The organism is Streptomyces calvus (assembly GCF_006782915.1).
GTDB classification, from domain to species: Bacteria; Actinomycetota; Actinomycetes; order Streptomycetales; family Streptomycetaceae; genus Streptomyces; species Streptomyces calvus.
On record NZ_VCNP01000031.1, the window covers coordinates 1 to 108,524 of the forward strand.

The following is a 108,524-nucleotide window of genomic DNA, read 5'->3' on the forward strand; positions in this document are numbered from 1 at the left end:
AGTGGGCGTGGCCGTGGCCGTGGCCCGCGGCGGCGGCCGGCTCTTCCTCTTCCTTCTTCTCGACGACCAGGGTCTCGGTCGTCAGGAGGAGGGAGGCGATGGAGGCGGCGTTCTCCAGGGCGGAGCGGGTGACCTTGACCGGGTCGATGACGCCGGCCTTGATCAGGTCGCCGTACTCGCCGGTGGCGGCGTTGTAGCCGCTGCCCTTCTCCAGCTCGGCGACCTTGGAGACGATGACGTAGCCCTCGAGGCCGGCGTTCTCGGCGATCCAGCGCAGCGGCTCGACGGCGGCCTTGCGGACCACGGAGACACCGGTGGCCTCGTCGCCGGTCTTGTCGAGGTTGCCCTCGAGGACCTTGACGGCGTGGACCAGCGCGGAGCCACCACCGGAGACGATGCCCTCCTCGACCGCGGCGCGGGTCGCGGAGATGGCGTCCTCCAGACGGTGCTTCTTCTCCTTCAGCTCCACCTCGGTGGCGGCGCCGACCTTGATGACGCACACGCCGCCGGCCAGCTTCGCGAGGCGCTCCTGGAGCTTCTCGCGGTCCCAGTCGGAGTCGGTGGTCTCGATCTCGGCCTTGATCTGGCCGACGCGACCCTCGACGTCCTCCTTCTTGCCGCCGCCGTCGACGATCGTGGTGTCGTCCTTGGTGACGGTGACGCGGCGGGCGGAGCCGAGGACGTCCAGGCCGACCTGGTCGAGCTTGAGGCCGACCTCCTCGGAGACGACCGTGGCGCCGGTGAGGACCGCCATGTCCTGCAGCATCGCCTTGCGGCGGTCGCCGAAGCCGGGGGCCTTCACCGCGACGGCGTTGAAGGTGCCGCGGATCTTGTTGACGACCAGGGTCGACAGGGCCTCGCCCTCGACGTCCTCGGCGATGATCAGCAGCGGCTTGGAGGAGTTGGCCTGGATGACCTTCTCCAGCAGCGGCAGCAGGTCGGCGATCGCGGAGATCTTGCCCTGCGTGATGAGGATGTACGGGTCGTCGAGGACGGCCTCCATGCGCTCCTGGTCCGTCACGAAGTACGGCGACAGGTAGCCCTTGTCGAAGGCCATGCCCTCGGTGAAGTCCAGCTCCAGGCCGAAGGTGTTGGACTCCTCGACGGTGATGACACCGTCCTTGCCGACCTTGTCCATCGCCTCGGCGATGAGCTCGCCGACCTGCTGGTCCTGGGCGGACAGCGCGGCGACGGCGGCGATGTCGGACTTCTCGTCGATCGGGCGGGCCGAGGCGAGCAGGTCCTCGGAGACCGCGGCGACGGCGGCGTCGATGCCCTTCTTCAGGGCGGCCGGGGAGGCGCCGGCGGCGACGTTCTTCAGGCCCTCGCGCACCAGGGCCTGCGCCAGGACGGTGGCGGTGGTGGTGCCGTCACCAGCGATGTCGTTGGTCTTGGTCGCCACCTCCTTCACCAGCTGCGCGCCGAGGTTCTCGTACGGGTCCTCGATCTCGACCTCGCGGGCGATCGTGACACCGTCGTTGGTGATGGTGGGGGCGCCGAACTTCTTGTCGATGACGACGTTGCGGCCCTTGGGGCCGATCGTCACCTTGACCGTGTCGGCAAGCTTGTTGACGCCGCGCTCGAGGGCGCGACGGGCGTCCTCGTCGAACTTCAGGATCTTCGCCATGGCAGCGGGAGCCCTCTCGGAAATCTGGGTGAAATCACTGCGCCCCGGGCGCCCGGCTTCTTGATCGGATGCTGGGGCCAGGGGCGCAGTTCGAGCAAAAGTGCTTCGAGGTGTGGGTTTCGGGGGTGTCCCCGTAGCCCTTACTTCTCGACGATCGCGAGGACGTCGCGGGCCGAGAGGACGAGGTACTCCTCGCCGTTGTACTTCACCTCGGTGCCGCCGTACTTGCTGTACAGAACGACGTCGCCGACCTTCACGTCGAGTTCGACGCGCTTGCCGTCCTCGAAGCGGCCCGGACCGATGGCCAGGACGACGCCCTCCTGGGGCTTCTCCTTGGCGGTGTCCGGAATGACCAGGCCCGAAGCCGTGGTCTGCTCGGCGTCGAGCGGCTGGACCACGATGCGGTCCTCGAGCGGCTTGATGGCAACCTTGGAGCTGGCGGTCGTCACGATCCGACCTCCCCCTTCGGAGATCTCACGGGGTTAACTGTCTGAGGTGGCGACCAGGTGGATCCGTCGTCGCGGGTGCCGGACCTGCCCGTCGCGTGTTTGGCACTCTCCAGGGGGGAGTGCCAGACCTGAGACTATGACCGCGATTAGCACTCGGTCAAGCGGAGTGCCAATTGCCCGCCGCGCGTCGCGTGCTGGGGGCGGGTCGTTCGTACGGTTCCGGTGCAGTCGGCGGTGGCGCAGCGAGACGCATCCCCGGCGCTGCCGCACCAGGCCGAACGCCCGGACGGGCCGGCGGTGAGCCGCTCGCCGGTGACCGCCGGCCGGGGCTCACCGGTGTCCGACGTAGTCCTCCAGCCTCCCCACCCTCAGCCCCCGCTCCGCCATCTCGTCCAGCAGCCCCGCGGTCCGTTCGGCCAGGGACATCGTCGGCGCCTCGCCCGACGGGACGGAGACGATGTCGCCGGGGGTCAGGTGGTGGGGGCCGCGGGCGTAGGTGAGGTGGCCGTCCGCCTCCAGGGTCACGCGCCAGAGCACCACCGCCGCGATGCCGCAGTCGGCGGCGGCGCGCAGGGTCGTGGTGTCGTACGCGCCGTAGGGCGGGCGGAAGAGGCGGGGGCGGACGCCGAAGCGGGAGGTGAGCTTGCGCTGCTGGCCGCAGATCTCGGCGCGCTGGCCGGCGTAGGGCAGGCCGCGCAGGGCGGGGTGGTCGAGGGTGTGGTTCTGCAGGCTCGCGCCGACCGAGCGCAGGCGGGCGAAGTGCGCGTAGCCGGGGCCGACCACGCTGTCGGTGAGGAACATGCTGACGGGCAGGCGGCGTTCGCGGACCAGGTCGATGAAGCGGGGGTCGCGTTCGGCGCCGTCGTCGTAGGTGAGGAAGACGACCCGGTCGTCGGTGGGGACGTGGTCGACGACGGGCGGCGTGCCGCGGCCCGCCCGCGGCCGGTCCGCGGGTGACGGGCCCGCGCCGTCCACGGCGTCCTTCTCCCCGGCGGGCACGGCGGGCCGTGCGGCGGTCCCGGTCCCCGGTGCCGCCGGGCCGCAGCCGGCGAGCGCGGCCAGCAGGGCGGCGGCGGTGAGGAGCGCGGCCCGGGGTGCCGGCCGGCGGCGCCTCACAGGTAGTCCTCCAGCCGCGCCACCGCGTACCCCTCCGCCGTGACCTTGTCCAGGAAGCGGCGGATCATGTCCGGCATGCTGCCGTTCCAGTCCTCGCGGCCGCGGAAGTGGGTGAGGACGATGTCGCCGGGGTGCAGCGAACGGTCCCATTCGCGGTAGTCCCAGTGGTCGGCGAAGACCTCCGCGTTCCACAGCGGTACGTACGCGATGCCGCAGGATTTCGCCGCCCGCAGAGTGTCCTTGTTGTAGTTGCCGTAGGGCGGGCGGAACAGGGCGGGGCGCTCGCCGTAGCGCTTCTCCATGACCTTCTGCATGCCGCAGATCTCGCGCTTCTGGCGGGCGTACGACAGGCCCGGCAGGTACGGGTGGCGGAGGGTGTGGTTGTGCAGGCCGGCGCCGCTGTCCCGCATCTTCTCGAAGTACGCGTAGTCCTCCTCGACGAGGTAGTCGCTGAGGAAGGCGCTGTACGGGACGCGCAGTTCGTTCATCATCCGCAGGAACGCCGGGTCCTTCTCGGCGCCGTCGTCGATGGTGAGGAAGACGACCTTCCGCTCGGTCGGGACGGTGGTGAACACCGGCGGCAGGCCCAGCCGCCGGTGGCCGTCGACCTCGAAGCCGTCACGGGTGGTGATCCTCGGCTTCTTCGCGGGTGGCGGTGGAGCGGTCAGCGGGAGCCGTTTCAGTCCCCAGTGCCGTGCGGCGGCGACCCGGGCGGTGTGCGCCGCGCGCAGTTTGGTGGCGTAGGCGTCCAGCGCGCGGGCCGGGGGCGCCTTGAGGGGCTGCCTGCGGCCGGCGGACGCGGCCTCGGGGTCGGCCGGTCCGCAGCTCGGGGCGAGGGTGGCGAGGACGAGTGCGGCGAGGCCGATCCGTACACGACGCAGCGGCCACTTTTTATCATTTTGTCCTACTGTTCCCATGAGGCCGGATCCTCGCAGTCCACCGCCGGTAACCCGGCCCGACACCGCGGCCGGAGGCGCACGGTCCGCCGACTGGCCCACAATGTCCCGGTGAACGACCTCGCCCCGCTCCTCACTCCCGAAGGCCGCGCCCTCCTCGACGAGGTGCGCGACACCGACCCGGCGCACGAACTCGCCGTCGCGACCCGGCTGCGCCGCGAGCACCCCGCCGACCTGGTGTCGGCGGCGCTGGGCCAGGCGCGGCTGCGGCAGCGGGCGGCGGCGAAGTTCGGCGCGCAGGACGCCGGGCGGATGTTCTTCACCCCGAACGGCGTGGAGCAGTCGACCCGGGCCAGCGTGGCGGCGTACCGGGCGCGGCGGTTCCGGGAGCTGGGCGTGACGTCCGTGGCCGACCTGTGCTGCGGCATCGGCGGGGACGCGATCGCGCTGGCCCGCGCCGGCATCCGGGTGCTGGCGGTGGACCGGGACCCGCTGACCGCGGCGGCGGCGCGGGCGAACGCCGAGGCGCTGGGGCTCGCCGACCTCATCGAGGTGCGCCGGACGGACGTGACGGAGGTGGACACCAGCGGCTGGGACGCCGTCTTCGTCGACCCGGCCCGGCGCGGCGGCCGGGGCCGGATCTTCGACCCCGAGGCGTACTCGCCCCCGCTGTCCTGGGCGGTCGGCGCCGCCCGCACCGCGCCCCGCGCGGCCGCCCTGAAGGTGGCGCCGGGCATCCCGCACGAGGCCGTGCCGGACGACGCGGAGGCCGAGTGGATCTCGGACGGCGGGGACGTGAAGGAGGCGGTGCTGTGGTTCGGCGCCGGGCGGGACGCCGCCCCGGGCGCCGTCCGCGCGACCCTCCTCCCCGGGCCGCGCACGCTCCACTCCCGCGGCCTGCCCGACCCGGCGGTCCGCCCGCCCGGCCGGTACCTGTACGAGCCGGACGGCGCCGTCATCCGGGCCCATCTGGTCGCCGAGGTCGCCGAACAGCTCGACGGCGGGCTCATCGACGCGACCATCGCCTACGTGACCGCGGACGAGCACCGTCCGACGCCGTACGCCACCGCCTACGAGATCACCGACCGGCTGCCCTTCAACGCCAAGAAGCTGAAGGCGCTGCTGCGCGAGCGGCAGGTCGGCACGCTGACCGTCAAGAAGCGCGGCTCGGCGGTGGAACCGGAGGAACTGCGGCGCAAGGTCCTGCCCAAACCGCACGGTTCGGCGTCCGTCACCGTGTTCCTGACCCGGGTCGACGGCGCACCGGCCATGCTGCTGGGGCACCCGGTGCGGTGATCAGGGGCCGGTGTCCGCGGCACGCCGCCGCAGCATCTCCCGTTCGCGTTCGTTGCGGGTGAGCGCGGCCGCCCGCTCGAACTCCGACCGCGCCTCCGCGGTACGGCCGAGCCGCGCCAGCAGATCACCGCGGACGCTCGGCAGCAGGTGGTACTCCCGCAGCGCCGGTACGCCGGTGAGGGCGTCGACGATCGGGAGCGCGGCGGCGGGACCCTCGGCCATGGAGACGGCGACCGCGCGGTTGAGTTCCACGACCGGGGAGGGCGCGCGGGCGGCGAGCAGGGCGTACAGGGTGGCGATGCGCGGCCAGTCGGTCTCCTCGTAGCGGTGGGCGCGCGCGTGGCAGGCGGCGATGGCGGCCTGGAGGACGTACGGTCCCGGGGCGCCGACGGCGTCGGCACGGGTCAGGGCGGCGGCGCCGCGGGCCATGAGCATGCGGTTCCAGCGGGCCCGGTTCTGGTCCTTCAGCAGGACCGGCTCGCCGTCCGGACCGGTGCGGGCCGCGGCGCGGGACGCCTGGAACTCCAGCAGCGCCGTCAGTCCGTGCACCTCGGGCTCCTTCGGCATCAGAGCGGACAGCACGCGGGCGAGCCGCAGCGCGTCCTCGCACAGGGCGGGACGCAGCAAGTCGTCGCCGGCGGTGGCGGCGTACCCCTCGTTGAAGATCAGGTAGATGACGTCGAGGACCGAGCCGAGGCGGGCCTCGCGGTCGGGGCCGTAGGGCACTTCGAAGGCGACGTTCCTCGTCGCCAGGGTGCGCTTGGCGCGCACGATGCGCTGGGCGACGGTGGCCTCGGGGACGAGGAAGGCGCGGGCGATCTCGACCGTCGTGAGGCCGCCGAGCAGCCGCAGGGTGAGGGCGGTGCGGGCCTCGGCGGACAGCACCGGGTGGCAGGCGGTGAACACCAGCCGGAGCAGGTCGTCGTCGATGTCGTCCGGGTCGGCGGGCTCCTGCGGGAGGACGGCCGCCGTGGACTGGTCCCGGCCGATCTCGGCGAGCTTGCGGGCGTAGTTCTCGCGTCGGCGCACCAGGTCGACGGCACGGTGGCGGGCGGTGGCCATGAGCCAGGCGCCCGGATTGTCGGGCACACCGTCCCTCGGCCACTGCTCCAGCGCGGCGACCAGCGCGTCCTGCGCGAGGTCCTCGGCGATGCCGACGTCCCGGACGATCCGGGTCACGCCGGCGATCACCCGCGGGGACTCCATGCGGAAGACGGTCTCGGCCGTCGCGGCGGCGGACTCGGGCGCCGCGCCGTGCGGGCCGGCGGGGCGGCCGTGCGGGCCGGCGGTGGGCTGCGGTGTCACAGCTCACCATCAGACACCCGTACGGCGGCACCGCCAAGCAGGGTCCTCCGGCGCGGCCCGGTCAGCCCTCCTCGATCTCCCGCACCTCGCAGGTCACCGTCCAGTGCGCCTCGTGCACCTTCAGGAACCGCTTGGTCCACTCGACGGCCTCGGCCATGTCCTTGGCCTGCACGATCGCGTATCCGCCGACGACCTCCTTGGACTCGGTGAACGGCCCGTCGGTCACGGACAGTTCACCGCCCTCGTAGCGCACCCGGACGCCCTGGGCGGTCGGCTTCAGACCGGCGGTGTCCAGCATGACCCCGGCCTTGGTCATCTCCTCGATCAGCTCGCCCATCCGCTGCATCAGCTCCGGGCTCGGGCCTTCGGCGGGCGCGTTGTTCTCGTCGATCCGGATCATGGAGAGATAGCGCGGCACGGTGACTCCTCGGGTGGTACGGGCCGGGTCCTTCCCGGCCTCTCACCCCTGCGTCGATCGGGAGACACCGGAATCGACATCCGCGCCCGACTTTTTTCGCCGTTCTTCCGTCCGGCCCCGCGCCTCACTTCAGCGAGGCCCACGGCTCCGCCGCGTCCGGCTCCTTCGCCACCACGCGGTGGGGGTCGCCGGGCGCGGGCAGCACCGGCATGGTCAGCGTCGTCACGGCCGGCCGATTTCTTGTCACATTCTCCGACTTCCGCCCGGTAGGCCCTGGGGACATCCACCGGCCGAAACTTTCGGCCGGTTCACGCCCCCGGCGGCGGTGCCGTGCTGCTGCGCACCACCAGGCTCGTGGCCAGCTCCACCCGGGTCGCCGCCGGCGAGTCCTCGTTCTTGCCGAGGTCGAGGACCAGCTTGGCCGCCGCCTCGGCCATCTCCGTCAACGGCTGCCGTACGGTCGTCAGCGGCGGACCCACCCAGCGGGCCACCGGCAGGTCGTCGAACCCGACGACGCTCAGGTCCTCCGGGATCCGCAGCCCCAGCTCCCGCGCGGCCTCGTACAGGCCGAGCGCCTGGAGGTCGTTGCCCGCGAAGACCGCGGTGGGCCGGTCCTCACGGCCCAGCAGGGCGAGCCCCTGCCGGTAGCCGGCCTCGTGGTGGAAGTCGCCGGTCATGATCAGTCCCGGGTCCACCGGCAGCCCGGCGGTCTCCAGGGCGGCCCGGTAGCCGTCGACGCGGGCACGGCTGCACATCATCTGCGTGGGCCCGCTGATCGCGCCGATCCGGGTGTGGCCGAGCTCGACCAGGTGACGCGTGGCGGCGAGCCCGCCCTGCCAGTTGGTCGCGCCGATGGACGGCACGTCGGTACCGGGGTCGCCGGCCGGGTCCATCACCACGAACGGGATGGAACGGCTGGTCAGCAGCGCACGCCCGGACTCGTCGAGGCCGGACAGCACGAGGATCACACCGTGCGGACGGCGCGCGGCGACCTGGTCGGCCCAGGTCCGGCCCGGCGTCAGCCGCCCCGCGCTCTCGGAGAGCACGACGCTCAGTCCCGCGTCCCGGGCGACGTTCTCCACGCCCCGGATGACCTCCATCGCCCAGGCGCTCTCCAGTTCGTGGAAGACCAGGTCGATCAGCGGCGAGCGGGTGGCCTCGGCACGGCGGCGCCGGTAACCGTGGGCGCGCAGCAACTGCTCGACCCGGCTGCGGGTGGCGGGAGCGACGTCGGCACGACCGTTGAGGACCTTCGAAACAGTCGGTGCGGAGACGCCGGCCTCACGGGCGATCTCGGCGAGGGTCGCGGTCTGCGCGCTCCGCCCTTGCGTCCGGGTTTCAGCGGGCTGCGGGGAAGTCATGGCGGCGATCGTAACCCTGTCAGCCTCGGCGAAGTAGCCCTGCGGAGTTCTGCCAGTGTCGAAACATTCGATATATAATGCGAAACGTTCCCCCGAGTGACTGGCACAGAGCCGTCCGCCCACCCGACCCCTCCGCCACTCAACGAGACCAGCGACCAGCTGGCCCGCCAGTCACGCATCAAGTCGAACGAACGTCCATCGCTTCCCCTGCCTCCTCCGTCGCCGGCGCCCCTCACTGCGCACCATCACAGTCCCGCAAATGCGTTCTGCGACGATCATTTGCAACGCAACACACCGGGCGGGGATTACTTCATGTAACGCTATCGACTCACCGCTTACCTGTCCAATTCACGGCCTGTCACCCTGCAAAAACAGGATGGAGCCAGACTGAAACCAGATCGCCGGTTTCGATGCCGAAGACAATGCCACCCGCCATTTGCACGAACTTGGCGTCGCCAGCACCCTCTTCCCGGGATTCGATATCGACCTCGAGCTGCAGCGTGCCGATCAGCACGCTCATACCCCCTCCGAGCCGAGCCTCTCACTCAGCGACTCCGCGCTCCGCGCAGTAAAAGAGAACCCGTACTCGGACTCGTCGTAGGTGAGTAGGCTCTCAAGGGGAGAACCGTCTTGGACAGAAACTTCACTTCGATGGCTAACCTTGTGCACTCTTGAAGAGGAAGTGGAAAATCCTGTTCGAGTTTGCGTCGATGTTGAGTTCCCAGATCCCGTTACTTCGTTTCATTGCTCCCGGCGCCCTCCACTCGACAACTCCAGCAGCGCCGCGGGAATCAATCCTGGGAGTAGACCCGCCATAATTTCCCGTAAGAGCTGCCCATTGTTGCCATTCATGTAGGGGCGCGCAGCCTTGCCAAAGTTGAGAGCCTCGACGTCTCGGGTACCTGCGATGTCCCAGGTGTGATTTTTCGACGGTCTTGGTCATCGAAATATTTTCGACATCGATCTTCGACGCCAAGTCCGAGACATCACAGTTGTTGTTGTGAACGAATACCGGCGCAGCCCCCGCCAGCGCATAGTACGTGTGCGCGCTGGGCGGGCGTCACCTGCATTTTCGCTGGTCAGCGGATTCCGGCCGGTCCGTACGTGTGCGTGGAAGTGTCGTGCTGTGCGCCTCGGTTGCCGTCGGCGTTGCCGCCAGACGGCTACCTCACGTAAGGGCGGTGGAGTGGGCTTCGGCCGGTGTCCTGGCCAGGTTGGGGTCGGGCATGGCCTTGCCCGACGCGGGCCCCGGCCCGGAGAGGTGGGTAAAGCCCACGAAGCCGACCGGCCCCACCTCCGGGCCTCCGCCCCGGCCAACTCCCCGCCGTCGCCTCGCCCTCGGCCTGGCATTCGCCGTACTGGCGCGTCCGGCTTCCTCCGCGCTCCTAGTCGTCCGCTGTGCTGTTTCTGCGCGGCCTGGTCGCTGGCCGGCCCGCGGTGGCGGAGCCGAGAGCGGGCCGGGTGGGCGGCCGTGCCGCGCGCGACCCGCGTCAGCGGGTCGCCTTGAACAGGGCGTCGACCTCATCGTCATCGAGGAGCTGTTGGGCCACGCCCACATCGGCGTCACCGCCGCCGGCTACGCCCACGTGAGACTCCGACTCCAACGCCAAGCCATCGACACGCCCTGGGCAACGCACTCGATGCGACCGATGACGGCACTGGCGACCCACCCGCCGTAACCGCCGTCCGCTGACGTTGCCGTCACCGTTGCCGTCAAACACGCCAGAAGCCCCGCCGGAATGAACTTGGGTTCTAATGATCGTCGCAACACCTGACGTCCGGGTGGGCGATGAAGAGCAAGAGCAGTACTGCCGGGGGACGCCCTAACTGTGCTGTCCCGGGACGTTGGTGACACGCGTGCTGGGTGCTTGAACAGGTGAGGGCCTTCTGGGTTCGGTGTGGATTGCGACATCTACGCCCGACCGCAGGAGGCCCTCGTGTCCCACCGTAACGCCCCGCTGACTCCGACCGGACGGCTTCGCCTGGCCCGGTGTGTCGTGGACGAAGGCTGGCCGCTGCGGCGGGCCGCGGACCGCTTCCAGGTCAGCCACACCACCGCCGCTCGCTGGGCGGGCCGCTACCGGCGACTGGGCCCGGCCGGGATGCTCGACCGCCCCAGCCGCCCCCCCCACAGCCCGCGCCAGACGCCCGCCCCGGTCGAACAGCAGGTGGTGCGGCTGCGACGCGAACGCCGGATCGGTCCGGTGCGGCTGGCCGCCCGTTGCGGCATCGCCGCTTCCACCGCCCACCGCGTCCTCGTCCGGCACGGCCTGCCCGCGCTCGCCGCCTGCGACCGGGCCACCGGCGAACCCGTCCGCCGCTACGAGCGTGCCCGGCCCGGCGAACTGGTCCACATCGACGTCAAGAAGCTCGGCCGCATCCCCGACGGCGGCGGCCACCAGGTCCTCGGCCGGGCAGCCGGCCGGGCCAACCAGGACCGCCGCAACGGCACCGGATACGCCTACCTGCACACCGCCCTGGACGACCACACCCGCCTCGCCTACACCGAGGACCTGCCCGATGAGAAGGCCGCCACCTGCGCAGCCTTCCTGCGACGGGCAACTGCCTGGTTCGCCCAGCAAGGCGTCACCGTCGAGCGCGTGCTGACCGACAACGCCTGGGCCTGCACCAAGAACACCTGGCGCCAGCCCTGCCACGAGCTGGGCATCAGCCCCCGCTGGACGAGGCCCTGGCGGCCGCAGACCAACGGCAAAGGCGAACGCTTCCACCGCACCCTGCTCGAGGAGAGGGCCTACCAGCGGCCCTACACCTCAGACCGCGAACGCCAGGCCACGTTTCCCGACTGGCTGGACTGGTACAACTACCACCGACCCCACACCGGCATCGACGGCCAGACACCCGCCAGCCGCGTCACCAACCTGTCCGGACAGCACACCTAACGGCAAGAGGGTGTCCCCCGAGGTGAAACAGCGGTTTCTCGAACTGATACACGAAGGTGTGAGCATCAGAGAAGCCAGCCGCGTCGTCGGGATCAACCGCAGGACCGGCCAAGAGTGGCTGAACGGCCGTGCCGAGCGGGTAACGGCCAAAGCCGGCAGGAGCAAGTCGATCCGCGCCGCGGTCCAACCGCTCGTTGGTGCTCCACGCACGTTCCCTCTCAACCCGCGCAAGGGCGGGCTGAGGGCCCCCGCGCTCGCCATTTCGACCCGGTACCTGTCCGAAGAGGAGCGCATCCGCATCGCTGACCTGCGACGGGCGAAGAAGTCCATCCGGTCGATCGCGGCCGCGCTGGGCCGAAGCCCGTCGACCATCAGCCGTGAGATCCGACGCAACTGCAACCCCAACGTCGGGCCCGCCCATCCCTCGTACTACCGACCGTTCGCCGCTCAGTAACGAGCAGAGTCACGGCGGCCGCGCCCCAAGACGAGACGAGTAGAAACATGCCCTGAGCTGCAAGCTTTCGTTCAGGCGCGCCTCGACGAGAAATGGAGCCCCGAGCAGATCGCGAACATCCTGCGCCTGGAGTTCCCCGACCGACCAGAGATGTACGCGAGCCACGAGACGATCTACCGAGCCTTGTACGCCCAGCCCAGAGGCGACCTATGGCGTGAGATCAGCCGCCGCTTGCGGACCGGCCGGAGCCTGCGGAAGCGGCGTCGGCGCCCTCGTGGAGCGCAGCACCCGCTACACGCTGCTCGTGCACCTGCCACACGGCCATAGCCCCGGAGCCATGCAAACCGCTCTCCTGGAGGCCTTCAGGGGCCTACCGGCTGCCTTGAAGCGGTCTCTGACCTGGGACCAAGGCGCCGAGATGGCGCACCACCATGCCTTCTCGAAGGCATCCGGGATGCCGGTGTACTTCTGTGATCCTCACAGCCCCTGGCAGCGAGGATCGAACGAGAACACCAACGGTCTGCTGCGGCAGTACTTCCCGAAGGGCGCGAATCTGTCGAAGTACTCCAGGGAGGACCTGGACGCCGTAGCGGCTGAGCTGAACGCCAGGCCCCGGAAGGCGCTCGGCTGGGCCGGCCCAGCCGAGCGCTTCTCCGAGCTGCTGAAGAACGACCCCAACACTCCCTGTGTTGCGACGATTTGTTGAATCCGCCTGAAATCCGGCGGGGCTCCTCGTGAACCCGATTAACGATCAGAATCCGGCAATCCGAGCCCGTCGCGATGCGCCCTGGCAAGGGCACCCTCTTCGATGCCGATTTTCCCTTCACCGGCAACACGAAGGAGCGCAACTCTCATGGACGAATAATCAACGTGCGGCGGCACATCGATTGCCCACAAGTAACCCGTCGTATCGATCTCCCAGGAACAATCAAAGCTGCGGAGCATGGCGTCAATCACGTCCCTCGCGTCGTCATCTTTGACGATGACGCGGACCGTCGAATGCCCGGCTTCCGACACGAACTCCTCGAACACGAACTCTCTGCGCTCGTGGTCAACTCTGACTCGCACAATGTCCCCGAGGGCGATTCCCTTCACATAGAAAGGAGTGTTGCGAACCTGGACCTCCATCTGTACGGATGTCTTCCCAGTCCAGAGCCGTTCCGAAGAGGCACGGGCCCAATCGGCTGTCTCGTCCGGGAGGTCGAATGCCACCTTGTACAGCCTCTCAGGCTTACCCGCTGGCACCGACTCGCCGCCGCTAGGGGCCGAGGAAGTCTCTGAGCTCATCGTCCCACTCTTCCATGGTCTTGGTGGACTTGTCCCTGTTGCATCTACGGCAGGCAACGGCACCATTATGCGCGCCACCATGACCGCCATCGGCTCTCGGCTCTATGTGATCGATCTGGGCATCGTCAGGCCTTCCCGGGACAGGGTTCCCATTGGCATCTCGCGATCCCCGCCGCTCCACCTTCTGCCCACAGTAGTCGCATTTGTACTCACCGCCATTCTTCGCGGCGTTGGCGTCGTAAACCTTCTGCCGCTCAGCATCAGTGAAATCCAAGCCGGCTCTATTGCAGTTGTGGACCAGGACCGGCGCAGCCCCCGCCAGCACATAGTACGTATGGATGCCGGCCACGGTGAGGTCGTTGGTGCGCTGGCGCTGTTCGAAGTGGTGGAGGGCGGCGAGGGTGGCGGTTTTGCCGTCCGGGGTGCGGAGGGTCATGCCCGGCTCGAGGTCACCGGCGTCGATCCACTCCCCTTCGGACTCCACCCAGAAGGGGTGGGTCGTGGTGGAGATCAGGGCCGCGGCGCCGTCCTCCGTGGCGATGGTGAGATCGACGAAGTGCTTGTCGTCCTCGGTGACGATGGTGCCGACGACCTCGCGGACCGTGGTTTCGCCCGTCTCCGGGTCGGTGACGACGACTTCGTCACCGAGCGCCACGTCCTTGATCGGCTTGCTCGTGCCGTCGGCGAGAAGGACCTCGGTATCGGGCAGGAAGCTGTGTTTGGCCGGACAGCTCCCGCCCCCGTCCTCCTTGCCCTTGCCTCTGTTCCGCTCCGCCTTCTTCTTGGCAGCAGCCAGGGCGTCGTCAGCCTTGTCGAGGGCCCGTGACTCCTTCCACGTCCGCCTTGCCCCGCCAACCAGGTCGTCGAGGAGTCCCCAGACCCGCTTGGCCAGTGCGGCGCCCTTCTTCCAGTCCCAGGGAGCGCCGTACTTGACCAGGAGCTTGCCCACCACACCGCCGGCGAAGGAGCCTGCGACGTTCAGCGCCGTCTCCCCGCACGAGCCCAGGTCGCCGCTGGAGAAGCAGTCCAGCGCGGCGTCGATGCCGAGCTCGTCCTTGGCTATCTTGGCGAGTTCCTTGGCAGCCTGCTTGGTCTGCTGCTTCGCGGTGTTGTACCGCCGCTCCGCGCTGTACCTCTTCTGCTGGGCCGCCTTCACCGCGTGGTAGGAGTCGCCGTACCTGGCGCGGGAGATCTGGTCGAACGCCCATCTGACGGCCTTGATCAGGCCGTAGAAGCCGACGAACTCGCCCGACGGGTCGGAAAGGGTGACCGGGCTGTTGTTGGCGTAGGCGTAGCCGTTGATCTGCTGGGGCTGGGTGAAGTCGATGACCGGGTCGACCGAGATGAACTTGCCCAGCTCCGGGTCGTACTCGCGTGCTCCGATGCTCGTCAGACCGGTCTGGGCGTCGATCGCGCCTCCGACGAAGCCCTTCTCCCCCGGCCAGTTGCCGGCCGCCTTGCCCCGCTCCAGGCCGTAGGGGTCGAAACGGCGCTGCCCGGCGACCGCGCCGGTGGCGGCATCGATGGCCAGTTCGCCCGTGCCGTGGTGGTCGGCGGCCAGCCAGGACAGCTTGCCGTCGTCGGTGCGGACGGCGACGGTCTGGTCCGCGAAGGAGTAGTAGCGGGTGGCCTCCGCCTTGCTGCCGCCCTCGGGCAGGCGCAGTTCCATGCCCGGCAGGTAGACCGTGGTGGCGGTGGCGTCCTTGCGCATGACGCGGTTGCCGGAGGCGTCGTAGACATAGGTGGCCTCACGGCCGTCCGCCTCGACCGTCCGCGTCAACTGGCCTTCGGCGTCCCAGTTCAGCTTCTGGGTGTCGCCACCCAGTACCCGCTCGGTGGTGTTGCCGGAGGCGTCGTAACCGTAGGTGGACTGCCGGTCACCGGTCGGGGTCTTCTCCACGACCTTCGTGACGGCGTGCGGTCCAGCACCGTTCTCGCCGTAGGTGTAGGTGCGGGTGACGTCCTTGGTGGCGTCCAGACCCGTGTCGTGGACGACCTCCTGAAGACGGTTGCCGAGGGCGTCGACGGTGTACGACTTCCAGTACGGTGCCGGGCCGCCCAGTGCGCTCGCACCCGGTGCCGCGCCGCATGCGGCCGGGGCCGAGCCGCCCGGTCCGCCGCCGACCGTCCCGGAGCCAGTGGCCTGCTCTGCGGAGGCCGCCGGGGTCCAGGCCTCGGCCAGCCGCTGGCCCGTGTCGTAGGCGAAGCACTGCACGTCCGGAGACGTGCCGGCCGTGTCGGAGATGGACCGTACGTTGCCGGCCTGGTCGTAGGAGTAGTGCGCCTCCTTCAGAGGACCGGTGGCGCCCTCGGTTCTGACCGCCGACCGGGTCAGACGGTCGGTGCCCTTCTCGTGGTCGAAGTTCTGCCAGACCTTCTTGCCGCTGCCGTTGGAGAGTTCGATCTGCTGGAGCAGGCTCGTGGTCGAGTAGCGGGTGCCGGTGACGTACGTGGAGAGGGTGCTCTTCATCGAGACCGGACGCTGCAGTGCGTCGTAGTCGATCTCGAACGTCTCCGCGGCGAGGCCGCCCGCGGCGGGCATGCCCATGCCCTGGAGGGTGCCGTCCTGGTTGTAAGTGGCGGTGAAGACGTAGAGGCCGGCGAGGTCCCCGGTCGAGGACGGCACGGAGTAGGCCGTCTTCAGCGGCTGGTAGAACTCGTCCATGGCCTGGGTGACCGTGGCGAAGTACTGGCCGTCGTCGGTGTACCGGTAGGAGGCGTAGGCGTGGCCCAGCCAGCCTGCCTTGTCGTACTTGGTCGCGGTGAGCTTTGTGCCGGTGTCCGGCTCGCCCTCCCAGGTGGTGGTGACGCGCCCCAGCTTGTCGTAGACGGTGGAGAGAGTCTTGCCTCGCTCGTCCGTCGTCCGTACTGGACGGTCGACGACGTCGTAGGCCGTGGTCGTGGTGCCGGCGTCCGGGTCGACGGCCCTGACTTGGCGGCCCCTCTGGTCGTACTCGTAGCGCCAGGTGTTGCCCTTGGCGTCGGTGACCGTCTTCGTCTGACCGGCCGGCGTGTAGGTGTACTTGGTGGCGTCATAGCCGTTGCCGGGGCCGGCGGCGCCGTCCGGGTTCGGTGCCTCGCCCTGGTAGTGGCGCAGCTCGGTCAGCCGCCCGGCCGCGTCGGTGATCGTCGTGACCGGAACCCCGCCCTTGGGCGGGTCGATGTGGGTGCGGTCACCCTCGTGGACGGTGGTGGTGCGCCACCACTCCACGCCCGCCACCGCGAAGATCTCCGCCGTGACACGGCTCAGGCCGTCGTACTCGTACAGCGTCTGCGCGCCTACCTCGCCGTTGGCGACGGTCAGCAGCTCGTCCGACGGTGTGCCTACGGCGTTGTACGTCGCGTTGGTCTTCCTGATGTCACCGGTGCCGTCGTAGAAGGTGTCGGCGACCATGCGGGAGCCGTCCGGCCCCTCGGTCTGCTTCTGGCGTGGGCGCAGCAGACTGTCGTAGAGCTCGTACTCGACGCCGTAGGTGCCGCCGATCTCGATCTTCTCGGTGCTGACCGCGACCGTCTTGTCCTTGCGGACGTTGTAGGAGTACTTGATGCTCGGCGTCTGGGACTTCCGCCGGTCGGGCAGCCAGACCGATACCAGCCGCCCCAGCGCGTCATGCGCCAGGTCGGTGCGCCGGCCGTTGGGGTCGGTCTGTCCCGTCGCCTGACCGCGGGCGGGGTCGTGGTCGGTGACGGTGCCGTGACCGAGCGGGTTGGTGACCTTGGTCCGGGAGATCAGCCCGTTGACGTCGGTGTACTCGGTCCTGGTCGTCGCGCCGGCCGCGTCGGTCTGCAGGGTGGGGCGGCCGAAGGCGTCGTACTCGGTGGTGCCCGTGACCTGATAGGTGCCCTGGGTGCCGTCGTGGGAGGCCAGCCGCTCGGTCCTGGTGGCGTCGCCCCTGGTGGGCGCGTCTCCGAAGGTCCCGCCGTCGTAGGAGGTGCGTTCGTCGGCGATGACCTGTGTCCTGCGGTCGGGGGCGGCGACACAGTCGACGGAGACGGACTCACTGCGGGAGGGCAGCTCGTGGATGTTCTTCGCCGGGTTGTCCGCGTACCACAGGCGGACGCAACGGTCGTCGTCGTCCGTGGCCAGGTCGCCGAGTTCTTCGGTCCTCAGTAACCGGCCGGTGGTGGTGGCGGTGTCGTACGTGGACTCCGACCTGGTTCTCCGCCAGGTGCCGTCGGAGAGCAGCTCGTAGCCGCGGGTGGTCTTGAGCTGGACGACAGTGGCCTTGGTGGTGGCCCAGGACTTGGTCTGGGTGGCGGTGTCGTGCTTCCAGGGTTCGGTGACGACTCTGGAGACGACCTTGCCGCCCACCCCCTTGTCATAGGTGGCGGCCTCCAGTTCAAAGCCGGTGTACTCCTTGTGATCGGTGTACTCGACCCCCGTGGAGTCGGTGACCTTCACCGAACGGGTGCCGCCGTCCGCGTCCTTATCGCCGTGCATGCCCTGCAGATACGTGTAGTCGACGCGGGTCTCGGTGACTTCGCCGTTGCCGGAGGTGACGGTGACCTTGCCGTAGCCCTGCCACTGGCCCCACGTGTGGTACTTCTCGTCGGTGATGCCGTCGGGCTCGGCGTGCCGCCAGGCCGCCGGTCCCTTGTACTCGTAGCGGGTGACAAGGTCCTCGCCGCCGCCGGTGCGGTCGGTCTGGGTGATCTGATCGACGACGTACTTGTGGAACCAGTCGGTGATCGGGTCGATGTGGCCCGGCGGTGCCCACTTCACCGGATAGCAGCGCTTGGTGGACTTGCCCGGCTCGGGCAGCGCGTCGGCGGTGCACTCGGTGGGGGCGTAGGTGATGTCGAGCTGGGCGCCGGTCTCGCTCAGGACCGAGGTCAGGCGGTAGCGGTGGAAGGCGTCGATGTTGTCGCCGTCCTCGTCCACCCGGTTTGCCAGTTGGACGCCCTGGAGGTCGACCGAGGGCAGCGTGATGTGGTTGTCTCCGTCCCGGCCCTCGTGCTGGATCTTCGACAACCACAGCGTCTTGGAGTCGTCGCCGTTGTCGAGGAAACGGTGGGTGAGGGTCCAGGCGTCGACGTCGTCGTAGGTGCTCGCGCCGGTGCGCATCTGCGTGGTGATTCCGGTCAGCCGCTTGGTGGTCCAGAACGAGGGCGCCACCTGCCCGGTCTTGCAGCGGGTGCCGGCCTTGCACTCCAGATCGACGGGGACGTCGGGCCAGTGGCCGGCGTTGGCCGTGGTGCGCTTGTCCTCGCCGCAGTTGAAGGAGTCGGTGGGCAGGCAGCGTTCGGCGACGGTGAATTTCACCCGGGCGGGGGCTTCGGTGGCGTAGACCTGCTCGTGGCGCTGGCCGTAGTCGACGCGCTCGAGGTGGCCGCCCCGGTGGTACGCGGTGCCGTTCACGTCCGTCTTGCCGTTCAGGGCGTAGTGGTTGGCCTCCGCCTCGTAGAAGTACGACATGACGTTGCCGTGGGTGTCCTTGACGTAGTCGAGGTTCCACCGCCAGGCCTGGTCGCAGTGCGCCGCGGTGAACGTGGCGTCGTAGCAGGGCTCGCCGGAGTCGTCGCCGAAGACGGGGACGGTCCAGGCCGATTCGGTCTCCTCCTTGCCGGAGGTCCAGCCGGGCAGCCGGTCGAGGCCGAAGTAGTACTCGGTGCCGTCGGTGGTGGTCACCTTCCAGTGCTCACCGTTGTCGTCGCCGTTGGCGGCACCGGTGAGCTTGTCGATCCTGGCGCCGCTCTCCCCGGTCATGTGCCACTTGCCGGTCTCGTCGTCCTTGATGAGCTGGGCGGAGCTGCCCTCGAGGAGGATGGTGGCGTTGTCGTGTGCCCAGCACTGCTCGGCGGAGTCCTTGTGGCCGTCGTAGGCGCAGGGCTTGTAGGCGCGCTCGATGTATCCGGGCTCGAAGCCGAAGCCGTCACCGATCCAGGAGCCCTGGTTGTTGGTGACCGCGGTACGGCCGTCGGCCGTCTGGGAGGAGTAGCCCAGCCCGATCACCGGCGTCAGGCCTCCCGGAGTCGGCACCGTGCGGAGCGGGTAGTTCCAGGAGAACCCACCGGAGGAGTTGGCCACCGACCAACTGGCCGACGGCGCCAGGGAGGTCGCCGTGTAGTCGCCCTTGGCGGACTCGGCCCCCGAGACGAGGGCGATCAGGGTGGCTGCCTCGCCGTCCTGGGCGGACAGGCCGACCTCCCCCGGCTCGGCGGTGACCTGGGCGGTGACCGTCCGCTCTGCGGTGTCGTTCCGCGTGGCCAGCGGTACGGGCAGCTCGGGGCACTCCTTGCTACCCGGCTCGGCGGTGGCGGCGCATCCGGGCAGCCGCACCATGCGCAGTCGGGCGCCGTAATCGCCGCCGAAGCCCTCGGCGAACGCCGAGTAGTCGACGGACAGTTCAACTGTACCGGGCTCGTCCGCGTCGTCGTCCCGGCTGATCCCCAGCACCGCGGCGCTGTCCAGTTGCAGGGCCCGCTGCCGGTCCAGTGAGGTGACGCGTACCGCCGCGGGAGCGGTCCTGGCCCTCTCCGCCTTCCCGGAACCGCCCTTCGCCTTCTCCGCCGTCTTCTGCGGCTCGACCTGGGTGACCGTCACCGGTAATCCGCCGACCTCGGTCTTCTTGCTCTTCCCCGGCGGGCCGACCGCGACCTCGGCGCTGCCCCCCGTCGGCCAGCTCGCCTCGTCGAGAGTTCTGACCGCTGCCTTCGCGTTGAGGTCCGCCGGCCGTGGGGCGGCCTTGGCGTCACGGCCCTCGGCAGGGTCTGCGGACTTCTGGACGCCCGGTCGGCCTCCTCCAGCGGTGTCGTCGACCGGCACGGCCTCGGCCGTCGTGGCAACCAGGGCCAGACTCAGGCTCAGCGCGACGATGCCGACGGCTCGTTGGGGCGTGCGGTGGCTGAGCAAGCGGCCTCTGAAGGGATTCACCGGGGTTCTCTCCGCAGGTCCGAAGGCGGGTTCAGGTCGGAAGGCTCGGGAGAGGGGCACCGGCGGCCGGGCCGGTGGCCGGTGCCCCTCGGGGCTGCTACAGGTCCGGGACGGCGGTGAGCTGCCTCATCAGCCGGACGCCGGACGCGTCGACCGCGCCGGTGTACGCGCGCACCTCGTCGAGAGCGCCGGCGAAGTACTCGCTGCCGCCGCCCCGGGCGGAGCGGCCGACCTGGAGTCCTCCGGTGGCCGGCCACAGGGTGTCGTCCCGGCCGTACGCGGTGGCGGCCAGCTGTCCCTCGACGTAGAGACGCAGTTCGTTGGCGAAGGCGTCGTAGACGACGGCCAGGTGCTGGCCCGCACCACCGCTGACCGGCAGTTCCTGGTCATCGGTGTAGACGACGACGGGTGCTTCGGCCGCGTCCTGCCGTGCCACCTCCAGCTCCCACTGACCGGTCGACGCCTGGTAGCGCACAGCGACGCGGTCGGTGTTCTTGCCGGGCAGGGAGAAGACAGTCTGCGACTGCTCCGAGTACTCGTTGGTGAGCTGGGCGCGGGCGCTGATCGTGAAGCTGCCGCTGCCGGTCGCCGGAGGCGCGGTCGTGGCCGCCCAGTCGCCGTCGCCGTCCAGCACCAGGTGACCGTCGCCGACCAGGGCGGGGGCATCCTCCAGCGGGTCGGCCGGCCGGTAGACGGACGCGTCGCCGTTCAGGGCCAGTGGCTGTCCGCCCGGCTGGACGTTGGCGGAGCTGGCGTCGGTGACGTCGTCCAGCGGCCAGTAGCCCTTGCGGTCAGGCTTGACCGTGATCAGCTCGGCGACCTGCGCCGTCGGCAGTACCCGGTCGAAGACCCGGATGTCGGCGAGGTCGCCGGCGAAGTGGTCGCGATAGCCCGACTTGGCCGTGGCGCGCCCGATCTGGAGCGTGCCGTGGGCAGTCCACTCCGAGCCGCGCTTGACGGTCTTCTTCAGCTGCTGGTTGACGTAGATGCTCAGCTGCGGACCGCCGGAGGCGTGCGCGTCGTAGACGCCGGTGAGCAGCACCCACTGGTCCTTGAGGACCGTCACGCCCGCCGAGGCCTTCCAGTGGCCGAGCGTGGAGACGTCGCTCACCGGCATCGAAAAGGCCCACGATCCGGCCGCCGCGTCATATCCGAGCGTGAAGCCGGCCTCACCGGTACCGTCCTGGCTGACCACGACCATGTCCCGGTCGAGCGCGGTGGGCCGGACCCAGGCGCTGACGCTGAAGCTGCTCCTCGTGTCCAGCACCGTGGCCCGGGAGTCCAGGTAGGCGTTCTCGCTGCCGTCGAGCCTGGCGGCGGTGTCGGCCCTGCCACCGGGGCCGGCCACGCCGAACTGCACGGCGGAGCCCGCGGCCGCCGGGTAGCGGCCCGACTCGTCATGGCCCTCGGCGGTGCCGGCCTCGTCCGCGAGGTTCCACTGCGCGGTGACCGGACGGCCGTCGGTGACCAGGAACTCGTAATGCGCGGGCACGCTGGAGTTTTCCGCACGGTCGTACGCCTCGACGGTCACCCAGTGGGGCCCGTCGGACATCGGTGTGAAGGGCACCGACACGGGGCCTCCCGGGCTGTCGGCCGCGACCGGCTTCATGGGCTGGCCGTCGAAGCCGTAGCGGTACTCCACGATGTCGCTGTCGGCGATGTCGTCGTCCGTGTTGGGGGCGAAGGTGAAGGTGCCCGCCGTGCCCACGCCGTGGTGCCACACCCCGTCGTCCGGGTACTGCTCGGAGGTCACCGCGGGGGCGCCGGGCCGGTTCGGGTCGTAGACGATCTCGCAGCGCTGCGCGTCGCCGTCATGGCTCCAGCCGCCCCAGTCGTCGCCGTCGTAGGCCCGGGCAGACCAGTAGATCACCGAGTTCGGACTGATGTCCTTGGCGACGTCGGCCTTCATGAGGTGGTCGAAGGAGGTGCCTACGTTGGGCGCCTTGTAGCCGGTGTCGGAGGTGTAGGAGCGGGACGTGCCGTCCTTGGCCGTCCAGTCCACCTTGAACTGCACCTTCACCGTGTCCGTGCGGGACGAGGTGTGGTCCGGGTCGCGCGCCTCGGTGCGCAGCAGGGGCATGCTGTCGGTGTAGGGCCGGTTCGCTCCCCAGACGCACTTGCCGCCGATGCTGGACGACATGTGACCGGTATTGATCTGCTGGGGCGGGTTGTTGTAGCCGATCCTCAGATAGGCGTTGCCGCAGACGCGCTTCCAACCACCGAACGCACCCTCGTCCTTCGCCCGCAGGCCCAGCGTCATCGACGTCCAGCCGTCGGAGGCGGCCGCGCTCACCTCGTCGACCAGTTCGCCGCCCTCGAAGTGCAGGTTGGCCTGGCTGGAGCACTTGGTCGGGGAGATCTTCTTGTCCACCGTCAGCAGGAAGTCGTTCCAGTCGTCCTTGGTGTTCGACCAGTCGCTGCCGGAGTTGACCGAGTAGTTCTTGCCGCCGATCCGGTAGAGATCGACAGGTTCCGCTCGGGCATCGGCCCAGTAAACGTGCTCCACCCGGGCGGAGAAGCCGGCGCTCTTGATCTTCTTGTTCTTGTAGAACGACATGGGCATCGTGAACAGCAGTCGCCGCACGCCGACGCCGTTGCAGGAGACCGGGTTGTAGTCCGTGGGGCACTTGCCCACGCCCGCACTGCCCTCGTACTTCCAGTCCTGCTCGCCCGGGATGCCGGACATCACGCCGGTCCAGGCGCTGCGGGAGGTGGTGCGCTGGATCGGATCGATGACCACCGGATAGACGGTTTCCTCGCCCGTCAGCAGCTCTTGGTCCGGAATGAGGGTGAGCCTGTCCCCGGTCACCTCGACGTCGACCGGCGCGGTGCGGCCGCCGGCGCCCGGTCCCTCGGCAGCCGCATCGGCGGACGCCTCGTCGGCGGCGCGGTCGGCGGCAACGGTGAAGGCGGTACGGTCGGCCCGTTCCGGAACGGCGAACCGTTCATGTTCCGTGCCCGTCGTGCCGGCGCCGCCGGTGTCACCTGCCAGGTCTGCGGAGTCCCACATGACCGGTTTCCCGGCCTCGAAGACAGCGCCGCCGACCTCGGAGTCCACCGCCTGAAGCGAGCCGTTCGCGCTCTCACGGACCTCCAGCCCTTCGGTCCGCAGGGCGAACTCGATGCTCCGCAGCTGCGGGTTGGCGGCCGCTTCGGCTGTCTTGACGACCAGCAGGTGCGCCAGGCCGTCCACCTCGGCACGGGCCACCAGGTCCACTCCTGGCAGCACGTCGGGGTAGGTGGCGGAACCGCCCTCGACCCGCGGTTCGGGCAACCCTGTGCCGGGCCAGCTCAGGGCGTACTCACGGCCCGCCTTGCGCATCCGGGCGAACGGCCCGTCGCCACCGCCGGAGAACACCACCTCGACGGTGGCGGCTTTGGGCGACCATGTGCCGTCCGCGCGCCGCACCAGAGTGGTGTCGACGTCGACCCACTCGCCGCCGCGGACGGCGTGGACCGGCTCGGTGTACTCGTAGGCGGGGAAGGAGCCGTCGGGCAGGGCGAACACCTCCCGTCGCTCCTGCCGCAGCCCGGCCACCTCCACCGGCTCACCGTTCTCCTCGGCGGCGGCCTGGGCGAGGTCCTCGGTCTGCTGGATCCGGGCGTACGCCCCGGTGGGCGTCTTCACGGGGGTGGCGAACGCCGCCCGCGCCGGGGCCCGGACGTCCCCGTCAGAACCGGTAGCCGGTGGCACGGTGGCACCGGTCACCAGCAGCGCGGTGAGCGCGCCGACGACGGTCGCGGTGCGGCGGCGCCCACGACGCCTCGACGGTCTCTCGATCACGTTCCTGTCCTCGGCTCTCTCGGATCCGCCGGTTCCGGCCGGCACCGGCCGCCCACCTCGTCGCTCGGTCACCGGACCACCGCTCCGAAGGCGCGTCCGCCGGCGGGTACACCGTCCTGGCCTGGACGCACGGTGCTCACCGTGTCCGGCAGGCCGGAGAGCAGGCTCGTCCACAGGACGCCGTAGACACCCCGCTCACTGCCCGGCCCGTACGGCACACCCAGGTGGAGACGTTGCCGGTCGGCCGTCAGGCCGACGCCCAGGTACTCCTGCGGTCCCGGCTGCCCGGGCAGTCCGAGCCGGCCCTTCTCCAGCCAGACGTCCCCGCTGCCCGGTTCACCGACCATCGGGAAGATCTGCACCGCGCCCGCGTCCCGGGCATCGGCGGTCTCGGTGTCCTCACCCGGGGCGCCCACGGCCAGCAGGACGGTCTGGGCCGTACCGGTCGATCCCGGCGCGGTGTTCACGGCGGTGAGGTGCTGTCCGAAGTAGTCGCCGTCCTCGCCCACGTCGTCGATGGCGGCGTAGGACTGGTTGATGTCGGCCGTCTGGGTCACGTCGCCGGAGCCGGTGACCCGCAGGGTGACGACCCGCCCGGCGTCCTCTCCGGTGGCGAGGTCCTCGCCGGGGACGCCCACGGCGAACAGTGTCTCGTTGGCGGACGAGGCTCCCGAGGGGCGGTACGGGACGGCTGCGAGCGCCGTGCCCAGCTGGTCACCGGTCTCGGCCGCGCCGTTGATCCCGGGGCTGTCCTGCTCGACACCTGCCAACGGCGTGGGGATACCCCCGGAGTTGAGCGCGTGCTCGAGGAACTGCAGGCCTCCGGAGAAGGTGCGGTCCTCGATGGCCTCACCCGGGCTTCCGACCCCTATGTGGTTCGGTGAGGCGGCCACGGCGTAGCCGAACCGGTCGTTCTCCTCCGCATCGCCGGACACACCGGCGGTGTTCTGGGTGAACCCGGCGTTCGTACTGCCCCGCAGGTAGTGGGCCATGCCGCTGTCCACGACGGCCCCGACGTCCTCACCCGGCACGCCGATCACCAGGTACGGCTCACCGGACGAGGTCGCCCCGGCGGCCACGGCGTGACCGAACCAGTCGCCGGCCTCTGCGGCGGTACTTCCGATGTTGCCCTCGCCCTTGCCCTGGAGGAACTCGAGTACGGCGGGCCCGGTGGTCAGTCCGCCGGGCGCCCCGTACAGGATTTGGACCAGACCCGCGTCGGCCTTGTCCTCGATGTCCTCGTAAGGGATTCCGACCACCAGATCGGTGCAGCCGTCCTTGTTGTGGTCGTAGGTCGCCAGGGTGTGGCCGTAGCGGTCGCCCTTCTCGGCAGCGCCCGGGATATCCGGCGTGTCCTGGGAGATCGAGGTCACGCCCTTGCCACCGCCGTAGACGATGTGAACCACTCCGGCCTCACCCAGGCCGGAGACGGCCGCCTCCGGGTCCGCTACGGCGATGTCCCGTACCCCGTCGCCGTTGAAGTCCGTCTCCTGACCCACGGTGCATCCGGCCGCGGCTGCCACCGGCGTTGCGGCGAGAGGAGACACACCGCCCGGCAACGACACCGCGGCCAGTAGAGCCAGTCCGATCACGCCCGTGCGTGCGCGCACACCAGTCCCCCACCCCTTGTGAAGATCGCTTGAAGCCGGTGAAGCCCCGGTGATCTTTCGTGGAGGGAGTCATGGCGGTCAAGGACCTGATAAGCAGAGGTCCGAAAGTGATCGCCAATCGGCCTGCTGTGATTGCCTGCCGCAACCGCGATGCCAGCGGACCGGCCGTGAAGAGCCGTGCGTTCCGGAAGTCAGCCGGTCCCCAGCGACTCGAACCGCCACCGGTGCACCGCCCGCGTGATCAACTCGCCGTCTGGTTCCGGCAGTTCGGGGAGGTCCGCGTCGTACGGGGCGTCCCACCAGGTGATGACCAGGACCCGGTCCTGCGGGGCGCGGAAGGTCTCGTGGCGCAGGGGCTGCCCGGGGAGTTCCCGGAGGTGTTCCTGCGCCCAGGCCAGCAGGTCCGCGCCCCGGCCGGGGACCGCGCGGGCCTCCCACATCAGGGCGACCGTCATGAGTACAGGTTCTCCGCGGCGCTCTCGTGCACGTGGTCGTGGGTGTGGGCGGTGCCCGGGACGTGCGGGTCGGTCACCGGCAGCGAGGAGTCCGCCGACAGGTCCCAGTCGGAGGCCGGACGGTTCCGGGCGACCATCTCCGCGCCCAGCGCCGCCACCATCGCGCCGTTGTCCGTGCACAGCTTGGGGCGCGGCACGCGCAGCCGGATGCCTGCGGCCTCGCAGCGCTCCTGGGCCAGCGCCCGCAGGCGGGAGTTGGCGGCCACGCCGCCGCCGATCATGAGGTGGTCGACGCCCTCGTCCTTGCAGGCCCGCACGGCCTTGCGGGTGAGTACGTCCACGACCGCCTCCTGGAAGGAGGCCGCCACGTCCCGCACCGGCACCTCCTCCCCCGCCGCGCGCTTCGCCTCGATCCAGCGGGCGACCGCCGTCTTCAGCCCGGAGAAGGAGAAGTCGTAGGCCGGGTCGCGCGGGCCGGTCAGGCCGCGCGGGAAGGCGATGGCGTCCGGGTCGCCCTCGCGTGCGTACCGGTCGATGACCGGGCCGCCGGGGAAGCCCAGGTTCAGCACGCGGGCGATCTTGTCGAAGGCCTCGCCGGCCGCGTCGTCGATGGTGGCGCCCATGGGCCGCACGTCGGAGGTGATGTCGCTGGACAGCAGCAGCGAGGAGTGGCCGCCGGAGACCAGCAGCGCCATCGTCGGCTCGGGCAGCGCGCCGTGCTCCAGCTGGTCGACGCAGATGTGCGAGGCCAGGTGGTTGACGCCGTACAGGGGCTTGCCGAGCGCGTAGGCGTACGCCTTGGCCGCGGAGACGCCGACCAGCAGCGCGCCGGCGAGTCCGGGACCGGCGGTGACGGCGATGCCGTCCAGGTCGCGGGCGCTCACGCCCGCCTCCTTCAGCGCGCGGTCGATGGTCGGCACCATCGCTTCCAGGTGCGCCCGGGAGGCGACCTCGGGGACGACGCCGCCGAAACGGGCGTGTTCGTCGACGCTGGAGGCGACGGCGTCGGCCAGCAGCGTGGTGCCGCGGACGATGCCGACGCCGGTCTCGTCGCAGGAGGTCTCGATCCCCAGTACCAGGGGTTCGTCAGCCATGGATCTCGGTTCCTTGTACGCCGTTGTCGTTGCCGCCGCCGGGGTTCGCCGGGCTCACGGTGGTGGACGGATCGGTCAGTCGCATCACCAGGGCGTCCACGTTGCCCGGCTGGTAGTAGCCGCGCCGGACGCCGATGATTTCGAAGCCGAAGCGCTCGTAGAGCTTCTGGGCGCGGACGTTGTCGACCCGGCACTCCAGCATCACTTCGGCGCATTCGAAGGCGGTCGCCGCCTTCAGCAGTTCGGTCAGCAGCCGCGAGCCGAGACCGGTGCCCCAGTGGTCCCGGGTGACGGCGATGGTCTGGACGTCGGCGACCGGGCCGGCTTCGCCGTCGGACTCCGCGCCGGCGGCGGCGAGGCCCGCGTAGCCGACGATCCGGTCGCCGTCGCGTTCCTGGGCGACGAGGTAGCGGCGGGTCGCCCCCGGCCCGCGCGCGTGGGCCAGCTCGGACCAGAACATGCCCCGCGACCAGGCGTCCTCGGGGAACAGGTCGCGTTCCAGCTCCAGTACGGAGTCGATGTCCCACCAGCGCATCTCGCGCAGCACCGCAGTGTCGGTTCCGGTCACTTGGGGGTGACCACCTTGTAGTTCTTGGGGACCTGGGCGTCGGGCCGGCGCAGGTACAGCGGCCGGGGCGCGGGCAGTTCCTCGCCGGCGGCGAGGCGTTCCGCGGCCAGCCGGGCCAGGGCGGCGGCCGACACGTGCTCGGGCTCGTGCGCCCGGGGGAAGGTGTCCGGGTACAGCAGGGCACCGGCGCCGACCGCGGGCAGGCCCTCGACCTGCTCGGCGATGTCGGCGGGCCGGTCCACGGCGGGCTCGGTCAGGCGGGTGCGGGAGTCGGCGTAGCGCGCCCAGTAGACCTCCTTGCGCCGGGCGTCGGTCGCCACGACGAAGGGGCCGGGGAGGTCGGCCGCGTAGGCGAGGCCGTCCAGCGTGCACACACCGTGCACGGGCACGCCGAGGGCGAGTCCGAAGGTGTCGGCGGTCATCAGGCCGACGCGCAGTCCGGTGTACGGGCCGGGTCCCGTGCCGGCCACGATTGCGGTGACGGCGTCCAGTTTCAGGCCTGCCTCGGCGAGGACCCGGTCGATCGCCGGGAGCAGCAGTTCGCCGTGCCGGCGGGCGTCCACCTGGCTCGACGAGGCGATGACGTCGTCGCCGTCGTGCAGCGCGACGGTGACGGCGGGGGTGGCGGTATCCAGAGCGAGCAAGAGCACGCAAACAGCCTACGGCTCCTGCGGCCCGGCCACGGCCGCGCCGGTCGGGCGGTCACGTACTGCTACGGTCACGTCGACGTGCGTACATATCCGCTTCGATCGGGACAGAGGTGATGAAGGTGGCGAGCAGTAGCTCGGCGGTCGTGGCGGGGCTGACCGCGGCGGCCCTCGCGACGATCGGTTTCCTCGGCCACCGCGCGGCGGCGAACGTCCCGCCGGACCTGCGGCGTCCGGGCGCCGACGCCGCGCCCGCCGTCCGCGAGGCGGCCCCCGGCAAGGACCACCCGGCCGCCCTGCCCACGGGTTCGGGACGGGGCACCCGGGTGGTGTACTCGCTGGCCGACGACCGGGTGTGGCTGGTGGAGGACGGCGGGAAGGTGCGGCGGACGTTCGGGGTCAGCCCGAGCACCGTGGACCCGGCGCCGGGCACGTACCGGGTCACGTCCCGGTCCGGGTCGGTCACGGGGTCGGACGGCGTCCCGGTGGAGCACGTGGTGCGCTTCGCGAACGTCGACGGCACGGTGATCGGGTTCAGTGCGGCGGTCGACGGCTCGGCGCCGGAACTCGACCCGGCGGAGCGGACGGGCGGCATCCGGGAGACCCGCGCGGACGGCGCGGCGATGTGGAAGTTCGCGACGATCGGCCGGAAGGTCGTCGTCGTTCCCTGACCGGGCCCCTCCGGCCCGAGCGCACCCGGCCGTCCCCCGTCCCCACGACCGCCTCCCTAGGTGTGCTGTCCGGACAGGTTGGTGACGCGGCTGGCGGGTGTCTGGCCGTCGATGCCGGTGTGGGGTCGGTGGTAGTTGTACCAGTCCAGCCAGTCGGGAAACGTGGCCTGGCGTTCGCGGTCTGAGGTGTAGGGCCGCTGGTAGGCCCACTCCGCGAGCAGGGTGCGGTGGAAGCGTTCGACTTTGCCGTTGGTCTGCGGCCGCCAGGGCCTCGTCCAGCGGGGGCTGATGCCCAGCTCGTGGCAGGTCTGGCGCCAGGTGTTCTTGGTGCAGGCCCAGGCGTTGTCGGTCAGCACGCGCTCGACGGTGACGCCTTGCTGGGCGAACCAGGCAGTTGCCCGTCGCAGGAAGGCTGCGCAGGTGGCGGCCTTCTCATCGGGCAGGTCCTCGGTGTAGGCGAGGCGGGTGTGGTCGTCCAGGGCGGTGTGCAGGTAGGCGTATCCGGTGCCGTTGCGGCGGTCCTGGTTGGCCCGGCCGGCTGCCCGGCCGAGGACCTTGTGGCCGCCGCCGTCGGGGATGCGGCCGAGCTTCTTGACGTCGATGTGGACCAGTTCGCCGGGCCGGGCACGCTCGTAGCGGCGGACGGGGTCGCCGGTGGCCCGGTCGCAGGCGGCGAGCGCGGGCAGGCCGTGCCGGACGAGGACGCGGTGGGCGGTGGAAGCGGCGATGCCGCAACGGGCGGCCAGCCGCACCGGACCGATCCGGTGTTCGCGTCGCAGCCGCACCACCTGCTGTTCGACCGGGGCGGGCGTCTGGCGCGGGCTGTGGTGGGGGCGGCTGGAGCGGTCGAGCATCCCGGCCGGGCCCAGTTGCCGGTAGCGGCCCGCCCAGCGTGCGGCGGTGGTGTGGCTGACCTGGAAGCGTTCCGCGGCCCGCCGCAGCGGCCAGCCTTCGTCCACGACACACCGGGCCAGGCGAAGCCGTCCGGTCGGAGTCAGCGGGGCGTTACGGTGGGACACGCGGGCCTCCTGCGGCCGGGCGTAGATGTCGCAATCCACACCGAACCCAGAAGGCCCTCACCTGTTCAAGCACCCAGCACGCGTGTCACCAACGTCCCGGGACAGCACACCTAGGGCCTGTCGTTTGGATCATGTCGGTTTCGCGGGGCGTGGCACGCACATCTGCTGCGTTGTCGTCGGTTGTCGACGCTCCGCGTCGCCGCCCTCCTCCGCCTTGCAGCTGCACGCACCACGCCCCGCTCGGGTGGGCTGAGAAGCGCTGCGTCTCCCCAGCCGACCTGATCTAAACGACAGACCCTAGGCGGCCTCGCGGTGCTGCCCTTCGACCGGCTCGCAGCGGCGGGGTTCGGGGGCGCGGGGCGGGGTGGAGACCGCCGCGGCCGCGGCGCAGGCGGCGAGCAGATCACGCATGGGCACCGGCGGCTGGGGCCGCGCCGTGACGTCACGAGCGCTGTGGTCGGCCGGCATGGACGCCTCCTCTGGTCGGGGGCGGGCGTAGTTAGGTAGACCTAACTACGAACTGGATACCATGTGACCACGGCCGGAAGGCCGAACGCAACACTTTGCCGACGTCTTGTCGGAACGTACCGGCGGGTGCGGTGCCTGCCGGATCAGGCCGACAGCCCGCTCAGGCCGCTGCCGGCCCAGCGCTCGCCGAGGCCGGTCACGGTCACGTGCCGCACCTCGTCCGTGGTGTCGCCGACCGCGCGGTGGATGACCAGGTGGAGGCGGTCCTCGGTCAGTTCCTCGACCTTGCCCTCGCCCCACTCCACGACGATCACCGACTCGGGCAGTGAGACGTCCAGGTCGAGGTCCTCCATCTCGTCCAGCCCGCCGGACAGGCGGTAGGCGTCGACGTGGACCAGCGGCGGGCCGTCGCCCAGCGAGGGGTGCACGCGGGCGATGACGAACGTCGGAGAGGTGACCGCGCCCCGGACGCCCAGCCCTTCGCCGAGCCCGCGGGTCAGCGTCGTCTTGCCGGCGCCGAGTTCGCCCGAGAGCAGGACGAGGTCGCCGGCCCGCAGCAGCTTGGCGAGCCGGCGTCCCAGCTCGCGCATCTGCTCGGGGGAGGTGACGGTCAGCTCGATGCCGGCGGACGGTTCAGCCGGGTTGTGCGGTGCTGCTGCTTCCATAGCCACCCACGGTAGCCCCTGCCGGCACCGCTCCCGCGCGGGTGAGCAGGTCGGCGAGGCGGTCGGTGACCGCCTCCGGGTGCTCCAGCATCACCAGGTGCCCGGCGTCCGGCACCAGCACCAGTTCCGCGTCCGGCAGCAGGTCGGCGATGGCCTCGCTGTGCTCGCTCGGGGTGACCAGGTCCTGCACGCCGGCCAGCACGAGCACGGGCAGGCCGGCGAAGTGGGCGAGCGCCTCGGTCTTGTCGTGCTCGCCGAACGCCGGGTAGTACTCGGCGACCACGTCGATCGGCGTGCCCTCGATCATCCGCTCGGCGAAGCGGGCGACGGCCGGGTCGACGTCCCGGGTCGCGAACGAGTACCGCTTGATGATCCCGGCGAACAGGTCCGCGGTGGCCCGGCGGCCCTTCTCCACCAGTTCGGCCCGCTGCCCGAGCGCCTTGAGCACGCCCGGCAGGACCCGCCGCACCGCGTTGACCCCGGCCACCGGCAGCCCGAAGTTGACCTCGCCGAGCCGTCCCGACGACGTGCCGACGAGGGCGACCGCGACAACCCGCTCGCGGACCAGCTCCGGGTACTGGTCGGCGAGCGCCATCACGGTCATCCCGCCCATGGAGTGACCGACGAGCACGATCGGCCCTTCGGGCGCGGCCGCGTCGAGGACGGCCTTCAGGTCGTGTCCCAGCTGGTCGATGGTGACCGGCTCACCCCGCTCCACCTGCGCCGCGCCCCGCGCCGAACGGCCGTGGCTGCGCTGGTCCCAGTGCACGGTCCGTACGACGCCCCGCAGCGCGGCCCGCTGGAAGTGCCAGGAGTCCTGGCTGAGGCAGTAGCCGTGGCAGAAGACCACGGTCACCGGGGCCGGGGTCCGGCGGCCGAACAGCCGGCGGCGGCGCGCGGGGGTGGCGGGGTCGGGGTCGACGTCGTCGACCTCGTAGTACAGCTCGGTGCCGTCGTCGGCGTACGCCTTGCCGGGCGTGCCGCGCAGGGTGCCGTAGGGGCCCGTGGAGTCGAGGGCGAGCCTGGCCTTGCGGCGCATGCCCCGGCCGACCGTCATGCGTTCTATGGCGACGCCCGCGGCGGCCCCGGTGGCGAGCACGCCTATCGCGACGCCCGCGACGCCGGTGGCGCGCCGCCAGCCGCCGCCGGACGCGCCGCCGACGGCCCCCGCGCTGGTCTCGCTCACGTACCGCTCCTCTTCACCGGGGTTGTGTCCCTACGGCATCTACCCGCGCCGTTCCTCATTCACCTGACGCGTTGACGTAGACGCGCGGCACACGGCTCCCGATCCGGGTCACGATCTCGTACGCGATGGTCCCGGCGGCCTGCGCCCAGTCCTCGGCGGTGGGCTCACCGTGGTCGCCGGGCCCGAACAGGACGGCCTCGGCGCCCGGCCCGGGCTCGTCACCGCCGAGGTCGACGACGAACTGGTCCATCGCGACGCGCCCCGCGACGGTGCGCCATTTGCCCTCCACCAGCACCGGGCCGGCGGAGGAGGCGTGCCGCGGGATCCCGTCGGCGTATCCGAGCGGGACCAAGCCGAGCGTGGTGGCGCCCGGGGTGACGTAGTGGTGGCCGTAGCTGACGCCGTGGCCGCCGGGGACGTGCTTCACCAGGGCCAGCGCGGCGGTCAGGGTCATCACGGGACGCAGTCCGAAGTCGGCGGGCGTGCCGATCTCGGGGCTGGGCGAGACGCCGTACATTGCGATGCCGGGGCGCACCAGGTCGAAGTGGCTCTCGGGCAGGGTGAGCGTGGCGGGCGAGTTGGCGATGTGCCGCACCTCGGGCTCGACGCCCCGCGTCTCCGCGTACGCCACCATCTCCCGGAACCGGGCCAGCTGGGCGGCGACGGAGGGGTGTCCGGGCTCGTCGGCGCAGGCGAAGTGCGACCACAGGCCGGTGATCCGCAGCAGCCCTTCGGCCTGCGCGCGCAGCGCCTCCGTGACCAGTTCCGTCCAGTCGTCACCGGGCTGGCACCCGCCGCGCCCGAGCCCGGTGTCGGCCTTGAGCTGCACGCGCGCGGGCCTTCCGGCGAGCCGGGCCGCCGCGATGACCTCGCGCAGCGCCCACATGCCGCTCAGGGAGACGTCGACGTCGGCCTCGATCGCCTGCCGCCAGGGCCCGCCCGGCGTCCACAGCCAGCACATGATCCGCACGTCGGCCGGCAGTCCGGCGGCGCGCAGCGCGAGCGCCTCCTGCGGGGTGGCGGTGCCCAGCCAGGTCGCCCCCGCCTCGACGGCCGCCCGCGCACAGGCGACCGCGCCGTGCCCGTACCCGTCGGCCTTCACGACGGCCATCAGGGCGGCGCCGGGCGCCCGCTCGCGCAGGGCCCGCACATTGGCCCGCACGGCGGCCAGGTCGATCTCGGCACGGGCCCGCAGCTCCGCGCCTTCCGGGGCAACTGTCTCGTTCATCCCGCCCAGTCTCTCAGAGCCCCCACCCACCCCCACGGACGCGTGGACACGAGGCCCGCGGCGGACGCCTACGGCACAAACGGACACCACCCGACGAACGCCCACGGCACAAACGGACACCACCCGACGAACGCCCACGGCGGGAAGAGGCACCGCCCGGCGGACGCGTACGGCGGGAAGGGCCGGGGCGGGGGTGTCCGCCCGTAGCGACTGGCGCGTCAACGCCCTCACCCCCTCCGACACCCCATTCCGCGCCGGTCCGAGGACGGATACCCCCGCCCCGGCCCCGACCCACCACCGCCCCCAGGCGCTACCCCAGCCCTCCACCGAACAGCCCTCTGCGCCGCAGGCACCCACGTCCACGCCCACCCCCACCGACCCGCAGACACCCACCCCGCACCCCACCACCCGCAGACACCCACCGACCCGCAGTCACCCCCACCCCGCACCCCCACCGACCCGCACCTCACCCCCGCACGACACTCCGCCACGCCCCCGGAATCCCCTCCGCCACGTCATGCGCCCCCACCGGCGCCCCGTCCGCCGCGAACCGCCCCGCAAGCCCGTGGACGTACGCCGCCGCACTCGCCGCGTCCACCGCCCGGAGCCCCGCCGCCAGCAACGACCCGGCGAGCCCCGACAGCACGTCCCCGCTCCCCGCCGTGGCCAGCCACGAGGTGCCCGTCGGATTGACCCGCACCGGCCCTCCGCCCGGTTCCGCGACCAGGGTCGTGGACCCTTTCAGCAGCACCGTCGCCCCGTACCGCCGCGCCAGCTCCCGTACCGCCGCCAGCCGTCCGCCCTCGACCTGCTCCCGTTCGACGCCGAGCAGCGCGGCCGCCTCCCCGGCGTGCGGCGTCATCAGCGTCGGCGCCCGCCGGGCCCGTACCGCCGAGGCGTCCGCCAGCCGCAGCCCGTCCGCGTCGATCAGCACGGGCACCTCCGCCGCCAGCACCTCCGCGACCGTCGCCGCGTCGTCCCCGGCGCCGGGCCCGACCACCCACGCCTGCACCCGTCCCGCGTGCCGCGGCCCGCGGTCCGACACGAGCGTCTCGGGGTAGCGGGCGATCACGGACGGCCCGGCGGGCCCGACGTACCGTACGGCCCCGGCGCCGCCCCGCAGCGCGCCCGCCACGGCGAGGACGGCCGCGCCGGGGTAGCGGGCGGAGCCGGCCGCGATGCCGACGACGCCCCGCCGGTACTTGTCGCTCTCGGCGGCCGGCACCGGCAGCAGCCGGGCCACGTCCGCGTGCTGCAGTGCCTGCAGTTGGGGTTCGGCCGGCAGGTCGAGGCCGATGTCGACCAGCCGCACCGACCCGGCGTACTCCCGTGCCGGGTCGATGAGCAGGCCGGGTTTGTGGGTGCCGAAGGTGACGGTGAGGTCGGCCCGCACGGCCGCGCCCCGCACCTCCCCGGTGTCGGCGTCGACGCCGCTCGGCAGGTCGACGGCGACGACCGCGGCCCGGGCCCGTTCGGCCGCGTCGGCCAGTGGCACCGCTTCGGGCCGGAGTCCGCCCTTGCCGCCGATCCCGACGATGCCGTCCACGACGAGGTCGGCGTTCCCGATCAGCCCGGCGGCTCCGTCCGTGCCCGCCGTCCGGCCGCCTGCCCGGCGCAGCGCCGCGAGTCCTGCGGCGTGGGCGCGTTCCGGCGCGAGCAGCACCGCGGTGACGCCCGCGCCGCGCCGGGCCAGCCGGGCTCCGGCGTAGAGGGCGTCGCCGCCGTTGTCGCCGCTGCCGACGAGCAGGACGACCCGGCTCCCGTACACCCGCCCGAGCAGGTCCGCGCAGGCCGCGGCGAGTCCGGCGGCGGCGCGCTGCATCAGCGCCCCCTCCGGCAGCCGCGCCATCAGTTCCCGTTCCGCCGCCCTGACCGTCTCCACGCTGTACGCAGTCCGCATGCGTCCGAGTGTCCCGTACGGGGTGTGCCAACTCCCGTACCGGTGAACCCTGTCACCGCTTGACGCCTTGCCATGCCCTTGCCAAACTCTCCGGCCCCCACAGGATGAATCGATTCAGTCGAATCGATTCGACACGGAAGCAGAGGATCCATGGGACGCAGAGCCGCACTCCTCGCCGCAGCCGGCGCCACCGCACTCCTCACCGCCACCGGCATGCTGACCGCCCCCGCCACAGCAGCCACCACCCCCACCACACCCACCGCAACCGCACCCACCACCGCCGCTACACCCCCCGTCACCACCCCCGCATCCCCCACCCCCACTCCCGCCCCGGCCCGCGCCGCGGCCTGCGGTGACGGCTCCTACCAGGCCGAGGCGGTGCAGAGCGGCAGCACCTGGACCGCCCGCCGCGGCAGCAGCACCGTGTACACCGGCACCGACATGCGCGCGGCGGTGCAAGCGGCGATCGGCAGCCTGACCTCCGGCCGCACCAGCAAGGAACGGGTCGTGGTGCGCGGCTCGGGCTCCGTCTCCGCCGGTTCCCGCATCTCCCTGCCGAGCTACACGGTCCTCGACGTCTGCGGCACCATCAACGTCACCGGCAGCGGCTCCGGCGACCAGGCCCCGGTCTACTCCCGCGGCACCCGCGACATCGAGGTGCAGCACCTCAACGTCACCGGCGCTCCGCTGTACGGAATCTTCCTGCGCAACGTGCAGAACGTGGTCCTCGGCCAGATCGACATGCGCCTGTCGAGCGGGCTCGGCGTCCGCATCGACAACCGCGGCGACACCAGCCAGTGGACGCGCAACGTGCGCATCGACAACGTCTACGTCTCCGGCGCCTCCAGCCACGCCGTGGAGACGTACGGCGTCGACGGCCTCACCGTCGGCACGGTGACCGCCCGTAACGTCGGCGAGTCGGGCCTGCTGCTGAACCAGACGATCAACGCCACCGTCTCCAGGGTGGACGCGGAGAACGCGGGCACCGGCACCGGGTACGCCGCCTTCCGGATGGCCAACCGCAACGGCCGTATCGGCAGCTCCTACTCCACCAACATCCGGGTGGGCGAGGTGATCGCCCGCGGCGGCGGACGGGGCGTGTTCTGCGTCTCGGAGAGCGGCGGCGCGACGATCGACCGGATCACGCTGTCGAACACCGGCAACAACGCGATCCTGATCGAGAACTGCTACAACGTGAACCTCGCCGCCCAGAGCGGCACGGTCACCGGCGGCGGCGAGATCCGTCTGGCGGCGCGCTCGGAGTTCCCGAACAACAGGGACATCACCATCCAGAACCTGACGGTGACGGACTCCTCGATCCGGGAGAGCCCCTGCGGTGAGAACACGACGTTCCGCAACAACCGCCTGGTGAACAGCAGCCAGTCGATCTGCTGACGGACCGAACGACGCGAGGGGTGCGGCGCCCCAGCACCGCACCCCTCCCGCACCCGGCCGACAGCCGGCCCGCACTCAGCGACCCGCCACCCGGCCGACAACCTCAGCCCGTACTAAGCGACCCCGGCCGCACCCGACCGACAACCCAGCCCGCACTCAGCGACCCCGGCCGCACCCGACCGACAGCCTCAGCTCGTGCTCAGCATCCCCGCCCGCAGCCGCTTCAGCGTGCGCGACAGCAGCCGCGAGACATGCATCTGGGAGCAGCCGAGCCGCTCGCCGATCTCCGCCTGCGTCAGCTCCTCGACGAACCGCCAGTGGACGATCTTGCGTTCCCGCTCGTCCAGCTCGGCGATCATCGGGGCGAGGGCGTGGAAGTCCTCGACCAGTTCCAGCGCGGCGTCCTCGGAGCCGATGAAGTCCGCGAGCACGCTCTCGCCGTCTGGTTCGCTGCCGATGGTGGCGTCCAGCGAGGAGGAGTTGTAGCCGTTCGCGGCGATCCGCGCCTCGTTGACCTCTTCCTCGGTCAGGCTCATCAGCTGCGCGAGCTCGGCGGTCGTGGGCGTACGGCCCAGTCGGCTGCGCAGTTCCTCGGTGGCGCGGGCGAGCTGCACCCGGGCCTCCTGCAGTCGGCGCGGGACGTGCACGGACCAGGAGGTGTCCCGGAAGAACCGCTTGATCTCACCGACGATGTAGGGGATCGCGAAGGAGGTGAACTCCACCTCGCGCGACAGCTCGAACCGGTCGATGGCCTTGATCAGACCGATCATGCCGACCTGGACGATGTCCTCCATCTCCTCCGGCCCGCGGCTGCGGAACCGGCCGGCCGCGTAGCGGACCAGGGACATGTTCATCTCGATCAGCGTGTTGCGCGCGTACTGGTACTCGGGCGTGCCCTCTTCCAGCTCGGCAAGCCGGCGGAAGAACTGCCTGGACAGCTCCCGGGCGTCCTGCGGCGCGACCTGGCCGGGCTCGGCGACCTCCGGCAGCTCGGTCACGCTCTGAGCTCGGTCGGTCCGTGCCATCGTCGACGTCACTGTTCGCCCTCCCTGTTCGATCGGCCCGTTCCGGGCACCGGCTCCACGCGTCTACCCCCGTCCAAGCGAATCACGCACCCCGTATCAACGACGGCGGCCGCGCAGCAGTCGTACGAGGGTGAACACCACGGTCAGCACGGCGCCGACGACGAGGAATGCCTCGGCCCACACCGGCAGGTCCGCCGCGACGCCGGGGAACGCCGTCGGCATCGTCATCCTTCCGCGATCACGACGGCCGAGGCCACCCCGGCGTCGTGGCTGAGCGACACGTGCCAGGACCGCACGCCCAGTTCCGCGGCCCGGGCGGCCACCGTGCCCGTCACCCGCAGCCGCGGCTGTCCGCTGTCCTCGCACCACACCTCGGCGTCGGTCCAGTACAGCCCGGCCGGCGCGCCGAGCGCCTTGGCCAGCGCCTCCTTGGCGGCGAACCGCGCGGCCAGCGAGGCGACGCCGCGCCGCTGCCCGCCGGCCAGCAGCAGTTCGCTCTCCAGGAACAGCCGCTGCGCCAGTCCGGGCGTACGTTCCAGGGACGCCGCGAACCGATCGATCTCGGCGACGTCGATCCCCACTCCGATGATGCTCATGCGGGAACCCTAAAACCTGTCCCGGCCTGTCCCGGCCCGTCTCGGCCCATGCCGCCCTGTCCCGGCCTGTTCCGGCCCGTCTCGGCCCATGCCGCCCTGTCCCGGCCCTACTCGACCGTCACCGACTTGGCGAGGTTCCGCGGCTGGTCCACCTCGTTGCCGCGCGCCGTCGCCAGCTCGCACGCGAACACCTGCAGCGGCACGGTGGCGACCAGCGGCTGGAGCAGCGTCGGCGTGACCGGGACGCGGATCAGGTGGTCGGCGTACGGGACGACCGCCTCGTCACCCTCCTCCGCGATGACGATGGTCCGCGCACCGCGCGCCCGGATCTCCTGGATGTTGGAGACGAGCTTGTCGTGGAGGACGGACCGCCCGCGCGGCGACGGCACGACCACGACCACCGGCAGGTCGTCCTCGACCAGCGCGATCGGCCCGTGCTTCAGCTCGCCCGCCGCGAACCCCTCGGCGTGCATGTAGGCGAGCTCCTTCAGCTTGAGCGCGCCTTCCAGCGCCACCGGGTAGCCGACGTGCCGGCCGAGGAACAGCACCGTGTTCTTGTCGGCGAGGGAGCGGGCCAGCTCCCGTACCGGCTCCATCGTCTCCAGGACCCGCTCCACCGCACCGCCGATCGACGACAGGTCGCGGACCACCGCGCGGATCTCGTCGGCCCACTGGGTGCCCCGCACCTGGCCGAGGTACAGCGCGACCAGGTAGCAGGCGACCAGCTGGGTCAGGAACGCCTTGGTGGAGGCGACCGCGACCTCCGGCCCGGCGTGCGTGTACAGCACCGCGTCGGACTCGCGGGGGATGGTGGAGCCGTTGGTGTTGCAGATCGCGAGGACCTTCGCGCCCTGTTCGCGGGCGTGCCGCAGCGCCATCAGGGTGTCCATGGTCTCGCCGGACTGGGAGATGGCGACGACGAGGGTCTGCTGGTCGAGGATGGGGTCGCGGTAGCGGAACTCGCTCGCCAGTTCCACCTCGCAGGGGATCCTCGTCCAGTGCTCGATGGCGTACTTGGCGATCAGACCGGCGTGGAAGGCCGTGCCGCAGGCCACGATGACGACCTTGTCGACCTCGCGGAGCACGTTCGCCGGGATGCGGACCTCGTCCAGGACCAGCGAACCGGAGCCGTCGATGCGTCCGAGCAGCGTGTCGGCGACGGCCTTCGGCTGCTCGGCGATCTCCTTGAGCATGAAGGAGGCGTAGCCGTCCTTCTCGGCTGCGGAGGCGTCCCAGTCGACGTGGTACGAGCGGACGTCGGCCGGGCTGCCGTCGAAGCCGGTGACGGTGACCGCGTCCCGGCGCAGTTCGACCACCTGGTCCTGGCCCAGCTCGATCGCGGAGCGGGTGTGCGCGATGAACGCGGCGACGTCGGAGGCGAGGAACGCCTCGCCGTCGCCGACCCCCACCACCAGCGGCGAGTTGCGGCGCGCCCCGACCACCACGTCCGCTTCGTCCGCGTGCACGGCGACCAGGGTGAACGCGCCTTCCAGGCGCCGGCACACCAGCCGCATCGCCTCGGCGAGGTCCGCGCAGGCGGAGTACTCCTCGGCGAGCAGGTGGGCGACGACCTCGGTGTCCGTCTCGGAGACCAGGTCGTGGCCGCGTTCGGCCAACTCCTCGCGCAGTGCGGCGAAGTTCTCGATGATGCCGTTGTGCACGACGGCGACCCGGCCCGCGTTGTCGAGGTGCGGGTGGGCGTTGGCGTCGGTCGGGCCGCCGTGGGTGGCCCAGCGGGTGTGGCCGATGCCGGTGGTGCCGGCCGGGAGCGGGCGGTCGGCCAGCTCCTTCTCCAGGTTGACCAGCTTCCCGGCCTTCTTCGCCGTGGCCAGGCCGCCGTCGGCCTGCACGGCGACGCCCGCCGAGTCGTAGCCCCGGTACTCCAGCCGCTTCAGTCCGGCCGTCACGACGTCCAGCGCCGACTGCTGCCCCACGTATCCCACGATTCCGCACATGCCCGGCAGCCTACGGTCCGTCAGCCGCCCGAAACGGCCTCCGCGTGCCCGAAATCGGAAATTCCCACCGGTGCACGAGCGGGCCGGCCGGGCCGGGCGTGACACAGCACACCTGCCGCACCGTTCAAATCCCGTTAACAATGGACTGTGATCTCTCCGGTCTCCTCGATGCCCCGGAGCGCCCACCGGCAGCGGCCGGAGGCGACTCCTTACGTCGACCTCACCCGTGCCGAGTGGAGCGCGTTGCGCGACAAGACTCCGCTGCCGCTGTCGGCCGCGGAGGTCGAGCAGCTGCGCGGCCTCGGCGACGTCATCGACCTCGACGAGGTGCGGGACATCTACCTGCCGCTGTCCCGGCTGCTCAACCTCTACGTCGGCGCCACGGACGGGCTGCGCGGCGCGCTGAACACCTTCCTCGGCGAGCAGGGCTCCCAGTCGGGCACACCGTTCGTCATAGGGGTCGCCGGTTCGGTCGCGGTCGGCAAGTCCACCGTCGCCCGCCTGCTCCAGGCGCTGCTGTCCCGCTGGCCCGAGCACCCGCGCGTGGAGCTGGTCACCACGGACGGCTTCCTGCTGCCGACCCGGGAACTCCAGGCCCGCGGCCTGATGTCCCGCAAGGGCTTCCCCGAGTCGTACGACCGCCGCGCCCTGACGCGTTTCGTCGCCGACATCAAGGCGGGCAAGAGCGAGGTCACCGCGCCGGTGTACTCGCACCTCATCTACGACATCGTCCCCGGCGAGCGGCTCACCGTGCGCCGCCCGGACATCCTGATCGTGGAAGGGCTCAACGTCCTGCAGCCGGCGCTGCCCGGCAAGGACGGCCGCACCCGCGTCGGTCTCGCCGACTACTTCGACTTCAGCGTGTACGTGGACGCCCGCGCCGAGGACATCGAACGCTGGTACCTCAACCGTTTCAAGCGGCTGCGCGAGACCGCGTTCCAGGACCCGTCGTCGTACTTCCGCAAGTACACCCAGGTCTCCGAGGAGGAGGCCCTCGACTACGCCCGCACGATGTGGCGCACCATCAACAAGCCGAACCTCGTGGAGAACATCGCGCCCACGCGCGGCCGGGCCACGCTGGTGGTGCGCAAGGGCCAGGACCACAAGGTCCAGCGGCTCAGCCTGCGGAAACTGTGACCGCTACGCTGCCGCCATGCTGCACCTGCGTTTGATCACACCGGCCGAGAAGACCGATGCCGCGGTCCGCCTGATCGACGGCACGATCGGCACCACGCATCTGTGTGTGCTGCCGGGCGCGGCCCGCAATCCCAGCGGGGACGTCGTGCTGTGCGACGTGGCCCGGGAGGCGGCCGACGACCTGCTCAGCGGGCTGCAGCGGCTGGGCCTGGACACGACGGGCTCCATCGCCGTGGAGAACATCGACCTGTCGCTGTCGGAGCGGGCGGACAAGGCCGAGAAGGAGGCGCCCGGCGAGAGCGCGGACGCCGTGCTGTGGGAGCACCTCAGCGAGGCGACCCACGAGGAGTCGACCCTCTCCGTCACCTACCTGGCATTCATCACGCTGGCCACCATGATCGCGGCCTGCGGTGTGGTGCTGGACAACGCGATCCTGATCGTGGGCGCGATGGCGGTGGGCCCGGAGTTCGGCCCGCTGGCCGGCATCTCCACCGCCGCGGTGCAGCGCCGGCCCCGCCTCGCGCTGCGCTCGCTGATCGCCCTGCTGGTGGGCTTCGCCGTGGCGATGGCGGTGACGGTCCTGTTCAGCCTCTTCATGGACGCGGTCGGCCTGTTCAGCCAGGAACAACTGGACGCCGACCGACCGCAGACCGGTTTCGTCTACGCCCCCGACTGGTTCTCCTTCGTGGTGGCGGTCCTGGCCGGCGCGGCCGGCACGCTGTCGCTGACGTCCGCCAAGTCCGGCGCCCTGGTCGGTGTCGCCATCTCGGTGACGACGGTCCCGGCCGCCGCCAACGCCGCCGTGGCCCTGAGCTACGGCGACACCGTGCAGACGTGGGGCTCCAGCGAGCAGCTGCTGCTCAACCTGGTCGGCATCATCATCGCCGGCACCCTCACCCTACTGATCCAGAAGTCCCTCTGGTCCAAGCAGCACGAACGCCTGCGCCGCCGCGCCACGACCTGACGCCCACAACCGCACACGTACGGGGCAGAAGTACCAAGCCCGGAGGGCCCGCACTCCCCGCGCCGCACACGGCTCGAAGCCACCGGACAGAACCCCGACACCCGGAACGGACAGCCGGACCCCGGACGGCGCAGAAGAACCAAGCCCGAAGGGTCCGCGTTCCCCGCGGCCGCGTACGGCGGGAAGGGGCCGGGGCGGGGGTGCCCGCCCGCAGCGACTGGCGCGTCAACACCCCACGCTTTTCAGGCACCCCATTCCGCGCCGGTCCGAGGACGGACACCTCCGCCCCGGCCCCGCCCCACGTACCCCCGCAGGCGCTACCCGAGCCCTCACCGAAGGGACCCCTGCGCCGCAGGCATCGCACGCCCGCCCCCACCGGACCGCAGACCCCCACCAACCGCAGCCCCCGGAGCCGACCACCCCTAGCCGAGCACCCCTACCCGACCGCCGCTACCCGAGCGCCGACTTCACCGCGTCCGCCAGCCGCCCCGCCACCGACCGGGCCTGGTCGATGTCGGCGGCCTCCACCATCACCCGCACCAGCGGCTCCGTACCCGAGGGCCGCAGCAGCACGCGCCCCGTCTCCCCCAGCTCCCGCTCGGCTTCGGTGACGGCCGCGGCGAGTTCCGCGGAGGTCTTGACCCGGGACTTGTCCACGTCCGGCACGTTGATCAGCACCTGCGGCAGCCGCTCCATCACCGACGCCAGCTCCCGCAGCGGACGCCCGGCCTGGGCGACCCGCGCCGCGAGCAGCAGACCGGTGAGCGTGCCGTCGCCGGTGGTGGCGTGGTCGAGGATGATGACGTGGCCGGACTGTTCGCCGCCGAGGGCGTAGTCCTTCTCCTTCATCTCCTCCAGGACGTACCGGTCGCCGACGGCGGTCTGCACGAGCCGGATGCCTTCGCGTTCCATGGCGAGCTTGAAGCCGAGGTTGGACATCACGGTCGCGACGACGGCTTCGGAGCGCAGCTCGGACCGCTCCCGCATGGCCAGCGCGAGCACGGCGAGGATCTGGTCGCCGTCGACTTCCTCACCGGTGTGGTCCACGGCCAGGCACCGGTCGGCGTCGCCGTCGTGCGCGATGCCCAGGTCGGCCCCGTGCGCGACGACGGCGGCCTTGAGCTGGTCCAGGTGGGTCGAGCCGCAGCCGTCGTTGATGTTGAGCCCGTCCGGTTCGGCACCGATGGTGACGACGTCGGCGCCGGCCCGGGTGAATGCCTCCGGCGAGACCGCGGCGGCGGCGCCGTGCGCCTCGTCGAGGACGATCCGCAGGCCGTCGAGGCGGTTCGGGAGGGCGCCGAGGAGGTGGGTGACGTACTTGTCGAGCCCTTCGTCGTAGTCCCGGACCCGGCCGACGCCGGAGCCGGTCGGGCGGTCCCAGGGGGCACCGGTGCGGTGCTCCTCGTACACGGCCTCGATCCGGTCCTCCAGCTCGTCGGCGAGTTTGTGACCGCCGCGGGCGAAGAACTTGATGCCGTTGTCCGGCATGGCGTTGTGGCTCGCGGAGAGCATCACGCCGAGGTCGGCCCCGAGCTCGCCGGTGAGGTACGCCACGGCGGGCGTCGGCAGCACACCGACGCGCAGGACGTCCACGCCGGCGCTGGCCAGGCCGGCGACCACGGCGGCTTCGAGGAACTCCCCGGACGCACGGGGGTCGCGTCCGACCACGGCGGTGGGCCGGTGCCCTTCGAACGTGCCCGCCTCGGCCAGTACGTGCGCCGCGGCGACGGACAGGCCGAGGGCCATCTCCGCCGTCAGGTCCGCGTTGGCGACACCGCGCACGCCGTCCGTGCCGAAGAGTCGTCCCACTTGTCCTCCTGAGGAAGCATCAGTATCGAAAGCGGTGCCGGGCCCCCGGCCGAGGTCGCGCCGGGGCTCCGGGCCCGCCCGGCCGGCCGACGGTCGTGCCGCTGACGAAGCCGGTGAGTGTTCGACGGCCGCGATGCGCGTGCGGCTCCGCATCGGCGCACATACAGCGCCCGACCATCCGATCACATTAGCCTTTGAGCACCTTGTGCCGTTATACGCCCACGGCAATGAGAAAACGAACGCCCCGGCAGCACTGTGGCGTGCCGCCGGGGCGTTCGGAGTACGCGCGAGCGCCCTGCGATTAGCGCTTGCTGTACTGCGGGGCCTTGCGGGCCTTCTTCAGACCGGCCTTCTTCCGCTCGACCGCGCGGTCGTCGCGGCGCAGGAAGCCGGCCTTCTTCAGCGGGCCGCGGTTGTTGTCGACGTCCGCCTCGTTCAGCGCACGGGCGACACCGAGACGGAGCGCACCGGCCTGACCGGAGACACCGCCACCCGCGATGCGGGCGATGACGTCGTAACGGCCCTCGAGCTCGAGCACCTTGAAGGGCTCGTTGACTTCCTGCTGGTGCACCTTGTTCGGGAAGTAGTCCTCGAGGGTGCGACCGTTGATCTTCCACTTGCCGGAGCCCGGGACGATCCGGACGCGGGCGATGGCGTTCTTGCGGCGGCCCAGGCCGGCGGCCGGCTGGGGCTCGCCGAAGCGGGAGGCCATGGACTCCGAGGTGTACTCGCCCTCGACGGGCACCTCGGACTCGGTGGTGTAGCTGTCGATGTCAAGCTCTTCGAGCGGCTGCTCGGCAGTGGTCTCGGCCACGATTCTCCTCAGATTCTCTTCAGTCTTAGGGGTGGCCGGACTTACTGCGCGACCTGGGTGATCTCGAACGGCACCGGCTGCTGAGCGGCGTGCGGGTGCTGGTCGCCCGAGTAGACCTTCAGCTTCGAGAGCATCTGACGGCCCAGGGTGTTCTTGGGGAGCATGCCCTTGACGGCCTTCTCGATGGCCTTCTCGGGGTTCTTCGCGAGCAGCTCGTCGTAGCGGACGGAGCGCAGACCACCCGGGTAGCCCGAGTGGCGGTAGGCCATCTTCTGGGTCCGCTTGTTGCCGGACAGGTGCACCTTGTCGGCGTTGATGATGATGACGAAGTCACCGGTGTCGACGTGGGGCGCGTAGATGGGCTTGTGCTTGCCGCGCAGGATGGAGGCCGCAGTGGAGGCCAGACGGCCCAGGACGACGTCCTGAGCGTCGATGACGTGCCACTGGCGCGTCACATCGCCGGGCTTGGGGCTGTACGTACGCACGGTTCGTAGCCTTCGCTTCTTCAGTGAATGGTCCTGACAAGGTCACCGAAGACGATCACGACAGCCCTGACCGCACAGCGGTGACGCAAACCGCGTGCTGGTCGCTGGTCATCGGCCCGGTGGACCGGTGTAAGGGCCCCTCACGTGAGAATGAGTAAGCCACTACACACAACGAACATGCAGGATACCCACGCTCGGCCGGACGGGTCAAAACGAGCCCGTCCCCGGTGGGCTACACCGATTCTACGGGTTCTACGGGTGCGCGCCCCGGATCGGGCGCCCCGCGCGGCCCGTCCGCCTCCCTCGTCCCCCGCAGGCAGTGCCGCGCCACCGTCACGGCCAGCACGCACAGCGTGACGGCGTCCCGGAAGGCCCGCCGGCGCACCGACTCCAGCCACGGCCACGGCACGCCCGGCAGCTGCGGAACCAGCGAGAGCCAGAACCAGGGCCGCCGGGCCACCGCACCGGGGTGCGGCGCTCCGGCGAGCAGCAGCGGCAGGACCACCAACAGGTAGTGGTTGTAGGAGGGGCGGGAGACCAGGAACGCCGACAGCATCAGCGCCGCGGAGGTCTCCGCGAGGCGCGCCGGCAGCGGCCCCGGCCCGCACCAGCGCCGGTACGCGCACACCACTCCCGCGGCCGCCCCGAGCACGCCGAGCAGCGCGGCCGGGGCGCCGGGCACGCCGAGCCGGGGCAGCACCGCCGCCGGGGACGCCTCGTAGAGCCGTACGAAGGCGTCGTCGCCGCGCAGCAGGAAGGGCAGGGTGCGGGTGAGGAAGCCCGCCGGGTCCGGCATCAGCAGCGCCGCCGCGACCGACGCCGCCGACGGCACGAGCACCAGCACACCCAGCGCCCGCCACCGGCGCGCGAAGCAGAACAGCAGCGCCATCGGCGCGAGCAGCGGCTTGAACGCCACGGCCACCCCGACGACCGCGCCCGCCGCCACCCACCGGCCCCGGCTCGCCAGCAGCAGGCACAGCGGCAGCGCCAGCACGGCCGTCACCGTCCAGTTCCCGAGTCGCACCAGCTGCCCGAACGGCGCGAATCCGGCCGCGAGCCCCAGCAGCCCGAGGGCGGCGAGCCTGCTGTGCAGCGGTACGCGGTGCAGCCGCAGGGCGCAGGCCCAGCCCAGCGCGAGCGCGCCGGTCACCGCCGGGGGCACCAGCACGTCGAGCACGGACCGCGGCAGCAGCGCCTGCGGTACGGCGGCGAGGACCGCGCTCGGGAAGTAGAGGAAGTGCGGATCGTCATAGGGCGAACCACCGGCCAGCCAAGTCCGCGCGGCGTCCACGACGATCGCGTTGTCCATCCCTCCGCCCGAGGTCACCAGCACCGTATGGGTCGTCAGCGCCCCCAGCACGACCGCGAGCGCGGACCACAGCGGCCCGCCCGCAGGCCGCACCAACCACCCGGAGATGTCGCTTTTGCCCGTCACCATGCGGGCAACGCTAGGCCCTGCGAGGCCCGTTGGGACGGACCAGCACACCCCTTGCCCCGTCTAAGATGCGCCCCATGAGCTTTGGGCAGGGGGGACCTCAACAGCAGTGGGATCCCTGGAAACCGAATTCCCAGCAGCCGTGGAACAGCGGCGGCGCCGACCAGTCACCCGACTGGGCGGCGCTCGCCGAAGCCTCCGAGGCGCGCGCGAAGCGGCGTCGGCTGCTGTTCATCGGCGGCGGCGCCCTGGCAACCGTCGCGATAGGCGCGGCCGTGGCGGTGGCGGTCGTCTCGGCGAACGGCGGCAACGAGGCCTCGCCGGGCCCTTCCACCCAGCTGCCCGGCACCGCTGACATACCGAGCGCCACGGGCACCGTCCCGTCGTTCGCCCCGACCAGCGCCCCGCCCCCGCTGGACCCGAAGGACTTCATCGCCAGCGCGAAGAAGGACAAGGCTCCGCTGAGCCCCGACATCCTCTTCCCGGGCACCCAGCTGACCATGGGTGAGACGGTCTACAAGAAGGGCCCCACCGCCGACACCGAGAAGTGCGCGTCGGCCGCCAAGGCCACGCTGCCCAAGGTCCTCGACGACAACGGCTGCACCCGCCTGATCCGCGTCACCTACACCAAGGACGACGTGGCGGTCACGGTCGGCGTGGCCCTGTTCGACACCGAGGCGCAGGCGACCAGGGCCAAGCAGCAGGCCGACGACAAGAGCATCGTCAAGTCCCTGTCGGGCGGCGGCGTCAAGGACTTCTGCGTCGGCGCGGTCTGCCGCTCCACCACCAACTCCTACGGCCGCTACGCCTACTTCACCCTGGCCGGCTTCACCGACGGCAAGGACGTGACGACCAAGGACACGGCCGTCTTCGCCACCGGCGACGACCTTCAGGAGTTCACGTTCCGTCAGATCCGGCGCAGGGGCGAGGCGCAGGCCTCGGCGGCGGCGAACGAGTGACGCCGCCGCCGGCGGGCCGGGTTCAGCAGCAGCCCGCCGTCGGCAGGCTGCGCTTGTTGCGGGCCTCCTTGCTGCGGGCCGCGAGGAGTTCGTCGGCCGGGTAGCCGACCTCCTCCAGGGTCAGGCCGTGGGGGCGTACGACGTGGACGGCCGAGTCGCGGACGCCCGCGGCGAGGACCTGGCCCGGCCAGTCCGGCGGGCGGTGGCCGTCGCCGACGAACAGCAGCGCGCCGATCAGCGAGCGCACCATGTTGTGGCAGAAGGCGTCCGCCCGGACGGTCGCCGTGATGATGCCGTCCTCGCCCCGCACCAGGCTCAGTTCCTGGAGCGTGCGGATCGTCGTCGCGCCCTCCCGGCGCTTGCAGTACGCGGCGAAGTCGTGCTCGCCGAGCAGCGCGCGGGCGGCCTCGTTCATCGCGTCGACGTCGAGCGGCCAGTCGTGCCACAGCACGTGTCCGCGCAGCAGCGGGTCGACGCCGCCGGGGTTGTCGGTGACGCGGTAGGCGTAGCGCCGCCAGATCGCGGCGAACCGGGCGTTGAATCCGGGCGGCGCCTCCCGCAGGGCCCAGACCCGTACGTCCTTGGGCAGCCGGCCGGCGAGCCGCTTGAGCAGCTTCTCCTTGTGCTCCGCCCACACTCCGGCGGGCAGGTCCACGTGCGCCACCTGGCCCCGTGCGTGCACCCCGGCATCGGTCCGTCCGGCCACGGTCAGCTCGTACGTCGTCGTCCCGGACCGGGTCACGGTCCGCAGGGCGTCCTCGATCTCCCCCTGCACGGTCCGCCGGCCCCCGGCCTGCTTGGCCCAGCCCGAGAACTCGGTGCCGTCGTAGGAAAGGTCCAGCCGCACCCGTACGAACCCGGGCTGTACTTCGTCGCTCACCCAGAGATCCTCTCACCCACACGAAAGCGGGCCCGTTCCTGGAAGGGAACGGGCCCGCGACGCCCTGAAGGGGCGCGGAGAACTACGCGGCCGGCCGCGGCGAGCCGCGGCCGCCGGTCGACAGCTCTCGGCAGAACGCTTACGCGTCCTTCGACTCCTCGGCCGGGGCCTCGGCAGCCTCGTCGGCCTTGGCCTCGACGGCCTCGTCCTTCTTGAGGGCGTCTTCCTTGACCGCGCGCTTGGTGGCGGCCTCGGCCTCGCCGGTCGCCTCCTGAGCCACCGTCAGCGCCTCGACCAGCTCGATGACGGCCATGGGCGCGTTGTCGCCACGGCGGTTACCGATCTTGGTGATGCGGGTGTAGCCACCGGGACGGTTCTCGTAGCGCGGGCCGATCTCGGTGAAGAGCGTGTGGACGACGCTCTTGTCCGTGATGACCTGGAGCACCTGACGGCGGTTGTGAAGGTCGCCCTTCTTCGCCTTGGTGACCAGACGCTCGGCGTACGGACGCAGCTTGCGCGCCTTCGCCTCGGTGGTGGTGATGCGGCCGTGCTCGAAGAGCGACTTCGCGAGGTTCGCGAGCATCAGCTTCTCGTGCGCGGCACTGCCGCCCAGACGGGCACCCTTGGTGGGCTTCGGCATGGTTCTTCTCCTGTGTGTCTGCCCCGGCCGTGTCAGGTACCGGGGTCAGTATCCGAGCAGACGGTTGCCTGTCGGAGATCCGGTCGCCTTCTCAAGCGCCGGAAGGGCCCGCGCCCCGTAAGGGGCGCGGCGCACTGCGCGACCAGCCACAACGGACCGGCGGCCGAATCAGTACTGCTCGGTCTCCACGAAACCGGCGTCGGCGTCGTCATCGGCGCCGAAGGCGTCGGCGGCGGTCGGGTCGAATCCGGGCGGGCTGTCCTTGAGGGCCAGGCCCATGCCGGCCAGCTTCGCCTTGACCTCGTCGATCGACTTCGCACCGAAGTTGCGGATGTCGAGCAGGTCGGCCTCGGAACGCGCGACGAGCTCACCCACGGAGTGGATGCCCTCACGCTTGAGGCAGTTGTACGACCGAACGGTGAGCTCCAGCTCCTCGATCGGCAGCGCCAGGTCGGCGGCGAGGGCGGCGTCCGTCGGGGACGGGCCCATGTCGATGCCCTCGGCGTCGATGTTGAGCTCGCGCGCCAGACCGAACAGCTCGACCAGGGTCTTGCCGGCCGACGCCATGGCGTCACGGGGACGCATGGCCTGCTTGGTCTCGACGTCGACGATCAGCTTGTCGAAGTCGGTGCGCTGCTCGACACGGGTCGCCTCGACCTTGTAGGTGACCTTGAGGACCGGCGAGTAGATCGAGTCGACCGGAATCCGGCCGATCTCCTGGCCCACCTGCTTGTTCTGCACGGCGGAGACGTAACCGCGGCCGCGCTCGACCGTCAGCTCCATCTCCAGCTTGCCCTTGCCGTTGAGCGTGGCGAGGACGAGGTCGGGGTTGTGCACCTCGACACCGGCCGGCGGGGCGATGTCGGCGGCGGTGACCAGACCCGGGCCCTGCTTGCGCAGGTACATCACGACCGGCTCGTCGTGCTCCGAGGAGACGACCAGCTGCTTGATGTTGAGGATCAGGTCGGTGACGTCCTCCTTGACGCCCGGCACGGTGGTGAACTCGTGCAGGACGCCGTCGATGCGGATGCTGGTGACAGCGGCACCGGGGATCGACGACAGGAGGGTGCGGCGGAGCGAGTTGCCGAGGGTGTAGCCGAAGCCCGGCTCCAGCGGCTCGATCACGAACCGGGAGCGGAATTCGTCGACGACCTCTTCGGTCAACGAGGGACGCTGAGCGATCAGCATGTGTGGATCAGATCCTTCTTTCGTGGACGCCCGCTATTTGACGTCCGACGGAAACCGCACCCGGTGAAAAGTGCGGGTACTGCAAGGGTACGGGCGATACGGCGCTTACGTGCCGTACCGCCCGGAACCCGAAGCCGATCGAAGCGGCCGTGCGTCAGACGCGGCGGCGCTTCGGCGGGCGGCAGCCGTGCTGTGACATTGCGGGGGACGACCCCCGCACCCCCAGCAGGGCGCCGACCGACCGAGCCGGTGCGTCAGACGCGGCGGCGCTTCGGCGGGCGGCAGCCGTTGTGCGGGGTCGGGGTGACGTCCTGGATGGAGCCGACCTCGAGGCCCGTGGCCTGCAGGGAGCGGATCGCGGTCTCACGACCGGAGCCCGGGCCCTTGACGAACACGTCGACCTTGCGCATGCCGTGCTCCTGGGCGCGGCGGGCGGCCGACTCGGCGGCCATCTGCGCGGCGAACGGCGTGGACTTCCGGGAGCCCTTGAAGCCGACGTGGCCGGCGGAGGCCCAGGAGATCACGTTGCCGGACGGGTCCGTGATCGAGACGATCGTGTTGTTGAACGTGCTCTTGATGTGCGCGTGGCCGTGAGCGACGTTCTTCTTTTCCTTGCGGCGCACCTTCTTGGCAGCGCCCTGACGACCCTTGGGGGGCATCTGTAACTCCTACGGGAGGTGGTCGGTCCTACAGCGAAGACCGTGGACAGAGGTCCGCTGCGGACTACTTCTTGCCCGGCTTCTTCTTGCCGGCGATGGCGCGACGCGGGCCCTTGCGGGTACGCGCGTTGGTGCTGGTGCGCTGACCGCGGACGGGCAGACCGCGACGGTGACGCAGACCCTGGTAGGTGCCGATCTCGACCTTGCGGCGGATGTCGGCCTGGATCTCGCGACGGAGGTCACCCTCGGTCTTGATGTTGTTGTCGACGTACTCGCGGATCGCGACGAGCTGCTCCTCGGAGAGGTCGCGAACGCGGGTGTTCGGGTCGACGCCGGTGGCGGCCAGCGTCTGCTGCGAAAGGGTCCGGCCGATGCCGAACACGTAGGTGAGGGCGATCTCCACGCGCTTTTCGCGCGGGATGTCAACACCGGAAACGCGTGCCATTCAATGGCTCCAGTTGATTGTCGGAGGTCTTCCACAGGACCGGCTCCCAGCCGCCGTACCAGGTACGAACTGGGTCCCCAGCCTCCGAGCCGGGGGTGTCGAGCCGTACGGCTCGGGCCCTGCGTATGAACATGTTGCTCGCGTCGCGCGAAGTTCTGCGGAAGTCGCAGAGGGTCGATCGTGCTGCGGTCAGCCCTGGCGCTGCTTGTGGCGCGGGTTCTCGCAGATGATCATGACCCGGCCGTGACGGCGGATCACCCTGCACTTGTCGCAGATCTTCTTGACGCTCGGCTTGACCTTCATGGGATGTGAGGTTCTCCGGGTCAGTGCCACCGCCCCGGCGAGCCGGGGCGCGGGCAAGATCTACTTGTACCGGTAGACGATCCGGCCACGCGTCAGGTCGTACGGAGAGAGCTCCACCACGACCCGGTCGTCAGGGAGGATGCGGATGTAGTGCATGCGCATCTTGCCGCTGATGTGTGCCAGGACCTGGTGGCCGTTCTGGAGCTCGACCTTGAACATGGCGTTCGGAAGAGACTCGACGACAGTGCCCTCGATCTCGATGGCACCTTGCTTCTTGGCCACGCTTCGCCCTTCGAATCGACTACCTTGATCGACTCCGCGCGTGCACCGTGTTGAGTACATGCAGGCATGCGGGTGCACAAGAGCCGACGAGTCAGTCTACGTCAGCGCACCCGGAAAGACGAATCGGGGAAGTCTGCCCCACCCGGCTGATCCTTAACCGAGCGGATCCGGCGCCGCCGTGACGCCCAGCTCGGCCAGCTTGGCCCTGCCGCCGTCGGGAGCCGTGAGGACCAGCGGGCCCTGCTCGGTCAGGGCGACGGAGTGCTCCCAGTGGGAGGACCAGGTGCCGTCGGTGGTGACGACCGTCCAGTCGTCCTCCAGGACCTCGGTGCGCGGGGTGCCCAGCGAGACCATCGGCTCGATGGCCAGGCAGAAGCCCGGAACCAGCTTGGGGCCCTTGCCGCGGCGGCGGTCGACGTAGTTCAGCAGGTGCGGGTCCATGTGCATCTCGGTGCCGATGCCGTGGCCGCCGTAGTCCTCGATGATCCCGTACTTGCCGCCGCCCGGCTTCGGCTGGCGGCGGATGTACGTCTCGATGGCACGGGAGACGTCCACGAGCCGGTTGCCCTGCTTCATGGCCGCGATGCCGGCCCACATCGACTCCTCGGTCACCCGGGACAGCTCGACCAGCTCCGGGGAGTGACCGGACCCCACGAACGCGGTGTAGGCGGCGTCGCCGTGCCAGCCGTCGACGATCGCGCCGCAGTCGATGGAGATGACGTCGCCGTCCTTGAGGACCACGTCGTCGGAGGGGATGCCGTGGACGACGACCTCGTTCACGGAGGTGCAGATGGTGGCCGGGAAACCGCCGTAGCCGAGGAAGTTCGGCTTGGCGTTGTGCTCGGCGAGCACCTTGCGGGCCACCTGGTCCAGGTCCTTCGTCGTGGCCCCGGGCACTGCGGCCTCACGGGTGGCCGCGTGGATGGCGGCGACGACCAGCCCCGCCTCACGCATCTTGGCGATCTGCTCGGGGCTCTTGATCTGCACCATGGGGACGACGGCCTTTCTTGGACCGGAGAACGGAAACGAACGCTTCCCACGATACGGGCCGGAGCCGGGCCCGCCGCGGGCGGACGTGCTCCCCCTGCCGTGAGGGCCCGGGAGACACCCGGGACGGCGCGGGCGCACGCGGCGACGGCGACGCCTCGTCGGCGCCGGGCCGCGCGACACACCCCCGCCACGCCGCAGCCGCGGCCCCCCGAAAGGAGCCGCGGCTGCCGTCACGTAGACCTACTGCTCGCGCTTCAGCGCCTCCAGCGCCCGCCCGGTGACCTCGTCGACGGCGCCCATCGCGGAGATGGTGACGACCAGGCCCTGCGCCTTGTAGTAGTCGATGATCGGCTCGGTCTGCGTGTGGTAGACCTCCAGCCGCGTCCGGACGGTCTCCTCGGAGTCGTCGTCGCGCTGGTACAGCTCACCGCCGCAGATGTCGCAGACACCGTCCTGCTTCGGCGGGCTGTACGTCGCGTGGAAGACGTGCGCGGAGTCCTTGCGGCAGATCCGCCGACCGGCGATCCGCTTGACGACCTCTTCCTCGGGGGCTTCCAGGTCGAGGACCGCGTCCAGCGTGATGCCCTCGGTCGTCAGCAGCTCGTCCAGCGCCTCGGCCTGCGACACGTTGCGCGGGAAACCGTCCAGCAGGAAGCCGCCCTCGGCGTCGGGCTGCTCCATGCGGTCCTTGGCCATGGCGATGGTGACCTCGTCCGGAACCAGGTTGCCGGCGTCCATGTAGGACTTGGCGAGCTTCCCGAGCTCGGTCTGCCGGCTGATGTTGGCGCGGAACAGGTCGCCCGTGGAGATGTGCGGGATGCGCAGTTTCTCGGCAAGGCGGGTGGCCTGTGTGCCCTTCCCAGCACCCGGCGGCCCGACGAGGACGATTCGCATCAGCGGAGGAACCCTTCGTAATTGCGCTGCTGGAGCTGGCTCTCGATCTGCTTCACCGTCTCGAGGCCCACACCCACGATGATCAGGATGCTGGTGCCGCCGAAGGGGAAGTTCTGGTTTGCCCCGAAACCAACCAACGCCATCGTCGGTACGAGAGCGATCAGACCCAAGTACAGCGAACCCGGCCAGGTGATCCGGTTGAGCACGTAGCTCAGGTACTCAGCGGTCGGTCGGCCAGCCCGGATGCCCGGGATGAAGCCACCATACTTCTTCATGTTGTCGGCGACTTCCTCGGGGTTGAAGGAGATCGCCACGTAGAAGAACGCGAAGAAAACGATGAGCAAGAAGTACAAGCTGACGTAAATCGGGTGGTCGCCCTTCACCAGGTGCGCCTCGATCCAGGTCTTCCAACCCGAGGTGCCGCTGGAGAACTGCGCGATGAGGGCCGGGATGTAGAGCAGCGACGAGGCGAAGATGACGGGAATCACACCCGCCTGGTTCACCTTGAGCGGGATGTACGTGGACGTACCGCCGTAGGAACGACGGCCGATCATGCGCTTCGCGTACTGGACGGGGATCCTGCGCTGCGCCTGCTCGACGAAGACGACCAGGCCGACCATGACCAGGCCCACGGCGATGACGGTGCCGAACTCGATCCAGCCGTCCGCGAGGCTGCCCTGCTCCTTGATGGCCCACAGGGCGGAGGGGAAGGTCGCGGCGATCGAGATGAACATCAGGATCGACATGCCGTTGCCGATGCCGCGGTCGGTGATGAGCTCACCGAGCCACATGACGACGGCCGTACCGGCGGTCATGGTGATGACCATGGTGATGGTCACGAAGATCGACTGGTCCGGGACGATCTGGCTCGCGACCGGGCAGCCCTGGAAGAGGGCGCCGCTGCGGGCGGTGGCCACCAGGCCGGTACCCTGCAGGATGGCGAGCGCGACCGTCAGGTAACGGGTGTACTGCGTGATCTTCGCCGTGCCGGCCTGGCCCTCCTTCTTGAGGGCTTCCAGGCGCGGAATCACCACGGTCAGCAGCTGCAGAATGATGCTCGCCGTGATGTAGGGCATGATGCCCAGCGCGAAGACCGTGATCTGGAGCAGCGCGCCGCCACTGAACATGTTCACCAGACCGAAGAGGCCCTGGTTCGCCTGGGCCGCGTCGATACAGGTCTGGACGTTCCGGTAGTCGACACCCGGGATCGGGATGTGCGTACCGACCCGGTACACCACGATGATGCCGAGCGTGAAGAGCAGCTTCTTGCGCAGGTCGGGCGTCTTGAACGCCCGGGCGAACGCGGTGAGCACGGTGCCTCCTGCGACCCCCCGCGCAACTGCGTCAAGGGTGACGGTCTTGAGATTCCGACTAAGGACGATTACGTAACGGTCAACTGCCGCCCTGAGTGCCCCGCGTGGGGCGCCCGAGGTAATCGGGCAGCGCAGGCCACCTTACCGGCGAGACTGCCGCCCTAGGAACGACCAACCGGGGATACCCCATTTGTGGGGTATCCCCGGTCGGGATCGCTCTACGTCATCGAGACACCTGACGGGGTCAGACGAGCTCGGTGACGGTACCGCCGGCGGCGGTGATCTTCTCCTTGGCGGAGCCGGAGACGGCGTCGACCGTCACCTGCAGCGCCACGGAGATCTCGCCCTGGCCCAGGACCTTGACGAGGCTGTTCTTGCGCACGGCACCCTTGGCGACCAGGTCCTCGACCGTGACCTCTCCGCCCTCGGGGTAGAGGGAGGCGAGCTTGTCCAGGTTGACGACCTGGTACTCGGTCTTGAACGGGTTCTTGAAGCCCTTCAGCTTCGGGAGGCGCATGTGCAGCGGCATCTGGCCACCCTCGAAGCGCTCCGGAACCTGGTAACGGGCCTTGGTGCCCTTCGTACCACGACCGGCCGTCTTACCCTTCGACGCCTCACCACGACCGACACGGGTCTTGGCGGTCTTGGCGCCCGGGGCGGGACGGAGGTTGTGGATCTTGAGCGGGTTGTTCTCCGCCATGATCAGTCGACCTCCTCGACCGTCACGAGGTGGCGGACGGTGTGCACCATGCCGCGGAACTCGGGGCGGTCCTCCTTGACGACCACGTCGTTGACCTTCTTCAGGCCAAGCGAACGCAGGGTGTCACGGTGGTTCTGCTTGCTGCCGATGTAGGACTTGACCTGCGTGATCTTGAGCTGCGCCATGATCACACACCCGCCCCGGCACGCGCACGGAGAAGAGCCGCGGGGGCGACGTCCTCGAGCGGCAGACCACGGCGGGCCGCGATCTCCTCGGGACGCTGCAGGCCCTTGAGGGCCTCCACGGTCGCGTGCACGATGTTGATGGCGTTGTCGGAGCCGAGCGACTTCGACAGCACGTCGTGGATACCGGCGCACTCGAGCACGGCGCGCACCGGACCACCGGCGATCACACCGGTACCGGGCGACGCGGGCTTGAGCAGCACGACGCCGGCAGCCTTCTCACCCTGGATCGGGTGCGGGATGGTGCCCTGGATACGCGGGACCTTGAAGAAGTGCTTCTTGGCCTCCTCAACGCCCTTGGCGATGGCGGCCGGCACCTCCTTGGCCTTGCCGTATCCGACACCCACGGTGCCGTCACCGTCGCCCACCACGACCAGCGCGGTGAAGCTGAAGCGACGACCACCCTTCACAACCTTGGCGACGCGGTTGATCGCGACGACGCGCTCAACGTACGCGGTCTTCTCGGCGGCAGCTGCGCCGCCGTCACGGCCCTTCCGGTCCCGCCGCTCGCCGCCACCGGCACCGCCACCGCGGCGCTGGGGTCCAGCCATTGGAATTACCTCTCTCTGTTTCCGCTAGCTACGGAACCGGCTCAGAACTTCAGACCGGCTTCGCGGGCGGCGTCCGCCAGAGCGGCGATGCGCCCGGCGTACTGGTTGCCACCACGGTCGAACACGACGGCCTCGACACCGGCGGCCTTGGCGCGCTCGGCGACCAGGGCGCCGACCTGCTTGGCCTGCGTGGACTTGTCGCCCTCGCCGCCGCGGATCGACGCGTCCAGGGTGGACGCCGACGCCACGGTGTGGCCCTTCAGGTCGTCGATCACCTGCGCCACGATGTGGCGGTTGGAACGAGTCACGACCAGGCGAGGACGCTCGGCGGTGCCGGCGACCTTCTTGCGGATCCGGATGTGACGACGCTTGATCGCAGCACGCTTGTAGGCGTCGCCCTTGAGGATCTTCTGCCCGTATGCCATGGCTTACTTACCCGCCTTTCCGACCTTGCGGCGGATGACTTCGCCCTCGTACTTGACGCCCTTGGCCTTGTACGGGTCGGGCTTGCGCAGCTTGCGGATGTTGGCCGCAACCTCGCCGACCTTCTGCTTGTCGATGCCCTCGACCGAGAAGCGGGTGGGGCTCTCCACCTTGAAGGTGATGCCCTCGGGCGCCTCGACCGTGATCGGGTGGCTGTAGCCGAGGGAGAACTCCAGGTTCGAACCCTTGGCGACAACGCGGTAACCGACACCGCTGATCTCGAGCTTCTTCACGTAACCCTGGGTCACGCCGGTGATCATGTTCGCCACCAGCGTGCGGGACAGGCCGTGCAGGGCCTTGTTCTGACGCTCGTCGTTGGGGCGGGTGACGTTCAGAACGCCGTCCTCACCCTTGGCGATCTCGATCGGCGCCACGACGGTGTGGGTCAGCGAGCCCTTGGGGCCCTTGACCGCGACCGTACGGCCGTCGATGGTGACGTCCACGCCGGCGGGAACCGCGATGGGGAGCTTGCCGATGCGCGACATAGCTGTTTCCTCCGTTCCCTTCCGCTACCAGACGTAGGCGAGGACTTCCCCACCCACGCCCTTCTTGCCGGCCTGCTTGTCGGTGAGGAGCCCGTGCGACGTGGAGATGATCGCCACGCCGAGGCCGCCGAGCACCTTCGGCAGGTTGGTGGACTTCGCGTACACCCGGAGACCGGGCTTGGAGATCCGCTTGATGCCCGCGATGGAGCGCTCACGGTTGGGGCCGAACTTCAGCTCCAGGACGAGGTTCTTGCCGACCTCGGCGTCCTCGACCTTCCAGCCCGTGATGAAGCCCTCCTGCTGGAGGATCTCCGCGATGTGCGACTTGATCTTCGAGTGCGGCATCGCCACGGAGTCGTGGTACGCCGAGTTCGCGTTCCGCAGACGCGTAAGCATGTCTGCGATCGGATCAGTCATGGTCATGAATTGGCCTTCGGCCTCTCTCGCCGGGGTTTCCTGGTGCGCCATCCCTCTCCCCGATCCGAGACGGGACGGGTGCGGCGCGGTGGACCTACGGCGTAGTAAGTCGTACGGGCACGGCAGGTGCCCAACCCCGCAAGCCTAAGCCATGCGGAGCGGGCCTCCCGCCGTTCCCATTGCTTACCGAGAGCCCTGGGAGTCCGGAATTACCCGGATTACCAGGAGCTCTTGGTCACGCCCGGCAGCTCGCCACGGTGAGCCATCTCACGAAGGCACACGCGGCACAGGCCGAACTTGCGGTACACGGAGTGCGGACGACCGCAGCGCTGGCAGCGGGTGTAGCCACGCACACCGAACTTGGGCTTGCGAGCAGCCTTCGCGATGAGAGCCTTCTTCGCCATCTCGCTCACGCCTCCTTGAACGGGAAGCCGAGGTGACGGAGAAGGGCGCGGCCCTCTTCGTCGTTGGTCGCCGTGGTGACCACGGTGATGTCCATACCCCGGACACGGTCGATCTTGTCCTGGTCGATCTCGTGGAACATGACCTGCTCCGTGAGACCGAAGGTGTAGTTGCCACGGCCGTCGAACTGCTTGGGGGACAGGCCGCGGAAGTCGCGGATGCGCGGCAGCGCGAGCGACAGGGTGCGGTCCAGGAACTCCCACATGCGGTCGCCACGGAGCGTGACGTGGGCACCGATCGGCTGGCCCTCACGCAGCTTGAACTGCGCGATGGACTTGCGGGCCTTGGTGACGGCCGGCTTCTGACCGGTGATCGTGGTGAGGTCGCGGATGGCGCCCTCGATCAGCTTGGAGTCGCGGGCGGCGTCGCCCACACCCATGTTGACCACGATCTTGACGAGGCCGGGAACCTGCATGACGTTCTCGTAGGAGAACTCCTCACGCAGCTTGCCCGCGATCTCCTCGCGGTACTTCGTCTTCAGACGCGGAGTGGTGGTGGTCGTCATCAGATGTCCTCACCCGTCCGCTTGGCAACGCGGATCTTGTTGCCTTCGTCGTCGAAGCGGTAACCGACGCGGGTCACGACCTTCTGGCCGTCCTTCTCCACGACGAGCTGAACGTTGCTCACGTGGATCGGGGCCTCGGTGGTCACGATGCCGCCGGCCTGCGAACCGCGAGCGGTCGGACCGGCCTTCGTGTGCTTCTTGACCCGGTTGACACCCTCGACCAGGACACGGTCCTCGCGGGGGAAGGCCGCGATGACCTTGCCCTGCTTGCCCTTGTCCTTACCGGTGATGACCTGGACCAGGTCGCCCTTCTTGATCTTCATGCTCACAGCACCTCCGGCGCGAGGGAGATGATCTTCATGAACTTCTTCTCGCGCAGCTCACGGCCCACGGGGCCGAAGATACGGGTGCCACGAGGGTCGCCGTCGTTCTTCAGAATGACGGCGGCGTTCTCGTCGAAGCGGATGTACGAGCCGTCCGGACGGCGGCGCTCCTTGACGGTGCGAACGATGACCGCCTTGACGACGTCACCCTTCTTCACGTTGCCACCGGGGATCGCGTCCTTGACGGTGGCGACGATGACGTCACCGATGCCCGCGTAGCGGCGACCGGAGCCACCGAGCACACGGATGCAAAGGATTTCCTTCGCACCAGTGTTGTCGGCGACACGCAGTCGCGACTCCTGCTGGATCACGTCTATCTCCTGTTTGTCTGCCGGTTCCCCGGGGGCCGCTCATCTGCTTGAGCGAACGGCCCCCGGAGCCTGGCGGAACTGTCCTGCGAGGGATGCCCCGCAGGCGTACTTGTTGGAATTCCCTTGCGGGAATTGCCTACTTGGCCTTCTCGAGGATCTCGACGACGCGCCAGTGCTTCGTCGCGGACAGCGGCCGGGTCTCCATCAGGAGGACGCGGTCGCCGACGCCGGCGGCGTTCTGCTCGTCGTGGGCCTTGAGCTTGCTCGTGCTGCGGATGACCTTGCCGTACAGCGCGTGCTTCTTGCGGTCCTCGACAGCGACGACGACGGTCTTGTCCATCTTGTCGCTGACGACGATGCCCTCACGGGTCTTGCGGAAGCCCCGAGCCTCAGTGTTCGTCTCAGTCACGTTGTTCTCGCTCATCAGGCGTTCTCCACCGTTTCGATGCCCAGCTCACGCTCGCGCATCAGGGTGTAGATCCGCGCGATGTCCTTGCGGACCGCCTTCAGACGGCCATGGTTCTCGAGCTGACCGGTCGCCGCCTGGAAGCGGAGGTTGAACAGCTCTTCCTTGGCCTCGCGAAGCTTCGCCAGAAGCTCCTCGTTGCCCAGCTCGCGCAGCTCGGACGCCTTGGTACCGGCCGACATCACGCTTCACCTGCCTCGCGCTTGACGATCCGGCACTTCATCGGCAGCTTGTGGGCCGCACGGGTCAGCGCCTCACGGGCGATCTTCTCGTTGGGGTACGACAGCTCGAACATGACGCGTCCGGGCTTGACGTTGGCCACCCACCACTCCGGAGAACCCTTACCGGAACCCATGCGGGTCTCGGCGGGCTTCTTGGTGAGCGGGCGGTCCGGGTAGATGTTGATCCAGACCTTGCCGCCACGCTTGATGTGACGGGTCATCGCGATACGAGCCGCCTCGATCTGGCGGTTCGTGACGTACGCCGGGGTCATCGCCTGGATGCCGTACTCGCCGAACGCAACCTGCGTGCCACCCTTGGACATGCCGTTGCGCTTGGGGTGGTGCTGCTTGCGGTGCTTGACCCTACGGGGGATCAGCATGTCGGTCAGGCCTCCGTTCCGGTGCTCTCAGCCGGAGCGGCAGCCGGAGCCTCGGCCTTGGGGGCCTCGGCAGCGGGAGCCTGCTGCGGCTTGCGACCGCGACCGCCACGCTCGCCACCGCGGCCACCACGGGCCGGGCGGTCAGCGCCACCACGGGCCGGGCGGTTGCCGGCGCGGGCGGCGGCGTTCTCGGCGCGGACCTCGGCGATGTTCTTGACGTCGCCCTTGTAGATCCAGACCTTCACACCGATGCGGCCGAAGGTCGTCTTGGCCTCGAAGAAGCCGTAGTCCACGTTCGCGCGGAGCGTGTGCAGGGGCACACGGCCCTCGCGGTAGAACTCCGAGCGGGACATCTCGGCGCCGCCGAGGCGGCCACCGCACTGGATCTTGATGCCCTTGGCGCCCGCCTTCATCGCCGACTGCATGCTCTTGCGCATGGCGCGGCGGAAGGAGACGCGGGAGGAGAGCTGCTCGGCGACGGCCTGGGCCACGAGCTGAGCGTCGGTCTCGGGGTTCTTGACCTCGAGGATGTTCAGCTGGACCTGCTTGCCGGTGAGCTTCTCGAGGTCGCCGCGGATGCGGTCGGCCTCGGCGCCACGGCGGCCGATGACGATGCCCGGACGCGCGGTGTGGATGTCCACACGCACACGGTCACGGGTGCGCTCGATCTCGACCTTGGAGATGCCGGCGCGCTCCATGCCGGACGTCATCATCCGACGGATGGCGACGTCTTCCTTGACGTAGTCCTTGTACAGCTTGTCGGCGTACCAACGCGACTTGAAGTCGGTCGTGACACCGAGCCGGAACCCGTGCGGGTTTACCTTCTGGCCCATTACCGGGTTCCTTCCTTGCTGCTGACGACCACGGTGATGTGGCTGGTCCGCTTGCGGATCCGGTAGGCGCGGCCCTGGGCGCGCGGCCGGAACCGCTTCAGGGTCGGGCCCTCGTCGACGTAGGCCTCGGAAATGAAGAGGCTGTCGACATCGGTGTGGTCGTAGTTGTGCGCGGCGTTGGCAATGGCGCTGTCCAGCACCTTGCCGACCGGCACGCTCGCGGCCTGCGGGGCGAAACGCAGGACCGCCTGAGCCTCCGTGGCGTCCATGCCACGGATGAGGTCCACCACGCGGCGGGCCTTCATGGGCGTGACGCGGATGTACCGCGCCTGGGCCCTGGCTTCCATGGTTGTCCCTTCAGTGTCTGTCATTGGTCGTTTGCACCCCGCCTGCTAGCGGCGCTTCGACTTCCGGTCTTCCTTGACGTGGCCCCGGAAGGTGCGGGTCGGCGAGAACTCGCCGAGCTTGTGGCCGACCATCGACTCGGTGACAAACACCGGGATGTGGGTCTTGCCGTTGTGCACCGCGATCGTGTGGCCCAGCATCGCCGGGACGATCATCGAGCGGCGGGACCAGGTCTTGATGACGTTCTTGGTACCGGCTTCGTTCTGCGCGTCCACCTTCTTCATCAGGTGGTCGTCGACGAAGGGTCCCTTCTTCAAGCTACGAGGCATCTCAACCCGTCCTTAGCGCTTCTTGTTCGTCTTGCGGCGGCGGACGATGTACTTGTTCGACGCCTTCTTGGGCGAACGAGTACGGCCTTCCTTCTTGCCCCACGGGGACACGGGGTGACGACCACCGGAGGTCCGGCCCTCACCACCACCGTGCGGGTGGTCAACCGGGTTCATGACGACACCACGGACGGTCGGGCGGACGCCCAGCCACCGCTTACGGCCGGCCTTGCCCCAGTTGATGTTGCTCTGCTCGGCGTTGCCGACCTCGCCGACGGTGGCGCGGCAGCGGACGTCGACCAGGCGGATCTCGCCGGACGGCATGCGCAGGTGGGCCATCTGGCCCTCCTTCGCGAGCAGCTGCACCGAGGCGCCGGCGGAGCGGGCGAACTTCGCGCCGCCGCCGGGACGCAGCTCGATGGCGTGCAGCGTCGTACCGACCGGGATGTTGCGCAGGGCGAGGTTGTTGCCCGGCTTGATGTCGGCCCCGGGACCGTTCTCGACGCGGTCGCCCTGGTTCAGGCCACGCGGCGCGAGGATGTAGCGCTTCTCGCCGTCCGCGTAGTGCAGGAGCGCGATGCGCGCGGTGCGGTTGGGGTCGTACTCGATGTGCGCGACCTTCGCCGGCACGCCGTCCTTGTCGTGACGACGGAAGTCGATCACTCGGTAGGCGCGCTTGTGGCCACCGCCCTGGTGGCGGACGGTCACACGACCGGAATTGTTACGGCCGCCCTTGCTGTGCAGGGGACGGACCAGCGACTTCTCCGGCGTGGACCGCGTGACCTCGACGAAGTCGGCGACGCTGGAGCCACGACGGCCCGGAGTCGTCGGCTTGTACTTGCGGATACCCATTTCTCAGTCCTCGTCCGATATCGAACGATCCTGACCGCTTACGCGGTCGGACCGCCGAAGATGTCGATACGGTCGCCCTCGGCGAGGGTCACGATCGCGCGCTTGGTCGCCGCACGCTGGCCGAAGCCGGTGCGGGTCCGCTTGCGCTTGCCGATGCGGTTGATCGTGTTGACCCCGGTGACCTTGACCGAGAAGACCGACTGCACGGCCTCCTTGATCTGGGTCTTGTTGGAGCCCGGCGCGACGATGAACGTGTACTTGTTCTCGTCGATGAGCGCGTAGCTCTTCTCGGACACGACCGGCTTGATCAGGACGTCACGGGGGTCCGTGAACGCCTTGCTCGCCGGGGTGACGACGGTGTTCTTGCCCTCGGTGGCGTGGCGGCGGGCCTTCTTGAGGCGCGCCTCCTTCGCCTTCTTGGCCGCCTTGGAGGCGATGGAGGGGTGACGGGCAGCCATCAGGCCTCGCTCCCTTCGTTGTCGTTGGCCTTGTTCGGGCCGGCGACGAAGGACTCGAAAGCGGCCTTGGTGAAGACCACGTCGTCCGAGACGAGAACGTCGTACGTGTTCAGCTGGCCCGGCTCCAGGATGTGGACCTGGGGCAGGTTGCGGGCGGACAGCCACGCGGCCTCGTCGGCGCGGTCGACGACCAGGAGCAGGTTCTTGCGCTCGCTGATCTTGCCGAACAGGCTCTTGGCGGCCTTCGTGGACGGCGTCTCACCCTCGACCACGCCGGTGACGACGTGGATGCGGTTGTGGCGCGCCCGGTCGGTGAGGGCGTGACGCAGAGCGGCAGCCTTCATCTTCTTCGGGGTGCGCTGCGAGTAGTCGCGCGGCACGGGACCGTGCACGACGCCACCACCGGCGAACTGCGGCGCGCGGGTCGAACCCTGACGGGCGCGACCGGTGCCCTTCTGGCGGTACGGCTTCTTGCCACCACCACGGACCTCGCCACGCGTCTTCGTCTTGTGGGTGCCCTGGCGGGCAGCGGCCAGCTGTGCGACGACGACCTGGTGGATCAGCGGAACGCTGACCTTCTCGACGTCGAAGATCTCCGCGGGGAGCTCGACGGTACCGGCCTTGTCGCCCGCCGGCGAAAGGATGTCAACAGTGCTCATCGGTTACCTCAGGCCCCCTTGGCCGCGGTGCGGACCAGGACGAGGCCGCCGTTCGGACCGGGAACCGCGCCCTTGATGAGCAGCAGACCCTTCTCCGCGTCAACGGCGTGGACGGTCAGGTTCTGGGTGGTGACCCGCTCGTTGCCCATGCGACCCGCCATGCGGAGGCCCTTGAACACACGACCCGGGGTGGCGCAGCCACCGATGGAACCGGGCGAGCGGTGCTTGCGCTGGGTGCCGTGCCCGGCGCCGAGGCCACGGAAGTTGTGGCGCTTCATGACACCGGCGAAGCCCTTGCCCTTGCTCTTGCCGGTCACGTCGACCTTGACGCCGGCCTCGAACACCTCAGCGGTGATCTCCTGGCCGAGCGTGTACTCGGAGGCGTCCGCGGTGCGGATCTCGACGAGGTGGCGACGGGGGGTGACGTCGGCCTTGGCGAAGTGGCCCTTGAGGGGCTTGTTCACCTTGCGCGGGTCGATCTCGCCGAAGGCGATCTGGACGGACTCGTAGCCGTCGACGTCGTTCGTGCGGACCTGGGTGACGACGTTCGGCCCGGCCTTGACGACGGTGACGGGAACAACACGGTTGTTCTCGTCCCACACCTGCGTCATACCGAGCTTCTCGCCCAGGATGCCCTTGATCTGCTTGGTCATCTTCAGATCACCGGCCTCAGAGCTTGATCTCGATGTCGACACCGGCCGGGAGGTCGAGTCGCATCAGAGAGTCAACGGTCTTGGGGGTCGGGTCGAGGATGTCGATCAGGCGCTTGTGCGTGCGCATCTCGAAGTGCTCGCGCGAGTCCTTGTACTTGTGCGGCGACTTGATGACGCAGTACACGTTCTTCTCAGTGGGCAGCGGCACCGGGCCCGCGACCGACGCACCAGTGCGGGTCACCGTCTCGACGATCTTCTTCGCCGAGCTGTCGATGACCTCGTGGTCGTAGGCCTTGAGCCGGATGCGGATCTTCTGTCCCGCCATGGCTACTTCGTAGTCCTGTCTCTCTTTACGCTCCGGAACCCGGTGAGGATCCCCTTCGCTCCGACCCACGCGGTCGGGCGTGTCGCACTCCCGTTGACATGAATGTCCCTTGTTCGAACATCCCTGCGGGATTGACACGGCCCTACCAGAACCGCGGACCGGGGGCGAAAGGCCCACCGGGTGCCTGGCCGGCGCCGCGCAGACGCTTCCCGGAAGATTCCCGTACGTCCGTCCCTGATCAGGGACGACGAGTACTGTGGGACTCGCTTCCGGTCCTCCCGGCGGGAGGCGCGCAGCATCAACACTCGACCGAGCAACTCGGACAGTCTGCCACAGAGGGCGGGCGGCTGGCCAATCGAGCGGAAGAGAGTACCCCGGGGGCGACCGGAATCAAACGCGGCACCGCACCGACGGTCGGCCCGCCTCTGCGTCGGGGCCGCGCGGGACGCCGGAACAAGGGCCGGTGACGATGCTGCCCCGGATGTACGTGCCCGGTCCCCGATCCCCTCCCACCACGGCCCGTCAGCCTCCTCGGGAACACCGCCGGCGCAGGGCCCGCCGGGCGTCGTCGATCGCGCAGGCGGCCACCAGCCGCCAGTTCTCCAGCTTGTCCAGCACCTTCGACACGACCTTCCACCGCTTGAGCCACGGCGGCAGATCCCCGAAGGGCACAAAGGTCAGCGTGTCGGCCACGGCGTTCACGGCGATGCTCCTGCGCCCGGGGCCTTCCGCCCGCAGCGCCGCGTACAGCTCCGGCGTCAGTCTCCCGTGCAGCCGGGCCGCGGTGCCCACCGCCGTGAACGCGAACCCCCGCTGAGCGACGTCCGGCAACCGCGTCGCCCGGACGATCCGTGGCGAGGCCTCCTCCAGCGAACAGTTGAAGGCCAAGCCGATCGCCGCCGTCCCGAGGTGCTTCTCACCGCGCTCGAACGCGGCGTCCCAGTCCGCGGGGTCGTCGATGCCCAGCAGCCCCTCGCCGGTTTCCCAGTCCCATCCGGACACGGTGCTCACCCGGCCTCACCGCGCGGGCCGGGTTCGGTCGCGAGGATGTGCAGGACCTGCCGACGAGCTTCCTCCCAGCGGGCACGGCGGGCGACGAGCCGCTCCTTCGCTTCCGGCAGCCGGGGCGGGACTTCGCCGGGATCGATCGATTCGCGAGCCGCCTCGACGTACTCCAGGCACGCGGCCAGTACGGGCTCCGCGATCTCGTTCCGCTCGATGTCCGGCACGTGTTGCGCGAAGTCCAGCGCCAGATGAGCCGCCCGCGTCCGGTCGACCTGGTCGACCTGGTCGGGCCCGTCGTTCGCCAGTCCCGGACAAACGATCACGTTCAGCCCCCTGCCCCATTCGCCACGACCGCGACTGAGGATGCCCAGCAACTTCCGTGTCACCCGTGGCGATGGCGAACCCGCTCGACCGGATACCCGCGTTCTCCGCGGCACGAGCCGCGTCCGTGCACTGGTTTCCGTTGATGACCTTGTCGACGTTCATCGTATGGTCGACCACCCACCCGCCCCGATCCCTCTTACGGCGAGGATCCGTTGGTGTCGAGTCAGGTCAGGGGATTGTGGACGTACGTGTCCGGGTTGGTGGCCGCGGTCAGGGCCCGGGGATCCGGACTTAGGCACCGGCCCGTCTCGGGGGCGCAGGGGCCGGTGTCCGGGGAAACGCGGGGGCGTGTACGCCGTCGCGTCGGGGTTCTACGTGGTCCCCCGTGCGGGGCGGGACGACGTACGGGTCAAGGCCCGGGCGGGGCGGCGTGGTTCGGGGCCGGACCAGCCCGGGCGGGGGCGCGGTGGCGTGGTCAGATGACGCCCTGGGCGAGCATCGCGTCCGCCACCCGCTCGAAGCCGGCGATGTTCGCGCCGGTCACGTAGTCGCCGGGGGCGTTGTAGCGTTCTGCGGTTTCGGCGCAGGTCGTGTGGATGTCGGTCATGATGCGGGCCAGTTCGTTCTCGACCTGTTCGGCCTTCCACGACGTGCGCGAGGCGTTCTGCGTCATCTCCAGCGCGCTGACGGCGACGCCGCCCGCGTTGGCCGCCTTGCCGGGGCCGAAGGCGACGCCCGCCTGCTGGAGCAGGTCGACGGCCTCGGGCGTGGTCGGCATGTTGGCACCCTCGGAGACCGCCTTCACGCCGTTGCGGATGAGGGTCGCGGCGTCGGCGGCGTTCAGCTCGTTCTGCGTGGCCGAGGGGAGGGCCACGTCCGCCGGGACCTCCCAGACGCGTCCGCCGGGCACGTACCGCGCGGAGGCGCCGCGGCGCTCGGCGTAGGCGCTGACCCGGCCGCGCTCGACCTCCTTGATCTGGCGCAGCAGTTCCAGGTCGATGCCCTTCTCGTCGACGACGTAGCCGCCGGAGTCGGAGCAGGTCACCGGGTTGGCGCCGAGGGCGGCCAGCTTCTCGATGGTGAAGATGGCGACGTTGCCGGAGCCGGAGACGACGGCCGTCTGCCCCTCCAGGTCCTCGCCGCGCACGCGCAGCATCGCCTCCGCGAACAGCACGTTGCCGTATCCGGTCGCCTCGGGACGGATCAGCGAGCCGCCCCACCCGGCGCTCTTGCCGGTGAGGACGCCGCCTTCCCAGCGGTTGGTGATCCGCCGGTACTGGCCGAAGAGGTAGCCGATCTCGCGGGCGCCGACGCCGATGTCACCGGCCGGTACGTCGGTGTACTCGCCGATGTGCCGGTGCAGCTCGGTCATGAAGGACTGGCAGAACCGCATGACTTCCGCGTCGCTGCGGCCCTGCGGGTCGAAGTCGCTGCCGCCCTTGCCGCCGCCGATGCCGAGCCCGGTCAGCGCGTTCTTGAAGATCTGCTCGAAGCCGAGGAACTTGATGATGCCGAGGTTCACGGAGGGGTGGAAGCGCAGGCCGCCCTTGTACGGGCCGAGGGCGCTGTTGTATTCGATCCGGAAGCCCCGGTTGACGTGGACCCGGCCGTTGTCGTCCTGCCACGGCACCCGGAAGATGATCTGCCGCTCGGGCTCGACCAGGCGTTCGACCAGCCCGGGCTCCGCGTACTCGGGACGCGCCGCGAGCACCGGTCCGAGCGTGTCCAGCACTTCGCGTGCGGCCTGGTGGAACTCCGGTTCGGCGGGGTTGCGCCGCTCGATCTCGGTGCGCAGCCGGTCGAGGGTGGAGTGCGTGTCGGGTCGTGTGGTCACGGGGGCCCTTTCTGGCGCGGCTGACACCGGCCAGGGGCCGGTGATGGGCGCTCGGCCCCATTGCCGCGCGCAGGACAGCGGCCGCTCCGGGTCGTACGCGGCGGAACGGCCGACCCTTCAGTGTTACTCCTGTGTAAACACGGACGCCATGGCTCGCTCCCAATCTTCCGCTATGTGAGACATGGAGTGCGCAATCCGGGACGGCTTCGGGCCACGGGTCGCGGCCCTCAGCCGTCCTCGGCAGCCTTCGGACGTTCTCGGCAGTCCTCGGCCGATCTCGGCAGCTCTCAGACGTCGTCGGCAGTCCTCAGACGTATGCGGCAGTACCTCAGCCGACCTCGGCAGTCCTCAGACGTCCTCGGCAGTCGTCAGCGGTCACTCGGCCCTCGTCAGCGGTTCTCGGCCTTCTTGGCCGCCTTCAAGGTGTCCCGCAGGGCGTAGAAGGCGGGCTTGCGGTCGAAGTCGTCGGTCATGACGTTCGCGAAGCCCTCGCCCTCGAAGAACACCGGCACCCACGAGTACTTGTCGGTGAAGCCCCAGATGGTGAAGGAGTTGCAGCCGTCGACGGCCAGGCACGCCTCCAGTGCGCGCCGGTAGTAGTCGGCCTGCTTCCGCTCCTGCTCCGCCGTCGGCACGCCGCTCTCCGGCAGGTCCATGCGGACGTCCAGCTCGGTGACGGCGGTCTCCAGGCCGAGCGCGTCGAACCGGCGCAGGTTGTCCTTCAGATCGCCGGGGAAGCCGTAGCGGGTGCTCAGGTGGGCCTGGACGGAGAAGCCGTCCACGGGCACGCCCTGCGCGAGCAGGTCCTGCACGAGGGCGTGGTAGGCGTTGCTCTTCGCGTTGACGCTCTCGACGTTGTAGTCGTTGAAGAACAGCTTCGCCGCGGGGTCGGCCTCGTGGGCCCAGCGGAAGGCGTCGGCGACGATGCCGGGGCCCAGTTCGCGGATCCAGATGTTGTCCTGGGTACGCAGCCGGCCCTGGTCGTCGAAGATCTCGTTGGCGACGTCCCACTGCTGGATCCGGCCCGCGTAGCGGCCGACGACGGTGGTGATGTGCTCGCGCAGGATGGCGCGCAGTTCCTCCTTGGAGAAGCCGCCCTTCTCCAGCCACTCGGGATTCTGGCTGTGCCAGAGCAGGGTGTGGCCGCGTACGACCTGGTCGTGGCGCTCGGCGAACTCCACGATGGCGTCGGCCTGGGCGAAGTCGTAGCGGTCCCGCTCGGGGTGGATGTAGTCCCACTTCATCTGGTTCTCGGGGGAGACCGAGCTGAACTGGCGCGCCAGGATCTTCCGGTACTCCCTGTCGTACGTGAACGGGTCCGGGTAGTCCTGCGACAGGTGGTGGCCGCCGCCGGCCACGGCGGTGCCCACGACGAAGCCCTCGGGAGCGGCCGCGCGCAGCCGGTCGAACGTGGCGTTGGAGTGCGGTGCGGCCGCCCGGTCGGGCGACGGGTCGGCGGTGGCCACACCCGTCATGAGCGGCAGGGCCAGGGCTGCGACGGCCAGGGACGCGGTGGCGAAGCGAAGGGGTCTCATGCGGAGAGTCTCATCCCGTCATCCGATCTCGAATGTTTCGAAACACAGTCCGAAACATTTGGGGTTGACGGAAGCTAAAGGCCCACGGAGCACGAGGTCAATACCCGTGCACCGGATCGCACGCAAAGCACCCCGCCTCCGGCCCGTGACCGGGGACGAGGCGCGTGGGTGCGGGGAGGAGACGTCGGCCCTCGGCGGCATACGTCGGGCCGACCCGGCAGCCCTGTCGGCGCCGGGCGGTTCCCCACGCCCCCACCGAGGCACTGCTCGCGGCGGGCACCTGCGGCCGCACCGAGCGACGTACGCCGGACCGGCCGAACTCGCGGCATCGGTACGGCAGTTCATTGCGGCACCGCTGCCCCGCGCGGCGCCCGCCGCCCGGCCGCCGACCGCCGAACCGTGGTGAACTGGCCGCGATCACCGGAGGATCGAGAGAGCCGAGGAGAGGCATGACGGCCGGCGAACGGGTCGACGGAATTCCCGAGGACGTCCAGGAACTGCTGCGCGGCGCGCGGCGTCTGGAGATGGCGGCCGCCCTGTGGGCGGTGGTGGCGCTCGGCCTGTGGGCCTGGTGGTTCGCGTCCTTCAAACCCTTCACCCCGCCGCATCCGCTGGACGACGTACCTCTGCCCAAGGGACCGATCGGCGTCCTCGCCCTGGCCGTCGTGCCGACCGTCGCCACTGCCGCGACCTTCGTCTACTCCAGTGTGCTGTTCCGCCTGGCTCATCTGGAGTTGGGGCGGTTCGGGCGGAGTGGGTAGCCGCCCGTCGGCTTAAGCCCGCCTTAAGCCGGCCTTAAGCGCGGTCCCGGGGTTGAACGGGCAGTTGGTTGCTGCATGAACCGTCCGTAGCATCCTCACGTTCGACCATGCTCGACCATCACACTCGACCAACCCCCCACAAACAGAGGTGTGTTCAGCCATGGCTGCTCATCGCGCACGCCGGCGATCGCTCGGCGGGCTCGCGTTCCTGGTCGCCGCCGCCGTCACCGGCGCCCTCGTCCTCACCGGCACCGGACCGGGCGCCGACCGGGCCGACGCCGCCACCACCGCCACCACCGACACGGTCACCCCCACGGCCGTCACGTGGTCCGACGAGTTCGACGGCGCCGCCGGGACCGCCCCCGACCCGGCCAAGTGGACCCTGGAAACCGGCGGCACCGGCAACGGCAACAACGAGTTGCAGTACTACACGAACAGCACCGACAACGCCGCCCTCGACGGCAACGGCAACCTCGTCATCACCGCCCGCAAGAACTCCGACTCCGCGCTCCAGTGCTGGTACGGGCCGTGCCAGTACACCTCGGCGCGGCTCAACACCGCGAACACCTTCACGCAGGCGTACGGCCACTTCGAGGCGCGCATCAAGATCCCGCGCGGTCAGGGCATCTGGCCGGCGTTCTGGATGCTCGGCAACGACCTGGGCAGCGTCGGATGGCCCAACAGCGGTGAGATCGACATCATGGAGAACGTCGGCAACGAGCCGAACACCGTCCACGGCACCCTGCACGGCCCCGGCTACTCCGGCAGCGGCGGCATCGGCGCCCCGTACAGCCTCCCGGACGGACGGGCCTTCGCCGACGACTTCCACGTCTTCGCGGTCGACTGGAGCCCCGAGAAGATCACCTGGTCCGTCGACGGCCAGACCTACCAGACCCGCACACCCGCCGACCTCGGCGGCAACAAGTGGGTCTACGACCACCCGTTCTTCCTGATCCTCAACCTCGCGGTCGGCGGCAACTGGCCCGGCAGCCCCGACGGAAGCACCCAGTTCCCGCAGACGATGACCATCGACTACGTACGGGTGTCCGCGGCCGACAGCGCCGCCGCCAAGGGCTGAACCCGAGCGCCCCGCGTCACGCCGCCCGCCGATGCGCCCCGCGGCGGCCGTCTCCGGACGGCCGCTCCGGGACGTGTGGCGGTGCGCGTACCGCGGGGCGCTCCGAGGTTTCCGGCGGCGCGGGCGAAGAGGCCCGGGTCCTGCTGGAGGATCCGGTGCAGGGCCTCATGGGATGAGCTGACCGTGAGGCGAAGCCACGGGTGGAATGGCATGTGCCGACGGCGCATGCCATTTCCGCGTTGTTCGCGGGATCGGGTGACTCCGGAGGCGCCGGATTGACGTGCCGGTGGAAGGTTCCCGGAACGGCGAAAGGGCCCGCACGACCGAAGTCGTGCGGGCCCCTTCCTGTGCCAGGTGCTCGCGAGCGAGCTACCAGGTCAGATCAGCAAGCTCACTTGTTGATCTTGGTGACCTGGCCGGCGCCCACGGTCCGGCCACCCTCACGGATGGCGAACTTCAGGCCCTCTTCCATGGCGACGGGCTGGATGAGCTCCACCTTCATCTCGGTGTTGTCACCCGGCATGACCATCTCGGTGCCCTCGGGGAGGGTCACGACGCCGGTCACGTCCGTCGTACGGAAGTAGAACTGCGGGCGGTAGTTGTTGAAGAACGGGGTGTGACGGCCACCCTCGTCCTTCGACAGGATGTAGGCCTGGGCCTCGAACTCGGTGTGCGGGGTGACCGAGCCCGGCTTGATGATGACCTGGCCGCGCTCGACGTCCTCGCGCTTGATGCCGCGGAGCAGCAGACCGACGTTCTCACCGGCCTGGCCCTCGTCGAGCAGCTTGCGGAACATCTCGATGCCGGTGACCGTGGTGGAGGTCTTCTCCGGCTTGATGCCGATGATGTCGACGGTCTCGTTGACCTTGAGGACACCACGCTCGATGCGGCCGGTGACGACCGTACCGCGACCGGTGATGGTGAAGACGTCCTCGATCGGCATCAGGAACGGCTTGTCGACGTCACGCTCGGGCTCCGGGATGGACTCGTCCACGGCCTTCATGAGCTCGAGGACGGAGTTGCCCCACTCCTTGTCGCCCTCGAGGGCCTTCAGGGCGGAGACCTTGACGACCGGAACGTCGTCGCCCGGGAACTCGTACTCGGAGAGGAGCTCACGGACCTCGAGCTCGACGAGCTCCAGGATCTCCTCGTCGTCCACCATGTCGGCCTTGTTCAGGGCGACGACGATGTACGGAACGCCGACCTGGCGGGCCAGGAGCACGTGCTCCTTGGTCTGCGGCATCGGGCCGTCGGTGGCGGCGACCACGAGGATGGCGCCGTCCATCTGCGCCGCACCCGTGATCATGTTCTTGATGTAGTCCGCGTGACCGGGGCAGTCGACGTGGGCGTAGTGACGCGTCTCGGTCTGGTACTCGACGTGCGCGATGGAGATGGTGATACCGCGCTGGCGCTCTTCGGGAGCCTTGTCGATCTGGTCGAAGGCCGAGGCCTCGTTCAGGTCCGGGTACGCGTCGTGCAGCACCTTGGTAATGGCGGCCGTGAGGGTCGTCTTACCGTGGTCGATGTGACCGATGGTGCCGATGTTGACGTGCGGCTTAGTCCGCTCGAACTTCGCCTTCGCCACTGGGGTCCTCCTGTGGAGTGGTTCTGTACGCCTTACTCATCGGCGCCAGGTGATCTTTGCTGGGAAACCCGGGCCCGGGGCATTCCGCCGGGTTGGCGACGGAATGCCCACTTGCAGGCTCCGGGGTCAAGCCTAAAGCGTGTGAACGGGGTCCGTTAAACGGAGTCCCTTACTCGCCCTTGGCCTTCGCGATGATCTCCTCGGCGACGTTCCGCGGAACCTCGGCGTAGGAGTCGAACTGCATGGAGTAGCTGGCCCGGCCGGACGTCTTGCTGCGCAGGTCGCCGACGTAACCGAACATCTCCGAGAGGGGCACGAGACCCTTCACGACGCGGGCACCGGCCCGCTCCTCCATGGCCTGGATCTGGCCACGGCGGGAGTTGATGTCGCCGATGACGTCACCCATGTAGTCCTCGGGCGTGGTGACCTCGACGGCCATCATCGGCTCCAGGAGCACGGGCGAAGCCTTGCGCGCGGCCTCCTTGAAGGCCTGCGAGCCGGCGATCTTGAACGCGAGCTCGGAGGAGTCGACCTCGTGGTAGGCACCGTCGAGCAGCGTCACGCGGACACCGGTCATCTCGTAACCGGCGAGGATGCCGAACTGCATGGCCTCCTGCGCACCGGCGTCGACCGAAGGGATGTACTCCTTCGGCACGCGGCCACCGGTCACCTTGTTGACGAACTCGTACGAGGCGTCGCCGCCCTCGATCGGCTCGATCGCGATGATGACGCGGGCGAACTGGCCGGTACCACCCGTCTGCTTCTTGTGGGTGTACTCGACCTTCTCGACCGACTTGCGGATGGTCTCGCGGTACGCGACCTGCGGCTTGCCGACGTTGGCCTCGACCTTGAACTCACGGCGCATACGGTCGACCAGCACCTCGAGGTGCAGCTCGCCCATGCCGCCGATGATGGTCTGGCCGGTCTCCTCGTCCGAGTGGACCTGGAAGGACGGGTCCTCCTCGGCCAGGCGCTGGATCGCGACGCCGAGCTTCTCCTGGTCGCCCTTCGACTTGGGCTCGATGGCGACCTGGATGACCGGGGCCGGGAAGTCCATGGACTCCAGGATCACCGGGCTCTTGTCGTCGGACAGCGTCTCACCGGTGGTGGTCTGCTTCAGGCCCATGACGGCGACGATGTCGCCGGCGCCCACCGACTCGATCTCCTCACGCTTGTTGGCGTGCATGCGGTAGATCTTGCCGATGCGCTCCTTCTTGCCCTTCACGGAGTTCAGCACCTGGGTGCCGGACTCCAGACGGCCGGAGTACACGCGGACGAAGGTGAGCTTGCCGAGGTGCGGGTCGCTCATGATCTTGAACGCGAGCGCGGCGAGGGGCTCCTCGTCCGACGGCTTGCGGGAGACGACCGTCTCCGCGTCCTTCGGGTCGTGGCCCTCGATGGCCTCGACGTCGAGCGGCGAGGGCAGGTAGCGCACGACCGCGTCGAGCAGGGGCTGGACGCCCTTGTTCTTGAAGGCGGTGCCGCAGAACACGGGGGTGACGGTGGTGCCGCCGCCCTTGCCGGAGGCGATGGTGATCCGACGGATCGCCGCGTAGAGCTGCTCCTCGGAGGGCTCGGTGCCCTCGAGGTACAGCTCCATGAGCTCCTCGTCGTTCTCCGCGACGGCCTCGAGCAGCTTGCCGCGCCACTCCTCGGCGGCCTCGGTGTGCGTGGCCGGGATGTCGACGACGTCGTACATCTCGCCCTTGGCGGCCTCGGCGGACCACACGAGCGCCTTCATGCGGACCAGGTCCACGACGCCCTTGAAGTCGGCCTCGGCACCGATCGGCAGCTGCATGACCAGCGGCTGCGCACCCAGGCGGTCGGTGATCATGTCGACGCAGCGGTGGAACTCGGCACCGGTGCGGTCGAGCTTGTTGACGAAGCAGATACGCGGAACGCCGTAGCGGTCCGCCTGACGCCACACCGTCTCGGACTGGGGCTCGACGCCGGCGACGCCGTCGAACACCGTCACGGCACCGTCGAGCACGCGCAGCGAACGCTCCACCTCGACGGTGAAGTCGACGTGGCCCGGCGTGTCGATGATGTTGATGGTGTGGTCGACGTCTTCCAGCGGCCAGTGGCAGGTGGTGGCAGCAGAGGTGATCGTGATGCCACGCTCCTGCTCCTGCTCCATCCAGTCCATGGTGGCAGCGCCGTCGTGGACCTCACCGATCTTGTAGGAGACGCCGGTGTAGAACAGGATCCGCTCGGTGGTGGTCGTCTTGCCCGCGTCGATGTGGGCCATGATCCCGATGTTGCGGACCCTGGCCAGGTCAAGCGAAGTGGTAGCCATAAGGCTTCAGTCTTCTCTCGGTCTCGATGGGGTCTGCGACTACCAGCGGTAGTGCGCGAAGGCCTTGTTGGACTCGGCCATCTTGTGCGTGTCCTCGCGCTTCTTCACAGCGGCGCCGAGGCCGTTGCTGGCGTCGAGGAGCTCGTTGAGCAGACGCTCGGTCATGGTCTTCTCGCGACGGGCGCGGGAGTAACCGACCAGCCAGCGCAGCGCCAGCGTGTTGGCACGGCCGGGCTTGACCTCGACCGGGACCTGGTAGGTGGCACCACCGACACGGCGGGACTTGACCTCGAGGGTCGGCTTGATGTTCTCGAGAGCGCGCTTCAGCGTGATGACCGGGTCGTTGCCGGTCTTCTCGCGCAGGCCCTCCATGGCGCCGTAGACGATGCGCTCGGCGGTGGAGCGCTTGCCGTTCAGCAGCACCTTGTTGATCAGGGAGGTCACCAGAGGAGAACCGTAGACCGGGTCGATGATGACCGGGCGCTTCGGGGCGGGGCCCTTACGAGGCATTCTTACTTCTCCTTCTTGGCGCCGTAACGGCTGCGAGCCTGCTTGCGGTTCTTGACACCCTGGGTGTCGAGGGAACCGCGGATGATCTTGTAGCGAACACCCGGCAGGTCCTTCACACGGCCGCCGCGCACGAGCACGATGGAGTGCTCCTGCAGGTTGTGTCCCTCACCCGGAATGTAGGCGGTGACCTCGATCCCGCTGGTCAGACGCACACGCGCGACCTTACGCAGGGCCGAGTTCGGCTTCTTCGGGGTGGTCGTGAACACACGCGTGCAGACGCCACGACGCTGAGGGGAACCCTCGAGTGCGGGCGTCTTGTTCTTCTCGACCTTGTCCTGCCGGCCCTTGCGGACCAGCTGCTGGATCGTAGGCACTACTTCTCCGGTTTCTGTGTGCCGATGGGTACAGCTAACCTGGAACGTCGCCGACCCACGCGGTCGGGTGTGTCGAATACCGCGGACTCCTACCGGAAGGCAGAAGGAAGCGCGGATTGCGGTGGCCGTTTGTCGACCTCCGGTGCGGTGTGATGGCACGCACGAAGGCCAGGGCACACCCCAGGCACAAGGTCTGAGCGTACCTACCGCACGGACTTCGGTCAAAACAAATGGAGCCCGGCCCCCTGCGCCGGACTTGTCGGCTCTGTCCTCGGCGTTTCCGTGACCGGCCGGAGTCCCGCCCGTCGCCCGGACGAGGGTACGCACCCGGGGCCGCGGCACGGCGCGCGGCAGGCCGGTCGCGCTGGCCGGATCGCACCCTTTACAGCGGGGACGCTCAGTACTTTGATCCGTCCGCTGCGAAGAACGGGGGTTCAGTGTGATGAGGTCGGCGCCGTACGCACCGGACGACGGGGGCCTGGAGGACCGGGTGCCCTTCCTCGCGCGGCTGGAGGGCCCGGACCGCACGGCGCTGCTCTCGCTCGGCCGCGAGTTGCGCTTCGCTCCCCGGGTGGTCCTGCTCCACCAGCGCGAGCCGTCGTCGCACGTGCTGTTCCTGGTGCAGGGCTGGACGAAGGTCACGGCCTCGTCGGCCAACGGATACGAGGCGCTGCTGGCGCTGCGCGGGCCGGGTGACGTGGTCGGCGAGTCGTCGGCGCTGACCGGCCGGCCGCGGTCGGCGACGGTGACGGCGCTGGAGCCGGTCCGTGCGGTGGCGGTGGAGCACGAGTTGTTCACGGACTTCCTGGGCCGCTCCCCCTCGGCCGCGTTCGCCCTGCTGGGGCTGACGGCGGACCGCACGCGGGCGGCCGACCGGCGGCGGCTGGAGTTCGCCTCCATGAACGTGCGGCAGCGGTTCGCCGTGCTGCTGCTGGACCTGGCCCGCAGCCACGGCCGCCGCACGGCCGAGGGCATCGAACTGGCCGTCCCGCTCAGCAAGCAGGAGCTGGCGGGCTCGGTCGGTGCCTCCCGCGAGATGGTGCAGCGCCTGCTGCGCGAGCTGCGGGAGAAGGACGCGGTGTCGACGGGCCGCCGCACGCTGCTGATCCTGCGGCCCGACGTCCTGCGCCGTATCGCCGCCGCGGACCCGCCGGCGCCGGGCATTCCCTCCCCGGCACGGCCGCGCGACGACGAGTAGCGCCGGCCGACCGGTCGACCTCACCGCACCGGGCGGCCCGCCCGCTCGCGACCTGCTCGGCCCCACGCCGACCCGTGCCCTTCTGCCTGCTGCCTTCTGTCTTCTGCCTTCTCCTGCTGCCTGCTGCCTGCTGCCTGCCGCCTTCCTACTCCGCCTCCTGCCTCCCGCCTTCCGCCTTCTGTACACACGGTCACACTTCTACTGCGTCATCTGCCCTCACACCCCGCGGCCCGCTCCCGTCACTCTGCTGCCCTGCACGGCCACCCCCCACCGTTCGAAGGGCGATCATGACCGACCCCGTGAGCCGCACGATCCTGCTGCTGGACATCGAGAGGTTCAGCGACCGTGACGACATCGAGCAGGCGTATCTGCGGCGCATGCTCTACGACGTCACCGACCGCGTCCTGGAGCGCGCGGGCATCGAGGAGACGCAGCGGATGCGGGCGGACCGCGGGGACTCCGTGATGGAGCTCATCGACGCCAACGCCCCGGTCACGGCGCTGCTGCGGACGCTGCTCAGCGAGGTGCCGACGGAACTGCGGGCCGTCAACCGCATGGCCTCGCGCTCGGCCCAGATGCGGCTGCGCGGCGTGGTGGCGACGGGTTACGTGGCCGTCGACCGGCACGACGGCTGGGTCGGCTCCGATCTGAACCACGCCTGCCGGCTGCTGGACGCCGGGCTGCTGCGCGCGGCGCTGCGGGAACGCGCCGACGACTTCGCGCTGTGCGTCTCGGACGCCCTGTACGCCGGTGTCGTACGGCACGACCACCCCGGTGTCCCGGCGGCGGACTTCCACCCGGTGACGGTGGACAGCAAGAACGGCACGCTGCGGGCCTGGCTGCACGGGCCGGTGCCGCGCGGCCACGACGACCACGGTGAAACGGGGGAGGTTCCGGCACCGGGTGCCGATTCGGGGGAGCACCCGGTGCCGGGACCGAAGACGCCGCCGACGCCCGCGGAGGGGCCGGCACCGAAGACGCCGCCGGTGCCCGCGGCGGGGCCGGAACCGAAGACGCCGCCGCCCGCGGCGGAGCCGGCCGCATCGCCCGGCGGTGTCGTCTTCCAGTTCAACGGCGGCTCGCCCAGCTTCGGCGGCAGCCTCGTCGGCGGTGACCAGCACGGTGTCTCCGGCGGCCGGGTCGCGGGCGACGTGCACCTGGGCGGTTCCGGGGGTGGGTCGGCGTGACGGCGCTCCCGGCGCAGACGCCCTCCGCCGACGGCGCGCCGCCCCACGATCCGCGGCCGGACGACGAGGCCGCCGCCCTCCCCGAGGAGGAGCAGGAGCGCACCGAGGAGGCGCGCGCGGCGCAGCGCGAACTCGTCGCGCACACCCCGGGGTTCATCCTCAACCAGGCCGCGTCCATCGGCGGCAGCCTGGTGGGCGGCGCCCAGCACGGTGTCTCCGGCGGTGTCGCCCGTGACGTGTTCATGGGCCGTACGGAGATCCACCACCACGGTCCGGCGGCGCCCGCGGTGCACGCCTCCGGGGAGATCCCGGGCGCGCTGCTGGACGAGCTGGCAGCGGTCTTCGTCGACGGCCCCGCCTTCGCCGCCGCGCTGGAACGCCTGCGCGAGGAACGCGTCCTGGTCCTCGCGGGCGCCCACGCCACCGGCCGGCACACCGCCGCGCTGATGCTGCTGCACCGTCTGGGCGTCCCCGCGGTGTACTCGCTCTCCGCCGAGACGAGCCCCGCCGAACTGGCCGGCCGGCTCACCTCGCCCGGCGGCCACGTCCTGCGCGACCTGCCGCTCAGCCGCAACCGGCCGCTGCGCGAGACGCATCTGTACGCGGCCCGCGACCAGTTGCGCAAGGTGGACGGGTATCTGGTGGTGACCGTCGAGAACTCGCCGTTCCTGCTCGGGGCGACACCGTCGGAGTGGGTGCCGCCGGACCCGGCCGCCGTGCTGCGCGCCCATCTGACCGGCCGGCGCGACGCGGACGCGGAGGACCTCCTCGCGCTCTCCCCGGTGCGGGACTTCCTGGCGCGCGGCGCCCACCGGCCGGCCGAGACCGCCGCGTTCGCGAAGCTGCTGGCCGCGCACGACGGGAGCGACGACGCCACGGCGCGGCTCGTGGACTTCGGGCAGGCCGCGGTCGAGCAGCAGTGCCGGGAGTGGCTGAGCGATCCCGACACCTCGCTGCGGGACAAGGCGTTCCTGATCTCCCTCGCCGTGTTCGACCGGGCGCCGTACGTGCTGGCCGCCGAACTCGCGGACCGGCTCTTCGTGCACTTCCAGCGGCTGCAGCATCCCGAACAGCCGCCGGAGATCCCGGTGTTCGGGCTGTCCGCCGACACCCGGCTGGACCGGGCGCGGGCCGTCGGCGAGATCCGGGACGAGGACACCGAGTGGGGGCCGGTGCCGCAGTTCACGGCGTACTTCCGCAAGGAGGGCACGCCCGGGGTGCTGCTCACCGAGGTGTGGACGGGCCATCCGTCCGCCCGTCCCGCGCTGGTCGCCTGGCTCCGGGAGCTGGCCCGCGACGGGCGTCCGGTGGTGCGGACCCGGGCCGCGGCGGCCGCCGCGCTGCTCGCGCGGGCCGACCTGCCGTCGGCGGTGGCCCTGCTGATCAACGGCTGGGCCGTCTCCAAGTCCTTCGGTCCCCGGGTCACCGCCGCCAACGCCCTCACCCTGGCCCAGCTCCTCGAGGCGCCCGTGGTGCTGCGGCTGCTCACCCAGTGGTGCACGGACGGCCACTGGGCCCGCCGCTGGACCGCGATCCGCGCCCTGGGCCTGCTCGCGCCGCTCCGCCCCGACCTGGCCAGCCCGGCGCTGAGCGCGCTGGCCGCCCGCGCCCGCACCGGCAGCAGCGGCAAGGCGGAGGCCGACAACCTGGTGGAGTCCACGGCGCTGCTGCTCTCCGTCGGACAGCGCCGCGGCGAGATGCTCGCGGAGTTGGTGCGGCTGCTGCACCACGACACGGCGCCGGTCCGCGCCCTGGCGCTGGCCGCCTTCGTCCGGGCCTGCGACAACGCGGAGGAGGGCGCGCTCGTCGGCTGGTACGCCGAATCCGGCATGTACGAGGCGGACGCGGCCCGTGACCTCGCCACCCTGTGGCGCACCGCCCTCGGCGACCGTGCGCACACCCGGGCCGCGCTGGACGCCCTGCACACCTGGGTGCGGGTCGCCGCGCGCCGCGCGGACGCGGCCCAGGCCCTGGAACTGCTGCTGCCGGCGCTGGTCGTGACCGCCGACGACCACAAGCGGCTGCGCCACGAACTGCACACGCTGCGGGCTCCGGACGGCGGGCCGCGCCCGCCGGTCGCCGACCGGCTGCTCGACGTACTCACCCGCACCACCGAAACCGCCCCACGGAGCCATTGAGGAGCAGAACCATGGCGGACTTCCGCCGTCCGCCGGAGTGGCAGCAGGACGCCCACCGGCACAGCACGCTGATCGACCCGGTCCTGACCGTGCGGCCCATCTCGCGGTTCGACTACACGGGCCGCCGCTCGGTCACGGCGATCGACCACGCCCTGGTGTTCGTCACCGCGAAGGGCTCGTACGACGTCTTCGTCCCGCCGCACCGGCCGAGCCGCACCGATGCCTCGTCCCGCAGGTACACGTCGGTCTACGAGGTCGACATGGGCAGCCACCCGGTCCAGCTGGAACTGACGCTGCCCAGTGACGACGACGCGTTCTCCTTCGGCGCGACGGCGGACCTGACCTGGCGGGTCACGGACCCGGTCGCGTACGTGGCGAGCGGCGAGCGGGACGTGCCGACGCGGCTGACGAGCGAGCTCCAGCAGTTCGCGCGGCCGGTCAGCCGCCGCTTCGCCATCGAGGACAGTCCGGCCGCGGAGAGCGCGGTCCAGCAGGCGGTCGCGGCGGGCGGGCTCGCCGCGGGCATCGGCCTCGCCGTGACCTGTGCCGTACGGCTGCGGCTCGACGACGAGGCGATCGCGCACCGGCGGCGGCTGCGCCACCTGCGCTACGAGTCGGAGGCGCTCGGTCCGGAACACCAGCTCCGGCTGCAGCAGGCCCGGCAGGAGTACGAGCTGGAGGCGCTGCGCCAGCAGCAGTCGCACGCGCTGATGACCGAGAAGATCCACTTCTACCGGTCCTGGCTCCAGTACGGCGGGGCCGGCGCCTGGGCCCTGCACCTGGCCCAGCACCCGGAGGACACGCGACTGGCCGTCGGCTCGCTGCAGAAGGAGCAGTTGTCCGCCATCAGGAGCGAGCTGGAGCTGATCGCCGGTGACGCGCTGGAGGACTACCAGCGTGCGGAGGCCGCCCGTTCGACCCTGCGCGCGGTCAACGAGCTGATCGAGCAGCAGGCGCCACCGCCGCCGGACCAGCCGGCCCTCGACCCGGGCTCCGGCCGGCCCCACATCCCGCCGGGGCCGCCGCACGCGGAGCACCCGGAGCACCCGGGGCACCTGGGGCACCCGGGGCACCCACCGTCGGCCGGCCAACCGCCGCACCACCCGGGTCCGGGCCCGGCACCGTACACGGGTGCGCCGCAGCCGCCCGCGGCCCCCCACGGCCGCCCGGCCGACCCGCAGCCGCCCCGGGACGATCCGCACCGCTCCTTCCCGGCCCCGCCCCAGGCGGCGGCCGACCCGTCCCCGGCCGGCCCGTCCCCGGCCGTACCCGCACCGCCCGCACCCGCAGCACCGCCCGCACCCGCGGTGCCGCCCTCGCCCGTGCCGCCGGCTCCGGCCACGCCGCCCACGCCGGCCGTGCCCGACGGCCGTACGTCATGAGCACCCCGGGTTTCCTCCCGCCCGGCACGCCCACGCCGACGCCGCCCACGCCGACGCCCGCCGCACCGGCCGCCGAGCGCCTGCTGGGCGAGCTGCGCAGCGAGATAGCCCGGGCCGACAGCAAGGCGGCCGTGCTGGTCGCGGCGCTCGGCATGACGGCCGGGGTGTTCAGCGGCCTGCTGGCCGGACGGGAGTGGACGCCGTCGGCGCTGTCCGGCGCCGGGACCGCCCTGTGGTGGGCCGGGGCCTCGGCGCTGGCCCTCTCGCTGTTCGCGCTGCTCTTCGCCGTCCTGCCCCGCTTCCGCAGCGGCTCCTGGGTGCCGGGCACGCCGCTGTGCTACTTCGGCGACATCCAGCAGGCGGTCCGTGCGGGCCGGCTCGCCGACGCGCTCGCCGCCACCGACCACGATCCCGCCGCCGCCTTCATGGCGGCCCTCACCGAGACCAGCCGCATCGCGACCCGCAAGCACCAGTGGATCCGCGCCGGCCTCATCGCCTTCTGCACCGGTACCGCCCTGCTGCCCACCGCGCTGCTCGCCGGCTGACGTCCCCCGTACCCGAAGGAGAACCACCCGTCATGGCCCAGCCGCCAGGCCCCGCACACCCGGAGCCGCCCACCCACCCGGCGCCCCCGTACCCGGGCACCACCACCCCCTCCGCTCCCCCACCCCCGTACCCGGGCGGCACCACCACCCCACCGCCCCGTCCGCAGCCGCCCCACCCGCACACCGCGCCACCGCCCGCCGGCCAGGCGCCACCGCCGTACCCGACGACCGCCCCCTCACACGCGACCCCGACACCACCACCGCCGTACCCGTCACCCCCGCCGTACCCGACCGCGCCCGCACACCCCACCACCCCGCCGCCCGCACCCACCCCACCGCACGCCACGGCACCGCAGTACCCACACCCACACCCACACCCACACCCGACCGTTCCGCCCTACGCGACCGCCGGGCCCTCCACAGCGGCTCCGCCGCACACGACGCCCCCTGCGTACCCCACACCCACACCCCCGCCTCATCCCTCCGCCCCCCCACCCCCCCCCGTACCCGGGCCCCTCCCCGCAGCACCCGGGAGCCGCCCTCCCCCACCAGCCCCCCGGCGCTCCCCCGCAGCCCGCTCCGTTCATGCCGCATCCCGTCGTCGCGCCGGACGACCTCGACTACCGCCACCAGGGCTCCCGGATCCACGTGGCCCACCACCAGCGGGGCGCGGACGCCACCGCCATAGGCCAGCTCGCGACGCAGGTCCCGAGCTTCCTGGTGAGCCTCGGCGTGGTCGCGGCCGTCTCCTTCGCGATGTTCGGCACGGTCCTCGGCTGGCTGGCCCTGCTGGCCTGGCTGGCGTCCGGCGCCCTGGTCTTCCACCGGCCCACCGAACTGCTCTTCGCGCGCCGGGTGCTCAAGCTGCGGGCGCCGCTGGCCGAGGAGCGGGCCCGCCTGGAACCCATCTGGCGCGAGGTCACCGCCCGCGCCGGCATCGAGGGCGACACGTACGAGCTGATGATCGAGAACAGCACCGAGCTGAACGCGAGCGCGGCGGCCGGTCACGTCGTCAGCGTCACCACGTACGCCCTGAACCGGATCCCGAGCAGCAACCTCGCCGCCGTGCTCGCCCACGAGCTGGGCCACCACACCGGCGGGCACGCCTGGGCCGGACTGCTCGGTTACTGGTACTCGCTGCCCGGCCGCATCGCCTGGGCGCTGACCCGGTGGGTCGTCCGGATCGCGCTCGCCGTCTCCCAGGTCTTCTCGTTCCTGGCGACCGGCCTGCTGATCCTCTTCATGGGGATGGTCGTGGTGGCCGGTTTCCTCGTCGCCTGGTACATCACCATTCCCCTGGTGGTCGCGCCCTACCTGCTCGCCTACGCGGGCCGGCAGGGCGAGCTGCGCGCCGACCAGGCCGCCGCGGCCCTCGGTTTCGCGCCCGAACTCACCCAGGTGCTGCACCACTTCCAGGCCGAGGAGGACGCGGCGAAGGCGTACGCGGCCGCGCAGGGCAAGCGGCTGAAGGAGCCCGGTGGACTGGCGAAGCTGCTCTCCTCCCACCCGGACAACTACACGCGCCTGCGCGCCCTGGAGCCGTACCTGCGGCCGGCCCGCTGACGTCCCGCCGGACGCGGGGCCCGCGTGCCCTTAAGGAAGCCGGTCCGCGCACGCCGAAGGGCGGCCACCCCGTACGGAGTGGCCGCCCTTCAGTGCGTCATGCTGCCCGCCTACTGGTTGTACGGACCGTAGTCGTAGTCCTCCAGCGGAACGGCCTGGCCGGAGCCCGTGCCGAACGGCGAGTAGTCGATGTCGTCGTAGCCGACGGCCGAGTACATCGCGGCCTTGGCCTCCTCGGTCGGCTCGACCCGGATGTTGCGGTAGCGGGACAGACCCGTACCGGCCGGGATGAGCTTACCGATGATGACGTTCTCCTTGAGGCCGATGAGGCTGTCGGACTTGGCGTTGATCGCCGCGTCCGTCAGGACTCGGGTCGTCTCCTGGAAGGAGGCGGCCGACAGCCAGGACTCCGTCGCCAGCGAGGCCTTGGTGATACCCATCAGCTGCGGACGACCGGAGGCCGGGTGACCGCCCTCCTGGACCACACGACGGTTCTCGGTCTCGAACTTCGAGCGCTCGACCAGCTCGCCGGGCAGCAGCTCCGCGTCGCCCGACTCGATGATCGTCACACGGCGGAGCATCTGCCGGATGATGATCTCGATGTGCTTGTCGTGGATCGACACACCCTGCGAGTTGTAGACCTTCTGGACCTCGCCGACCAGGTGGACCTGGACGGCACGCTGACCCAGGATGCGCAGCACGTCGTGCGGGTTGGTGGCACCCACGGTGAGCTGCTGGCCCACCTCGACGTGCTCGCCCTCGGAGACCAGGACCTTGGCGCGCTTGGAGATCGGGTACGCCGTCTCGTCGCTGCCGTCGTCCGGAGTGACGACGATCTTCTTCGTCTTCTCGGTCTCCTCGATCCGCACGCGGCCGGAGGCCTCGGAGATCGGGGCGACACCCTTCGGGGTACGGGCCTCGAAGAGCTCGACGACACGCGGCAGACCCTGGGTGATGTCGTCACCGGCCACACCACCGGTGTGGAAGGTACGCATCGTCAGCTGGGTACCGGGCTCACCGATGGACTGGGCGGCGATGATGCCGACCGCCTCACCGATGTCGACCAGCTTGCCGGTGGCCAGCGAACGGCCGTAGCACATCGCGCAGGTGCCGACGGCGGACTCGCAGGTCAGGACCGAGCGGGTCTTGACCTCCTCGACGCCGCGGGAGACGAGCTCCTCGATGAGGACGTCGCCCAGGTCGGTACCGGCCGGGGCCAGCACCTGACCGTCGACCACGATGTCCTCGGCGAGGCAGCGCGCGTACACCGACGTCTCGACGTCGCCTTCCTTGCGCAGCACGCCGTCCGCGTCGCGGCTGGCGATCTTGAGGCGCAGACCGCGGTCGGTGCCGCAGTCCTCCTCGCGGATGATGACGTCCTGGGAGACGTCGACCAGACGACGGGTGAGGTAACCCGAGTCGGCGGTACGCAGAGCGGTGTCCGCCAGACCCTTACGGGCACCGTGCGTGGAGATGAAGTACTCCAGCACGGACAGACCCTCACGGAACGACGCCTTGATCGGACGCGGGATCGTCTCGTTCTTCGCGTTCGACACCAGACCACGCATACCGGCGATCTGACGCATCTGCATCATGTTGCCTCGTGCACCCGAGTTCACCATCATGAAGATCGGGTTGGTCTTCGGGAAGTTGTCGTTCATCGCCTCGGCGACCTCGTTGGTCGCCTTGGTCCAGATCGCGATGAGCTCCTGCGTGCGCTCGTCCTTGGTGATCAGACCGCGCTCGTACTGCTTCTGGACCTTCTCGTCCTGCGCCTCGTAGCCGCGGACGATCTCCTTCTTCGCCTCGGGAACGACGACGTCGGAGATGGCGACGGTGACGCCGGAACGGGTGGCCCAGTAGAAGCCGGACGCCTTCAGGTTGTCGAGCGTCGCCGCCACGATGACCTTCGGGTAGCGCTCGGCGAGGTCGTTGACGATCTCCGAGAGCTGCTTCTTGCCGACCTCGTAGTCGACGAACGGGTAGTCCTCGGGCAGCAGCTCGTTGAAGAGCGCACGGCCCAGGGTGGTGTTCAGCCGGAAGCTGTCACCCTGCTGCCACGCCCGCTCCCCGACGCCGTCGTCCCCTTCCTCGCGCGCCGGCGGGGTCCAGCCGCGCGGCGGGATGGTGCCGACCGGGAAGCGGATGTCGATCTTCGACTGGAGCGACAGCTCGCCCGCGTCGAAGGCCATGATCGCCTCGGCGACCGAGGCGAAGGAACGGCCCTCGCCCTTGAGGTCGCGCATCTCGCCGTCGGTGGTGAGGAAGAACAGACCGAGGACCATGTCCTGGGTCGGCATCGTCACCGGACGGCCGTCGGCCGGCTTGAGGATGTTGTTCGAGGACAGCATCAGGATGCGGGCCTCGGCCTGCGCCTCCGCGGACAGCGGCAGGTGCACGGCCATCTGGTCACCGTCGAAGTCCGCGTTGAACGCGGTGCAGACGAGCGGGTGGATCTGAATGGCCTTGCCCTCGACCAGCTGCGGCTCGAAGGCCTGGATGCCGAGGCGGTGCAGCGTGGGCGCACGGTTCAGCAGAACCGGGTGCTCCGCGATGACCTCTTCCAGCACGTCGTACACGACCGTGCGGCCGCGCTCGACCATGCGCTTGGCGCTCTTGATGTTCTGCGCGTGGTTCAGGTCGACCAGGCGCTTCATCACGAACGGCTTGAACAGCTCCAGCGCCATCGCCTTCGGCAGACCGCACTGGTGCAGCTTCAGCTGCGGACCGACGACGATCACGGAACGCGCGGAGTAGTCCACGCGCTTGCCGAGCAGGTTCTGACGGAAGCGGCCCTGCTTGCCCTTGAGCATGTCGGACAGCGACTTCAGCGGACGGTTGCCGGGGCCCGTCACCGGGCGGCCGCGGCGGCCGTTGTCGAAGAGCGCGTCGACGGCCTCCTGGAGCATGCGCTTCTCGTTGTTCACGATGATCTCGGGCGCGCCGAGGTCGAGAAGCCGCTTCAGGCGGTTGTTGCGGTTGATGACACGGCGGTACAGGTCGTTCAGGTCGGAGGTCGCGAAGCGGCCACCGTCCAGCTGCACCATCGGACGCAGGTCCGGCGGGATGACCGGCACGCAGTCGAGGACCATGCCCTTGGGGCTGTTGGACGTCTGCAGGAACGCGGAGACGACCTTCAGCCGCTTGAGCGCACGGGTCTTCTTCTGGCCCTTGCCGGTGCGGATGATCTCGCGGAGCTTCTCGGCCTCCTCCTCGAGGTCGAAGGACTCCAGGCGCTTCTGCAGCGCCGCGGCACCCATCGAGCCGTCGAAGTACGTGCCGAAGCGGTCGCGCAGCTCGCGGTAGAGCAGCTCGTCGCCCTCCAGGTCCTGGACCTTGAGGTTCTTGAACCGGTTCCACACCTCGTCGAGACGGTCGATCTCGCGCTGCGCACGGTCGCGCAGCTGCTTCATCTCACGCTCGGCACCCTCGCGCACCTTGCGGCGCACGTCGGCCTTGGCGCCCTCGGCCTCCAGCTCGGCCAGGTCGGTCTCGAGCTTCTTGGCGCGGGCCTCGAGGTCGGCGTCGCGGCGGTTCTCGATCTGCTGGCGCTCGACGGAGACGTGGGCCTCCAGCGAGGGCAGGTCGCGGGTGCGGCGCTCCTCGTCGACGTACGTGATCATGTACGCCGCGAAGTAGATGACCTTCTCCAGGTCCTTCGGGGCGAGGTCGAGCAGGTAGCCCAGACGCGACGGAACGCCCTTGAAGTACCAAATGTGGGTGACGGGCGCGGCGAGCTCGATGTGGCCCATCCGCTCACGGCGCACCTTGGCGCGCGTGACCTCGACGCCACAGCGCTCGCAGATGATGCCCTTGAAGCGGACGCGCTTGTACTTGCCGCAGTAGCACTCCCAGTCCCGGGTCGGACCGAAGATCTTCTCGCAGAAGAGTCCGTCCTTTTCGGGCTTGAGCGTGCGGTAGTTGATCGTCTCGGGCTTCTTGACCTCGCCGTGGCTCCACTGACGGATGTCGTCAGCGGTGGCCAGACCGATCCGGAGCTCGTCGAAGAAGTTGACGTCGAGCACTATGCGTCAATCCCTCTCAGGGTTGTAAGTCATGGGGTCTGATACGGGGGTCCTGGGGCCGGCGGCCTTCATGAGGAAGGCCGCCGGACTCCCGTCAGACCTCTTCGACGCTGCTCGGCTCGCGCCGGGACAGGTCGATGCCAAGCTCCTCCGCAGCGCGGAAGACGTCCTCGTCGGTGTCGCGCATCTCGATGGACATACCGTCGCTGGACAGCACCTCCACGTTCAGGCACAGGGACTGCATCTCCTTGATGAGCACCTTGAAGGACTCGGGGATGCCGGGCTCGGGGATGTTCTCGCCCTTGACGATGGCCTCGTAGACCTTCACGCGGCCGGTGACGTCGTCGGACTTGATGGTCAGCAGCTCCTGGAGCGCGTAGGCGGCGCCGTACGCCTCGAGTGCCCACACCTCCATCTCGCCGAACCGCTGGCCACCGAACTGAGCCTTACCACCCAGCGGCTGCTGGGTGATCATGGAGTACGGACCGGTCGAACGGGCGTGCAGCTTGTCGTCGACCAGGTGGTGCAGCTTGAGGATGTACATGTAGCCGACGGAGATCGGGTCCGGGAACGGCTCACCCGAGCGACCGTCGAACAGCCGCGCCTTGCCGGACGGGAGGACCATGCGGTCGCCGTCGCGGTTGGGGATGGTGTGCTCCAGCAGGCCGGCGAGCTCGTCCTCGCGGGCGCCGTCGAAGACCGGGGTGGCCACGTTGGTACGGGGCTCGACCCGGTCCGCGCCGATCGCCTGGAGGCGCTGCGCCCACTCGTCGGCGAGGCCGGAGACGTCCCAGCCCTGGCTGGCGAGCCAGCCGAGGTGGATCTCCAGGACCTGTCCCGGGTTCATTCGGGACGGCACACCCAGCGGGTTGAGGATGATGTCGACCGGGGTGCCGTCCTCCAGGAACGGCATGTCCTCGATCGGCAGGATCTTGGAGATGACGCCCTTGTTGCCGTGACGGCCGGCGAGCTTGTCACCGTCGGTGATCTTGCGCTTCTGCGCGACGTAGACGCGGACCAGCTGGTTCACGCCCGGCGGCAGCTCGTCGCCCTCCTCGCGGTCGAAGACGCGGACGCCGATGACCTTGCCGGTCTCGCCGTGCGGCACCTTCAGCGAGGTGTCACGGACCTCACGGGCCTTCTCACCGAAGATCGCGCGCAGCAGGCGCTCCTCGGGGGTCAGCTCGGTCTCACCCTTCGGGGTCACCTTGCCGACGAGGATGTCGCCGGCGATGACCTCGGCACCGATGCGGATGATGCCGCGCTCGTCGAGGTCGGCGAGGACCTCCTCGGAGACGTTCGGGATGTCCCGGGTGATCTCCTCGGGGCCGAGCTTGGTGTCACGGGCGTCGACCTCGTGCTCCTCGATGTGGATCGAGGAGAGGACGTCGTCCTGCACGAGGCGCTGCGACAGGATGATCGCGTCCTCGTAGTTGTGACCCTCCCACGGCATGAACGCGACCAGCAGGTTCTTGCCCAGCGCCATCTCGCCGTTCTGGGTGGCCGGACCGTCGGCGAGGACCTGGCCCTCGATGACGCGGTCGCCCTCGTTGACGATGACCTTCTGGTTGACCGAGGTGCCCTGGTTGGAGCGGGCGAACTTGGCCAGGCGGTACGTGATGTACGTGCCGTCGTCGTTGGCGGTGGTGATGTAGTCCGCGGAGACCTCCTGGACCACACCCGCCTTCTCGGCCTTGACCACGTCGCCGGCGTCGACGGCGGAGCGGTACTCCATGCCGGTGCCGACGAGCGGGGACTCGGAGCGGATCAGCGGCACGGCCTGACGCATCATGTTCGCGCCCATGAGGGCACGGTTGGCGTCGTCGTGCTCGAGGAACGGGATCATGGCGGTCGCGACCGACACCATCTGGCGCGGCGAGACGTCCATGTAGTCGACGTCGTCGCCGGGGACGTAGTCGACCTCGCCGCCGCGGCGGCGGACCAGGATGCGGTTCTCGACGAAGCGCATCTCGTCGTTGAGCGTGGCGTTGGCCTGCGCGATGACGAAGCGGTCCTCTTCGTCGGCGGTCAGGTAGTCGACCTCGTCGGTGACCTGGCCGTCGACGACCTTGCGGTACGGCGTCTCGATGAAGCCGAACGGGTTGATCCGGCCGTACGAGGCGAGCGAGCCGATCAGACCGATGTTCGGGCCTTCGGGTGTCTCGATCGGGCACATGCGGCCGTAGTGCGAGGGGTGCACGTCACGGACCTCGAAGCCGGCCCGCTCACGGGAGAGACCACCCGGGCCGAGCGCGTTGAGACGACGCTTGTGCGTCAGACCCGACAGCGGGTTGTTCTGGTCCATGAACTGCGACAGCTGGCTGGTGCCGAAGAACTCCTTGATGGAGGCGACGACCGGCCGGATGTTGATCAGGGTCTGCGGCGTGATCGCCTCGACGTCCTGGGTGGTCATGCGCTCGCGCACGACGCGCTCCATACGGGCGAGACCCGTACGGACCTGGTTCTGGATCAGCTCGCCGACGTTGCGGATGCGGCGGTTGCCGAAGTGGTCGATGTCGTCGGTCTCGACCATGATCGAGCGACCGGACTCGCCGACCGTCTCGGTCTCACCGGCGTGCAGCTTCACCAGGTACTTGATGGTGGCGATGATGTCGTCGGTGGTGAGCACGCCGGCGTCCAGCGGCTCGTCCCCGCCGAGCTTCTTGTTCACCTTGTAGCGGCCGACCTTGGCGAGGTCGTAGCGCTTGGGGTTGAAGTACAGGTTCTCGAGCAGCGTCTGCGCGGCCTCGCGGGTGGGCGGCTCGCCCGGACGCAGCTTGCGGTAGATGTCGAGCAGCGCGTCGTCCTGGCCCTGGGTGTGGTCCTTCTCCAGGGTGGCGCGCATGGACTCGTACTCGCCGAACTCCTCGAGGATCTGCTCGGTGGTCCAGCCGAGCGCCTTCAGGAGGACGGTGACGGACTGCTTGCGCTTGCGGTCGATGCGGACGCCGACCATGTCGCGCTTGTCGATCTCCATCTCCAGCCAGGCACCCCGGGACGGGATGATCTTGGCGGAGAAGATGTCCTTGTCGGACGTCTTGTCGATGCTGGAGTCGAAGTAGACGCCCGGCGAGCGCACCAGCTGGGAGACGACGACACGCTCGGTGCCGTTGATGACGAAGGTGCCCTTGTTCGTCATGAGCGGGAAGTCGCCCATGAAGACGGTCTGGGACTTGATCTCGCCGGTCTCGTTGTTGGTGAACTCGGCGGTGACGAAGAGCGGGGCGGCGTACGTGAAGTCGCGCTCCTTGCACTCGTCGATGGAGTTCTTAGGCGGCTCGAAGCGGTGGTCGCGGAAGGTCAGCGACATCGACCCGGAGAAGTCCTCGATCGGGGAGATCTCTTCGAAGATCTCCTCCAGACCGGACTTGGTGGGGACGTCCTGCCCGTTCTCGAGAGCCTCCTCGACGCGAGCCTTCCACGCGTCGTTGCCGAGCAGCCAGTCAAAGCTCTCGGTCTGCAGCGCGAGAAGGTTCGGAACCTCGAGGGGCTCCTTGATCTTTGCAAAGGAGATGCGCAGCGGGGCGGTGCTGGCGCCGTTGTTCGTATTCGCGGTCGAGGCGTTGCGCGAGGCGGCCAAGAGGGGGTCCTTCCGAGGGCTCGGACTCACTACGCGCGTACCGGCCCCCCACTGTGCACGGGGACAGACCCTTTGATGTGGCCCAAAAAGCCAGGTCAGAGATGGTCTGGTCGTCCATGCTCGAGCGAGGGCATGCCCCTGGTGACGGGCAGGGGACAGCTAACAGGCAGCGCAAAGGGTCAGTGTAGCCACTTGGCACACTGATGTCCAGTGCGGTGTACGAGACCGGGTGGAGGCCCTCGTTGTTCTCAACTCCTGCGACAAGGCGCTGCCCTCAACGCACGTTGATACTGCCCTCTTTGCCGTCGATCCATGCCTCGGATTCGGATCCTTGTGACGACGCGTCCTGAGAATTGCGCGCTGCGTGCGGTTCGTCAAGGCCCCCCTTGCCCGAACCGCCTGCCACCAGGCGAATCCTCGCGGCCGGTGGGAGACACAACGAAGATCACCCTACCTCCCGCCGTCCCGGGTGCAAGGCAGCCGCCGCCGGTGCCCCCGTACGCCGAAGAGCGACCACCCGGATGGATGATCGCTCTTCGGTGCTTACGCGTTACACGCCCCGGAGGACGCGTGACGGGCCCTGGGGGACCCGGAAGGTCTTACTTGACCTCGACGGAGGCGCCGGCGCCCTTGAGGGACTCGGCGGCCTTGTCGGCGGTCTCCTTGTTGACCTTCTCGAGGACCGGCTTCGGGGTGCCGTCGACGAGGTCCTTGGCCTCCTTCAGACCCAGGGAGGTCAGCTCACGCACGACCTTGATGACCTGGATCTTCTTGTCGCCGGCGCCGGTGAGGATGACGTCGAACTCGTCCTTCTCCTCGGGGGCCTCGGCGCCACCGGCGGCGGCACCGCCACCGGCCACGACGACCGGGGCGGCCGCGGCGGCGGTGACGTCGAACTTCTCCTCGAAGGCCTTCACGAACTCGGAGAGCTCGATGAGGGTCATCTCCTCGAACTGCGCGAGCAGGTCTTCCTGGCTGAGCTTCGCCATGATGGCGGTCCTTCCACTAAATCGGCAGGTGCCGGATGTACGGGGTGAGGCGGGCGTACGTCGGGCCCGCATCGACCCTCACCTCGTGCGGTTCACGCGGCGAGGATCGGAAAGCGAGCCGAATTACTCGGCACCGCCCTGCTCGTCCTGCTTGGCACGGAGCGCGTCCACGGTGCGGACGAGCTTCGACGGCAGCGCCTGGAAGACAGAGGCAGCCTGGGACTGCTTGCCCTTCATGGCACCGGCCAGCTTCGAGAGCAGAACCTCGCGGGACTCGAGGTCCGCAAGCTTCTTGATCTCGTCGGCGGACAGCGCCTTGCCGTCAAGGACACCGCCCTTGATGACGAGATTCGGGTTGTCCTTGGCGAAGTCACGAAGACCCTTCGCCGACTCCACCGGGTCACCGGTGACGAAGGCAACCGCCGTCGGGCCAGCGAAGAGCTGGTCGTCGAGCGTGATCCCGGCCTCGTTGGCCGCAATCTTGGTCAGCGTGTTCTTCACCACGGCGTACTGGGCGTTCTCACCGAGCGAACGGCGCAGCGTCTTGAGCTGCGCCACGGTGAGACCGCGGTACTCGGTCAGCACGGCGGCGTTGGAGCTGCGGAACTTGTCCGTCAGCTCGGCAACCGCGGCAGCCTTGTCGGGCCTCGCCATAGAGCCTCGGCCTCCTTCCGGGTGATTCGGACCGCGCGGACCCGAAGGAGGACTGGGGAAAACGAAACGCCCCGGGCGCAGGCGCACGGGGCGTAGCTCAACCGGTTGCTCGCGCACTCGCGGCGGCGAACTCCGGGAACTCTTCCACTGTCACCTGCGCGGGTCGTCCGCAGTTCAGCGGATCCTTCGGCCACCGCGAGCTCTGACGAGCGCACGGCAACGACCAGCGGTCTTTGGCTTCTGTGGAAGAGTACGCGAAGGGTTCGGCGTCAAGCAAATCGGCCGGACGGAGGACTCAGAGGCCGGACTCGGAGCCGGCGCCCGCCTCCTGCAGCATCTCCATGAGGTCGAGCGTCTGGCCGGCGGGCGGCGCCTGGACATCGGCCTTGGCCCCGTAGTCGGAGTAGTTGGCCGTCATGTTCATCGTGCCCTGCGGCATCTTCATGCCGACGACCATCTTCACCGGGTAGTTGTCCTCGTTGACCCAGACCTCGGTGTCGTAGCCCTTGAGGCCGGACTTCTTGACGTTGGCGGTGAGCTCCTCGCGCTCCTTCTCGGAGAGCATCTCGAACGACTTGTTGGCGTCGATCATCTCTTCGAAGCTCAGCGTGCCCTTGTAGTGCTGCGTCTGGACGCCGTCGACCTTCTCCGGGCCGACGTGCTTCAGGTTCGGCGACTCGAGCAGCAGGGCGAGCTGCTGTGCCGGGTCCTGGTTCATGTTCTCCAGGCCGCCGGTCATCTGCTTCTGCGCCTCGGCGTCGCCGGAGGCCTCGGCGATGGCGGCGAAGTCCATCTTCATCCAGCGCTTGCCGTCCATCTCGGCGGCCTGCTCCGCGCCCATGTCCATGTACATGACGTTGTCGAGCATGATCATGCGGACCTGCTCGGGCGCGTTCGGGTCGCTCTCGGTGAGCGCGGAGCCCTTCATGGTGACGTCCATCACGGCCGGGTCCCAGCCCTGCACGCCGGAGATCTCCATGGTGCCGCCGCCGTCCACGCCGGCCGGCATCGTCATGGTCATCCGGACCTTGGAGGACTTGGCCTCCGAGGTCTTCTTGAAGGCGGCCTGGAGGACCTCCGTCATCTCGTTCTGCGACTGCGCCCCGGACTGCGCGGAGTCGGCGGCCTTCTTCTTCCCGCCCCCGTCGTCGCTCTGACAGCCCGCGACACCCGCGACCACGGCCGCGGCCGTCAGACAGACCCCCGCGCGCTTCCATGCGGACATGCCCATGAATCCCACCCCTGGCTTTTCTGTTCGACAGCTGTGAAGTCACCAGAACGGTAACCCACCGCACTGACACTGTCGTACGAAAAAGCCCGCCCCCGCGCCTTGTACGGCGCGGGGGCGGGCGTCACGCGGTGCGGAGCCGGTCGTCCGGCTCACCCGGCTCAGACGGCGGCCGGGTCCTCCTCGACGAGGAGGTTGCGGGTGCGGTTCGGGTCGAGCGGAATGCCGGGGCCCATCGTGGTGGTGATGGCGGCCTTCTTGATGTAGCGACCCTTGGCGGCGGACGGCTTCAGACGGAGGATCTCCTCCAGCGCGGCGCCGTAGTTCTCCACCAGCTTGGCGTCGTCGAAGGACGTCTTGCCGATGATGAAGTGCAGGTTCGCGTGCTTGTCGACACGGAACTCGATCTTGCCGCCCTTGATGTCGTTGACGGCCTTGGCGACGTCCGGGGTCACGGTGCCGGTCTTCGGGTTCGGCATCAGACCACGGGGACCGAGCACGCGGCCGAGGCGGCCGACCTTGCCCATGAGGTCCGGGGTGGCGACGACGGCGTCGAAGTCCAGACGGCCCTTCGACACCTCGTCGATCAGCTCGTCGGCGCCGACGATGTCGGCGCCCGCGGCACGCGCGGCCTCGGCACGGTCACCGGTCGCGAAGACCAGGACCCGGGCGGTCTTACCGGTGCCGTGCGGGAGGTTCACGGTGCCACGGACCATCTGGTCGGCCTTGCGCGGGTCGACACCCAGACGGAAGGCGACCTCGACGGTGCCGTCGAACTTGGTCGTGGACGTCTCCTTGGCGAGACGGACGGCCTCGAGCGGGGCGTACAGCTTCTCCCGGTCGATCTTGGCGTCCGCAGCGCGGAGAGACTTGCTGCGCTTGCTCACTGAAAGCTCCTGTGGATATCGGAGTCGTGGTCCGGGCCGAGCAGGCCCTTCCACTTCTGCTGGCTTGACGGGGGTGGAGGTCAGCCCTCGACCGTGACGCCCATGGAACGGGCGGTGCCGGCGATGATCTTCTCGGCGGCGTCCAGGTCGTTGGCGTTGAGGTCGGGCATCTTGGTGGTGGCGATCTCGCGGACCTGCTCGCGGGTGATCTTCGCGACCTTGGTCTTGTGCGGCTCGCCGGAGCCCTTCTCCACACCCGCGGCCTTGAGGATCATCTTGGCGGCCGGCGGGGTCTTGGTGATGAAGGTGAAGGAACGGTCCTCGTAGACCGTGATCTCCACCGGGATGACCCAGCCACGCTGCGACTCGGTCGCGGCGTTGTAGGCCTTGCAGAACTCCATGATGTTGACGCCGTGCTGGCCCAGCGCGGGGCCGACCGGCGGGGCCGGGTTGGCGGCACCGGCCTGGATCTGGAGCTTGATGAGCCCCGTGACCTTCTTCTTCTTGGGAGGCATGGCTCTCCGGGTCCTTTCGATTCGGGTCCTGCCCGCGTCCCGGGGACCACCCGGACGCAGGCATACCGCACAACGATAACGGGTATGGATGCGCGGCCAAAAACCGAGCAGGTCAGCCGAGTGCGCGAGCGCTCGCCTGACCTGCGCGGAAGCTGTGTGCCAGAAGGGGTTAGTTCTTCTGGATCTGGTCGAAGGAGAGCTCGACCGGCGTCTCGCGGCCGAAGATCTCCACCAGGCCCTTGACCTTCTTGGAGTCGGCGTTGATCTCGTTGATGGTCGCCTGCAGCGTGGCGAACGGGCCGTCGGTGACGGTGACCGAGTCGCCGACCTCGAAGTCCAGCACCTGGACCTCGACCTTGCGCTGCGGAGCCGGCTTGCCCTCGGCCTCGGCGGCCTCGCGGGCGGCCTTCTCCTCGGCCTCCGGGGCGAGCATCTTGACGATCTCGTCCAGCGTCAGCGGGTACGGGTCGTAGGCGTTGCCCACGAAGCCGGTGACACCGGGGGTGTTGCGGACGACGCCCCAGGACTCGTTCGTCAGGTCCATGCGGACCAGGACGTAACCCGGGAGCTTGTTCTGCTTGATCGTCTTGCGGTCGCCGTTCTTGATCTGGACGACCTCTTCCTGCGGCACCTCGGCCTGGAAGATGTAGTCCTCGACGTTCAGCGAGACGGCACGCTGCTCCAGGTTGGTCTTCACCCGGTTCTCGTAGCCGGCGTAGGTGTGGATGACGTACCACTCGCCGGGCAGCGTCCGCAGTTCCTCGCGGAGCTTCTCGACGGGGTCCCGGTCGTCCTCCGGCTCCTCGGCGGCTTCCTCGGCCTCGGCGGTCTCGTCACCGGCCTCGGCGGCCTCGTCGGCCTCGTCCTCGTCCGCGGTGGTGTCGGCAGCCTCGGCCTCGGCGGGGGCCTCGGTGTCCTCGACGTCCGCGCCCTCGACGGCGTCGAGCGCCTCCTCGGCGGACTCGGCCCCTTCGCCGCGAGGCTCAACGGCGTCGTTCACGTTCGGGTCAGACACGGTGGCTGCTTCTTCCTGGATACATAGGGGTGGAACATGCGAAAGGAGCGCCGAGTACCTCGGCGCTCTTCGCTCTCGGCTCAGCCGAAGACGTACTTGGCGGCGTTGCTGAGGCCATAGTCGATCAGGGTGATCAGGCCGATCATCAGGACGACGAAGACGATCACGGCGGTCGTGTACGACGTCAGCTGGTTCCGGGTCGGCCAGACGACCTTGCGGAGCTCCGCGACGATCTGACGGTAGAAGAGCGCCAGGCGCTTCAGCGGGCCCTTCTTGGCCCGCTTGCCGCCCTTGCGGGTCTTCTTCTGGGAGTCAGGCGCCTCGTCCTGGGCATCAGGCATGTCGATGGAGCCCACGGCGTCCGTCACTCGTCCTCACCTGATTCCGGGTCGTGGCCGTGCCGCGCCCGGTCTGAGCCGCACGGCGGTGCATTGCTGTACGTACATGCGCACACATCCTGGCGAAGGTGTGTGTAGCAGGGCCGGAGGGACTTGAACCCCCAACCGCTGGTTTTGGAGACCAGTGCTCTACCAATTGAGCTACGACCCTTTGTGTGTCCCCCAACGTACCGCATCCGACCGCATGCGTGGTGTGCACCGGCTGAGTGCGGGCCGCTGAAGGCCAACGAGTGGAGAGTGTACGTGTTCCCGGGCCGGGCGTCGAACAGAAAGTGCCTGGGAAGGGGCCCTCCGGCCGGGAAACGGCGGAAGATCGTCCTGTCCGGGCGGCCGCGGGACGGTCGATCCGGACTGTTGTTCAGCGGTTTGCCCGGTCCTGTTCAGTCTGTGAAACCCCCGTGCCGCGTGGGTTTCCGGTCTGAAACGATGGGCCCCATGAGCGCTGCAACCCCTCCCACCGAGCGCCGGGTCTCCGCCCGAGTCGGCGCGATCTCCGAGTCCGCCACCCTCGCCGTGGACGCCAAGGCCAAGGCCCTCAAGGCCGCCGGGCGACCGGTGATCGGCTTCGGCGCAGGTGAGCCCGACTTCCCGACGCCGGACTACATCGTCGAGGCCGCGATCGAGGCCTGCAAGAACCCCAAGTTCCACCGGTACACGCCGGCCGGCGGTCTGCCCGAGCTGAAGTCCGCGATCGCCGCGAAGACGCTGCGCGACTCCGGTTACGAGGTGGACCCCTCCCAGATCCTCGTCACCAACGGCGGCAAGCAGGCCATCTACGAGGCGTTCGCCGCGATCCTCGACCCGGGTGACGAGGTCATCGTCCCGGCGCCGTACTGGACGACGTACCCGGAGTCGATCCGGCTGGCCGGCGGCGTCCCGGTCGAGGTCGTCGCCGACGAGACCACCGGCTACCGCGTGAGCGTGGAGCAGCTGGAGGCGGCCCGCACGGAGAAGACGAAGGTCGTCCTCTTCGTCTCCCCGTCGAACCCGACCGGCGCGGTCTACAGCGAGACGGAGACCGAGGCGATCGGCCGCTGGGCCGTCGAGCACGGTCTGTGGGTGCTCACCGACGAGATCTACGAGCACCTGGTCTACGGCGACGCCGCGTCCGTGTCCCTGCCCGCGCTCCTGCCCGAGCTGCGCGACAAGTGCATCGTGGTCAACGGTGTCGCGAAGACGTACGCGATGACGGGCTGGCGGGTCGGCTGGATCGTCGGCCCGAAGGACGTGGTGAAGGCCGCGACCAACCTCCAGTCGCACGCCACCTCGAACGTCTCCAACGTCGCCCAGGTGGCCGCCCTGGCCGCCGTCTCCGGCGACCTGGACGCGGTCGCGACGATGCGTGAGGCCTTCGACCGGCGGCGCAGGACCATCGTGCGGATGCTGAACGAGATCGACGGCGTGGTCTGCCCCGAGCCCGAGGGCGCGTTCTACGCCTACCCGTCGGTGAAGGCCCTGATCGGCAAGGAGATCCGGGGCAAGCGCCCGCAGAACTCCGTCGAGCTGGCCGCGCTGATCCTGGAGGAGGCCGAGGTCGCGGTGGTGCCGGGTGAGGCGTTCGGCACTCCGGGGTACCTGCGGCTGTCGTACGCGCTCGGCGACGAGGACCTCGTCGAGGGCGTGAGCCGCATCCAGAAGCTGCTGGCGGAGGCGCGGGACTGACGTCCCGGCCGTTCGCCGCGGGGGCGCCCGGATGTTCCGGGCGCCCCTGTTCGTTTGTGCGAGCAAGACCACGAAAGGCGAAAGCGCTACCGGGACGGGCGTGGCGTACGGCAGGATCGGCGAATGGAGCGTGTACGTGATGTCTCTGAGCTGCCGAAAGCCCATCTGCACCTGCACTTCACCGGGTCCATGCGACCCGCCACCCTGCTGGAGCTGGCCGACAAGTACGGGGTGCGCCTGCCCGAGGCGCTGACCGAAGCACTGACCGGCGGGGAGCCGCCGAGACTGCGCGCCACGGACGAGCGGGGCTGGTTCCGCTTCCAGCGGCTGTACGACGCGGCGCGCTCGTGCCTGCGCGAGCCCGAGGACATCCAGCGCCTGGTGCGGGAGGCGGCCGAGGAGGAGCTGCGGGACGGCTCCGGCTGGCTGGAGATCCAGGTGGACCCGACGTCGTACGCGCCCCGGCTGGGCGGGCTGATCCCGGCGCTCGAGGTCATCCTGGACGCGGTGGACTCGGCGCAGCGCGACACCGGTCTCGGCATGCGCGTGCTGGTGGCCGCCAACCGGATGAAGCACCCCCTGGACGCGCGCACGCTGGCCCGGCTGGCGGTGCGCTACGCGGACCGGGGCGTCGTCGGGTTCGGGCTCTCCAACGACGAGCGGCGCGGGATGGCCCGGGACTTCGACCGGGCGTTCGCGATCGCCAGGGACGGCGGGCTGCTGTCCGCGCCGCACGGCGGCGAGCTGTCGGGTCCGGCGTCGGTGCGGGACTGCCTGGACGACCTGGGTGCGGACCGCATCGGGCACGGAGTGCGGGCGGCGGAGGACCCGCGGCTGCTGCGCAGGCTCGTCGACCGCCAGATCACCTGCGAGGTGTGCCCGGCGTCGAACGTGGCGCTGGGCGTGTACGAGAAACCGGAGGACGTGCCGCTGCGGACGCTGTTCGAGGCGGGCGTGCCGCTGGCGCTGGGCGCGGACGACCCGCTGCTGTTCGGCTCGCGGCTGGCGGCGCAGTACGAGATCGCGCGGGTGCACCACGGGTTCTCGGACGCCGAACTGGCGGAGCTGGCCCGCCAGTCGGTGCGCGGCTCGGCGGCGCCGGCGGAGGTGAAGGAGAAGCTGCTGGCCGGGGTGGACGCGTGGCTGGTGGCGCCGGTGGAGTGAGCGGCCGTGCCCTGGCCGGTCAGGGCGCGATGCCGGCCAGGAGGGTGCGGGCCAGCCCTGCCGCGAAGGCGTCCACCGGCGGGCGTCCGGCGTCGGACATGTCGTAGGCGAACGCCCGCTGGGCGCAGGCGCCGAGCAGCAGGGACGCGGCGGCGTAGGTGTCGGCGTCTGGGGAGAGCCGGCCGAGGTCGCGCTCGGCGCGGAGGTAGGCCGCCAGGGACTCGATGGGCAGGTGCGGTCCGGACTCCATGTGCCGCATGGCGTCGTCGTGTCGACGCTTGAGCTGCGTCTCGGCGTACAGGGACGCGGCGATCGGGAAGCTCTGCTCGTAGAAGAGCGCGGCCTGGCGGGCGATCTCGGTGAGGTTGTCCTCCAGGGTGCCGCGGCCGGGCTCGGCCGCGAGGCCGCTCAGCAGCGGGTTCAGGCGCGGCAGCCGTTCCATGAGGACCCGGATGAACAGCTCCTCCTTGCCGGAGAAGTGCTTGTAGAGGGCGGCCTCGGAGCAGCCGGCCGCCTTGGCGATCTCCTTGGTGGTGGCGCGGGCGAGCCCCACGGTGAGCATGAGCCGGTGGGCTGCGTCGAGGATGCGTTCGCGGGCGGGGCCCGTGGGCGGCGGCGCGCCGGGCTCTTCGTGCTGCATGGCGCCCAAGGATGCCATGGCCTCCTTATGCACTTGACGGGTGGGTGAGTACTTACTCACCCTGGAGGTCTCCGAGGTGAGTAAGTACTCACCCACCCCTGTCGAGGACGGGAGCCCGGCATGAACCTCACAGTTTTCGGTGCCACCGGAGGCATCGGCCAGGAGATCGTGCGCCAGGCGCTGGCCGCGGGACACCGGGTCACCGCGGTCGTACGGGACCCCGCGCGGCTGCCCGTCACCGGTGACGCGCTGGAGGTGTTCCGCGCGGACCTGAGCGATCCGGAGGCGGTGCGCCCGGCGGTCGCCGGCCGGGACGCCGTGCTGTCCGGGCTCGGCGCCCGCAGCCGCAGGGACGCCGGGGTGGCGACCGCGCTGACCCGGACGGTGCTGGCCGCGATGGAGGCGGAGGCCGCGCGGCGGCTGCTCGTGGTGAGCGCCGCCCCGATCGGTCCGGAGCCGGCCGGTGCGGGACTGCTGGACCGGGGGGTGCGCGGGATCGTCTCGGCGGTGTTCCGCGACGTCTACGCCGATCTGCGCCGGATGGAGGCGGAGGTGGCCCGCAGCGCCACGGACTGGACGGTCGTCCGGCCGCCCCGTCTCCAGGACAAGCCGGTCAGCGGCGTGTACCGGACGGTCGTCGGAGGGACGCCGGCCAGGGGCAACTTCGTGGGCCGGGCCGATGTGGCGCACGCGATGCTGGCCATGGTCGACGATCCGGCGACCGTGAAGCAGGGCGTGGGCGTGGCTTATTGAGCCCGGGCCGTCGGCCGGTCGGAGCCGTGCGGGGCAGGGGCCGACGGAGCGGTCCGGGGTCGACGGCCGGGGCGGTTCGGTGCGGTGCTCGGGGCACCTGGAGGCTGGTGCCGACGATCGGTGCGGCCGCGGGCGGTCAGAGGCTGACGCCGACGGTCACCGGCTCGTTGACCAGGGTGATGCCGAAGGCCTCGCGCACGCCGGCGACGACCTCGCGGGCGAGCGCGAGCAGGTCCTCGGTGGTCGCCTCGCCGCGGTTGGTGAGGGCGAGGGTGTGCTTGGTGGAGATGCGGGCCGGGCCGTGGCCGTAGCCCTTGGTGAATCCGGCCTTGTCGATCAGCCAGGCGGCGGATGTCTTGGTGCGGCCCTCTCCTGCCGGGTAGGCGGGGGGTTCCATGCCGTCGCCGAGCCGCTCGCGCACCCGTGCGCGGAAGGCCGCGAACTGTGCGTCGGTGAGGATCGGGTTGGTGAAGAAGGAGCCGGCCGACCAGGTGTCGTGGTCCTCGGGGTCGAGGACCATGCCCTTGCCGGCGCGGAGCTTCAGCACCGTCTCGCGGGCCGTGGCCAGCGGCACCCGGTCGCCGGGCGCGACACCGAGGACGCGGGCCGTCTCGGCGTACCGGACGGGACCGGAGAGGCCGCCCGCGTCCTCCAGTTCGAAGCGCACGCGCAGCACGACGTAGCGCTCGGGGTCGGCCTTGAAGCGGCTGTGGCGGTAGGAGAACGCGCACTCCTCGTTGGTGAGGGTGACGGTCTCGTGGGTCCGGCGGTCGTAGGCGACGACTTCCGTGATGGTGGAGGAGACCTCCTGCCCGTACGCCCCGACGTTCTGGATCGGGGTGGCGCCGGCCGAGCCGGGGATGCCGGCCAGGCACTCGATGCCGGCCAGTCCCGCCTCCACCGTGCGCCGGACGGCGTCGGTCCACACCTCTCCGGCCGCCAGTTCCAGACGGGTCCCGTCCAGGTGGAAGCCGCGGGTGGCGACGACGAGGGCGGTGCCGTCGAACCCCTTGTCGCCGATGACCAGGTTGGAGCCGCCGCCGATGATCAGCAGCGGGGTGCCGCTGTCGTCGGCCTCGCGGACGACAGCGATCACCTCGTCGTCGGTGCCGGCGGTGACCAGCCGGGTCGCGGGGCCGCCCAGCCGGAAGGTGGTCAGCGGGGCGAGGGGGGCGTCGTGGAGTTCCTGCACGGGCTCAAGACTACGAGACGGCACCGACAGCCCCGCCCCTCGGCGGTGGCGGCCCCGGACGCCGCTCAGGCCAGCCGGACGACGGCCCGCGACACGCCGAGCACCTTCTGTCCGGCGCTGGTCGCGGCGAGGTCCACGCGGACCGTGTGGTCGTCGAGCTTGGCCGCGACCTTGCCGCTGACCTCGATGACGGCGCCCTTGTCGTCGTCGGGGACGACGACCGGCCTGGTGAAGCGGACGCCGTACTCGACGACCGCTCCCGGGTCGCCCACCCAGTCGGTCACGACGCGGATCGCCTCGGCCATGGTGAACATGCCGTGGGCGATGACGTCGGGCAGGCCGACCTCCTTGGCGAACCTCTCGTTCCAGTGGATGGGGTTGAAGTCGCCGGAGGCGCCCGCGTACTGGACGAGGGTGGCCCGGGTCACGGGGAACGTCTGGGCGGGCAGTTCGGTGCCGACCTCGACGTCGGCGTAGGAGATCTTCGCCGTCATGGTGTTGCTCACGCCTCCTCGGCCGCGCGGGCCACCAGCTTGGTCCAGGCGGTCACGACGTGCTCGCCGTCCTGGTCGTGCACCTCGCCGCGGATGTCCAGTACCTCGTTGCCCGCCATGGACCGGATCTTCTCGATGGTCGAGGTGACGGTGAGCCGGTCACCGGCGCGCACCGGCCGGTTGTAGGCGAACTTCTGGTCGCCGTGCACCACGCGGCTGTAGTCGAGGCCGAGCTGGGGGTCGGCGACGACCTGGCCGGCGGCCTTGAAGGTGATCGCGAACACGAAGGTCGGCGGGGCGATCACATCGGGGTGGCCGAGCGCCTGGGCGGCCTCCGCGTCCGTGTACGCCGGGTTGGCGTCCCCCACTGCCTCGGCGAACTCACGGATCTTCTCCCGGCCCACCTCGTAGGGCTCGGTGGGCGGATAGGTCCGCCCCACGAAGGACTGGTCGAGCGCCATGCGCGCGGCACCTCCTGTGTCTGGACTGCGGTCGGCCGGCCCTGACCGTGGCCGGCCGGTGGAGAAACGACACGAGGCCGCCCCCCGAGTGGGGGGACGGCCTCGTGTACGAGCCTGATTTATCGCGTTTCGCGGTGCGCGGTGTGCGCGTTGCAACGCGGGCAGTGCTTCTTCATCTCAAGACGGTCCGGGTTGTTACGCCGGTTCTTCTTGGTGATGTAGTTCCGCTCCTTGCACTCCACGCAGGCCAGCGTGATCTTCGGGCGGACGTCGGTGGCAGCCACGTGAGTGCTCCTAAGACGAACGGATGGACTGTTTAACGCAAGAAGAGTAGCCGATCGAAGGACCGACCCCGCAATCGGCTACTGAGAGTAGCGGTGACCGGACTTGAACCGGTGACACAGCGATTATGAGCCGCTTGCTCTACCGACTGAGCTACACCGCTTTGATGCGATCGGGCCCCGCCTTGCGGCGGGAACCTCTCACACCAGAGCCCCAAAACGGAATCGAACCGTTGACCTTCTCCTTACCATGGAGACGCTCTGCCGACTGAGCTATTGGGGCGAGCGATGAAGACATTACACGGTCCGCCGCCGTTCGCCCAAATCCGTTTCGAGCCCCCCGTCCCCTCCCGCGACCGCCCCCTCCGGGCGGGCCACGCCGGTACGACTATTGCGCTCCTCCCGGCGAGCGGCGGGCGGTCATCCTAGGCTCGACTCACTCTGCGTGATCTTGTCTCCGTGTGACGTGCGTCCTCGTGCGCAGCCCGAGCCCCAGGAGCGCGATGCCCGACAGCCGGCCGCAGCCACCGTTCCCCCCGTGGTCGTCCTCGGGTCCGGGTGCGACCGCCCCGGCCCCTCTCCTGTTGTGCGGGGCGCGGCTGACCGACGGCCGGATCGTGGACGTACGGCTGGGCGGCGGGCGCATCGAGGCGGTCGGTACGGCAGGCAGCCTCGCGGCGGACGGCACGCGTGCGTGCGGCCACCGCATCGACCTCGGCGGCTACCTGCTGCTGCCGGCGCCCGCAGAGCCGCACGCCCACGCGGACACCGCCCTGTCCGCCGACGACGAGGGCCCCGTCTCGTACGACCCCGGCGACGTCGAGCGTCGCGCGACCGAGGCGGCCCTGCTGCAGCTCGGGCACGGCACGACGGCGCTGCGGGCGCATGTGCGGGTGGGTGACATGGAGGGCCTGCGGACGCTGTCCGCGGTGCTGCGGGCGGGGCGCTCGCTGCGCGGGCTGGCCGAGCTGACGACGGTGGCGATGCCCAGGGTGCTGACCGGTCCGGCCGGTGCGGACGGGCTGGCGGTGCTGCGGGACGCGGTGGGGATGGGCGCGTCCGTGGTGGGCGGCTGTCCGGACCTCGACCCGGATCCCACGGGGTATGTGGAGGCGGTCCTGGAGGTCGCCGCCGAGCACGGCCGCCCCGTCGACCTGCACACGGACGCCGCCGATCCCGCCCGGCTGGCCCGGTTCGCCGCCATGGCGGGCGGTCTGCGGCCCGGGGTGACCCTCGGCCCGTGCGGCGGTCTGGCCCGGCTGCCCGCGGAGGTGGCCGCGCGGACCGCGGACCGCCTCGCGGCGGCCGGGGTGACGGTGGTCTGCCTGCCGCAGGGCGGGTGCGGCGCCGTGGACGGGCCGGGCGTGGCGCCGGTACGGCTGCTGCGCTCGGCGGGTGTGCGGGTGGCTGCCGGGAGCGGTGCGCTGCGGGACGTGTCGAATCCGGTGGGCCGCGGGGATCCGCTGGAGGCGGCGTACCTGCTGGCGTCGAGGCACGGGCTGTCGCCGGACGACGCCTACGCCGCGGTGAGCACCACCGCGCGGGCGGCCCTGGGACTGCCCGAGGTGCGCGTGGAGGCCGGTTTCCCCGCCGACCTGCTGGCGGTGCGCGGCGACAGTCTCCCGGCGGCCCTGTCGCTGGCGTACAGCCGTGTGGTGGTGCACGGGGGGCGTGTGGTGGCGCGGACCAGCGCGGTGCGGGAGTACTGCGGTTCGGCGGCGGCCGCGGAGCCGGGGCTGCCGCGGCAGGGGCGGGGCGGGGCGCCCTGAGGGGTGCGGGGCGACGGCGTGGCGGGCGGTCAGGGCGGAGGTGCAGGTGCCGGTGCGGGCGTCGTGGGGCGGTTGCCGCCGGCCCGGCGTACGGTCGGAGACATGCGCATTGTCATCGCTGGTGGTCATGGTCAGATCGCACTGCGGCTGGAGCGGTTGCTCGCCGCGCGCGGCGACGAGGCGGCGGGCCTCATCCGCAAGCCCGAACAGGCCGACGAGCTGCGGCAGTTGGGTGCCGAGCCGATCGTGCTCGACCTGGAGTCGGCGTCGGTGGAGGAGGTCGCGCAGCGACTGGAGGGCGCGGACGCGGCCGTGTTCGCGGCGGGCGCGGGACCGGGCAGCGGGGTGGACCGGAAGGAGACGGTGGACAAGGCGGCGGCGGTCCGCTTCGCCGACGCGGCCGTCCGCGCGGGCGTACGGCGTTTCGTGATCGTGTCGTCGATGGGCGCGGACCCGGCGCACGAGGGCGACGAGGTCTTCGACGTGTATCTGCGCGCCAAGGGCGAGGCCGACGCGTACGTGCGTGGCCTGGGCGCCCTGGACTGGACGATCCTGCGGCCGGGTCAGCTCACCAACGACGCCGGCACCGGTCTGGTCCGCCTGGAGGCCCACACGGGCCGCGGCCCGGTCCCGCGCGACGACGTGGCCGCCGTACTGGCCGAGTTGGTGGACACGCCGGCGACGGCGGGTCTGACGCTGGAGCTGATCAGCGGCAACGCGCCGGTGTCGGTCGCCGTGAAGTCGGTGGCCGGCAACTGAGCGGGCTTCGGCCCGGCGCGGCAGGTCAGAACAGCGGCATCTGCCCCGGGAACTCCGGCACCACATAGCCGTCGAGCGAGGGCTGCTGCGTCCCGTGCGGGGCGGGCCTGCGCGAGCCGGGGCACGAGGTGAGTTCGCCGCTCCCGCGGGCGCCGGGCGGATCGTGCCGCGCGTACCGCCCGGCGACGACGGCGATCTCGCGACGGCACTCGGGGCAGGGGCGGCGACGGGAGGACATGGAGCCAGTGTGCCCCGGCGCTCCCACCCGCGAACAGGACGCCCCGCAAGCCCTCGCAAGCATGAAGAGACCCCCTCCGCTCTGCGTTTCCGCAGTTCGGAGGGGGTCGTCCCCAGTGTGGCGGCGCCAGGATTCGAACCTGGGAAGGCTGAGCCGGCAGATTTACAGTCTGCTCCCTTTGGCCGCTCGGGCACACCGCCGGGGTTGCTGCCTCTCGAACCGCCTTTCGGCGGTGCTCCGTGGCAACGACGTAAACAATACCCGATGGACAGGGGTGCTTCGCCACCCGATTGATCGCCACCGGGAGGCCGGGGGGATGACTAGGCTGGTCCGGATGCGGCCCGGGACCGACGGCGGGCCCGGGGGCCGCGTCACGTACGCCGGTACGCATCCGGCGCGCAGCCCGATACGCACCCCGATGCAAGGAGCCACAGGACATGGCCGACTCCAGTTTCGACATCGTCTCGAAGGTCGAGCGGCAGGAGGTCGACAACGCCCTCAACCAGACCGCCAAGGAGATCTCGCAGCGCTACGACTTCAAGGGCGTGGGGGCCTCGATCTCGTGGTCCGGGGAGAAGATCCTCATGGAGGCGAACTCCGAGGACCGGGTGAAGGCTGTCCTCGACGTCTTCCAGTCCAAGCTGATCAAGCGGGGCATCTCCCTGAAGGCCCTGGACGCGGGTGAGCCCCAGCTCTCGGGCAAGGAGTACAAGATCTTCGCGTCGATCGAGGAGGGCATCTCCCAGGAGAACGCGAAGAAGGTGGCGAAGATCATCCGCGATGAGGGTCCGAAGGGCGTGAAGGCCCAGGTGCAGGGTGACGAGCTGCGGGTCAGCTCGAAGAGCCGCGACGATCTTCAGGCCGTCATCGCCCTGCTCAAGGGCAAGGACTTCGACTTCGCTCTGCAGTTCGTGAACTACCGGTAGGCGGGCCTACGGGGCCGTGACCCGGTGGCGTTCGCGCGCCGCACGGACGTGAGGAGGGGCGGGGGCCCCCCGGGGG

Annotated in this window: 104 protein-coding genes, 4 tRNA genes and 3 pseudogenes; 23 read left to right on the forward strand and 88 right to left on the reverse strand. The window is 70.0% G+C overall.

The genetic code is table 11. The features are described 5' to 3' along the window. The 4 genes from groL to FGW31_RS13345 all read right to left on the reverse strand — a co-directional run. Positions 1 to 1,627 (reverse strand): chaperonin GroEL (gene groL / locus FGW31_RS13330; protein ID WP_142193651.1); only part of this gene is annotated, 1,627 nt, incomplete at its 3' end. 140 nt (positions 1,628 to 1,767) lie between these two features. Then, positions 1,768 to 2,076 (reverse strand): co-chaperone GroES, encoded by a 309-nt coding sequence (gene groES, locus FGW31_RS13335; protein ID WP_006130737.1) that lies wholly within the window; start codon positions 2,074 to 2,076, stop codon positions 1,768 to 1,770. Positions 2,077 to 2,406: 330 nt separating this feature from the next. After that, positions 2,407 to 3,192, reverse strand: coding sequence for a polysaccharide deacetylase family protein (locus FGW31_RS13340; RefSeq protein ID WP_373303434.1), 786 nt, complete (start codon positions 3,190 to 3,192; stop codon positions 2,407 to 2,409). Continuing rightward, entirely contained in the window at positions 3,189 to 4,109 is a 921-nt protein-coding gene (locus FGW31_RS13345; protein ID WP_142193652.1) for a polysaccharide deacetylase family protein, read from the reverse strand. Before FGW31_RS13345 ends, FGW31_RS13340 begins: the two co-directional genes overlap by 4 nt. A gap of 90 nt (positions 4,110 to 4,199) precedes the next feature. On the opposite strand from FGW31_RS13345, the gene FGW31_RS13350 reads away from it, so the two are divergent. After that, the gene (locus tag FGW31_RS13350; RefSeq protein WP_161175612.1) at positions 4,200 to 5,384 is read left to right on the forward strand and encodes a class I SAM-dependent methyltransferase; all 1,185 of its coding nucleotides are present in this window, start codon (positions 4,200 to 4,202) and stop codon (positions 5,382 to 5,384) included. Here FGW31_RS13350 and FGW31_RS13355 read toward each other — a convergent pair whose 3' ends face one another. From FGW31_RS13355 to FGW31_RS35000, 4 genes are all read right to left on the reverse strand, one after another. Next, complete coding sequence (locus tag FGW31_RS13355; protein ID WP_267905343.1) at positions 5,385 to 6,689, reverse strand: RNA polymerase sigma factor; 1,305 nt, start codon at positions 6,687 to 6,689, stop codon at positions 5,385 to 5,387. A gap of 61 nt (positions 6,690 to 6,750) precedes the next feature. Further along, the gene (locus FGW31_RS13360) at positions 6,751 to 7,107 is read right to left on the reverse strand and encodes a YciI family protein (protein ID WP_142193654.1); all 357 of its coding nucleotides are present in this window, start codon (positions 7,105 to 7,107) and stop codon (positions 6,751 to 6,753) included. Between the two features lie 308 nt (positions 7,108 to 7,415). After that, a complete protein-coding gene (locus FGW31_RS13370) occupies positions 7,416 to 8,468 on the reverse strand; it encodes a LacI family DNA-binding transcriptional regulator (RefSeq protein ID WP_142193655.1) in 1,053 nt (350 codons plus the stop codon). A gap of 358 nt (positions 8,469 to 8,826) precedes the next feature. Then, a complete protein-coding gene (locus FGW31_RS35000) occupies positions 8,827 to 8,988 on the reverse strand; it encodes a hypothetical protein (protein WP_182675164.1) in 162 nt (53 codons plus the stop codon). Between the two features lie 982 nt (positions 8,989 to 9,970). Between FGW31_RS35000 and FGW31_RS35615 the strand changes: the two are divergent. The 3 genes and pseudogenes from FGW31_RS35615 to FGW31_RS36215 form a co-directional block, all read left to right on the forward strand. Then, a pseudogene (locus FGW31_RS35615) lies at positions 9,971 to 10,161 on the forward strand (site-specific integrase); the annotation flags it as partial. A gap of 244 nt (positions 10,162 to 10,405) precedes the next feature. Continuing rightward, positions 10,406 to 11,368: an IS481 family transposase gene (locus FGW31_RS13380; RefSeq protein ID WP_142193656.1), complete on the forward strand. Its 963-nt coding sequence runs from the start codon at positions 10,406 to 10,408 to the stop codon at positions 11,366 to 11,368. Between the two features lie 10 nt (positions 11,369 to 11,378). Continuing rightward, a pseudogene (locus FGW31_RS36215) lies at positions 11,379 to 12,528 on the forward strand (IS30 family transposase). A gap of 38 nt (positions 12,529 to 12,566) precedes the next feature. On the opposite strand, the gene FGW31_RS13390 reads toward FGW31_RS36215, so the two are convergent. The 8 genes from FGW31_RS13390 to tsaB form a co-directional block, all read right to left on the reverse strand. Then, on the reverse strand, positions 12,567 to 13,109 hold the full coding sequence (locus FGW31_RS13390; RefSeq protein ID WP_182675368.1) for a DUF4265 domain-containing protein: 543 nt from the start codon (positions 13,107 to 13,109) through the stop codon (positions 12,567 to 12,569). Then, entirely contained in the window at positions 13,081 to 19,962 is a 6,882-nt protein-coding gene (locus FGW31_RS13395) for an RHS repeat-associated core domain-containing protein (protein ID WP_142193658.1), read from the reverse strand. Before FGW31_RS13395 ends, FGW31_RS13390 begins: the two co-directional genes overlap by 29 nt. A gap of 118 nt (positions 19,963 to 20,080) precedes the next feature. Further along, complete coding sequence (locus tag FGW31_RS13400) at positions 20,081 to 23,767, reverse strand: LamG domain-containing protein (RefSeq protein ID WP_142193659.1); 3,687 nt, start codon at positions 23,765 to 23,767, stop codon at positions 20,081 to 20,083. Positions 23,768 to 23,835: 68 nt separating this feature from the next. Continuing rightward, positions 23,836 to 25,266, reverse strand: coding sequence for a VCBS repeat-containing protein (locus FGW31_RS13405; protein ID WP_142193660.1), 1,431 nt, complete (start codon positions 25,264 to 25,266; stop codon positions 23,836 to 23,838). Positions 25,267 to 25,568: 302 nt separating this feature from the next. Continuing rightward, positions 25,569 to 25,832, reverse strand: a complete 264-nt coding sequence (locus FGW31_RS13410; RefSeq protein ID WP_142193661.1) for a hypothetical protein — start codon at positions 25,830 to 25,832, stop codon at positions 25,569 to 25,571. Continuing rightward, positions 25,829 to 26,926 carry a tRNA (adenosine(37)-N6)-threonylcarbamoyltransferase complex transferase subunit TsaD gene (gene tsaD / locus FGW31_RS13415; protein ID WP_142193662.1) on the reverse strand — a complete coding sequence of 366 codons (1,098 nt, stop codon included), beginning with the start codon at positions 26,924 to 26,926 and terminating at the stop codon, positions 25,829 to 25,831. Before tsaD ends, FGW31_RS13410 begins: the two co-directional genes overlap by 4 nt. Next, a complete protein-coding gene (gene rimI / locus FGW31_RS13420) occupies positions 26,919 to 27,494 on the reverse strand; it encodes a ribosomal protein S18-alanine N-acetyltransferase (RefSeq protein ID WP_182675372.1) in 576 nt (191 codons plus the stop codon). Before rimI ends, tsaD begins: the two co-directional genes overlap by 8 nt. Next, positions 27,491 to 28,144: a tRNA (adenosine(37)-N6)-threonylcarbamoyltransferase complex dimerization subunit type 1 TsaB gene (gene tsaB / locus FGW31_RS13425; protein ID WP_142193663.1), complete on the reverse strand. Its 654-nt coding sequence runs from the start codon at positions 28,142 to 28,144 to the stop codon at positions 27,491 to 27,493. Before tsaB ends, rimI begins: the two co-directional genes overlap by 4 nt. A gap of 119 nt (positions 28,145 to 28,263) precedes the next feature. Between tsaB and FGW31_RS13430 the strand changes: the two genes are divergently transcribed. Beyond that, entirely contained in the window at positions 28,264 to 28,812 is a 549-nt protein-coding gene (locus tag FGW31_RS13430) for a L,D-transpeptidase (RefSeq protein WP_142193664.1), read from the forward strand. A gap of 56 nt (positions 28,813 to 28,868) precedes the next feature. Here FGW31_RS13430 and FGW31_RS13435 read toward each other — a convergent pair whose 3' ends face one another. The 6 genes from FGW31_RS13435 to FGW31_RS13460 form a co-directional block, all read right to left on the reverse strand. Beyond that, positions 28,869 to 29,831 (reverse strand): IS481 family transposase, encoded by a 963-nt coding sequence (locus FGW31_RS13435; RefSeq protein WP_142193665.1) that lies wholly within the window; start codon positions 29,829 to 29,831, stop codon positions 28,869 to 28,871. A gap of 297 nt (positions 29,832 to 30,128) precedes the next feature. Beyond that, positions 30,129 to 30,299 (reverse strand): hypothetical protein, encoded by a 171-nt coding sequence (locus tag FGW31_RS35005; RefSeq protein ID WP_182675307.1) that lies wholly within the window; start codon positions 30,297 to 30,299, stop codon positions 30,129 to 30,131. 143 nt (positions 30,300 to 30,442) lie between these two features. Continuing rightward, positions 30,443 to 30,964, reverse strand: coding sequence for a tRNA (adenosine(37)-N6)-threonylcarbamoyltransferase complex ATPase subunit type 1 TsaE (tsaE, locus tag FGW31_RS13445; protein ID WP_142193666.1), 522 nt, complete (start codon positions 30,962 to 30,964; stop codon positions 30,443 to 30,445). After that, a complete protein-coding gene (locus FGW31_RS13450) occupies positions 30,933 to 32,150 on the reverse strand; it encodes an alpha/beta fold hydrolase (protein ID WP_142193667.1) in 1,218 nt (405 codons plus the stop codon). Before FGW31_RS13450 ends, tsaE begins: the two co-directional genes overlap by 32 nt. A gap of 55 nt (positions 32,151 to 32,205) precedes the next feature. After that, positions 32,206 to 33,378, reverse strand: coding sequence for an alanine racemase (gene alr, locus FGW31_RS13455; RefSeq protein WP_142193668.1), 1,173 nt, complete (start codon positions 33,376 to 33,378; stop codon positions 32,206 to 32,208). A gap of 466 nt (positions 33,379 to 33,844) precedes the next feature. After that, complete coding sequence (locus FGW31_RS13460; RefSeq protein WP_142193669.1) at positions 33,845 to 35,278, reverse strand: NAD(P)H-hydrate dehydratase; 1,434 nt, start codon at positions 35,276 to 35,278, stop codon at positions 33,845 to 33,847. A 150-nt stretch (positions 35,279 to 35,428) separates the two neighbouring features. Here FGW31_RS13460 and FGW31_RS13465 point away from each other — a divergent pair, with 150 nt between their 5' ends. Next, a complete protein-coding gene (locus tag FGW31_RS13465) occupies positions 35,429 to 36,673 on the forward strand; it encodes a hypothetical protein (RefSeq protein ID WP_142193670.1) in 1,245 nt (414 codons plus the stop codon). Between the two features lie 188 nt (positions 36,674 to 36,861). Here FGW31_RS13465 and FGW31_RS13470 read toward each other — a convergent pair whose 3' ends face one another. From FGW31_RS13470 to glmS, 4 genes are all read right to left on the reverse strand, one after another. Next, positions 36,862 to 37,698 carry an RNA polymerase sigma factor SigF gene (locus FGW31_RS13470; RefSeq protein ID WP_182675305.1) on the reverse strand — a complete coding sequence of 279 codons (837 nt, stop codon included), beginning with the start codon at positions 37,696 to 37,698 and terminating at the stop codon, positions 36,862 to 36,864. Between the two features lie 96 nt (positions 37,699 to 37,794). Then, entirely contained in the window at positions 37,795 to 37,920 is a 126-nt protein-coding gene (locus FGW31_RS35950) for a hypothetical protein (protein WP_259396625.1), read from the reverse strand. 2 nt (positions 37,921 to 37,922) lie between these two features. Further along, the gene (locus tag FGW31_RS13475; RefSeq protein WP_142193672.1) at positions 37,923 to 38,294 is read right to left on the reverse strand and encodes a holo-ACP synthase; all 372 of its coding nucleotides are present in this window, start codon (positions 38,292 to 38,294) and stop codon (positions 37,923 to 37,925) included. Between the two features lie 107 nt (positions 38,295 to 38,401). Beyond that, positions 38,402 to 40,249, reverse strand: coding sequence for a glutamine--fructose-6-phosphate transaminase (isomerizing) (gene glmS / locus FGW31_RS13480; protein WP_142193673.1), 1,848 nt, complete (start codon positions 40,247 to 40,249; stop codon positions 38,402 to 38,404). Between the two features lie 168 nt (positions 40,250 to 40,417). Between glmS and coaA the strand changes: the two genes are divergently transcribed. Together coaA and FGW31_RS13490 are read left to right on the forward strand one after the other, a co-directional pair. After that, complete coding sequence (gene coaA / locus FGW31_RS13485; RefSeq protein ID WP_161175040.1) at positions 40,418 to 41,386, forward strand: type I pantothenate kinase; 969 nt, start codon at positions 40,418 to 40,420, stop codon at positions 41,384 to 41,386. Positions 41,387 to 41,402: 16 nt separating this feature from the next. Beyond that, positions 41,403 to 42,350 (forward strand): DUF389 domain-containing protein, encoded by a 948-nt coding sequence (locus tag FGW31_RS13490; RefSeq protein WP_142193675.1) that lies wholly within the window; start codon positions 41,403 to 41,405, stop codon positions 42,348 to 42,350. Positions 42,351 to 42,800: 450 nt separating this feature from the next. Here the strand turns inward: FGW31_RS13490 and glmM are convergent, their stop codons facing one another. The 4 genes from glmM to FGW31_RS13510 form a co-directional block, all read right to left on the reverse strand. Further along, positions 42,801 to 44,159, reverse strand: coding sequence for a phosphoglucosamine mutase (gene glmM / locus FGW31_RS13495; RefSeq protein WP_142193676.1), 1,359 nt, complete (start codon positions 44,157 to 44,159; stop codon positions 42,801 to 42,803). A gap of 301 nt (positions 44,160 to 44,460) precedes the next feature. Continuing rightward, the gene (gene rpsI / locus FGW31_RS13500) at positions 44,461 to 44,973 is read right to left on the reverse strand and encodes a 30S ribosomal protein S9 (RefSeq protein WP_129799256.1); all 513 of its coding nucleotides are present in this window, start codon (positions 44,971 to 44,973) and stop codon (positions 44,461 to 44,463) included. Between the two features lie 41 nt (positions 44,974 to 45,014). Next, positions 45,015 to 45,458 (reverse strand): 50S ribosomal protein L13, encoded by a 444-nt coding sequence (gene rplM, locus FGW31_RS13505; RefSeq protein ID WP_019526965.1) that lies wholly within the window; start codon positions 45,456 to 45,458, stop codon positions 45,015 to 45,017. 232 nt (positions 45,459 to 45,690) lie between these two features. Further along, a complete protein-coding gene (locus tag FGW31_RS13510; RefSeq protein WP_142193677.1) occupies positions 45,691 to 46,896 on the reverse strand; it encodes a glycosyltransferase 87 family protein in 1,206 nt (401 codons plus the stop codon). A 74-nt stretch (positions 46,897 to 46,970) separates the two neighbouring features. Between FGW31_RS13510 and FGW31_RS13515 the strand changes: the two genes are divergently transcribed. After that, the gene (locus tag FGW31_RS13515; protein ID WP_142193678.1) at positions 46,971 to 47,852 is read left to right on the forward strand and encodes a hypothetical protein; all 882 of its coding nucleotides are present in this window, start codon (positions 46,971 to 46,973) and stop codon (positions 47,850 to 47,852) included. Positions 47,853 to 47,874: 22 nt separating this feature from the next. On the opposite strand, the gene truA is transcribed toward FGW31_RS13515, so the two are convergent. The 35 genes from truA to FGW31_RS13695 all read right to left on the reverse strand — a co-directional run bounded on the left by truA (position 47,875) and on the right by FGW31_RS13695 (position 70,201). Further along, positions 47,875 to 48,732, reverse strand: coding sequence for a tRNA pseudouridine(38-40) synthase TruA (truA, locus tag FGW31_RS13520; protein WP_142193679.1), 858 nt, complete (start codon positions 48,730 to 48,732; stop codon positions 47,875 to 47,877). A gap of 139 nt (positions 48,733 to 48,871) precedes the next feature. Then, a complete protein-coding gene (rplQ, locus tag FGW31_RS13525; protein ID WP_142193680.1) occupies positions 48,872 to 49,372 on the reverse strand; it encodes a 50S ribosomal protein L17 in 501 nt (166 codons plus the stop codon). 168 nt (positions 49,373 to 49,540) lie between these two features. After that, positions 49,541 to 50,560: a DNA-directed RNA polymerase subunit alpha gene (locus FGW31_RS13530; protein ID WP_142193681.1), complete on the reverse strand. Its 1,020-nt coding sequence runs from the start codon at positions 50,558 to 50,560 to the stop codon at positions 49,541 to 49,543. Between the two features lie 254 nt (positions 50,561 to 50,814). Continuing rightward, entirely contained in the window at positions 50,815 to 51,219 is a 405-nt protein-coding gene (gene rpsK / locus FGW31_RS13535) for a 30S ribosomal protein S11 (protein ID WP_003956432.1), read from the reverse strand. A 64-nt stretch (positions 51,220 to 51,283) separates the two neighbouring features. Then, a complete protein-coding gene (gene rpsM / locus FGW31_RS13540; protein ID WP_004984507.1) occupies positions 51,284 to 51,664 on the reverse strand; it encodes a 30S ribosomal protein S13 in 381 nt (126 codons plus the stop codon). Between the two features lie 189 nt (positions 51,665 to 51,853). Beyond that, positions 51,854 to 51,967 (reverse strand): 50S ribosomal protein L36, encoded by a 114-nt coding sequence (gene rpmJ, locus FGW31_RS13545; protein WP_004984509.1) that lies wholly within the window; start codon positions 51,965 to 51,967, stop codon positions 51,854 to 51,856. Between the two features lie 60 nt (positions 51,968 to 52,027). Next, a complete protein-coding gene (infA, locus tag FGW31_RS13550) occupies positions 52,028 to 52,249 on the reverse strand; it encodes a translation initiation factor IF-1 (protein WP_003948620.1) in 222 nt (73 codons plus the stop codon). 153 nt (positions 52,250 to 52,402) lie between these two features. Beyond that, positions 52,403 to 53,239: a type I methionyl aminopeptidase gene (map, locus tag FGW31_RS13555; protein WP_142193682.1), complete on the reverse strand. Its 837-nt coding sequence runs from the start codon at positions 53,237 to 53,239 to the stop codon at positions 52,403 to 52,405. A 240-nt stretch (positions 53,240 to 53,479) separates the two neighbouring features. After that, positions 53,480 to 54,133, reverse strand: a complete 654-nt coding sequence (locus tag FGW31_RS13560; protein WP_142193683.1) for an adenylate kinase — start codon at positions 54,131 to 54,133, stop codon at positions 53,480 to 53,482. Further along, on the reverse strand, positions 54,133 to 55,446 hold the full coding sequence (gene secY / locus FGW31_RS13565) for a preprotein translocase subunit SecY (protein WP_142193684.1): 1,314 nt from the start codon (positions 55,444 to 55,446) through the stop codon (positions 54,133 to 54,135). Before secY ends, FGW31_RS13560 begins: the two co-directional genes overlap by 1 nt. A 244-nt stretch (positions 55,447 to 55,690) precedes the next feature. Further along, positions 55,691 to 56,146 carry a 50S ribosomal protein L15 gene (gene rplO, locus FGW31_RS13570; RefSeq protein WP_006130771.1) on the reverse strand — a complete coding sequence of 152 codons (456 nt, stop codon included), beginning with the start codon at positions 56,144 to 56,146 and terminating at the stop codon, positions 55,691 to 55,693. A gap of 2 nt (positions 56,147 to 56,148) precedes the next feature. Then, positions 56,149 to 56,331 carry a 50S ribosomal protein L30 gene (gene rpmD / locus FGW31_RS13575; RefSeq protein WP_004984515.1) on the reverse strand — a complete coding sequence of 61 codons (183 nt, stop codon included), beginning with the start codon at positions 56,329 to 56,331 and terminating at the stop codon, positions 56,149 to 56,151. Positions 56,332 to 56,333: 2 nt separating this feature from the next. Next, positions 56,334 to 56,939, reverse strand: a complete 606-nt coding sequence (gene rpsE, locus FGW31_RS13580) for a 30S ribosomal protein S5 (RefSeq protein WP_004984517.1) — start codon at positions 56,937 to 56,939, stop codon at positions 56,334 to 56,336. A 41-nt stretch (positions 56,940 to 56,980) separates the two neighbouring features. Then, positions 56,981 to 57,364: a 50S ribosomal protein L18 gene (gene rplR / locus FGW31_RS13585; RefSeq protein WP_142193685.1), complete on the reverse strand. Its 384-nt coding sequence runs from the start codon at positions 57,362 to 57,364 to the stop codon at positions 56,981 to 56,983. A 3-nt stretch (positions 57,365 to 57,367) separates the two neighbouring features. Then, positions 57,368 to 57,907 carry a 50S ribosomal protein L6 gene (rplF, locus tag FGW31_RS13590; RefSeq protein WP_142193686.1) on the reverse strand — a complete coding sequence of 180 codons (540 nt, stop codon included), beginning with the start codon at positions 57,905 to 57,907 and terminating at the stop codon, positions 57,368 to 57,370. 24 nt (positions 57,908 to 57,931) lie between these two features. Further along, positions 57,932 to 58,330, reverse strand: a complete 399-nt coding sequence (gene rpsH, locus FGW31_RS13595; protein WP_004984520.1) for a 30S ribosomal protein S8 — start codon at positions 58,328 to 58,330, stop codon at positions 57,932 to 57,934. Between the two features lie 212 nt (positions 58,331 to 58,542). Beyond that, on the reverse strand, positions 58,543 to 58,728 hold the full coding sequence (locus FGW31_RS13605) for a type Z 30S ribosomal protein S14 (protein ID WP_003948630.1): 186 nt from the start codon (positions 58,726 to 58,728) through the stop codon (positions 58,543 to 58,545). Positions 58,729 to 58,733: 5 nt separating this feature from the next. Further along, complete coding sequence (rplE, locus tag FGW31_RS13610; protein WP_019526952.1) at positions 58,734 to 59,291, reverse strand: 50S ribosomal protein L5; 558 nt, start codon at positions 59,289 to 59,291, stop codon at positions 58,734 to 58,736. Next, positions 59,291 to 59,614, reverse strand: a complete 324-nt coding sequence (gene rplX, locus FGW31_RS13615; RefSeq protein ID WP_133919849.1) for a 50S ribosomal protein L24 — start codon at positions 59,612 to 59,614, stop codon at positions 59,291 to 59,293. The genes rplE and rplX overlap by 1 nt, the downstream gene beginning before the upstream one ends. 2 nt (positions 59,615 to 59,616) lie before the next feature. After that, positions 59,617 to 59,985, reverse strand: a complete 369-nt coding sequence (gene rplN, locus FGW31_RS13620) for a 50S ribosomal protein L14 (RefSeq protein ID WP_003998823.1) — start codon at positions 59,983 to 59,985, stop codon at positions 59,617 to 59,619. A gap of 136 nt (positions 59,986 to 60,121) precedes the next feature. Beyond that, positions 60,122 to 60,409 carry a 30S ribosomal protein S17 gene (gene rpsQ, locus FGW31_RS13625; RefSeq protein ID WP_006130775.1) on the reverse strand — a complete coding sequence of 96 codons (288 nt, stop codon included), beginning with the start codon at positions 60,407 to 60,409 and terminating at the stop codon, positions 60,122 to 60,124. Beyond that, positions 60,409 to 60,633 carry a 50S ribosomal protein L29 gene (gene rpmC / locus FGW31_RS13630; protein ID WP_007494763.1) on the reverse strand — a complete coding sequence of 75 codons (225 nt, stop codon included), beginning with the start codon at positions 60,631 to 60,633 and terminating at the stop codon, positions 60,409 to 60,411. The genes rpsQ and rpmC overlap by 1 nt, the downstream gene beginning before the upstream one ends. Further along, positions 60,633 to 61,052, reverse strand: a complete 420-nt coding sequence (gene rplP / locus FGW31_RS13635) for a 50S ribosomal protein L16 (protein ID WP_111003148.1) — start codon at positions 61,050 to 61,052, stop codon at positions 60,633 to 60,635. The genes rpmC and rplP overlap by 1 nt, the downstream gene beginning before the upstream one ends. Before the next feature lie 5 nt (positions 61,053 to 61,057). After that, positions 61,058 to 61,885 carry a 30S ribosomal protein S3 gene (gene rpsC, locus FGW31_RS13640; protein ID WP_004927271.1) on the reverse strand — a complete coding sequence of 276 codons (828 nt, stop codon included), beginning with the start codon at positions 61,883 to 61,885 and terminating at the stop codon, positions 61,058 to 61,060. Further along, a complete protein-coding gene (rplV, locus tag FGW31_RS13645; protein ID WP_006130776.1) occupies positions 61,885 to 62,232 on the reverse strand; it encodes a 50S ribosomal protein L22 in 348 nt (115 codons plus the stop codon). The genes rpsC and rplV overlap by 1 nt, the downstream gene beginning before the upstream one ends. Before the next feature lie 45 nt (positions 62,233 to 62,277). Then, on the reverse strand, positions 62,278 to 62,559 hold the full coding sequence (gene rpsS, locus FGW31_RS13650) for a 30S ribosomal protein S19 (RefSeq protein WP_006130777.1): 282 nt from the start codon (positions 62,557 to 62,559) through the stop codon (positions 62,278 to 62,280). Positions 62,560 to 62,571: 12 nt separating this feature from the next. Continuing rightward, positions 62,572 to 63,408 carry a 50S ribosomal protein L2 gene (gene rplB, locus FGW31_RS13655; RefSeq protein WP_142193687.1) on the reverse strand — a complete coding sequence of 279 codons (837 nt, stop codon included), beginning with the start codon at positions 63,406 to 63,408 and terminating at the stop codon, positions 62,572 to 62,574. Positions 63,409 to 63,446: 38 nt separating this feature from the next. Further along, entirely contained in the window at positions 63,447 to 63,866 is a 420-nt protein-coding gene (gene rplW, locus FGW31_RS13660; RefSeq protein WP_142193688.1) for a 50S ribosomal protein L23, read from the reverse strand. Continuing rightward, positions 63,866 to 64,525, reverse strand: a complete 660-nt coding sequence (gene rplD, locus FGW31_RS13665) for a 50S ribosomal protein L4 (protein ID WP_142193689.1) — start codon at positions 64,523 to 64,525, stop codon at positions 63,866 to 63,868. The genes rplW and rplD overlap by 1 nt, the downstream gene beginning before the upstream one ends. An 8-nt stretch (positions 64,526 to 64,533) precedes the next feature. Further along, entirely contained in the window at positions 64,534 to 65,178 is a 645-nt protein-coding gene (gene rplC, locus FGW31_RS13670) for a 50S ribosomal protein L3 (protein ID WP_142193690.1), read from the reverse strand. 16 nt (positions 65,179 to 65,194) lie between these two features. Continuing rightward, on the reverse strand, positions 65,195 to 65,503 hold the full coding sequence (gene rpsJ / locus FGW31_RS13675) for a 30S ribosomal protein S10 (RefSeq protein ID WP_003948644.1): 309 nt from the start codon (positions 65,501 to 65,503) through the stop codon (positions 65,195 to 65,197). A 522-nt stretch (positions 65,504 to 66,025) separates the two neighbouring features. Next, positions 66,026 to 66,514 carry a hypothetical protein gene (locus FGW31_RS13680; RefSeq protein WP_233288651.1) on the reverse strand — a complete coding sequence of 163 codons (489 nt, stop codon included), beginning with the start codon at positions 66,512 to 66,514 and terminating at the stop codon, positions 66,026 to 66,028. Continuing rightward, a complete protein-coding gene (locus tag FGW31_RS13685; protein ID WP_142193691.1) occupies positions 66,511 to 66,831 on the reverse strand; it encodes a hypothetical protein in 321 nt (106 codons plus the stop codon). Before FGW31_RS13685 ends, FGW31_RS13680 begins: the two co-directional genes overlap by 4 nt. 476 nt (positions 66,832 to 67,307) lie before the next feature. Further along, on the reverse strand, positions 67,308 to 68,666 hold the full coding sequence (gene gdhA, locus FGW31_RS13690) for an NADP-specific glutamate dehydrogenase (protein ID WP_161175599.1): 1,359 nt from the start codon (positions 68,664 to 68,666) through the stop codon (positions 67,308 to 67,310). A 389-nt stretch (positions 68,667 to 69,055) separates the two neighbouring features. Further along, positions 69,056 to 70,201: an endo-1,4-beta-xylanase gene (locus FGW31_RS13695; RefSeq protein WP_142193693.1), complete on the reverse strand. Its 1,146-nt coding sequence runs from the start codon at positions 70,199 to 70,201 to the stop codon at positions 69,056 to 69,058. A 449-nt stretch (positions 70,202 to 70,650) separates the two neighbouring features. Between FGW31_RS13695 and FGW31_RS13700 the strand changes: the two genes are divergently transcribed. Further along, on the forward strand, positions 70,651 to 70,962 hold the full coding sequence (locus FGW31_RS13700; protein WP_142193694.1) for a hypothetical protein: 312 nt from the start codon (positions 70,651 to 70,653) through the stop codon (positions 70,960 to 70,962). 160 nt (positions 70,963 to 71,122) lie between these two features. Next, positions 71,123 to 72,037 (forward strand): annotated as a pseudogene (locus FGW31_RS13705) (glycoside hydrolase family 16 protein); the annotation flags it as partial. 394 nt (positions 72,038 to 72,431) lie between these two features. Here the strand turns inward: FGW31_RS13705 and tuf are convergent. From tuf to rpsL, 4 genes are all read right to left on the reverse strand, one after another. Further along, on the reverse strand, positions 72,432 to 73,625 hold the full coding sequence (tuf, locus tag FGW31_RS13715) for an elongation factor Tu (RefSeq protein WP_142193697.1): 1,194 nt from the start codon (positions 73,623 to 73,625) through the stop codon (positions 72,432 to 72,434). Positions 73,626 to 73,794: 169 nt separating this feature from the next. Beyond that, the gene (gene fusA / locus FGW31_RS13720) at positions 73,795 to 75,921 is read right to left on the reverse strand and encodes an elongation factor G (RefSeq protein WP_142193698.1); all 2,127 of its coding nucleotides are present in this window, start codon (positions 75,919 to 75,921) and stop codon (positions 73,795 to 73,797) included. A gap of 39 nt (positions 75,922 to 75,960) precedes the next feature. Beyond that, complete coding sequence (rpsG, locus tag FGW31_RS13725) at positions 75,961 to 76,431, reverse strand: 30S ribosomal protein S7 (protein WP_003998848.1); 471 nt, start codon at positions 76,429 to 76,431, stop codon at positions 75,961 to 75,963. 2 nt (positions 76,432 to 76,433) lie between these two features. Continuing rightward, the gene (gene rpsL, locus FGW31_RS13730) at positions 76,434 to 76,805 is read right to left on the reverse strand and encodes a 30S ribosomal protein S12 (RefSeq protein ID WP_003948652.1); all 372 of its coding nucleotides are present in this window, start codon (positions 76,803 to 76,805) and stop codon (positions 76,434 to 76,436) included. A gap of 442 nt (positions 76,806 to 77,247) precedes the next feature. Here rpsL and FGW31_RS13735 point away from each other — a divergent pair, with 442 nt between their 5' ends. The 6 genes from FGW31_RS13735 (at position 77,248) to FGW31_RS13760 (ending at position 84,818) form a co-directional block, all read left to right on the forward strand. Further along, the gene (locus tag FGW31_RS13735; protein ID WP_142193699.1) at positions 77,248 to 78,003 is read left to right on the forward strand and encodes a Crp/Fnr family transcriptional regulator; all 756 of its coding nucleotides are present in this window, start codon (positions 77,248 to 77,250) and stop codon (positions 78,001 to 78,003) included. Positions 78,004 to 78,290: 287 nt separating this feature from the next. Next, positions 78,291 to 79,190: a hypothetical protein gene (locus FGW31_RS13740; protein ID WP_142193724.1), complete on the forward strand. Its 900-nt coding sequence runs from the start codon at positions 78,291 to 78,293 to the stop codon at positions 79,188 to 79,190. Then, entirely contained in the window at positions 79,187 to 81,328 is a 2,142-nt protein-coding gene (locus FGW31_RS13745) for a hypothetical protein (RefSeq protein ID WP_142193700.1), read from the forward strand. Before FGW31_RS13740 ends, FGW31_RS13745 begins: the two co-directional genes overlap by 4 nt. 11 nt (positions 81,329 to 81,339) lie before the next feature. Next, positions 81,340 to 82,710 (forward strand): PE-PGRS family protein, encoded by a 1,371-nt coding sequence (locus FGW31_RS13750; protein ID WP_142193701.1) that lies wholly within the window; start codon positions 81,340 to 81,342, stop codon positions 82,708 to 82,710. Further along, a complete protein-coding gene (locus tag FGW31_RS13755) occupies positions 82,707 to 83,255 on the forward strand; it encodes a Pycsar system effector family protein (RefSeq protein ID WP_142193702.1) in 549 nt (182 codons plus the stop codon). Before FGW31_RS13750 ends, FGW31_RS13755 begins: the two co-directional genes overlap by 4 nt. A 585-nt stretch (positions 83,256 to 83,840) precedes the next feature. Beyond that, a complete protein-coding gene (locus FGW31_RS13760) occupies positions 83,841 to 84,818 on the forward strand; it encodes a M48 family metalloprotease (RefSeq protein ID WP_142193703.1) in 978 nt (325 codons plus the stop codon). Positions 84,819 to 84,928: 110 nt separating this feature from the next. Here the strand turns inward: FGW31_RS13760 and FGW31_RS13765 are convergent, their stop codons facing one another. The 10 genes from FGW31_RS13765 to FGW31_RS13815 all read right to left on the reverse strand — a co-directional run bounded on the left by FGW31_RS13765 (position 84,929) and on the right by FGW31_RS13815 (position 98,260). Continuing rightward, positions 84,929 to 88,843 (reverse strand): DNA-directed RNA polymerase subunit beta', encoded by a 3,915-nt coding sequence (locus FGW31_RS13765; protein ID WP_142193704.1) that lies wholly within the window; start codon positions 88,841 to 88,843, stop codon positions 84,929 to 84,931. Positions 88,844 to 88,937: 94 nt separating this feature from the next. Then, positions 88,938 to 92,423 (reverse strand): DNA-directed RNA polymerase subunit beta, encoded by a 3,486-nt coding sequence (rpoB, locus tag FGW31_RS13770; RefSeq protein WP_142193705.1) that lies wholly within the window; start codon positions 92,421 to 92,423, stop codon positions 88,938 to 88,940. 599 nt (positions 92,424 to 93,022) lie between these two features. After that, positions 93,023 to 93,412: a 50S ribosomal protein L7/L12 gene (gene rplL, locus FGW31_RS13780; protein ID WP_142193706.1), complete on the reverse strand. Its 390-nt coding sequence runs from the start codon at positions 93,410 to 93,412 to the stop codon at positions 93,023 to 93,025. Positions 93,413 to 93,535: 123 nt separating this feature from the next. Next, a complete protein-coding gene (gene rplJ / locus FGW31_RS13785) occupies positions 93,536 to 94,066 on the reverse strand; it encodes a 50S ribosomal protein L10 (protein WP_142193707.1) in 531 nt (176 codons plus the stop codon). Between the two features lie 295 nt (positions 94,067 to 94,361). Next, positions 94,362 to 95,297, reverse strand: a complete 936-nt coding sequence (locus FGW31_RS13790; protein ID WP_142193708.1) for a LolA-like protein — start codon at positions 95,295 to 95,297, stop codon at positions 94,362 to 94,364. 158 nt (positions 95,298 to 95,455) lie between these two features. Then, a complete protein-coding gene (rplA, locus tag FGW31_RS13795; protein WP_142193709.1) occupies positions 95,456 to 96,181 on the reverse strand; it encodes a 50S ribosomal protein L1 in 726 nt (241 codons plus the stop codon). An 80-nt stretch (positions 96,182 to 96,261) separates the two neighbouring features. Beyond that, complete coding sequence (rplK, locus tag FGW31_RS13800) at positions 96,262 to 96,696, reverse strand: 50S ribosomal protein L11 (protein WP_019525223.1); 435 nt, start codon at positions 96,694 to 96,696, stop codon at positions 96,262 to 96,264. A 169-nt stretch (positions 96,697 to 96,865) separates the two neighbouring features. Next, positions 96,866 to 97,711, reverse strand: a complete 846-nt coding sequence (gene nusG, locus FGW31_RS13805; RefSeq protein WP_142193710.1) for a transcription termination/antitermination protein NusG — start codon at positions 97,709 to 97,711, stop codon at positions 96,866 to 96,868. A gap of 80 nt (positions 97,712 to 97,791) precedes the next feature. Continuing rightward, complete coding sequence (secE, locus tag FGW31_RS13810) at positions 97,792 to 98,079, reverse strand: preprotein translocase subunit SecE (RefSeq protein ID WP_142193711.1); 288 nt, start codon at positions 98,077 to 98,079, stop codon at positions 97,792 to 97,794. 108 nt (positions 98,080 to 98,187) lie between these two features. Continuing rightward, positions 98,188 to 98,260: transfer RNA gene (locus FGW31_RS13815), tRNA-Trp, on the reverse strand. A 284-nt stretch (positions 98,261 to 98,544) separates the two neighbouring features. On the opposite strand from FGW31_RS13815, the gene FGW31_RS13820 reads away from it, so the two are divergent. Together FGW31_RS13820 and FGW31_RS13825 are read left to right on the forward strand one after the other, a co-directional pair. Then, a complete protein-coding gene (locus FGW31_RS13820) occupies positions 98,545 to 99,771 on the forward strand; it encodes a pyridoxal phosphate-dependent aminotransferase (RefSeq protein WP_182675301.1) in 1,227 nt (408 codons plus the stop codon). 123 nt (positions 99,772 to 99,894) lie between these two features. Beyond that, a complete protein-coding gene (locus FGW31_RS13825) occupies positions 99,895 to 100,935 on the forward strand; it encodes an adenosine deaminase (RefSeq protein ID WP_142193713.1) in 1,041 nt (346 codons plus the stop codon). Between the two features lie 19 nt (positions 100,936 to 100,954). Here the strand turns inward: FGW31_RS13825 and FGW31_RS13830 are convergent, their stop codons facing one another. Continuing rightward, entirely contained in the window at positions 100,955 to 101,593 is a 639-nt protein-coding gene (locus FGW31_RS13830) for a TetR/AcrR family transcriptional regulator (protein WP_233452480.1), read from the reverse strand. Positions 101,594 to 101,695: 102 nt separating this feature from the next. Here FGW31_RS13830 and FGW31_RS13835 point away from each other — a divergent pair, with 102 nt between their 5' ends. Beyond that, positions 101,696 to 102,328, forward strand: coding sequence for an NAD(P)-dependent oxidoreductase (locus FGW31_RS13835; RefSeq protein ID WP_142193714.1), 633 nt, complete (start codon positions 101,696 to 101,698; stop codon positions 102,326 to 102,328). 136 nt (positions 102,329 to 102,464) lie between these two features. Here the strand turns inward: FGW31_RS13835 and FGW31_RS13840 are convergent, their stop codons facing one another. The 6 genes from FGW31_RS13840 to FGW31_RS13865 form a co-directional block, all read right to left on the reverse strand. Next, positions 102,465 to 103,520 (reverse strand): UDP-N-acetylmuramate dehydrogenase, encoded by a 1,056-nt coding sequence (locus FGW31_RS13840; RefSeq protein WP_142193715.1) that lies wholly within the window; start codon positions 103,518 to 103,520, stop codon positions 102,465 to 102,467. 65 nt (positions 103,521 to 103,585) lie between these two features. After that, entirely contained in the window at positions 103,586 to 104,014 is a 429-nt protein-coding gene (locus FGW31_RS13845) for a MaoC family dehydratase (protein WP_142193727.1), read from the reverse strand. Positions 104,015 to 104,022: 8 nt separating this feature from the next. Further along, on the reverse strand, positions 104,023 to 104,475 hold the full coding sequence (locus tag FGW31_RS13850; RefSeq protein ID WP_142193716.1) for a MaoC family dehydratase N-terminal domain-containing protein: 453 nt from the start codon (positions 104,473 to 104,475) through the stop codon (positions 104,023 to 104,025). 119 nt (positions 104,476 to 104,594) lie between these two features. Further along, the gene (gene rpmG, locus FGW31_RS13855) at positions 104,595 to 104,759 is read right to left on the reverse strand and encodes a 50S ribosomal protein L33 (RefSeq protein ID WP_003948671.1); all 165 of its coding nucleotides are present in this window, start codon (positions 104,757 to 104,759) and stop codon (positions 104,595 to 104,597) included. An 88-nt stretch (positions 104,760 to 104,847) separates the two neighbouring features. Further along, positions 104,848 to 104,920 (reverse strand) — tRNA-Met (locus tag FGW31_RS13860). Between the two features lie 46 nt (positions 104,921 to 104,966). Further along, positions 104,967 to 105,039: transfer RNA gene (locus FGW31_RS13865), tRNA-Thr, on the reverse strand. A gap of 220 nt (positions 105,040 to 105,259) precedes the next feature. On the opposite strand from FGW31_RS13865, the gene FGW31_RS13870 reads away from it, so the two are divergent. Both FGW31_RS13870 and FGW31_RS13875 read left to right on the forward strand, forming a co-directional pair. Further along, complete coding sequence (locus tag FGW31_RS13870) at positions 105,260 to 106,525, forward strand: amidohydrolase family protein (protein ID WP_142193717.1); 1,266 nt, start codon at positions 105,260 to 105,262, stop codon at positions 106,523 to 106,525. Between the two features lie 102 nt (positions 106,526 to 106,627). After that, a complete protein-coding gene (locus FGW31_RS13875; protein WP_142193718.1) occupies positions 106,628 to 107,284 on the forward strand; it encodes an NAD(P)H-binding protein in 657 nt (218 codons plus the stop codon). Between the two features lie 25 nt (positions 107,285 to 107,309). On the opposite strand, the gene FGW31_RS13880 is transcribed toward FGW31_RS13875, so the two are convergent. Both FGW31_RS13880 and FGW31_RS13885 read right to left on the reverse strand, forming a co-directional pair. Next, a complete protein-coding gene (locus FGW31_RS13880; RefSeq protein WP_142193719.1) occupies positions 107,310 to 107,522 on the reverse strand; it encodes a hypothetical protein in 213 nt (70 codons plus the stop codon). Positions 107,523 to 107,640: 118 nt separating this feature from the next. Continuing rightward, a tRNA-Tyr gene (locus tag FGW31_RS13885) sits at positions 107,641 to 107,722 on the reverse strand. 237 nt (positions 107,723 to 107,959) lie between these two features. On the opposite strand from FGW31_RS13885, the gene FGW31_RS13890 reads away from it, so the two are divergent. Then, entirely contained in the window at positions 107,960 to 108,448 is a 489-nt protein-coding gene (locus FGW31_RS13890; RefSeq protein WP_108708220.1) for a YajQ family cyclic di-GMP-binding protein, read from the forward strand. Positions 108,449 to 108,524 lie beyond the last annotated feature (76 nt).

Bases quoted from the DNA above. Each gene is read 5' to 3' on its own strand.
- FGW31_RS13345 (WP_142193652.1), bottom strand. From the start codon at position 4,109: ATGGGAACAGTAGGACAAAATGATAAAAAGTGGCCGCTGCGTCGTGTA.
- FGW31_RS13370 (WP_142193655.1), bottom strand. From the start codon at position 8,468: ATGACTTCCCCGCAGCCCGCTGAAACCCGGACGCAAGGGCGGAGCGCG.
- FGW31_RS35000 (WP_182675164.1), bottom strand. From the start codon at position 8,988: ATGAGCGTGCTGATCGGCACGCTGCAGCTCGAGGTCGATATCGAATCC.
- FGW31_RS13390 (WP_182675368.1), bottom strand. From the start codon at position 13,109: ATGAGCTCAGAGACTTCCTCGGCCCCTAGCGGCGGCGAGTCGGTGCCA.
- FGW31_RS13410 (WP_142193661.1), bottom strand. From the start codon at position 25,832: ATGACGGTCGCCCTGATGTGGGAGGCCCGCGCGGTCCCCGGCCGGGGC.
- tsaD (WP_142193662.1), bottom strand. From the start codon at position 26,926: ATGGCTGACGAACCCCTGGTACTGGGGATCGAGACCTCCTGCGACGAG.
- FGW31_RS35005 (WP_182675307.1), bottom strand. From the start codon at position 30,299: ATGCCGGCCGACCACAGCGCTCGTGACGTCACGGCGCGGCCCCAGCCG.
- tsaE (WP_142193666.1), bottom strand. From the start codon at position 30,964: ATGGAAGCAGCAGCACCGCACAACCCGGCTGAACCGTCCGCCGGCATC.
- alr (WP_142193668.1), bottom strand. From the start codon at position 33,378: ATGAACGAGACAGTTGCCCCGGAAGGCGCGGAGCTGCGGGCCCGTGCC.
- FGW31_RS13460 (WP_142193669.1), bottom strand. From the start codon at position 35,278: ATGCGGACTGCGTACAGCGTGGAGACGGTCAGGGCGGCGGAACGGGAA.
- FGW31_RS13465 (WP_142193670.1), top strand. From the start codon at position 35,429: ATGGGACGCAGAGCCGCACTCCTCGCCGCAGCCGGCGCCACCGCACTC.
- FGW31_RS13470 (WP_182675305.1), bottom strand. From the start codon at position 37,698: ATGGCACGGACCGACCGAGCTCAGAGCGTGACCGAGCTGCCGGAGGTC.
- FGW31_RS35950 (WP_259396625.1), bottom strand. From the start codon at position 37,920: ATGCCGACGGCGTTCCCCGGCGTCGCGGCGGACCTGCCGGTGTGGGCC.
- FGW31_RS13475 (WP_142193672.1), bottom strand. From the start codon at position 38,294: ATGAGCATCATCGGAGTGGGGATCGACGTCGCCGAGATCGATCGGTTC.
- glmS (WP_142193673.1), bottom strand. From the start codon at position 40,249: ATGTGCGGAATCGTGGGATACGTGGGGCAGCAGTCGGCGCTGGACGTC.
- coaA (WP_161175040.1), top strand. From the start codon at position 40,418: ATGCCCCGGAGCGCCCACCGGCAGCGGCCGGAGGCGACTCCTTACGTC.
- FGW31_RS13490 (WP_142193675.1), top strand. From the start codon at position 41,403: ATGCTGCACCTGCGTTTGATCACACCGGCCGAGAAGACCGATGCCGCG.
- FGW31_RS13510 (WP_142193677.1), bottom strand. From the start codon at position 46,896: ATGGTGACGGGCAAAAGCGACATCTCCGGGTGGTTGGTGCGGCCTGCG.
- FGW31_RS13515 (WP_142193678.1), top strand. From the start codon at position 46,971: ATGAGCTTTGGGCAGGGGGGACCTCAACAGCAGTGGGATCCCTGGAAA.
- rplQ (WP_142193680.1), bottom strand. From the start codon at position 49,372: ATGCCGAAGCCCACCAAGGGTGCCCGTCTGGGCGGCAGTGCCGCGCAC.
- FGW31_RS13530 (WP_142193681.1), bottom strand. From the start codon at position 50,560: ATGCTGATCGCTCAGCGTCCCTCGTTGACCGAAGAGGTCGTCGACGAA.
- rpsK (WP_003956432.1), bottom strand. From the start codon at position 51,219: ATGCCCCCCAAGGGTCGTCAGGGCGCTGCCAAGAAGGTGCGCCGCAAG.
- rpsM (WP_004984507.1), bottom strand. From the start codon at position 51,664: ATGGCACGCGTTTCCGGTGTTGACATCCCGCGCGAAAAGCGCGTGGAG.
- rpmJ (WP_004984509.1), bottom strand. From the start codon at position 51,967: ATGAAGGTCAAGCCGAGCGTCAAGAAGATCTGCGACAAGTGCAGGGTG.
- map (WP_142193682.1), bottom strand. From the start codon at position 53,239: ATGGTGCAGATCAAGAGCCCCGAGCAGATCGCCAAGATGCGTGAGGCG.
- FGW31_RS13560 (WP_142193683.1), bottom strand. From the start codon at position 54,133: ATGCGAATCGTCCTCGTCGGGCCGCCGGGTGCTGGGAAGGGCACACAG.
- rplO (WP_006130771.1), bottom strand. From the start codon at position 56,146: ATGGCGGAGAACAACCCGCTCAAGATCCACAACCTCCGTCCCGCCCCG.
- rpmD (WP_004984515.1), bottom strand. From the start codon at position 56,331: ATGGCGCAGCTCAAGATCACGCAGGTCAAGTCCTACATCGGCAGCAAG.
- rpsE (WP_004984517.1), bottom strand. From the start codon at position 56,939: ATGGCTGGACCCCAGCGCCGCGGTGGCGGTGCCGGTGGCGGCGAGCGG.
- rplR (WP_142193685.1), bottom strand. From the start codon at position 57,364: ATGGCATACGGGCAGAAGATCCTCAAGGGCGACGCCTACAAGCGTGCT.
- rplF (WP_142193686.1), bottom strand. From the start codon at position 57,907: ATGTCGCGCATCGGCAAGCTCCCCATCGCGGTTCCCGCCGGCGTGGAC.
- rpsH (WP_004984520.1), bottom strand. From the start codon at position 58,330: ATGACCATGACTGATCCGATCGCAGACATGCTTACGCGTCTGCGGAAC.
- FGW31_RS13605 (WP_003948630.1), bottom strand. From the start codon at position 58,728: ATGGCGAAGAAGGCTCTCATCGCGAAGGCTGCTCGCAAGCCCAAGTTC.
- rplE (WP_019526952.1), bottom strand. From the start codon at position 59,291: ATGACGACCACCACCACTCCGCGTCTGAAGACGAAGTACCGCGAGGAG.
- rplX (WP_133919849.1), bottom strand. From the start codon at position 59,614: ATGAAGATCAAGAAGGGCGACCTGGTCCAGGTCATCACCGGTAAGGAC.
- rpsQ (WP_006130775.1), bottom strand. From the start codon at position 60,409: ATGAGCGAGAACAACGTGACTGAGACGAACACTGAGGCTCGGGGCTTC.
- rpmC (WP_007494763.1), bottom strand. From the start codon at position 60,633: ATGTCGGCCGGTACCAAGGCGTCCGAGCTGCGCGAGCTGGGCAACGAG.
- rplP (WP_111003148.1), bottom strand. From the start codon at position 61,052: ATGCTGATCCCCCGTAGGGTCAAGCACCGCAAGCAGCACCACCCCAAG.
- rpsC (WP_004927271.1), bottom strand. From the start codon at position 61,885: ATGGGCCAGAAGGTAAACCCGCACGGGTTCCGGCTCGGTGTCACGACC.
- rplV (WP_006130776.1), bottom strand. From the start codon at position 62,232: ATGGAAGCCAGGGCCCAGGCGCGGTACATCCGCGTCACGCCCATGAAG.
- rpsS (WP_006130777.1), bottom strand. From the start codon at position 62,559: ATGCCTCGTAGCTTGAAGAAGGGACCCTTCGTCGACGACCACCTGATG.
- rplB (WP_142193687.1), bottom strand. From the start codon at position 63,408: ATGGGTATCCGCAAGTACAAGCCGACGACTCCGGGCCGTCGTGGCTCC.
- rplW (WP_142193688.1), bottom strand. From the start codon at position 63,866: ATGGCTGCCCGTCACCCCTCCATCGCCTCCAAGGCGGCCAAGAAGGCG.
- rplD (WP_142193689.1), bottom strand. From the start codon at position 64,525: ATGAGCACTGTTGACATCCTTTCGCCGGCGGGCGACAAGGCCGGTACC.
- rplC (WP_142193690.1), bottom strand. From the start codon at position 65,178: ATGACCAAGCAGATCAAGGGCATCCTGGGCGAGAAGCTCGGTATGACG.
- rpsJ (WP_003948644.1), bottom strand. From the start codon at position 65,503: ATGGCGGGACAGAAGATCCGCATCCGGCTCAAGGCCTACGACCACGAG.
- FGW31_RS13695 (WP_142193693.1), bottom strand. From the start codon at position 70,201: ATGAGACCCCTTCGCTTCGCCACCGCGTCCCTGGCCGTCGCAGCCCTG.
- FGW31_RS13700 (WP_142193694.1), top strand. From the start codon at position 70,651: ATGACGGCCGGCGAACGGGTCGACGGAATTCCCGAGGACGTCCAGGAA.
- fusA (WP_142193698.1), bottom strand. From the start codon at position 75,921: ATGGCTACCACTTCGCTTGACCTGGCCAGGGTCCGCAACATCGGGATC.
- rpsG (WP_003998848.1), bottom strand. From the start codon at position 76,431: ATGCCTCGTAAGGGCCCCGCCCCGAAGCGCCCGGTCATCATCGACCCG.
- FGW31_RS13735 (WP_142193699.1), top strand. From the start codon at position 77,248: ATGAGGTCGGCGCCGTACGCACCGGACGACGGGGGCCTGGAGGACCGG.
- FGW31_RS13740 (WP_142193724.1), top strand. From the start codon at position 78,291: ATGACCGACCCCGTGAGCCGCACGATCCTGCTGCTGGACATCGAGAGG.
- FGW31_RS13750 (WP_142193701.1), top strand. From the start codon at position 81,340: ATGGCGGACTTCCGCCGTCCGCCGGAGTGGCAGCAGGACGCCCACCGG.
- FGW31_RS13755 (WP_142193702.1), top strand. From the start codon at position 82,707: ATGAGCACCCCGGGTTTCCTCCCGCCCGGCACGCCCACGCCGACGCCG.
- FGW31_RS13760 (WP_142193703.1), top strand. From the start codon at position 83,841: ATGCCGCATCCCGTCGTCGCGCCGGACGACCTCGACTACCGCCACCAG.
- rplL (WP_142193706.1), bottom strand. From the start codon at position 93,412: ATGGCGAAGCTCAGCCAGGAAGACCTGCTCGCGCAGTTCGAGGAGATG.
- rplJ (WP_142193707.1), bottom strand. From the start codon at position 94,066: ATGGCGAGGCCCGACAAGGCTGCCGCGGTTGCCGAGCTGACGGACAAG.
- FGW31_RS13790 (WP_142193708.1), bottom strand. From the start codon at position 95,297: ATGGGCATGTCCGCATGGAAGCGCGCGGGGGTCTGTCTGACGGCCGCG.
- rplK (WP_019525223.1), bottom strand. From the start codon at position 96,696: ATGCCTCCCAAGAAGAAGAAGGTCACGGGGCTCATCAAGCTCCAGATC.
- FGW31_RS13820 (WP_182675301.1), top strand. From the start codon at position 98,545: ATGAGCGCTGCAACCCCTCCCACCGAGCGCCGGGTCTCCGCCCGAGTC.
- FGW31_RS13825 (WP_142193713.1), top strand. From the start codon at position 99,895: ATGGAGCGTGTACGTGATGTCTCTGAGCTGCCGAAAGCCCATCTGCAC.
- FGW31_RS13830 (WP_233452480.1), bottom strand. From the start codon at position 101,593: ATGGCATCCTTGGGCGCCATGCAGCACGAAGAGCCCGGCGCGCCGCCG.
- FGW31_RS13835 (WP_142193714.1), top strand. From the start codon at position 101,696: ATGAACCTCACAGTTTTCGGTGCCACCGGAGGCATCGGCCAGGAGATC.
- FGW31_RS13845 (WP_142193727.1), bottom strand. From the start codon at position 104,014: ATGACGGCGAAGATCTCCTACGCCGACGTCGAGGTCGGCACCGAACTG.
- FGW31_RS13850 (WP_142193716.1), bottom strand. From the start codon at position 104,475: ATGGCGCTCGACCAGTCCTTCGTGGGGCGGACCTATCCGCCCACCGAG.
- FGW31_RS13870 (WP_142193717.1), top strand. From the start codon at position 105,260: ATGCCCGACAGCCGGCCGCAGCCACCGTTCCCCCCGTGGTCGTCCTCG.
- FGW31_RS13875 (WP_142193718.1), top strand. From the start codon at position 106,628: ATGCGCATTGTCATCGCTGGTGGTCATGGTCAGATCGCACTGCGGCTG.
- FGW31_RS13880 (WP_142193719.1), bottom strand. From the start codon at position 107,522: ATGTCCTCCCGTCGCCGCCCCTGCCCCGAGTGCCGTCGCGAGATCGCC.
- FGW31_RS13890 (WP_108708220.1), top strand. From the start codon at position 107,960: ATGGCCGACTCCAGTTTCGACATCGTCTCGAAGGTCGAGCGGCAGGAG.